Source organism: Dorea sp. AM58-8 (genome assembly GCF_003464045.1).
GTDB classification, from domain to species: Bacteria; Bacillota; Clostridia; order Lachnospirales; family Lachnospiraceae; genus Claveliimonas; species Claveliimonas ammoniilytica.
Window position 1 is genome coordinate 1 of the sequence record NZ_QSDM01000002.1, and the last position, 115,343, is coordinate 115,343.

106 protein-coding genes, 10 tRNA genes, 1 other RNA gene and 6 pseudogenes (1 of these 123 running past the window's edge) are annotated in these 115,343 nt (G+C 44.2%); 99 read left to right on the forward strand and 24 right to left on the reverse strand.

Annotated features, from left to right (window positions below; genetic code table 11):
* Positions 1-113: 113 nt before the first annotated feature.
* Positions 114-923, forward strand: coding sequence for an N-acetylmuramoyl-L-alanine amidase (locus DXA18_RS01580; protein WP_118382389.1), 810 nt, complete (start codon positions 114-116; stop codon positions 921-923).
* A gap of 119 nt (positions 924-1,042) precedes the next feature.
* Positions 1,043-2,311 (forward strand): uracil permease, encoded by a 1,269-nt coding sequence (gene uraA, locus DXA18_RS01585; RefSeq protein WP_118382390.1) that lies wholly within the window; start codon positions 1,043-1,045, stop codon positions 2,309-2,311.
* Positions 2,312-2,348: 37 nt separating this feature from the next.
* Here uraA and DXA18_RS01590 read toward each other — a convergent pair whose 3' ends face one another.
* Positions 2,349-3,626, reverse strand: coding sequence for an HlyC/CorC family transporter (locus tag DXA18_RS01590; RefSeq protein ID WP_118382391.1), 1,278 nt, complete (start codon positions 3,624-3,626; stop codon positions 2,349-2,351).
* 183 nt (positions 3,627-3,809) lie between these two features.
* On the opposite strand from DXA18_RS01590, the gene murB reads away from it, so the two are divergent.
* From murB to DXA18_RS01690, 20 genes and pseudogenes are all read left to right on the forward strand, one after another.
* The gene (murB, locus tag DXA18_RS01595; protein ID WP_118382392.1) at positions 3,810-4,721 is read left to right on the forward strand and encodes a UDP-N-acetylmuramate dehydrogenase; all 912 of its coding nucleotides are present in this window, start codon (positions 3,810-3,812) and stop codon (positions 4,719-4,721) included.
* 2 nt (positions 4,722-4,723) lie between these two features.
* Positions 4,724-5,605, forward strand: coding sequence for an RNase adapter RapZ (gene rapZ, locus DXA18_RS01600; RefSeq protein WP_118382393.1), 882 nt, complete (start codon positions 4,724-4,726; stop codon positions 5,603-5,605).
* Between the two features lie 6 nt (positions 5,606-5,611).
* The gene (gene whiA, locus DXA18_RS01605; protein ID WP_118382394.1) at positions 5,612-6,520 is read left to right on the forward strand and encodes a DNA-binding protein WhiA; all 909 of its coding nucleotides are present in this window, start codon (positions 5,612-5,614) and stop codon (positions 6,518-6,520) included.
* Positions 6,517-6,771 (forward strand): HPr family phosphocarrier protein, encoded by a 255-nt coding sequence (locus DXA18_RS01610; protein ID WP_118382395.1) that lies wholly within the window; start codon positions 6,517-6,519, stop codon positions 6,769-6,771. The genes whiA and DXA18_RS01610 overlap by 4 nt, the downstream gene beginning before the upstream one ends.
* 153 nt (positions 6,772-6,924) lie before the next feature.
* Entirely contained in the window at positions 6,925-7,845 is a 921-nt protein-coding gene (locus DXA18_RS01615; protein ID WP_118382396.1) for a diacylglycerol/lipid kinase family protein, read from the forward strand.
* 76 nt (positions 7,846-7,921) lie between these two features.
* Positions 7,922-7,993: transfer RNA gene (locus tag DXA18_RS01620), tRNA-Glu, on the forward strand.
* A gap of 331 nt (positions 7,994-8,324) precedes the next feature.
* Positions 8,325-9,293: a class II fructose-1,6-bisphosphate aldolase gene (gene fba, locus DXA18_RS01625; RefSeq protein ID WP_118382397.1), complete on the forward strand. Its 969-nt coding sequence runs from the start codon at positions 8,325-8,327 to the stop codon at positions 9,291-9,293.
* Positions 9,294-9,553: 260 nt separating this feature from the next.
* Positions 9,554-11,664, forward strand: a pseudogene (locus DXA18_RS01630) (glutamine synthetase III family protein).
* A gap of 143 nt (positions 11,665-11,807) precedes the next feature.
* Positions 11,808-12,269: a DUF1700 domain-containing protein gene (locus tag DXA18_RS01635; RefSeq protein WP_118382398.1), complete on the forward strand. Its 462-nt coding sequence runs from the start codon at positions 11,808-11,810 to the stop codon at positions 12,267-12,269.
* A gap of 252 nt (positions 12,270-12,521) precedes the next feature.
* Complete coding sequence (locus tag DXA18_RS01640; protein WP_118382399.1) at positions 12,522-12,728, forward strand: hypothetical protein; 207 nt, start codon at positions 12,522-12,524, stop codon at positions 12,726-12,728.
* Between the two features lie 177 nt (positions 12,729-12,905).
* Positions 12,906-14,057, forward strand: coding sequence for a THUMP domain-containing class I SAM-dependent RNA methyltransferase (locus DXA18_RS01645; protein WP_118382400.1), 1,152 nt, complete (start codon positions 12,906-12,908; stop codon positions 14,055-14,057).
* Positions 14,058-14,091: 34 nt separating this feature from the next.
* Complete coding sequence (gene rdgB, locus DXA18_RS01650) at positions 14,092-14,715, forward strand: RdgB/HAM1 family non-canonical purine NTP pyrophosphatase (protein WP_118382401.1); 624 nt, start codon at positions 14,092-14,094, stop codon at positions 14,713-14,715.
* Between the two features lie 29 nt (positions 14,716-14,744).
* Positions 14,745-15,224, forward strand: coding sequence for a metallophosphoesterase family protein (locus tag DXA18_RS01655; RefSeq protein WP_118382402.1), 480 nt, complete (start codon positions 14,745-14,747; stop codon positions 15,222-15,224).
* Positions 15,225-15,392: 168 nt separating this feature from the next.
* Positions 15,393-15,466, forward strand: a tRNA-Pro gene (locus DXA18_RS01660).
* A 7-nt stretch (positions 15,467-15,473) separates the two neighbouring features.
* Positions 15,474-15,544: transfer RNA gene (locus DXA18_RS01665), tRNA-Gly, on the forward strand.
* Positions 15,545-15,572: 28 nt separating this feature from the next.
* Positions 15,573-15,646: transfer RNA gene (locus DXA18_RS01670), tRNA-Arg, on the forward strand.
* Between the two features lie 89 nt (positions 15,647-15,735).
* Positions 15,736-15,809: transfer RNA gene (locus DXA18_RS01675), tRNA-His, on the forward strand.
* A 13-nt stretch (positions 15,810-15,822) separates the two neighbouring features.
* Positions 15,823-15,891 (forward strand) — tRNA-Gln (locus tag DXA18_RS01680).
* 14 nt (positions 15,892-15,905) lie between these two features.
* Positions 15,906-15,978 (forward strand) — tRNA-Lys (locus DXA18_RS01685).
* Positions 15,979-16,077: 99 nt separating this feature from the next.
* Positions 16,078-16,158: transfer RNA gene (locus DXA18_RS01690), tRNA-Leu, on the forward strand.
* A 50-nt stretch (positions 16,159-16,208) separates the two neighbouring features.
* Here the strand turns inward: DXA18_RS01690 and DXA18_RS01695 are convergent.
* Positions 16,209-17,006, reverse strand: coding sequence for a hypothetical protein (locus tag DXA18_RS01695; RefSeq protein ID WP_118382403.1), 798 nt, complete (start codon positions 17,004-17,006; stop codon positions 16,209-16,211).
* 262 nt (positions 17,007-17,268) lie between these two features.
* Between DXA18_RS01695 and DXA18_RS01700 the strand changes: the two are divergent.
* The 6 genes and pseudogenes from DXA18_RS01700 (at position 17,269) to DXA18_RS01725 (ending at position 22,741) form a co-directional block, all read left to right on the forward strand.
* Positions 17,269-18,482 (forward strand): annotated as a pseudogene (locus DXA18_RS01700) (MalY/PatB family protein).
* Positions 18,483-18,496: 14 nt separating this feature from the next.
* A complete protein-coding gene (locus DXA18_RS01705) occupies positions 18,497-18,946 on the forward strand; it encodes a hypothetical protein (protein WP_118382404.1) in 450 nt (149 codons plus the stop codon).
* Positions 18,947-18,997: 51 nt separating this feature from the next.
* A complete protein-coding gene (locus DXA18_RS01710; RefSeq protein ID WP_118382405.1) occupies positions 18,998-20,377 on the forward strand; it encodes a TrpB-like pyridoxal phosphate-dependent enzyme in 1,380 nt (459 codons plus the stop codon).
* Positions 20,378-20,401: 24 nt separating this feature from the next.
* A complete protein-coding gene (locus DXA18_RS01715) occupies positions 20,402-21,400 on the forward strand; it encodes a lipoate--protein ligase (protein WP_118382406.1) in 999 nt (332 codons plus the stop codon).
* Positions 21,376-21,558 (forward strand): hypothetical protein, encoded by a 183-nt coding sequence (locus tag DXA18_RS01720; protein ID WP_118382407.1) that lies wholly within the window; start codon positions 21,376-21,378, stop codon positions 21,556-21,558. The genes DXA18_RS01715 and DXA18_RS01720 overlap by 25 nt, the downstream gene beginning before the upstream one ends.
* A 334-nt stretch (positions 21,559-21,892) precedes the next feature.
* A pseudogene (locus tag DXA18_RS01725) lies at positions 21,893-22,741 on the forward strand (Rpn family recombination-promoting nuclease/putative transposase).
* Positions 22,742-22,985: 244 nt separating this feature from the next.
* Here DXA18_RS01725 and DXA18_RS01730 read toward each other — a convergent pair.
* The 5 genes and pseudogenes from DXA18_RS01730 to DXA18_RS01750 form a co-directional block, all read right to left on the reverse strand.
* Positions 22,986-23,762, reverse strand: a complete 777-nt coding sequence (locus tag DXA18_RS01730; RefSeq protein WP_118382408.1) for a DeoR/GlpR family DNA-binding transcription regulator — start codon at positions 23,760-23,762, stop codon at positions 22,986-22,988.
* A gap of 8 nt (positions 23,763-23,770) precedes the next feature.
* Entirely contained in the window at positions 23,771-24,610 is an 840-nt protein-coding gene (locus DXA18_RS01735) for an FGGY-family carbohydrate kinase (protein ID WP_442873203.1), read from the reverse strand.
* Positions 24,584-25,269, reverse strand: a pseudogene (locus DXA18_RS17580) (FGGY family carbohydrate kinase); the annotation flags it as partial. The gene DXA18_RS01735 and the pseudogene DXA18_RS17580, both read right to left, overlap by 27 nt.
* Before the next feature lie 232 nt (positions 25,270-25,501).
* Positions 25,502-26,137: a class II aldolase/adducin family protein gene (locus DXA18_RS01745; protein ID WP_118382411.1), complete on the reverse strand. Its 636-nt coding sequence runs from the start codon at positions 26,135-26,137 to the stop codon at positions 25,502-25,504.
* Positions 26,137-26,982, reverse strand: a complete 846-nt coding sequence (locus tag DXA18_RS01750) for an L-ribulose-5-phosphate 3-epimerase (protein WP_158567073.1) — start codon at positions 26,980-26,982, stop codon at positions 26,137-26,139. Before DXA18_RS01750 ends, DXA18_RS01745 begins: the two co-directional genes overlap by 1 nt.
* A 348-nt stretch (positions 26,983-27,330) precedes the next feature.
* Here DXA18_RS01750 and DXA18_RS01755 point away from each other — a divergent pair, with 348 nt between their 5' ends.
* The 3 genes from DXA18_RS01755 to DXA18_RS01765 all read left to right on the forward strand — a co-directional run bounded on the left by DXA18_RS01755 (position 27,331) and on the right by DXA18_RS01765 (position 32,037).
* Positions 27,331-29,418 (forward strand): substrate-binding domain-containing protein, encoded by a 2,088-nt coding sequence (locus DXA18_RS01755; protein ID WP_118382413.1) that lies wholly within the window; start codon positions 27,331-27,333, stop codon positions 29,416-29,418.
* A 76-nt stretch (positions 29,419-29,494) separates the two neighbouring features.
* On the forward strand, positions 29,495-31,027 hold the full coding sequence (locus tag DXA18_RS01760) for a sugar ABC transporter ATP-binding protein (RefSeq protein WP_118382414.1): 1,533 nt from the start codon (positions 29,495-29,497) through the stop codon (positions 31,025-31,027).
* Positions 31,027-32,037: an ABC transporter permease gene (locus tag DXA18_RS01765; protein WP_118382415.1), complete on the forward strand. Its 1,011-nt coding sequence runs from the start codon at positions 31,027-31,029 to the stop codon at positions 32,035-32,037. The genes DXA18_RS01760 and DXA18_RS01765 overlap by 1 nt, the downstream gene beginning before the upstream one ends.
* A gap of 114 nt (positions 32,038-32,151) precedes the next feature.
* Here DXA18_RS01765 and DXA18_RS01770 read toward each other — a convergent pair whose 3' ends face one another.
* The gene (locus tag DXA18_RS01770; protein WP_118382416.1) at positions 32,152-33,138 is read right to left on the reverse strand and encodes a sugar-binding transcriptional regulator; all 987 of its coding nucleotides are present in this window, start codon (positions 33,136-33,138) and stop codon (positions 32,152-32,154) included.
* Positions 33,139-33,359: 221 nt separating this feature from the next.
* Here DXA18_RS01770 and DXA18_RS01775 point away from each other — a divergent pair, with 221 nt between their 5' ends.
* The 5 genes from DXA18_RS01775 to DXA18_RS01800 all read left to right on the forward strand — a co-directional run bounded on the left by DXA18_RS01775 (position 33,360) and on the right by DXA18_RS01800 (position 40,165).
* Positions 33,360-34,355 (forward strand): thiamine pyrophosphate-dependent dehydrogenase E1 component subunit alpha, encoded by a 996-nt coding sequence (locus tag DXA18_RS01775; RefSeq protein ID WP_118382417.1) that lies wholly within the window; start codon positions 33,360-33,362, stop codon positions 34,353-34,355.
* A gap of 18 nt (positions 34,356-34,373) precedes the next feature.
* On the forward strand, positions 34,374-35,357 hold the full coding sequence (locus DXA18_RS01780; protein WP_330424354.1) for an alpha-ketoacid dehydrogenase subunit beta: 984 nt from the start codon (positions 34,374-34,376) through the stop codon (positions 35,355-35,357).
* 23 nt (positions 35,358-35,380) lie between these two features.
* Positions 35,381-36,727, forward strand: coding sequence for a dihydrolipoamide acetyltransferase family protein (locus tag DXA18_RS01785; RefSeq protein WP_118382418.1), 1,347 nt, complete (start codon positions 35,381-35,383; stop codon positions 36,725-36,727).
* Positions 36,728-36,741: 14 nt separating this feature from the next.
* Positions 36,742-38,463, forward strand: a complete 1,722-nt coding sequence (gene lpdA / locus DXA18_RS01790; protein ID WP_118382419.1) for a dihydrolipoyl dehydrogenase — start codon at positions 36,742-36,744, stop codon at positions 38,461-38,463.
* 658 nt (positions 38,464-39,121) lie between these two features.
* The gene (locus tag DXA18_RS01800) at positions 39,122-40,165 is read left to right on the forward strand and encodes an ATP-dependent 6-phosphofructokinase (RefSeq protein ID WP_118382421.1); all 1,044 of its coding nucleotides are present in this window, start codon (positions 39,122-39,124) and stop codon (positions 40,163-40,165) included.
* A gap of 119 nt (positions 40,166-40,284) precedes the next feature.
* Here the strand turns inward: DXA18_RS01800 and DXA18_RS01805 are convergent, their stop codons facing one another.
* Positions 40,285-41,214: a permease gene (locus DXA18_RS01805; RefSeq protein WP_243006995.1), complete on the reverse strand. Its 930-nt coding sequence runs from the start codon at positions 41,212-41,214 to the stop codon at positions 40,285-40,287.
* A gap of 310 nt (positions 41,215-41,524) precedes the next feature.
* Between DXA18_RS01805 and DXA18_RS01810 the strand changes: the two genes are divergently transcribed.
* From DXA18_RS01810 to DXA18_RS15585, 4 genes are all read left to right on the forward strand, one after another.
* Complete coding sequence (locus DXA18_RS01810; RefSeq protein WP_118382422.1) at positions 41,525-42,409, forward strand: LysR family transcriptional regulator; 885 nt, start codon at positions 41,525-41,527, stop codon at positions 42,407-42,409.
* A 1-nt stretch (position 42,410) separates the two neighbouring features.
* Positions 42,411-42,899: an N-acetyltransferase gene (locus DXA18_RS01815; RefSeq protein WP_118382423.1), complete on the forward strand. Its 489-nt coding sequence runs from the start codon at positions 42,411-42,413 to the stop codon at positions 42,897-42,899.
* 144 nt (positions 42,900-43,043) lie between these two features.
* Positions 43,044-43,385 carry a DUF3592 domain-containing protein gene (locus DXA18_RS01820; protein ID WP_158567074.1) on the forward strand — a complete coding sequence of 114 codons (342 nt, stop codon included), beginning with the start codon at positions 43,044-43,046 and terminating at the stop codon, positions 43,383-43,385.
* Positions 43,386-43,396: 11 nt separating this feature from the next.
* Complete coding sequence (locus tag DXA18_RS15585; RefSeq protein WP_158567075.1) at positions 43,397-43,540, forward strand: hypothetical protein; 144 nt, start codon at positions 43,397-43,399, stop codon at positions 43,538-43,540.
* Positions 43,541-43,601: 61 nt separating this feature from the next.
* Here DXA18_RS15585 and DXA18_RS01825 read toward each other — a convergent pair whose 3' ends face one another.
* Entirely contained in the window at positions 43,602-43,826 is a 225-nt protein-coding gene (locus DXA18_RS01825) for a helix-turn-helix domain-containing protein (protein ID WP_118382425.1), read from the reverse strand.
* A gap of 140 nt (positions 43,827-43,966) precedes the next feature.
* Here DXA18_RS01825 and DXA18_RS16300 point away from each other — a divergent pair, with 140 nt between their 5' ends.
* Positions 43,967-44,935, forward strand: coding sequence for a zinc ribbon domain-containing protein (locus tag DXA18_RS16300; RefSeq protein ID WP_118382426.1), 969 nt, complete (start codon positions 43,967-43,969; stop codon positions 44,933-44,935).
* 523 nt (positions 44,936-45,458) lie between these two features.
* Here the strand turns inward: DXA18_RS16300 and DXA18_RS01835 are convergent.
* A tRNA-Leu gene (locus DXA18_RS01835) sits at positions 45,459-45,541 on the reverse strand.
* 194 nt (positions 45,542-45,735) lie between these two features.
* Between DXA18_RS01835 and DXA18_RS01840 the strand changes: the two genes are divergently transcribed.
* The 10 genes from DXA18_RS01840 to DXA18_RS15965 all read left to right on the forward strand — a co-directional run bounded on the left by DXA18_RS01840 (position 45,736) and on the right by DXA18_RS15965 (position 56,532).
* Positions 45,736-46,461 (forward strand): NAD-dependent protein deacylase, encoded by a 726-nt coding sequence (locus DXA18_RS01840; protein WP_118382427.1) that lies wholly within the window; start codon positions 45,736-45,738, stop codon positions 46,459-46,461.
* Positions 46,462-46,481: 20 nt separating this feature from the next.
* Entirely contained in the window at positions 46,482-47,510 is a 1,029-nt protein-coding gene (locus DXA18_RS01845; protein ID WP_118382428.1) for a type II CAAX endopeptidase family protein, read from the forward strand.
* Between the two features lie 102 nt (positions 47,511-47,612).
* The gene (gene trkA, locus DXA18_RS01850; RefSeq protein ID WP_118382429.1) at positions 47,613-48,971 is read left to right on the forward strand and encodes a Trk system potassium transporter TrkA; all 1,359 of its coding nucleotides are present in this window, start codon (positions 47,613-47,615) and stop codon (positions 48,969-48,971) included.
* Positions 48,972-48,987: 16 nt separating this feature from the next.
* Entirely contained in the window at positions 48,988-50,442 is a 1,455-nt protein-coding gene (locus DXA18_RS01855) for a TrkH family potassium uptake protein (protein WP_118382430.1), read from the forward strand.
* A 97-nt stretch (positions 50,443-50,539) separates the two neighbouring features.
* The gene (glmM, locus tag DXA18_RS01860) at positions 50,540-51,886 is read left to right on the forward strand and encodes a phosphoglucosamine mutase (protein WP_118382431.1); all 1,347 of its coding nucleotides are present in this window, start codon (positions 50,540-50,542) and stop codon (positions 51,884-51,886) included.
* 49 nt (positions 51,887-51,935) lie between these two features.
* Positions 51,936-53,249, forward strand: a complete 1,314-nt coding sequence (gene eno / locus DXA18_RS01865) for a phosphopyruvate hydratase (RefSeq protein ID WP_118382432.1) — start codon at positions 51,936-51,938, stop codon at positions 53,247-53,249.
* Between the two features lie 29 nt (positions 53,250-53,278).
* A complete protein-coding gene (gene secG / locus DXA18_RS01870; protein WP_118382433.1) occupies positions 53,279-53,521 on the forward strand; it encodes a preprotein translocase subunit SecG in 243 nt (80 codons plus the stop codon).
* Between the two features lie 73 nt (positions 53,522-53,594).
* Positions 53,595-55,751: a ribonuclease R gene (gene rnr / locus DXA18_RS01875; protein WP_118382434.1), complete on the forward strand. Its 2,157-nt coding sequence runs from the start codon at positions 53,595-53,597 to the stop codon at positions 55,749-55,751.
* The gene (gene smpB, locus DXA18_RS01880; RefSeq protein WP_118382435.1) at positions 55,738-56,205 is read left to right on the forward strand and encodes an SsrA-binding protein SmpB; all 468 of its coding nucleotides are present in this window, start codon (positions 55,738-55,740) and stop codon (positions 56,203-56,205) included. The genes rnr and smpB overlap by 14 nt, the downstream gene beginning before the upstream one ends.
* Before the next feature lie 234 nt (positions 56,206-56,439).
* Positions 56,440-56,532: a putative holin-like toxin gene (locus tag DXA18_RS15965; protein ID WP_227189010.1), complete on the forward strand. Its 93-nt coding sequence runs from the start codon at positions 56,440-56,442 to the stop codon at positions 56,530-56,532.
* Between the two features lie 306 nt (positions 56,533-56,838).
* On the opposite strand, the gene ssrA is transcribed toward DXA18_RS15965, so the two are convergent.
* The 5 genes from ssrA to thiS form a co-directional block, all read right to left on the reverse strand.
* Positions 56,839-57,186: a transfer-messenger RNA gene (gene ssrA, locus DXA18_RS01885) on the reverse strand.
* Between the two features lie 73 nt (positions 57,187-57,259).
* Positions 57,260-57,862, reverse strand: a complete 603-nt coding sequence (locus tag DXA18_RS01890; protein ID WP_118382436.1) for a thiamine phosphate synthase — start codon at positions 57,860-57,862, stop codon at positions 57,260-57,262.
* Entirely contained in the window at positions 57,849-59,075 is a 1,227-nt protein-coding gene (thiH, locus tag DXA18_RS01895) for a 2-iminoacetate synthase ThiH (protein ID WP_118382437.1), read from the reverse strand. Before thiH ends, DXA18_RS01890 begins: the two co-directional genes overlap by 14 nt.
* Before the next feature lie 18 nt (positions 59,076-59,093).
* Entirely contained in the window at positions 59,094-59,870 is a 777-nt protein-coding gene (locus DXA18_RS01900; protein WP_118382438.1) for a thiazole synthase, read from the reverse strand.
* Positions 59,871-59,928: 58 nt separating this feature from the next.
* Complete coding sequence (thiS, locus tag DXA18_RS01905) at positions 59,929-60,126, reverse strand: sulfur carrier protein ThiS (RefSeq protein WP_118382439.1); 198 nt, start codon at positions 60,124-60,126, stop codon at positions 59,929-59,931.
* Between the two features lie 335 nt (positions 60,127-60,461).
* Between thiS and DXA18_RS01910 the strand changes: the two genes are divergently transcribed.
* From DXA18_RS01910 to DXA18_RS01935, 7 genes are all read left to right on the forward strand, one after another.
* The gene (locus tag DXA18_RS01910; RefSeq protein WP_118382440.1) at positions 60,462-60,920 is read left to right on the forward strand and encodes a ferritin-like domain-containing protein; all 459 of its coding nucleotides are present in this window, start codon (positions 60,462-60,464) and stop codon (positions 60,918-60,920) included.
* A gap of 145 nt (positions 60,921-61,065) precedes the next feature.
* Positions 61,066-61,620 (forward strand): transporter substrate-binding domain-containing protein, encoded by a 555-nt coding sequence (locus DXA18_RS16495; protein WP_330424355.1) that lies wholly within the window; start codon positions 61,066-61,068, stop codon positions 61,618-61,620.
* Between the two features lie 83 nt (positions 61,621-61,703).
* Entirely contained in the window at positions 61,704-61,907 is a 204-nt protein-coding gene (locus tag DXA18_RS17585; protein ID WP_442873202.1) for a hypothetical protein, read from the forward strand.
* Positions 61,908-61,972: 65 nt separating this feature from the next.
* Positions 61,973-62,638, forward strand: coding sequence for an amino acid ABC transporter permease (locus tag DXA18_RS01920; RefSeq protein ID WP_118382441.1), 666 nt, complete (start codon positions 61,973-61,975; stop codon positions 62,636-62,638).
* 46 nt (positions 62,639-62,684) lie between these two features.
* Positions 62,685-63,419, forward strand: coding sequence for an amino acid ABC transporter ATP-binding protein (locus DXA18_RS01925; protein ID WP_118382442.1), 735 nt, complete (start codon positions 62,685-62,687; stop codon positions 63,417-63,419).
* Positions 63,420-63,437: 18 nt separating this feature from the next.
* Positions 63,438-64,256 (forward strand): DUF169 domain-containing protein, encoded by an 819-nt coding sequence (locus DXA18_RS01930; RefSeq protein ID WP_118382443.1) that lies wholly within the window; start codon positions 63,438-63,440, stop codon positions 64,254-64,256.
* 41 nt (positions 64,257-64,297) lie between these two features.
* Complete coding sequence (locus DXA18_RS01935) at positions 64,298-64,966, forward strand: DUF169 domain-containing protein (protein ID WP_118382444.1); 669 nt, start codon at positions 64,298-64,300, stop codon at positions 64,964-64,966.
* 81 nt (positions 64,967-65,047) lie between these two features.
* Here DXA18_RS01935 and DXA18_RS01940 read toward each other — a convergent pair whose 3' ends face one another.
* Complete coding sequence (locus DXA18_RS01940) at positions 65,048-65,956, reverse strand: LysR family transcriptional regulator (protein WP_118382445.1); 909 nt, start codon at positions 65,954-65,956, stop codon at positions 65,048-65,050.
* A gap of 149 nt (positions 65,957-66,105) precedes the next feature.
* Here DXA18_RS01940 and DXA18_RS01945 point away from each other — a divergent pair, with 149 nt between their 5' ends.
* From DXA18_RS01945 to DXA18_RS01970, 6 genes are all read left to right on the forward strand, one after another.
* Positions 66,106-66,591: a DUF2798 domain-containing protein gene (locus DXA18_RS01945; RefSeq protein WP_118382446.1), complete on the forward strand. Its 486-nt coding sequence runs from the start codon at positions 66,106-66,108 to the stop codon at positions 66,589-66,591.
* A 155-nt stretch (positions 66,592-66,746) separates the two neighbouring features.
* A complete protein-coding gene (locus DXA18_RS01950; RefSeq protein WP_118382447.1) occupies positions 66,747-67,172 on the forward strand; it encodes an Hsp20/alpha crystallin family protein in 426 nt (141 codons plus the stop codon).
* Between the two features lie 145 nt (positions 67,173-67,317).
* Positions 67,318-68,676 (forward strand): sodium-dependent transporter, encoded by a 1,359-nt coding sequence (locus DXA18_RS01955; RefSeq protein ID WP_118382448.1) that lies wholly within the window; start codon positions 67,318-67,320, stop codon positions 68,674-68,676.
* Positions 68,677-68,699: 23 nt separating this feature from the next.
* Positions 68,700-69,908, forward strand: coding sequence for a threonine/serine ThrE exporter family protein (locus DXA18_RS01960; RefSeq protein WP_118382449.1), 1,209 nt, complete (start codon positions 68,700-68,702; stop codon positions 69,906-69,908).
* Between the two features lie 43 nt (positions 69,909-69,951).
* On the forward strand, positions 69,952-70,977 hold the full coding sequence (locus tag DXA18_RS01965) for a threonine aldolase family protein (RefSeq protein WP_118382450.1): 1,026 nt from the start codon (positions 69,952-69,954) through the stop codon (positions 70,975-70,977).
* A gap of 23 nt (positions 70,978-71,000) precedes the next feature.
* Positions 71,001-71,534: a DUF3877 family protein gene (locus tag DXA18_RS01970; RefSeq protein ID WP_118382451.1), complete on the forward strand. Its 534-nt coding sequence runs from the start codon at positions 71,001-71,003 to the stop codon at positions 71,532-71,534.
* Positions 71,535-71,612: 78 nt separating this feature from the next.
* Here DXA18_RS01970 and DXA18_RS01975 read toward each other — a convergent pair whose 3' ends face one another.
* Positions 71,613-71,939: a hypothetical protein gene (locus DXA18_RS01975; RefSeq protein WP_118382452.1), complete on the reverse strand. Its 327-nt coding sequence runs from the start codon at positions 71,937-71,939 to the stop codon at positions 71,613-71,615.
* A gap of 199 nt (positions 71,940-72,138) precedes the next feature.
* On the opposite strand from DXA18_RS01975, the gene DXA18_RS01980 reads away from it, so the two are divergent.
* From DXA18_RS01980 to DXA18_RS02070, 19 genes and pseudogenes are all read left to right on the forward strand, one after another.
* Positions 72,139-72,813: a response regulator transcription factor gene (locus DXA18_RS01980; protein WP_118382453.1), complete on the forward strand. Its 675-nt coding sequence runs from the start codon at positions 72,139-72,141 to the stop codon at positions 72,811-72,813.
* Entirely contained in the window at positions 72,814-74,286 is a 1,473-nt protein-coding gene (locus DXA18_RS01985; RefSeq protein ID WP_118382454.1) for a sensor histidine kinase, read from the forward strand.
* 120 nt (positions 74,287-74,406) lie between these two features.
* On the forward strand, positions 74,407-75,012 hold the full coding sequence (hisH, locus tag DXA18_RS01990) for an imidazole glycerol phosphate synthase subunit HisH (RefSeq protein ID WP_118382455.1): 606 nt from the start codon (positions 74,407-74,409) through the stop codon (positions 75,010-75,012).
* Positions 75,013-75,027: 15 nt separating this feature from the next.
* Entirely contained in the window at positions 75,028-75,789 is a 762-nt protein-coding gene (hisF, locus tag DXA18_RS01995; protein WP_118382456.1) for an imidazole glycerol phosphate synthase subunit HisF, read from the forward strand.
* A 22-nt stretch (positions 75,790-75,811) separates the two neighbouring features.
* A complete protein-coding gene (locus DXA18_RS02000) occupies positions 75,812-76,480 on the forward strand; it encodes a uracil-DNA glycosylase (RefSeq protein WP_118382457.1) in 669 nt (222 codons plus the stop codon).
* 43 nt (positions 76,481-76,523) lie between these two features.
* Positions 76,524-77,948: a dihydrolipoyl dehydrogenase gene (gene lpdA, locus DXA18_RS02005; protein ID WP_118382458.1), complete on the forward strand. Its 1,425-nt coding sequence runs from the start codon at positions 76,524-76,526 to the stop codon at positions 77,946-77,948.
* A gap of 36 nt (positions 77,949-77,984) precedes the next feature.
* A complete protein-coding gene (locus tag DXA18_RS02010; protein WP_118382459.1) occupies positions 77,985-78,674 on the forward strand; it encodes a hypothetical protein in 690 nt (229 codons plus the stop codon).
* 408 nt (positions 78,675-79,082) lie between these two features.
* Positions 79,083-80,219 (forward strand): exonuclease SbcCD subunit D, encoded by a 1,137-nt coding sequence (locus DXA18_RS02015; protein ID WP_118382460.1) that lies wholly within the window; start codon positions 79,083-79,085, stop codon positions 80,217-80,219.
* Positions 80,216-82,954, forward strand: a complete 2,739-nt coding sequence (locus DXA18_RS02020) for an AAA family ATPase (protein ID WP_118382461.1) — start codon at positions 80,216-80,218, stop codon at positions 82,952-82,954. Before DXA18_RS02015 ends, DXA18_RS02020 begins: the two co-directional genes overlap by 4 nt.
* Position 82,955: 1 nt before the next feature.
* Positions 82,956-84,493: pseudogene (locus tag DXA18_RS17255) on the forward strand (Y-family DNA polymerase).
* Between the two features lie 55 nt (positions 84,494-84,548).
* On the forward strand, positions 84,549-84,752 hold the full coding sequence (locus DXA18_RS02030) for a hypothetical protein (RefSeq protein WP_118382462.1): 204 nt from the start codon (positions 84,549-84,551) through the stop codon (positions 84,750-84,752).
* Positions 84,753-84,782: 30 nt separating this feature from the next.
* A pseudogene (locus DXA18_RS02035) lies at positions 84,783-86,092 on the forward strand (Na+/H+ antiporter NhaC family protein).
* 130 nt (positions 86,093-86,222) lie between these two features.
* Positions 86,223-87,857, forward strand: coding sequence for a class I adenylate-forming enzyme family protein (locus DXA18_RS02040; protein ID WP_118382464.1), 1,635 nt, complete (start codon positions 86,223-86,225; stop codon positions 87,855-87,857).
* Between the two features lie 143 nt (positions 87,858-88,000).
* Complete coding sequence (locus DXA18_RS02045) at positions 88,001-88,774, forward strand: transporter substrate-binding domain-containing protein (protein WP_118382465.1); 774 nt, start codon at positions 88,001-88,003, stop codon at positions 88,772-88,774.
* A 97-nt stretch (positions 88,775-88,871) separates the two neighbouring features.
* The gene (locus DXA18_RS02050; protein WP_118382466.1) at positions 88,872-89,528 is read left to right on the forward strand and encodes an amino acid ABC transporter permease; all 657 of its coding nucleotides are present in this window, start codon (positions 88,872-88,874) and stop codon (positions 89,526-89,528) included.
* Between the two features lie 14 nt (positions 89,529-89,542).
* A complete protein-coding gene (locus DXA18_RS02055; protein WP_118382467.1) occupies positions 89,543-90,328 on the forward strand; it encodes an amino acid ABC transporter ATP-binding protein in 786 nt (261 codons plus the stop codon).
* A 117-nt stretch (positions 90,329-90,445) separates the two neighbouring features.
* A complete protein-coding gene (locus tag DXA18_RS02060; RefSeq protein ID WP_243006996.1) occupies positions 90,446-91,414 on the forward strand; it encodes an acyltransferase family protein in 969 nt (322 codons plus the stop codon).
* A 39-nt stretch (positions 91,415-91,453) separates the two neighbouring features.
* Positions 91,454-92,767: a M18 family aminopeptidase gene (locus DXA18_RS02065; protein ID WP_118382469.1), complete on the forward strand. Its 1,314-nt coding sequence runs from the start codon at positions 91,454-91,456 to the stop codon at positions 92,765-92,767.
* Positions 92,768-92,881: 114 nt separating this feature from the next.
* Positions 92,882-93,001: a helix-turn-helix domain-containing protein gene (locus DXA18_RS02070; protein ID WP_118382470.1), complete on the forward strand. Its 120-nt coding sequence runs from the start codon at positions 92,882-92,884 to the stop codon at positions 92,999-93,001.
* 193 nt (positions 93,002-93,194) lie between these two features.
* Here DXA18_RS02070 and DXA18_RS02075 read toward each other — a convergent pair whose 3' ends face one another.
* Together DXA18_RS02075 and DXA18_RS02080 are read right to left on the reverse strand one after the other, a co-directional pair.
* Complete coding sequence (locus DXA18_RS02075) at positions 93,195-93,461, reverse strand: tetratricopeptide repeat protein (protein WP_118382651.1); 267 nt, start codon at positions 93,459-93,461, stop codon at positions 93,195-93,197.
* A 50-nt stretch (positions 93,462-93,511) separates the two neighbouring features.
* Entirely contained in the window at positions 93,512-94,372 is an 861-nt protein-coding gene (locus DXA18_RS02080; RefSeq protein WP_118382471.1) for a class I SAM-dependent methyltransferase, read from the reverse strand.
* Between the two features lie 374 nt (positions 94,373-94,746).
* Between DXA18_RS02080 and yedF the strand changes: the two genes are divergently transcribed.
* From yedF to DXA18_RS02115, 7 genes are read left to right on the forward strand one after another with little or no spacing between them, the layout of a single operon-like run.
* Positions 94,747-95,346 carry a sulfurtransferase-like selenium metabolism protein YedF gene (yedF, locus tag DXA18_RS02085; RefSeq protein WP_118382472.1) on the forward strand — a complete coding sequence of 200 codons (600 nt, stop codon included), beginning with the start codon at positions 94,747-94,749 and terminating at the stop codon, positions 95,344-95,346.
* A 51-nt stretch (positions 95,347-95,397) separates the two neighbouring features.
* Positions 95,398-96,420: a selenide, water dikinase SelD gene (selD, locus tag DXA18_RS02090; RefSeq protein WP_243007009.1), complete on the forward strand. Its 1,023-nt coding sequence runs from the start codon at positions 95,398-95,400 to the stop codon at positions 96,418-96,420.
* A gap of 13 nt (positions 96,421-96,433) precedes the next feature.
* The gene (gene selA / locus DXA18_RS02095; RefSeq protein ID WP_118382474.1) at positions 96,434-97,840 is read left to right on the forward strand and encodes an L-seryl-tRNA(Sec) selenium transferase; all 1,407 of its coding nucleotides are present in this window, start codon (positions 96,434-96,436) and stop codon (positions 97,838-97,840) included.
* Positions 97,841-97,855: 15 nt separating this feature from the next.
* On the forward strand, positions 97,856-99,769 hold the full coding sequence (selB, locus tag DXA18_RS02100; protein ID WP_118382475.1) for a selenocysteine-specific translation elongation factor: 1,914 nt from the start codon (positions 97,856-97,858) through the stop codon (positions 99,767-99,769).
* Positions 99,769-100,686, forward strand: a complete 918-nt coding sequence (locus DXA18_RS02105; protein ID WP_118382476.1) for a selenium metabolism-associated LysR family transcriptional regulator — start codon at positions 99,769-99,771, stop codon at positions 100,684-100,686. Before selB ends, DXA18_RS02105 begins: the two co-directional genes overlap by 1 nt.
* 23 nt (positions 100,687-100,709) lie before the next feature.
* The gene (locus tag DXA18_RS02110) at positions 100,710-101,852 is read left to right on the forward strand and encodes an aminotransferase class V-fold PLP-dependent enzyme (RefSeq protein WP_118382652.1); all 1,143 of its coding nucleotides are present in this window, start codon (positions 100,710-100,712) and stop codon (positions 101,850-101,852) included.
* A gap of 11 nt (positions 101,853-101,863) precedes the next feature.
* A complete protein-coding gene (locus tag DXA18_RS02115; protein ID WP_118382477.1) occupies positions 101,864-102,100 on the forward strand; it encodes a DUF3343 domain-containing protein in 237 nt (78 codons plus the stop codon).
* Between the two features lie 36 nt (positions 102,101-102,136).
* Here the strand turns inward: DXA18_RS02115 and DXA18_RS02120 are convergent, their stop codons facing one another.
* Both DXA18_RS02120 and DXA18_RS02125 read right to left on the reverse strand, forming a co-directional pair.
* Positions 102,137-102,724: a TetR/AcrR family transcriptional regulator gene (locus tag DXA18_RS02120; RefSeq protein ID WP_118382478.1), complete on the reverse strand. Its 588-nt coding sequence runs from the start codon at positions 102,722-102,724 to the stop codon at positions 102,137-102,139.
* Between the two features lie 134 nt (positions 102,725-102,858).
* A complete protein-coding gene (locus DXA18_RS02125; RefSeq protein WP_118382479.1) occupies positions 102,859-103,893 on the reverse strand; it encodes a proline racemase family protein in 1,035 nt (344 codons plus the stop codon).
* A gap of 323 nt (positions 103,894-104,216) precedes the next feature.
* Between DXA18_RS02125 and DXA18_RS02135 the strand changes: the two genes are divergently transcribed.
* The 8 genes from DXA18_RS02135 to DXA18_RS02170 all read left to right on the forward strand — a co-directional run bounded on the left by DXA18_RS02135 (position 104,217) and on the right by DXA18_RS02170 (position 111,162).
* Positions 104,217-104,314: transfer RNA gene (locus DXA18_RS02135), tRNA-Sec, on the forward strand.
* Between the two features lie 185 nt (positions 104,315-104,499).
* The gene (locus DXA18_RS02140) at positions 104,500-105,912 is read left to right on the forward strand and encodes a proline reductase-associated electron transfer protein PrdC (RefSeq protein WP_118382481.1); all 1,413 of its coding nucleotides are present in this window, start codon (positions 104,500-104,502) and stop codon (positions 105,910-105,912) included.
* A gap of 115 nt (positions 105,913-106,027) precedes the next feature.
* Positions 106,028-107,917 carry a D-proline reductase (dithiol) proprotein PrdA gene (gene prdA, locus DXA18_RS02145; RefSeq protein WP_118382482.1) on the forward strand — a complete coding sequence of 630 codons (1,890 nt, stop codon included), beginning with the start codon at positions 106,028-106,030 and terminating at the stop codon, positions 107,915-107,917.
* Between the two features lie 14 nt (positions 107,918-107,931).
* On the forward strand, positions 107,932-108,228 hold the full coding sequence (locus tag DXA18_RS02150) for a CBO2463/CBO2479 domain-containing protein (RefSeq protein WP_118382483.1): 297 nt from the start codon (positions 107,932-107,934) through the stop codon (positions 108,226-108,228).
* A 2-nt stretch (positions 108,229-108,230) separates the two neighbouring features.
* Positions 108,231-108,956, forward strand: a complete 726-nt coding sequence (gene prdB / locus DXA18_RS02155) for a D-proline reductase (dithiol) protein PrdB (RefSeq protein WP_118382484.1) — start codon at positions 108,231-108,233, stop codon at positions 108,954-108,956.
* 185 nt (positions 108,957-109,141) lie between these two features.
* Positions 109,142-109,909 (forward strand): proline reductase cluster protein PrdD, encoded by a 768-nt coding sequence (gene prdD / locus DXA18_RS02160; RefSeq protein ID WP_118382485.1) that lies wholly within the window; start codon positions 109,142-109,144, stop codon positions 109,907-109,909.
* Positions 109,910-109,923: 14 nt separating this feature from the next.
* Complete coding sequence (locus DXA18_RS02165) at positions 109,924-110,412, forward strand: glycine/sarcosine/betaine reductase component B subunit (RefSeq protein ID WP_118382486.1); 489 nt, start codon at positions 109,924-109,926, stop codon at positions 110,410-110,412.
* Positions 110,413-110,502: 90 nt separating this feature from the next.
* Positions 110,503-111,162, forward strand: coding sequence for a YcxB family protein (locus tag DXA18_RS02170; protein WP_118382487.1), 660 nt, complete (start codon positions 110,503-110,505; stop codon positions 111,160-111,162).
* Positions 111,163-111,247: 85 nt separating this feature from the next.
* Here the strand turns inward: DXA18_RS02170 and DXA18_RS02175 are convergent, their stop codons facing one another.
* Positions 111,248-112,180, reverse strand: a complete 933-nt coding sequence (locus DXA18_RS02175) for a permease (protein WP_243006997.1) — start codon at positions 112,178-112,180, stop codon at positions 111,248-111,250.
* Between the two features lie 623 nt (positions 112,181-112,803).
* On the opposite strand from DXA18_RS02175, the gene DXA18_RS02180 reads away from it, so the two are divergent.
* The gene (locus tag DXA18_RS02180) at positions 112,804-114,294 is read left to right on the forward strand and encodes a sodium-dependent transporter (protein WP_118382488.1); all 1,491 of its coding nucleotides are present in this window, start codon (positions 112,804-112,806) and stop codon (positions 114,292-114,294) included.
* A 270-nt stretch (positions 114,295-114,564) separates the two neighbouring features.
* Here DXA18_RS02180 and DXA18_RS02185 read toward each other — a convergent pair whose 3' ends face one another.
* A protein-coding gene (locus DXA18_RS02185) for a LysR family transcriptional regulator (RefSeq protein WP_243006998.1) crosses the window boundary here: on the reverse strand, positions 114,565-115,343 show its 3' portion. Its footprint extends 160 nt past the window's final position; 779 of the gene's 939 nt are visible here — the last part of the coding sequence; the start codon falls outside the window, past its right edge; its stop codon occupies positions 114,565-114,567.

A 115,343-nucleotide genomic window follows, 5' to 3' on the forward strand; every position in this document is an offset into this window, starting at 1 on the left:
ATGAGCTGGAACATTTATTTTCAAGCGTTTACTGTGAGGACTTGGAGAAAAAGGCTATCTAATCTCAATACATTTCTAACTCCCCATATATACTGGGGAATACATATCAAAATTTGCGTAAACTACAATCAGCACACGGAGGTCGTGATCCGGGTGCAGTATACAATGGACGACAGGAAAAGGATGATACTCTCAGACTTGCATTGGCAGTGGGAGAGAATCTGCAGAATAACGGAATTGATGTGGAGTATACTCGTACAACGGATGTATACGAAACTCCTTATGAGAAAGCAATGGAAGCAAATGAAGCAGGAGTAGATCTCTTTATTTCCATTCATCGCAATTCCTTTCCGTCGGATAATACAGCGTTTGGAGTGGAATCGTTGGTGTATGATCTGTCTGGACTGAAATATGAGATTGCTGAATCGGTCAACCAGCAGCTTGAGGCAGTAGGATTCCGGAACCTTGGAGTGAAGGCACGACCGAATCTTGTGGTGCTCAAACGGACAAAGATGCCGGCAGTGTTGATTGAAGTAGGGTTTATTAATTCGGATGTGGATAATCGGTTGTTTGATGAGAATTTTAATGACATTGCATTGGCAATTTCGGATGGAATATTGGATGTCTTGAGGGATAACAGTCTTATATCTGAATCAGAAACAGATCCTGGATCAGATACAGAGCACGCTCCTGATCTGAAGCCTGAGCCGGAATATCGGGTACAGGCAGGCGCATTTCGCAACCGTATGTACGCAGAGCGTTTGCTGGGTGAACTACTGGAGCAGGATTATCCGGCGTATATTGATGATTCCGGCGCATATGCGAGAGTGCAGGTGGGACGGTATACAGATATGAATCAGGCAGTAGCGATGGAGCGGAGATTGAAACGGGACGGATATCAGACTGTTCTTTTGAAACAATAGTGGAAGAAAAGAAGACAATTTTATTTCCTGTACAGAAAATCTTCCATATGCAGAGAGTGGGTTATGTGCTACAATAGGAGAGATAAAAAATTGAGATACTTTTATGAGGAGGAAATGAGATGGGAGAACGTAAAATTATCCAGGTCGAGGATAAAGTGCCTTTTAATTTGCTTGTACCACTGAGTATCCAGCATATGTTTGCAATGTTCGGTGCATCCGTACTGGTGCCGTTCGTGTTCGGCATTAATCCGGCAATTGTACTGTTTATGAATGGTGTGGGTACATTGATCTTTATGACCGTAACAAAGGGTAAGGCTCCGGCATACCTGGGATCCAGCTTCGCATTCCTGGCACCGGCGGGTATTGTTATCAGCAAGATGGGATATTCGTATGCACTGGGAGGATTCGTAGCTGTAGGATTCTGTGGATGTGTATTATCGTTTATTATTTACAAATGTGGAACAGAATGGGTAGATGTTGTGCTTCCGCCGGCAGCGATGGGACCGGTAGTAGCATTGATCGGACTGGAGCTTTCAAGCTCTGCGGCCAGCAATGCAGGACTTCTGGATGATAAGATCGATATGAAAAATGTAATCGTGTTCATGGTAACGATTGGCGTGGCAGTATTTGGCAATGTATTATTCCGTGGATTCCTTTCTGTTATCCCGATCCTGATCGCGGTTATCGCAGGATATATTGCAGCACTGTGCTGTGGTATCCTGGATTTCTCGCAGGTAGTAGCAGCGCCATGGTTTGCGATTCCGAATTTCCAGATGGCGAAGTTTGATCTGAGCGCGATCCTGATGATACTTCCGGTACTTCTGGTTATTACGTCGGAGCATATCGGACATCAGGTTGTCACTGGTAAGATCATTGGCCGTGATCTGTTGAAAGATCCGGGACTTCACAGATCTTTGTTCGGAGATAACTTTTCTACTATGCTTTCAGGTTTGATCGGTTCTGTGCCGACCACTACTTATGGTGAGAATATCGGTGTAATGGCGGTAACAAAGGTGTATAGTGTGCGTGTGATCGCAGGTGCGGCAGTGCTGTCTATTATCTGCTCATTTGTCGGTAAGCTGTCTATGCTGATCCAGACAATTCCCGGACCGGTAATCGGTGGTATCTCGTTCCTGTTATATGGTATGATCGGAGCATCCGGTATCCGTATTCTGGTAGATTCCAAAGTGGATTATGGTCGTTCGCGTAACTTGACACTGACATCGGTTGTATTCGTAACGGGTCTGTCAGGTATTGCCGTGAACTTTGGAGATGTACAGCTCACAGGTATGGTACTTGCATGTGTGGTAGCCATGATCCTGAGCCTGATTTTCTATGTACTGGATAAATTCCATCTGACAAATGATCAAGAAGAATCACAGGAATAAGAGAAGAATATCGAGAAGTAAGAAAAGGAAGCAGGCGTTATTCGCCTGCTTCTTCGTCTTTTTTTTGCTCCGGCAGATACATGTGTACCTGTTCGATTCTGTTTTTATCTAATTTTTCGACAATCATGCGGATACCATCTTCGGTAGTGATTTCATCGCCTGCTTCCGGAAGACGATCCAGATGCTCGATGATCAGTCCACCTACGGAATCGTAATCATCGGAAGAAAGGTCAAGGTCTAAGCGGTCATTAATCTCTTCCAGATTTGTAGAGCCTTCTACCAGATATTCATATGGTCCGATCTCTTTGATAAAGTCTTCTTCGTTATCATCATATTCATCTCGGATCTCACCTACAATCTCTTCCAGCAGATCTTCTAAGGTGATCAATCCGGCAGTCTCGCCATATTCATCCAGAACGATGGCGATGTTAAATGAAGATTCTCTCATTTCCAGGAGAAGTTCGGAAATGTTCTTATATTCGTAAGTGAAATATGCTTCTCTGAGGATGTCCCGCAGATGAAAGTCTTTTTTGTTATCATATAACAGCAGATCCTTCATATTGATCGTGCCGATGACGTTATCGGTGGTGTCCTCAAAGATCGGGAGACGGGTAAATTTGTCTTCCCGGAATATATCGATCAGTTCATCGTAAGTACTGTTCACATCCGCAAATGTCACGTGTACACGTGGCACCATAACATCCTTTGCTTTGGCATCACCAAGGTCGAATACGTTATTGATCATTTCCTTTTCTTCTGATTCGATCACGCCGTCTTCGTGGCTGACATCTACGATCGTACGCAGGTCATTCTCTGTCATCACGTTTGTGTTGGCATTCGGATCAACGTGTATGATTCGAAGAATAATATTGGCCAGGCCATTGACAATGAAGATTACCGGAGTCATCAGACGGATAAAAATACTGATGACCGGGGCATAGAGAAGAGAAATCTTCTCGGAATGTATCGTGGCCATGGTCTTTGGTGTAATCTCGCCGAAGAGCAGGATCAGCAGGGTAAGGATACCGCTGGCAATTGCTACCATAGAACCACCCAGCCCATAAGCTAAGGAGGTGGTCAGTGATGCGGCAGACAGGTTTACAATGTTGTTGCCGATCAGGATGGCGCTTAAGAACTTCGCCGGATCATCTGTGATTTTTAGTAAGGTTTTTGCCCGCGCATTGCCATCATCAGCAAGGCTGCGGATTCGGATTCTGTTGACGGTGGTCATTGCGGTCTCTGCGGATGAAAAAAATGCAGAGAGAAAAAGTAATACTAGCAATATAATCACCTGTATGACGTCACTCGAGTCCAATGATATGTTCACTCCTTCTTGTGATTAAAATTTGTACAGCATTGCTGTACATAACATTGGAATTAATATACCTTATTTCCGGGAATAATGCAAGTGTAGAAGTGGCGATTTGACAGGCGTTACTTTACATTGCAATCCTTTTAGTGTATGATTTACAATGAATAAAAAAGCGGGGTAAATGCGATGAACGAGATTTTATATAAAAGATTATGTGAGGCAGTTCCGGCGGACAGAGTGCTCATAAATGAGCCAATGAAAAAGCATACGACATTTCGGATCGGAGGTCCGGCCGATTATTTTGTGATACCTGTTTCGTGGGAAGAAGCAGAGCTGGTGATCAGCATTTGTAAAGAGTTTCAGACACCTTATTATATAATAGGAAACGGAAGCAATCTTCTGGTATCCGATCAAGGCTATCGAGGTGTGATCATACAGTTATATAAAGAAATGAGTCAGGTAGAGGTAGAAGGAAATGTGATTCGTGCACAAGCGGGAGCATCTCTGGCACGTATTGCAGGAGCAGCATTGGAAGCAGGACTTACCGGATTTGAATTTGCAGCAGGAATTCCAGGTACACTTGGCGGCGCGTGCGTGATGAATGCGGGTGCTTATGGTGGTGAGATGAAGGATGTACTGGTGCGCGTGACGGTACTGGATGAGGATGATAAGATTCATGTGATTGAGAAAGATGATCTGGAACTTGGATATCGTACCAGCATCATTGCGAAGAAAGGCTATACGGTACTTGGTGCAGAAATTGAACTGCAGGAAGGTGAGAAAGAAGCTATTCGTACACTGATGAATGAACTGAAAGAGAAGCGAGTGACTAAACAGCCATTAGAATATCCAAGTGCCGGAAGCACCTTTAAGAGACCGGAAGGATATTTTGCGGGAAAACTTGTGCAGGATGCAGGATTGCGTGGATTTCGCGTGGGCGATGCCATGGTATCAGAGAAACACTGTGGATTTGTGATCAATGCAGGTGAGGCGACAGCTGCGCAGGTGGATGAACTGATGAAGCAGGTGTCAGCAAAGGTCAGGGAGCAGTTTGGTGTGACACTGGAGCCGGAAGTTAAGAGACTGGGAGAGTTTTAGGAATGAGATTTGTTATCGTTACAGGAATGTCTGGAGCGGGGAAAAGCTCCGTATTGAAAATGTTGGAAGATGTGGGTTATTTCTGCATGGATAATCTGCCGGTATCATTGGTGCCAAAGCTTACAGAACTTTTGTCCATGCCGAATTCTTCTATTGATAAAGTGGCTCTGGGGATGGATATCCGAAGTCGGTATGGAGCTGGTGATCTGGGTGAAGCACTGGATCAGCTGGATGAAAGGAACGTGGCTTATGAAGTACTTTTTCTGGATGCTAAGGATAATGTGCTGATTAAGCGCTATAAAGAGACCAGGAGAAGTCATCCGTTGTCAGGAACCGGACGCGTGGATCAGGGGATTGCCGAAGAACGACGGTTACTTGTGCCATTGCGGAATCGGGCGGATTATATTTTGGATACCAGCAGACTGTTGATACGGGATCTGAAACGTGAGATCACCAGCATTTTTGTGGAAGATAAGCAGTACAAGAATCTGTACATTACAGTGCTTTCGTTTGGATTCAAGTATGGTATTCCGAGTGATGCAGATCTGGTCTTTGATGTACGTTTTCTGCCTAACCCTTATTATATAGAAGAACTCCGACCGAAGAACGGTAATGATAAGGAAGTGCAGGACTATGTTATGCAGAATGAGAAGACTGGTCAGTTCTTAAATAAGCTAACGGATATGATCCGTTTCCTGATTCCGAATTATATAGCGGAAGGTAAGACACAGCTGGTTATTGCGATCGGATGTACCGGAGGCAAGCACAGGTCAGTTACGATAGCCAATGCGCTGTATGGCGCACTGGAACAGTCGGAAGGTGACTACGGTGTGAAGATTGAACACAGAGATATAGAGAAAGATGCCATTACAAAGGCAAGGTAGGTTGATATGTCATTTTCGAGCAAGGTGAAAGAAGAGCTGGCAGAGCAGATTCCGGCGGCAAGACATTGTATGCTGGCGGAACTTGCGGCGATTACAGCAATATGCGGTCGTACAGAAACCGATGAAACGGGAGAGAAGATCGTTCATATTCATACGGAAAATGTTGCTGTGGCGAGAAAATACTTTACATTACTGGAAAAAGCATTTAATATAGGGAGTGAAGTTTCTGCGTATACTTCTGTTCGGAGTAATCCGGAAAAAGGAAGTAATATTTACTATCTCCTTGCTCAGGGTAAGGGGTTACAGGCAGTTCTGAATGCGTCAGTGCAAGCGGTATGCTGTAAGCGAGCATATCTTCGTGGGGCATTTCTGGCAGCGGGTTCTATAAGTGATCCGAGCAAGTCTTACCATTTTGAGATTGTATGTAATACAGAAAAGATGGCAGACTATTTACAAGGGTTGATGATCGGATTTGATATGGAGGCGAAGATTGTCAGACGCAAGAAGAATTACGTAGTATACTTAAAAGATGGAGCCGGCATTGTGGATATGTTGAATGTCATGGAAGCGTATGTTGCGTTGATGGAACTTGAGAATGTCCGCATTCTCAAGGAGATGCGTAATTCAGTGAATCGTAAGGTGAATTGCGAGACAGCTAATATCAATAAGACAGTATCGGCTGCAGTGAAGCAGATGGAGGATATCGTGTTTATCCGGGACACCATAGGCTTTGAACATTTGCCGGAAGGATTACAGGATGTTGCCCTTACACGTCTTGCATATCCAGAGGCGACACTAAAGGAACTGGGGACGTTGCTTAAGACACCGGTCGGCAAGTCCGGCGTGAATCACCGCCTCAGGAAATTAAGTGATATGGCAGAAAAGATAAGGGATAATCAGGGAGGGACAACATGATTAAAAAACCGATTACTCTGAAACTGCGGGACGGTCTGGAAGCGAGACCGATCGCTTTGTTAGTGCAGGAAGCCAATCAATATTCAAGTACAGTGTACATTGAAGTTGAGAATAAAAAGATTAATGCGAAGAGCATTATGGGCATGATGAGTTTACAGCTTGGTAATGGAGAAGAACTTACGGTAGTTGCAGATGGCGATGATGAGGCAGATGCAATTCAGGGTGTAGAGAAGCTCCTGGTGACAGAATAGTACTACATAGACAAAAAGGGATGTATCGATGTGATGCACCCTTTTATTATATGCGAATGGTGGGCGGATTATGAGAGTGCGAAGCACGGAATAATCCGCAGGCATTACAATTATAGTGGATAGAATCGAACATTCAGAAGGAGGAAACTTGTAATGAAGAGAATGTTATTTGTATACAATCCACATGCAGGGAAAGGACTTTTGAAGCAGAAGTTATCTGAGATTGTGGATATTTTTGTGAAAGCAGGATATGAAGTCGTAATCTATCCGACGCAGGCATATAGGGATGCATATCGTAAGATCACAGAGATGACAGAGGATTATGATCTGGTCGTCTGCAGCGGCGGTGATGGAACGATTGATGAGGTAGTAACAGGCATGATGGAACGCGAGCATAAGATTCCGGTAGGATATATCCCAACAGGCACTACCAATGACTTTGCCAATAGCCTGAAGATTCCGAAAGATTTCCTGGCGGCAGCGGATAATGCGGTACACGGAAGTGCATTTCCATGTGATATCGGTCAGTTTAATGATGACGTATTCGTATATATTGCTGCGTTTGGACTGTTTACCGATGTGTCTTATGAGACAAAGCAGGAGATTAAGAATGTGCTGGGACATCTTGCGTATGTGTTGGAAGGCGCGAAACGTCTCTTTAATGTACCATCTTATAAGATCAGAGTAACGCATGATGATGAAGTGATCGAGGACGAATTTATCTATGGTATGGTGACCAATTCCAGATCTGTTGGTGGATTCCGTAATATGATCGGTAAAAATGTCAAGTTTGACGATGGTGTATTTGAAGTAACGTTGATCCGCCGCCCGAAGAATCCAATTGAACTGCAGGAGATCATCGCTGCACTTCTGATCGAGCAGGTAGATACTAAGCATATGTATTCTTTTAAAGCAAAGAAGATCACCTTTGAGTCGCTGGAAGAGATTCCGTGGACACTCGATGGAGAATACGGTGGAAGTCATGATATGGTAGAGATTATGAACCAGAATAAAGCTATGGAATTAATGGTTCCATCTAAATATGTCGACGAATTGTCGGAGGATGAAAAATAAATTAAAAAAAATTCACTTTCCTCTTGCATTTTGAATTAATATTTGATATATTAATTGAGCACGAGTTAAGTGACACGGCTCCGTGGTCAAGCGGTCAAGACGCTAGCCTCTCACGCTGGAATCCGGGGTTCGATTCCCCGCGGAGTCACTGATTAACCTGATGATCAAATGGTCATCAGGTTTTTTTACTTTACAGGAAATTGTTTTCCTGTAAAGTAAAAAACGTTCCGCGAGGATGCGCACTGCGGCGGATAAGGTAGATGTCGCAAGCGACCGCCGCAGGCGCGAGAATGTGCCAAGGCACATTCTTTGTTCTGCAATAAGCCGTCATGCAGAAATCGTGCTTGCACGAATTGCTCAGGCAGGAGATCACCTTTGCATACATAAAACTTTTATATTGAGTTTTTAAAAGAAGTAGGCTATAATGTACACGTATTAAACATTAGCTAAGAACATTTTAAGGAAAGAAGGTAAAAGTTATGGGATTGGTAACAACAACCGAAATGTTTAAGAAGGCTTATGATGGCGGATACGCAATCGGTGCTTTCAATGTTAACAACATGGAGATCGTTCAGGGTATTACAGAGGCAGCCGGAGAGCTGAAGAGCCCGGTTATCCTTCAGGTATCTAAAGGTGCTCGTGCATACGCTAACCACACATACCTTGTTAAATTAGTAGAGGCAGCAGTTCAGGAGAATCCGGAGATTCCGATCGCTCTTCATCTGGATCACGGTGATAGCTTTGAACTTTGCAAGAGCTGTATCGATGGTGGATTTACATCAGTTATGATCGATGCTTCTTCTAAGTCATTTGAAGAGAATATCGCTATTACAAAGCAGGTAGTTGAATATGCTCATGCTCATGGTGTAGTAGTAGAGGCTGAACTTGGAACACTTGCAGGTGTTGAGGATGAAGTAGTAGTTGAGCATGGTAAAGAAAGCTATACACGTCCGGAAGAAGTAGAAGAATTTGTAACAAGAACAGGATGTGATTCCCTTGCAATTGCTATCGGAACATCACACGGTGCATACAAGTTCAAAGCTTCTCAGTGCACAAGAAATGCTGATGGTATCCTTGTACCACCTCCGCTTCGTTTTGACGTTCTGGAAGAGTGTACAAAGCGTCTGCCAGGATTCCCGATCGTACTGCACGGTTCTTCTTCAGTACCACAGGAATTCGTTAAGATGGTTAACCAGTATGGTGGAAATATGCCAGATGCTATTGGTATTCCAGAGGACGAACTTCGTCACGCAGCTGAACTGTCTGTATGTAAGATTAATATCGATTCAGATATCCGTCTTGCTATGACAGCTAATATCCGTAAGCACTTCGTAGAGCATCCGGATCACTTTGACCCACGTCAGTATCTGAAACCAGCTCGCCAGGCTGTTAAGGATATGGTTGCTCACAAGATTACTAACGTACTTGGAAGTGCTGGTAAAGCCTAAATCATAAGAATGTTATAATTTTTTGCTTGCATTTTAAAGAGTATTGATATATACTTACAGGCATAACAAGAACGAAGGCGTTCCGACTAAGGTTGGAGCGCCTTTTTATATTATGCGATCATCGGGGCTCGCTTTTATAAAAATGCCGGTACACAGTGCCGGGCGTTCTTGGTATAAAGCTCTTGCGTAAACAGAAGGTTTGCTATATTATAAGAGGCAAGGGTTCCTGTTTGGACAAAGAAAGGAAAGGAAACAAGAATATGAGTGATGTAATAAACGTAGCAGAAATATTTGGTGAAGATGTATTTAACGATACGGTGATGCAGAGCCGGCTTCCTAAGAAAGTATATAAGGATCTGAAGAGGATGATCAAGGAAGGTCAGGAACTGGATCTGGCTACCGCTGATGTCATTGCACATGAGATGAAAGAGTGGGCGATTGAGAAGGGAGCTACTCATTACACTCACTGGTTCCAACCACTGACTGGTGTTACAGCAGAGAAACATGATTCATTTATTTCAGCACCGATGGAGAACGGAAAGGTGCTTATGAACTTCTCTGGTAAAGAATTGATCAAGGGCGAACCGGATGCGTCTTCTTTCCCATCAGGCGGTCTTCGTGCAACATTTGAGGCAAGAGGATATACAGCATGGGATTGTACATCACCTGCATTTGTAAGACATGATGCAGCAGGCGCAACACTGTGTATTCCTACAGCATTTTGCTCCTATACAGGAGAGGCGCTGGATCAGAAGACACCACTTCTTCGTTCCATGCAGGCAATCAATGAACAGTCACTGAGACTTCTTCGTCTCTTTGGCAATACAACGGCTAAGAAAGTAATTCCTTCCGTGGGACCGGAGCAGGAGTACTTCCTTGTGGACGCTGAAAAATTCATGCAGAGAAAAGACTTGATCTATACAGGACGCACATTGTTTGGAGCAATGCCTCCGAAAGGTCAGGAGCTGGATGATCATTATTTCGGAACCATTCGTCAGAGAATTGCAGGATTTATGAAGAATGTCAATGAAGAACTCTGGAAAGTTGGCGTAACATCTAAGACACAGCACAACGAAGTGGCACCTGCACAGCACGAGCTTGCGCCGATCTATGCAGAGTGTAATGTGGCAGTTGATCACAATCATCTGATAATGCAGACATTGAAGAGAGTTGCGTGCCAGCACGGTATGAAGTGTCTGCTTCATGAGAAACCGTTCGCAGGAGTGAATGGTTCCGGTAAGCATAACAACTGGTCTATCACTACAGATGATGGTAAAAACCTGTTGGACCCGGGCAAGACACCTCACGAGAACCTGCAGTTTCTGCTTGTGCTTACATGTGTCCTGAAAGCAGTAGATGAACACGCAGCACTGCTTCGTGAATCCGCAGCTGATCCGGGTAATGATCACAGACTGGGAGCTAATGAAGCACCACCGGCAATCATTTCCGTATTCCTCGGTGAACAGCTTGAGGATGTGTTGGAGCAGATCATTGAGACTGGTTCGGCAACACATAGCTTAAATGGCGGCGTTCTGGAAACGGGAGTAGATACACTTCCGGACCTGGTTAAGGATGCTACAGATCGTAACCGTACATCACCGTTTGCGTTTACCGGTAATAAATTCGAATTCCGTATGGTAGGATCGAGAGATTCTATCGCATCACCGAATATTGTGCTGAACACGATCGTTGCAGAAGCATTTTCAGAGGCATGTGACGTACTGGAGAAGGCAGATGATTTTGATAAAGCACTGAGTGAACTGATTACGAAATATGCAACTGAGCATAAGAGAATTATCTTCAATGGTGACGGATATTCTGACAGCTGGGTAGAAGAAGCTGAGAAGCGCGGACTTCCAAATATCAAGTCTATGGTTGAAGCAATCCCGGCACTGGAAGCTGAGAAGACGATCAAGGTATTTGAACAGTTCCATGTATTTACAGAGGCTGAGCTTAGATCTCGTGTAGAAATTAAGTATGAGAACTATGCGAAGGTAATCAATATCGAAGCAAAGACAATGATTGATATGGCAAGCAAGCAGATCATTCCGGCAATCATTAAGTATACCAAGACGCTGGCAGACACGGTTGTTGCTGTTAAAGCAGCAGGTGTAGATGCAAGCGTACAGGCAGAGACACTGGCAGAAGTAAACGTACTTCTTAAAGAAGCAAAAGAAGCACTTGCAGCACTGATCAAGGTGACGGATGAAGCAGCAACCAAAGAAGAGGGCGAAGAACAGGCTAAATTCTTCAAGTTCACAGTATTCCCGGCTATGGAAGCACTTCGTGCACCGGTTGATAAGTTGGAGATGATCGTGGATAAGGAAGCGTGGCCAATGCATCATACGGTGATCTGATGTTTGAAGTATAAAATTTAGAAAAACATTACAATTTCTTAAGAGCCTTGCGCTTGGAATCCATGGACAGGTATGGTATTCTAAGTGCAAGGTTTTTGTTATGATTATAAACATAGTTTTTAAAGCCGTGATAGTGGATGAGTAAAAGGAGAGTCCGATGATGACGAAAAATGAATTCATGATAAAATTGCAGGAAGCACTGGAGAACGATCTGGATGCGTCGGCGGTGCGTGATAATGTAAACTATTACAGTAATTATATTGATGACGAGATACGTAAAGGTCGCAGTGAAGAAGAGGTACTGGACGAGCTGGGAGATCCATGGGTGATTGCACAGTCTGTGATTGATATGTCCGCTCAGAAGAATGTGACAGAAGATTACAGTGGCAGCTATCGAAGTGCCGGAAGATCGTCAGAACGCCAGGAGAGTTCTTATAATGTTCATAGCTATACGATTGGAAGTTGGTGGCAGAAGCTGCTTCTGATACTTGGGATTATTGGAATTGTATTGATTGTTGCGGCGGTGATCGGAGGAATCCTCTCGTTGGTAATGCCAATTGTGATACCGGTTCTGGTAGTGATTCTGCTAGTGAATTTTATCAGAAGGCTGAAAGAATAGGAGAAAAAAAGAATAGAAAAGTAAAAGACCGATGGGGGAGCCATCGGTCTTTTGAGGGGAGTATAAATAATTAATAAGGGGTTGTAGAAAGGCTTGCTTTCTACATGATTTAGTATAATATAGCGCGTCGCAAAATGCAAGAAAAAATTAAGATTTTTTTAAAATAAGTAATATTCCGGATATGGATGTATAGTTTGCCGAAAAACGGCAACAATAAGCCTTGTAATCATTAAGGATTAGGAGGAAAAAGTCATGGCAAATAACCAGAATTCTTCAAATCAGAATGCATCAAACAGAAATGCATCTGATCGTAATGCATCAAACCGCAATGCGTCCAACAGAAACGCATCCAATAAGAATGCATCCAACAAAAATGCATCCAACAGAAATGCATCAAACAGAAATGCGTCCGATTGCAATTCGTCAGACAGAAATGGTATGAATTACAGCGACAGATAGTAAGATGTGAAAGGAACCGGTGTGTGAAACACACCGGTTCTTACGCTGTGAGCGGAAATTGGATATGGAATAAGCGGGAAAATAAGCGGCCAGCTTTCTTGACAAGTATGCTCTGCTACAAGTAATATGAATAGGTAATAACAGTAACCAGATAGTGATACATAAATGAGGAAATATATGAAGAAAATGGAATTGATCGCTCCCTGCCATTTTGGGTTGGAAGCGGTATTAAAGAGAGAAATTCTGGATCTGGGTTATGAGATCTCAGAAGTGGAAGACGGAAGAGTGACATTTTATGGTGATGCGGATGCAATCTGTCGTGCCAATATTTTCCTGCGCACAGCAGAGCGTATTCTGTTGAAGGTGGGGAGCTTTCGGGCGGTAACATTTGAAGAGTTATTTGATAAAACAAAAGAACTTCCGTGGGAAGATTATATTCCACAGAATGGCAAATTCTGGGTGGCAAAAGCGGCTTCAGTTAAGAGTAAGTTGTTCAGCACGTCGGATATTCAGTCCATTATGAAGAAAGCCATGGTGCGCAGAATGCAGGAACGTTACTGTGTAGAGTGGTTCCCGGAGAACGGTGCGTCTTATCCGGTCCGCGTATTTTTAATGAAGGATATCGTAACGGTAGGAATCGACACCACAGGTATTTCACTACATAAGCGAGGATATCGCGAGGTGTCTGGTAAAGCGCCGATTACAGAGACGCTGGCAGCAGCGCTGATCATGCTGACACCGTGGAGAAAAGACCGTATTCTGGTAGATCCGTTTTGTGGAAGCGGTACATTTCCGATTGAAGCGGCTATGATGGCGGCTAATATTGCTCCGGGTATGAATCGGTCATTTTTGTCTGAAAAATGGGATAATCTGATTGCTAAAAAGAATTGGTATGATGTGATCGATGAGGCCAATGATATGATCTGTGATGATGTAGAAGTGGACATTCAGGGATACGATGTGGATTCTTCTGTAATCAAGATTGCCAGAAGAAATGCAAGAGAGGCTGGAGTGGATCATCTGATCCATTTTCAGGAGAGGGATGTAAAGGATCTGAATCATCCGAAGAAATATGGATTTATTATTACGAACCCGCCGTACGGAGAACGTCTGGAAGATAAGAAGGATCTGCCAGATCTGTACCGTGCATTTGGCGAAAGCTTCAAGAGACTTGATTCCTGGTCTGCGTACATGATTACAAGCTACGATGATGCGGAACGGTATTTTGGGCGAAAAGCGGATAAGAACCGTAAGATCTATAATGGTATGTTGAAGACTTATTATTACCAGTTCCTGGGGCCAAAGCCACCGAAGCGGAAAGAAAAATAGATAATAATTATAGAAAGAATGGTTAAAGAAAGTTATGGGAAAGATAATATTTGCAACGGGAAATGCGCATAAAATGGTCGAAATCCGTATGATTCTTGCGGATCTTGGCATGGAGATTCTGTCACAGAAAGAGGCAGGGATCCAGGCTGATGTGGTAGAAGATGGAAGCACTTTTGAGGAAAATGCGATGATCAAGGCAACGGAGATTGCGAAGATTGCCCGTCAGATGCCAGAATATGCAGATGCTATTGTGATGGCAGACGATTCCGGATTGGAGATTGATTATCTGAATAAAGAGCCTGGTATCTATTCTGCACGTTATATGGGAAAAGATACTTCTTACGATATTAAAAATCAGGCACTTCTGGACCGATTGGACGGCGTAGAAGATGCGAAACGTACAGCACGCTTTGTGTGTGCCATTGCGGCTGCATTTCCGGATGGGAGTACAGAAGCAGTGCGTGGTACGATGGAAGGCATTATCGGACACGAGATTGCAGGAGAGAACGGATTTGGTTATGATCCAATCTTTTATTTACCGGAATATGGATGTACCAGTGCAGAACTTGCGCCGGAAAAGAAAAATGAACTTAGTCATCGTGGTGAAGGACTTCGGAAAATGCGCGCGGTCATTGAAGCACGTAATGCGGTTAAGTAGGTTAGTAATAGAAGGGACAGACTGTATATATGAAAATATTGATTGTTAGTGATACCCACAGATATCTGGGTAATCTGCAGACAGCACTGGAAGAGGAAGGACCGGTGGATATGTTGATTCATCTGGGGGACATCGAGCATCAGATGGCAGGTGTGATCCGGATGGCAGGATGTCCGGTACATATGATTGCAGGGAATAATGATTTTCTCTGTAACCTGCCGGAAGAGGAAGAATTTGAAATCGGCAGCTATCACGTATGGATCACGCATGGGCATCGATATGGCGTAAGCTTCGATACAGAAGAGATTAAGGAAGAAGCACGGATACTTGGCGCAGATATCGTAATGTTTGGCCATACGCATCGTCCGCATCTGGAGGAAGAGGAAGACCTTATCACGTTGAATCCGGGTAGTATGACCTATCCAAGACAGAGCGGCAGACAGCCGAGCTACATGGTAATGACATTAGACAAAGAGGGAAAGGCATCCTTTGAGATAAAGTATCTGTAAGAGCAGTGATGTGAATCGGGGTGAATGTGGGCAGGATGCCTGCGTTTACCTTGAAAAACTCCGAAAAAAATAAAAAATAAAAAAACTTAAAAAAGGTGTTGACATTTAGAAAAACATGCCATATAATACATATTGTGTCACGGAGATGACGCAACATAAAGAAAACATCGGGGTGTGGCTCAGCTTGGCTAGAGCGCTGGTTTGGGACCAGGAGGTCGCAGGTTCGAATCCTGTCACCCCGATACTTATGCGGGTGTAGTTCAATGGTAGAACACCAGCCTTCCAAGCTGGATACGTGGGTTCGATTCCCATCACCCGCTTTCTTAATCCGTAAAGGGTTAAGAATGTGAGTCTGTAGCTCAGCTGGATAGAGCAACGGCCTTCTAAGCCGTAGGTCGAGGGTTCGAATCCCCCCAGGCTCGTTGACACGTTCAAAACGGTCATACTTGATGAACGGGTCAGTCCCAGAACCTTGGCGTAATGAGCTGGTAGATGGACTTAATAGAATATGGTGGGTATAGTGCAGTTGGTTAACGCGTCGGATTGTGGTTCCGAAGATCGTGGGTTCGAGTCCCACTACCCACCCTTTTTTCTTTTAATGGCTATCGCCAAGCGGTAAGGCACAGGACTTTGACTCCTGCATTCGTTGGTTCGAATCCAACTAGCCCAGTTATTTAATAGGGGCGTGTAGCTCAGGTGGTAGAGCACTTGACTTTTAATCAAGTTGTCCGGGGTTCGAATCCCCGCACGCTCACTTAAAAGAAAGCGCACACTATAACAGGTGTGTGCTTATTTTTCTATTATTAGCTCTGTTGAATAAGAGTACAGAGCGTTGAATAGTTATATTGTATACGCGGATATGGCGGAATTGGCAGACGCGCCAGACTTAGGATCTGGTGTCACCGACGTGCAGGTTCAAGTCCTGTTATCCGCACTAGAAAACGCAGTATGAGAAGTGATTTTCCATACTGCGTTTTTTATGTGCTATCGTATTACAAATCTTCTTATCAGGCAACTGATCGCTCCTGCGATGCAGATCGGAAGCAGCTTCTGGCAGAGACTTCCATACACCATCAGGCCGCCCTGTAATCCTTCCAGTGCTTCCGGAGATACCGGGATCATGCTGTATAGAATATAGGACAGGAAAGAAGTAACACCAATGAAGAGGAAAGAGAATAAGCCTCGTCCGGTATCCTGGTTCTGCCCATTATGTCCTTGTTTGCCTCGTCCCATTAGTACCCAGAAGAAGGTAATGACTTCGTAAAAAATGAGGACTCCGGCGGTGCCGAGATATGCCATTAATATATAATTCTTCTCTTCCGTAATCAACAGAGGATTACCATATGTACTGCAATTTTTACCAAAAGTAGATGCCAGTAGACAGATGATCCCTGCAATCAGGATTAAGGTAGCTGCTTTTAATATCATATTCAGTATCTTGAAGATTAGTCGAGTACCGGTCTTGGCTGCTTTGGCAGCCGGTGATACGACATTTGGAAGACTGTGCTTTTTCTTGGACTTGTTAGAATCCTTTCGTTTGGACGACTTGGAATTGTTGCGTCTGTTGTCGTAGTCATCTTCATCATAATCGTCAATATCGTAGTCATCGTCGTCATCAAATTCATCATCATAGTAATAATCATCCGGCTCATTATCGTCTTCTATAAAACTGTTTTTCAGAAGATCATCCAAATCATCTTCATAGATTACTTCAAAATCATCATCAAAAAAATCCTGCGTATCGTTTTTTAGATTTTTACGTCTGTCTTTTATCTTTGCCATTATATAAATCCCCCTTATTCCAATCTATTTTAAAATGTGTATGCGCAAGACACAATAGATGTCACAGAATTTTCATGAAGACATAAGGAAATCTTCAGAAATGATGATTTTGGCAAATGTTTGTGGAAGTGCTGCGCGAATTGTCAGAAAAATATATTCTCTTGCGGTGATATGCTTGCGTAAACAGGGGAAACTGGTATAATGTTAGCATAAATGTGTAAATGTAGAGTTTTGTGAAAGACAGATCGCAGGAGGAAAGGCTTTGAAATATGATTTTACAACAGTGATCGACCGGCATGGAAAGGATTCGCTGGCATTAGATGGACTGGGAGGAGGAGACCATTTTTCGCCTGATTGGCCGAAAGAAGGATTTGATGTAATCCCGATGTGGGTAGCGGATATGAATTTTCCGACTGTACCGACGATTCAGGAAGCGATCATAGAACGGGCAAAGCATCCGATGTTTGGATATTATCGCCCGACAAAAGAATATTACCGGGCAATTATTGACTGGCAGAGAACACGCAACGGTGTGAAGGATCTGCAGGTACGGGATATCGGCTATGAAAATGGAGTGCTTGGTGGTGTGATCTCAGCGATCTCAGCATTTGCATCACCGGGAGACAGCATTCTGCTGCACAGCCCGACATATATGGGATTTACCAGATGTATTACCGAGAATGGTTTTCATATCATACATAGTCCGCTGAAGCAGGATGAAAATGGAGTAATGCGGATGGATTATGAAGATATGGATGATAAGCTTCGCAGATACCATATTCATGTGGCGGTCTTCTGCAGTCCGCACAATCCATGTGGACGCGTGTGGGAGCGAGAAGAGATTGAAAAAGCGATGGCAGTATATCGGAAGAATCAGTGTATTGTAATATCCGATGAGATTTGGTCTGATCTGACATTGAATGGTCATAAGCATACGCCGACACAATCTGTGAGCGAGGATGCAAAAAATCGAACGATCGCATTTTATGCGCCGAGCAAGACGTTCAATCTTGCAGGACTGATCGGAAGTTATCATATTATTTATAATCCATTTCTGAGGGATCTGGTACAGAACAAAGCCAGCAAGTCGCAGTATAATGAGATGAACGTATTGTCTATGCATGCTTTGATCGGAGCTTATCAGCCGGAAGGAGCAGAGTGGGTGGAGGAACTCAGGAAGGTACTCACAGAGAATACGGAGTATGCGTGTGAACATATCTGGCAGAATTATCCAGGTGTGAGAGTGAACCGACCGGAAGGAACTTATATGCTGTTTCTGGATTTGAGTGAATGGTGTGAGACGAATGGGCAGACACTGGATGAAGTGATGAAGCCGGCTGGGATGTGGGCGTGGCATGGCAGGATGGAAGACCGTTTCATGGTCCATGTGCGATCCGGATGAATCTGGCACTTCCAATGAGCAGAGTGCAGGAAGCATTTGACAGACTGGACAAGTATGTGTTTGCAGTAAAATGACAGGAGGACGATAGATGCTTCAGGGAATTGAACAGATATTTGATAATATTACAGAGATGATTACGGGATTAAAACGGACGACATATCAGGAAAAGTTTAAAACATTTCAGGCAGAATACGGATACTATTTTGAGGAAATGAGTGCTTATATGAAGGAAACAGAGAATCATGAAGCGGCGGCAGAGGCGGTTGGTATCCGTCTGATGCATGCGGCAGAGAAAAAATGTGGTAACAGACGTGGTAAGCTGGATGGAAGGACGCGATCAGAACTCAGTCTTTTTATGGTGTATTACATATTTCCTTCTATATTAAAGCAGGGAGGCGATATGGAGACACTCGCAGAGGGAGTGCTGAAAGTGAGCAGAAAGACGCTTCGTAATAAAGAGCTTCAATGTGCAGATTATGACACAATCTATTATGGATTCAGTGATAAAATTCTGGGTTTTATTACCCGGAGAAAATAATAACAGGGTTTTGAACCCAGATAACATCAATACGAATTGGAGGAAGACAAGATGGCAGAAAATAAGAAGATCCCTTACAAAATTTATCTGGAAGAGAGTGAGATGCCAACACAGTGGTACAATGTGCGTGCAGATATGAAGAATAAACCGGCACCACTGTTAAATCCAGCTACCTTGGAGCCGATGAAGCCGGAAGAACTGGAGCATGTGTTCTGTAAAGAGCTGGTACAGCAGGAGTTGGATGATACGACACCGTATTTCGATATTCCACAGGAGATTCGGGATTTCTATAAGATGTACCGTCCGTCACCATTGGTTCGTGCGTATTGTCTGGAAAAAGCACTGGATACGCCGGCGAAGATTTATTACAAATTTGAGGGAAATAACACATCAGGAAGTCATAAGTTGAATTCTGCGATCGCGCAGGCATATTATGCAAAGAAGCAAGGATTGAAAGGTGTAACTACCGAGACAGGAGCCGGACAGTGGGGAACCGCGCTTTCCATGGCTTGTTCTTATTTTGACCTGGACTGTCGTGTCTATATGGTAAAATGTTCTTACGAACAGAAGCCGTTCAGACGTGAAGTTATGCGTACATACGGTGCACAGGTTACACCGTCTCCGTCTGAGACAACTGCTGTAGGACGTAAGATTCTGGAAGCACATCCAGGCACAACAGGAAGTCTTGGCTGTGCAATATCGGAAGCTGTAGAAGATGCTACCACGCACGAAGGATACCGTTACGTGTTGGGATCTGTATTGTCGCAGGTACTTCTCCATCAGACAGTGATCGGCCTGGAGACAAAAGCAGCATTAGACAAATACGGCATCAAACCGGATATGATCATTGGCTGTGCCGGTGGTGGATCTAACCTTGGCGGACTGATCTCACCATTTGTAGGTGAGAAGCTGCGAGGTGAGGCAGATTACCGCATTATCGCAGTAGAGCCGGCAAGCTGTCCAAGTCTTACCCGTGGTAAATACGCATATGATTTCTGTGATACCGGAATGGTATGCCCGCTGGCGAAAATGTATACGCTTGGCAGCGGATTTATCCCGTCACCGAATCACGCTGGCGGACTTCGCTATCATGGCATGAGTTCTATCGTATCACAGCTTTATGATGATAAACTTCTGGAAGCTGTATCAATAGAACAGACAAGCGTATTCGAAGCGGCAGAGAGATTTGCAAGAGTCGAAGGTATCCTGCCTGCACCGGAAAGCAGTCATGCGATTAAGGTGGCAATTGATGAAGCATTGAAGTGCAAAGAGACCGGAGAAGAGAAGACTATCGTATTTGGTCTGACCGGAACAGGATACTTTGATATGGTAGCATATGGTAAATACAATGACGGTGAGATGTCGGACTATATCCCGACTGATGAAGATCTGGCAGTAGGATTTGCAGGACTTCCGAAAGTAGACAAGTAAAAGGCAGCATAGGAGAGAACAAGCATGATTAATAAACTTACTTATATAGAAAGTACAGGAGTGAATCCATATAAGAATCTGGCAATGGAAGAGTATCTGTTTTCCCATTGTGGAGAGGATGAGGCGATTCTTTACCTCTGGCAGAACCAGCATACAATTGTAATCGGACGAAACCAGAATGCATGGAAAGAGTGTCAGATCAGCCGGATCGAAGAAGATGGTGCAGTGATCGCAAGGCGGTTATCCGGGGGTGGTGCAGTATTTCACGATCTGGGTAATCTGAACTTTACATTTCTGGTAAGCAAAGAGAATTACGATCTGAAAAAACAGTTAGACGTAATCCTGAAAGCGGTACAGAAGCTTGGCGTTCATGCAGAGGCATCCGGAAGAAATGATATTCTGGTGGATGGCAAGAAGTTCTCCGGCAATGCATTTCACGAGCACAGAGGACGCCGGTATCATCACGGTACACTGATGGTAAATGTCAAATTGGATGAGCTGAACAAATATTTAAATGTATCGAAGAAAAAGCTGGAATCCAAGGGAATTGCATCGGTACGTTCCAGAGTGACCAATCTGTTAGAGTATAATCCGGAGCTGACAATTGATGCTCTTAAGAAAGCACTTCGTGAAACCTTTGAAGAAGTATACGGATACGAAAGCAAAGAAATCAAAGAGACAGATCTTGACCAGAAAGAAGTAGATACATTATATGACAAATATTCTTCATGGGAGTGGATTTACGGAAGAGAATTTGAATTCCAGTATGAAGTATCCGAACGATTCGACTGGGGACAGATAGACATGCAGTTCCAGGTAGATAGCGGCATGGTGGTAGATGTAGCTGTATATTCAGATTCCCTGAAGCCGGATGTAATAGGTCAGATTCCGGAGCAGTTAAAGGATCAGAAATATAATAACCAGCTCATGGCAGATCGTATCGGAAGACTGCACAGTGAAGATGAGCAGGAAGAAAAGATGTTCCGGGATATCGAAGGATGGATCCGGAAGGTAGAGCTGTAAAGATAAGTAGCGGCAAGAGGTCTGCTGCTTGTGAAGAATGGATGAGAAACCGCCGTATTTGTGGAAAACAAACCATAGATACGGCGGTATTTATATATAAGATGTTAGGGCAAAAATCAGGCTTGATTATTATATTACCGAAAAATGGTAATATTTAAATAAATGTTAAAAATAAAATCTTTAATTTTACATAAAAACAACTTGCGATTCTTATGTACACGTGATATTGTATGTGTACAAAGATTACGTCGTATATTTTAATCAAAGTAACTTCAAGAAATTTTCCGGCATCAAGGTCAGATGTTCCGACATTTCCAGGATGAAAACAAAAGAAAGACACAAAACTGTAGAAATAGGGATGCTATACTATTTTCAAGATGAATCATTTGTGATATGATAAATGCAAGAAAATATTCCTTTCTATAGAGGTGTCGAAGAGAGGAGTATTGTATGAATAGTATAGGATTATGTGAAAACCAGAATGATTTTATTATGCTTCCCAAGGTGGATTTTTGCTTCAAAGAAATGATGCAGAATGAAAAGGTGAGGCAGGGGCTGATATCTGCATTGTTAGATGTATCACCAGAAGAAATCGGCAAGACTACATTATTGCCTACAGTTTTAAGGAAAGAATTTAAAGAAGATAAGTACGGCATATTGGATGTTCGAGTTCAGCTTATTGATGGGACGCAGACGGATCTGGAGATGCAGGTAGAACCTTTTACATACTAGGTGAACCGGATTCTGTTTTACTGGTCGAAAATGTATATCGATCAGATCGAATCAGGAAAGGGATATGATGAACTTCAGAAATGCGTTCATGTAAGTATTCTTGCTTATGAACATTTTAAGGATGACGAGAACTGTTATCATAAAATCGGACTGCGTGATATGGCTACAGGAGAGCAGTATAGTGATCTGTTGGAGTTACATTTTCTGGAGATTACGAAAGTACCACCGGTAATGGCAGATGAAAAACCGATCGTCCAGTGGATCAGATTCCTTGGTGGAAGCAACAGGGAGGAATTAAAAGCTATGAGTGAACGGAATGAGTATATTCAATGTGCATATGAAGAATTGGAACGACTGAGCCTGGATAAACAGAAACGATTAGAATACGAGACAAGACAGAAGAATATCAGAGACTATAACAGTCAGATGAAGAGTGCGCGAATCCAAGGAGAAGAAATAGGAATGCAGAAGGGAAAACAACAGGCCGAAGAGCAAATTTTAGCTTTGGGGAAAGCGTTGCAACGGGTGGGACGTTCAGAAGAAGCTATTAAAGCAATGACGGATGAGAAGTATTTGAAAAAATTGCTAAAAGAATTTGGCGTTTTGTGATATTTGAGTTCGAAATGCTAGAGTATATCAAACATTTATTTTTGGATATGAAGAGTAACTAGTATTGTTAGATTAAATTATTGATATCTGGGAAATGAGGGAGAAAGCAAAATGTTTTAAAATTGAATAGAATACCAAAAGAAACTGCTGCTTTACAGGTTGTTTTGTAAAGCAACAGTTCTTTTGGTTGATAGATATGGATAACATCCTGATGGATTTAAGTGAAATCACTGGTTGAAGGTGATTAAACTTCTTCATCTACTACGATTAATTCGGTGTGTCCGTCATTGGCTTCCTTTATATAACGGAAGTCAGGTGTTTTGTTAGTAATCACGGTCGAGATATCCTTCATTTCAGCAATGGTGTGAAGTGAAATCTTGTCAAACTTATTATGGTCTACGAGAAGTACGGAATTTCCGCTGATCTGAATGGCAACTTTTTTGACATCGCCCTCCACCTCGCTGGAATTGGTAATACCATGTGAGATAGCAATGCCATTGCAGCTCATAAAAGCAATATTAGCGTTCAGACCTTTGAGCTGGTTGATAGACTGAATTCCGCTGTAGGACATGGTGCCACGATTCAGCATACCGCCAATCATCATAACATCAATATTGTAATGAAATGCTTCTTGCATGACATATATGCTGTTGGTGATTACGGTTAAGTATTTAAAACCGCTCAAATGACGTACCATATGTGCGACAGTAACACCGGATCCCAGGAAAACAATATCATTATTGGTCACTAATTCGCAGGCTTTTTTTGCAATTCGATCCAAATTAGGTTCGTATTTGAGCATTTCAATTGGCTGTTGTTCCTGTGCCAGCGAAGATGGATCACTTGGCAGTCTTCTGGCACCGCCACGGATGCGGAGCAAACGTCCTTCGGCATCTAAAAAGTCGATATCTCGTTTGATGGTGCTCAGCGAAACGTCACAATATTCCCGTAGTTCTTCATAAGTGCAGATTTCATGATTTTTTAAGTAGTTTTGAATTTCATTCAATCTCTTTTCTTGCATAATAGTTCCTATTCTTTTAAGCCTTCAATCTGGCTCCATACCGGATCCATTGCATCAATGATAGCGCAGTATGCAGCGTATTTCTTTTCGTAATAAGCGTGCTTTTCAATATCTGGCTCGTATATTTTTTTGATTTTTACCCATTTTTTGGCGGCATCCTGCAGAGAGTCAAACACGCCTGCATTAACTCCGGCACAGAGGGCGACACCCATTGCTCCGAGCTCTTCGGCTTGTGAAATTTCAACACGGATGCCAAGAATATCAGCAAACATCTGCATCCAGACTTCAGAACGGGTAGCTCCGCCTGCCATTCGCACTACAGATGGATTGTCGCAGTATGGAAGAAGACGACTGATGTGCATTTTGTGGCAAAATACAACGCCCTCAAACAATGCGCGCATCATATCTGCGATAGTGTGGTTATTTTGAAGACCGATAAATGCAGCTTTGGCATCGATGTTTACATTGGAATCGTAGATGAACGGAAGGAAAAATACTGAGTTTTTATACAGTGTGGAATCAACCATTTTTCCATAAGTCGTATATACATCTTTGGAACGTTCCATAAAAGTATCGATAAACCATTCCTGGGTAGAAGCGGAAGTAGAACTTCCTTCCATGTAGGAAATGTATCCCGGCAGACCGTAATAGTACTGCATAAAAATGTCTTTGTCATCGACAACATCCTTCTTCAGAATACTATTAATGCCCCAGGAACCGACAATTATACCTAGTTGGTTTTCTTCGACAATACCGGCAGAAAGAATCGATGCGCTGATGTCGAATAAGCCACCAACTACAGGAGTTCCTTCCGCAAGTCCTGTGAGTCTGGCTACTTCGGTGGTGATTGTGCCGCCGGTTTCGCAGCTTTCGATGATTGGTGGAAAGATGTGTTTGTATTCAGCAATTCCAAATGCTTCAAACAGATTGTCCGCGTACTGGCCGGTTGCCATGTCGACAACATTCCAGCTAGATGCTTCTGTGATTTCACATACAAAATTACCAGTTAATATGTAACGGATATAATCTTTGACGCTTCCGACGTGAGCTGTTTTGTTGAGGACTTCTGGTTCGTGGTCCTTAAACCAGGCAACAATCGGGCTTGTCTGTCCTGTCCAGAGTTTGTTCCGAATCTGTGGAAATACAGAATCAAATGTGCCATCAGTGAGCCATTTCTTGATGTAACCCTTAGAGCGGGCATCGCTACTGAGGATACCAGGCCATGTAGGAGCCCCATCCTTATCGACCATATAGCACCGTTGCCCTGTCCGGTTATACCGATCGATAAGATTTCTTTTCCGTCTTGAATGCCGGCTTTTGCAATCACATCTTTGATTGCTTTTAAAGACATATCCTTCACTTCGTACATGTCACGTTCGTTTTGACCGCTATGCGGATAGGAAATGTGCAATTTTTCACCATGAACGGCAATTTCGTTACCGTCCATATCGTATATTGCAGCTTTAACCATTGTTCCACCGATATCAATACCCATTAAATATGCCATATCAATTCTCCTCTCTTGTTTGATATGAAGTGATTTCTATATCATTTGCCGTAAGAATACCATAATTAACAGATAAAGTCATTTAAATGTCAAAAGTGGTTGAAAATAAACAAAAAAGAACTATTTTGATATAGAAAAACCTAAAATACAGTTAGAAATGAACTAAAATGAACCAAAATGCCGGACAAAGTTGTCCGGCATTTCATTAATAAAGAATAAGCAAATATTGAAATTACTGTCCAACATTAGCCCAAACAGCTACACACTCAGCATTCTGTTCTTCTGTGAGAAGTGCTGGCTCACAAACGCCAGCAGCAGAAAGATAAGTGATGGAAGATGTTTCAAGATATACAGCAGCATACAATGCTTCATGCAGATCCTTTCCAACTGTGATAACGCCGTGATGTTTCAGAATGACTGCAAGCTTGTCACCGATATAGTCAACGGTCAACTGTCCCATGGAAAGATTTCCCGGTGGAGAGTAAGGTGCTACGGTAACTGCACCACGAGTAGCGTTGGCAAGAGTGGTCAGGCATGCCGGCAATTCGTCTGATACAAGTCCGACTGCTGTTGCATATGGCTGATGAGTATGCAGGATTGCATTGACTTCCGGCATATTATCAAAAATGTAAAAAAGTGCCGGAGTGTCAACAGATTGTTTACGAGTTCCCTCTATAATGTTTTTATCTTTGTCAAAGACGATCATATCGTCAGGTGTCATTATTTCATAAGACATACCGGATGGTGTAATGATAATATCACCGTTCGGCATACGGAGGCTGACATTACCTCCTGCGAGTGCGATCAGATTATTGCGTTTCATTTCCAGCGCAGTTTCGATCATTTCCTGTTTTTCTTGTTCGTACATTACTGGCTGCTCCTTTCATATTTGTCTTTGATGAAGCTTAAGGCGTCTTTCGCTGCCTTATAAGGATCTTCATAATTCTGTGCCCACATTTCAAGTGTCATTGGACCGCTGAAATTAATCTCGCGAAGTGTTTTGAAAAATTTGATAAAATCAACATTACCATTGCCAAAAGGAATATCCCTTACTTTGCCGACAACGGTATCCTTCACATGGGTAGCTACAAGGTGCTTCTTTGCAAGACGATACTGGTCACATGACCAAGTATTCCCCTTGCCTGTTGAATAAAGATTGGCAATATCCGGGAATATCTGTAGCCAAGGGGAATCCACATGTTCGATGATCTGCAGACCCTTCTCCAGAGAATCCATTGTATCGATATCCACATTTTCCAACGCTAACATGACACCGCAGGATGCAGCTTCCTGTGTGAGCTTCGCCAAATTTTCAAGGAAAAGCGCATATGTTTTTTCATTGCGAGTATTGTAATACTCGTCGTATGCCATAGGCTGAATGATGCGAAGACCAATTTCAGCAGAAAAATGAATGGCATCCATGGTAAGTTTCATACCCTTTGTTGCAAGTTCAGGGTTCTCACTTCCGATCGGGCAGTTACGTGTACCACTCAGACACATGGTCATGGTCGGTATGTCGTAAGCTTCGATTGCCTTTCGAATCTCAATGATCTCAGATTTATCTGAGGTAACGCGTGCCTGAAATTCTTCGCTTTCATCTGTGCTGAGTTCGAAATAATCGAATCCAAGATCCTTCGCAATACGAAGTTTTTCAGAAAGTGCAAGATCTCTTGGCAGTGCTTTTTCATAGAGACCAAATTTATGCTGTATCATAATTTCTCCTTTGAACGAAACAATTTTGTTAATTTTTTGAATATAATACATCTGGTTCATTATTGGTCGACTTCATTATTCACGTGCAAATAAATTCTAGCATGTGAAAATAAGGCAAGTCAATTTTCAAATATATTGCAAAAGTGTAGAAAAAAATGACCTGTTTTGACACGCAATCGGTATTATTAATCCAAACGAATCCAAATGATTCGAACTCATTGACGAAGTGCACAAAAAAGAATAGAATCCAAACTAAAGTTGATCGATTTTCACAATAACGTGCGTGGTGAAAAGTACTTTTGACAACAAAAGTAACAAAAGGGAGAAGAGAAAAAAGGAGGTTATTGTATGAAAAGAAAAATAATCGCATCGTTACTGGTGTTAGCGATGGCGGGATCGTTGCTGGCTGGATGTGGCAACAAAGCTTCAGATTCGGGAAGCTCTGATGGTTCAAAATCCAGCAAATCATCAGCATCGGAGCTGAAAGGTGATTCAAGTGAGAAGTACTATATGTGCGTACCGATTTCTGGTGTAGAGTATTGGTATCCGGTATTCCAGGGAATGAAGGAAGCGGCTAACGCACTTGGCGTACAGGCTTACTATATGGGAACACCTGAGTGGGATTCTTCAGCACAGGCAGATGTATTTAATCAGATCATGGCACTTGATCCAACCGGAATCCTGCTGCACCCGACAGACGGAGATGCATTTGTTGATCCAATCAACAGTGCAATCGCAGATGATGTTCAGGTTGTAACATTTGCAGCTGATTCACCAGATTCTAACAGAACAGCTTATGTAACGTCTGATAATAACAAAGAAGGTTCTACTGCTGCAAAGGAAGTAGCAGAAGAAATCGGTGGTAAGGGATCTATCCTTGTTATGAGAAATCCAGGACAGACAAATCACGAGACACGTGACGATGCTTTCATTTCTTACATTAACGAAAATTACCCGGATATTAAGATTTATGAAGAGAATTCCGGACAGAATGCAGACGCTACTTACACAGCAGTCATGACAACATATCAGAAAGATGCTAATCTCAAAGCCGTATTTACACCGGAAGCTTCTTCAGCAGTAGGTGCAGCTCAGGCAGGTCTTGAGATCGGTAACGGCGATCAGGCTCTTGTATGTGCATGTTGTGATACTTCAGAAGAGATTCTTGACCTTCTGAAAGCAGGACAGTTCTTCTCAGCAATCGCTCCTGATCAGTATCTGCAGGGATACATGGGAATGCTGGATCTGTTCTTTGCAGCTCATAATGAAGTTCTTGAACCAATGAATGGTCGTGCAGACGCTGGTGAGAACTTATGGCAGAGCCCGTTTATGGACAATGGTCTTTCAATCGTAACAGCTGACAATGCAGATGATTTCTATCTTGATGCATATGCAGAAAAGCTTGGCTACAAAGACAGTGAAGAAATCCTTGAGCCTTTGGAAGAGCCAGAAGGCTGTGGATTTGGTGATGGATCAGGCGAAAAGTATTATATGTGTGTACCAATCTCTGGTGTAGAGTACTGGTATCCTGTAATGCAGGGTATGAAAGATGCAGCTAAGGCTCTTGATGTAAGTGCATACTACATGGGAACACCTGAGTGGGATGCTTCTGCACAGGCAGATGTATTCAGTCAGATTATGGCTCTTGATCCAACTGGTATTCTGGTTCATCCGACAACAGCAGAAGCATTTGTTGATCCAATCAACAGTGCAATCGCAGATGATGTTCAGATCGTAACATTCGCAGCTGATGCACCGGACTCAGAAAGAACAGCGTATGTAACATCTGACAATACAAAAGAAGGTAACAGAGCAGCTCAGGAAATCGGTGAAGCACTCGGAGGAGAAGGCTCCGTACTCGTTATGAGAAATCCTGGACAGACAAACCATGAGAATCGTGACAACGCTTTCATCGCTTACATGGAAGAAAATTATCCGGACATCACAATTTACGAAGAGAATTCTGGACAGGATGCAGACGCTACTTATTCAGCAGTTATGACTACATACCAGAAAGATGCTAACCTCAAAGCCGTATTTACACCAGAAGCTTCTTCAGCAGTAGGTGCAGCTCAGGCAGGTCTTGAGATCGGTGGCGGATCAGAACAGGCACTTCTGTGTGCATGCTGTGATACATCAGAAGAGGTTCTTGACCTTCTAAAGGCAGACCAGTTCTTCTTTGCAATTGCACCAGACCAGTATCTGCAGGGATATATGTCTATGCTTAACTGTTACTTTGCAGCACACAATGAAATTTTACATCCTATGAATGGTCGTGAAGCAGCTGGTGAAAACCTGTGGCAGACACCATACATGGATAACTCACTTTCAATCGTAACGAAAGACAATGCAGATTGCTTCTACCTTGATTCATATGCGAAGAACATTGGATTATCAGGTGCAGATCAGCTCATTGAGCCTTACGAAGCAAAGTAAGTGTTGATTTTGGCGGTGGCTCCGGCTCCCGGAGCCGCCGTTTTGTTACTTAACAGTATGAAGAAAGGGTGAGATTATGGCATTACTTGAACTGAAACATATATCCAAAAGTTTTGGGCAGAATCAGGTTCTGAGAGATGTTAACTTCGAACTGAGACCTGGGGAAGTACATGCACTTTTGGGAGAGAATGGTGCGGGAAAGTCTACGATGCTGAATATCATCGGTGGAGTTTTTGAGCCAAGCGGGGGAACGATTCTGATTGATGGTGAAGAGAAAAAAATCACATCTATTCTCGATGCCAAAAATCTTGGAATTGGATTTGTGCATCAGGAAATTGAACTGTGTCAGGATGTAACTGTAGCAGAAAATATCATGATGACAAGTATTAGCGACAGTCACACATTAAAAGTTAATTTTAAGAAAATGGTAAAGGAAGCAGCGGAGATCTTGAGACCGATGGCAGGTGATACGATCGATCCAAGGGCATTGGTTTCATCGCTTCCGATATCTCAGCAGCAGGTTGTTGAGATTGCCAAAGCATTGGCATATAAATGTAGGATTCTTCTTCTCGATGAGCCAACAGCGGCACTTTCAGAGAGTGAAGCAGAAGCACTTTTTGAGATTGTGGGACAACTGAAAAAGGAAGGTATGGGAATTATTTTTATCAGTCACCGTATGGAAGAAGTGTTTGAACAGAGCGACCGGGTAACAGTCTTGCGTGATGGGGAGATTATCTCTACAAGACCGTCATTGGATGCACCTTTAGATGAGCTGATCCGGGACATGGTTGGTCGTGAGATCAGCGATATTTATCCACCAAAAGCAGAACATATTGATTATAGTGATTCGAACGTAATGCTTAAAGTTGAAAATCTTACGGATGCAAAGAACCGTTTCAGAGATATTAACTTTTCATTATACAAAGGAGAAGTTCTTGGCTTTGCGGGTCTGGTAGGCGCCGGAAGAACAGAAATTTTGCAGTCGATAGTTAATTTGAGAAAACGTTCATCAGGAACGGTTGAACTTCTTGGTGAAAATATTGATAAATTAGGTACTTCAAAAATTTATAACAAAGGTCTGGTATTGCTTTCAGAAGATCGTAAAAAAAGCGGATTGTTCCTTGATTATTCAATTGCTGAGAATACCAGTTCTACATATCTGGATTTGATTACCAATGGAATTATACTCAGCAAGAAAAAAGAAATGGAACTTGCCAGGGATAAGATTGCTGAACTGAATACCAAGGCAGAAGGTCCTAAGCAGGTGGTCGGAAGACTTTCTGGTGGAAACCAGCAGAAGGTATTGCTTGGAAAACTGCTTGCAAAAGTTCCGAAGGTTATTCTTCTTGATGAGCCTACACGAGGTGTTGATATCGGAGCGAAGTCTGAAATTGGAAAGTATATCAGAAAGCTGGCAGATGAAGGTATTGGAGTTATTTTGATTTCATCAGAAATGAATGAATTGTTGGGACTTTGCGACCGTTTGATCATGATTGATATCGACGGTGATCAGGTGCCGGAAGTTACAGGAGAACGTCAATTCGATTCAGATACGGTTGTATACTACATTTCTGGAGCATACAAATACGATAATAAGGAGGCACAATAATGGCAGCTAATAATGTAAGTACAAGAAAGGGAAAGAGTTTCTTCGCAAAACTTATGGAGAGACGAGAGGCTATGCTCGCATTAATCGTCGTGGCCATGTATATTGTTTTATCATTTATTACTCCAAGTTTTATGACATGGAGTAACCAGAAGGTAGTTATCTCAAGTATGGCGGTAGATGGTATCGTTGTAATCGGTATGACAATCAGTCTGATTTCCGGAGGTATCGATCTTTCTGTAGGATCGACATTGTGTCTGTCTATGACAGTAGCAGCACTTTTGATGAGAAATGGTAATCATCCATGGCTCTGTTCACTGGCTGGTATCGCAGTGACAGCATTGATCGGTTTGATCATTGGATTACTTGTAACGAAGCTTCATCTGACACACTTCATTGTTACCTTATGTTTTATGGGAATTGCCAGAGGTCTTGTATACATTTTGACAGGTGGTTCTCCGGTATCTCTGGTACGTGTGTTTGCAGAGAACAAGGGATTTGCATTTCTTGGGCAGGGAACAATTGGTGGCGTATTCCCGATGGCTCCCGTTTGCTTCATAGTAATTGCAATCATAGCTGAATTGTATGTCCGTAATTCAGCTGGTATGAGAAAAGTATTCTATACAGGCAGTAACGAACAGTCAGCTCTTTATTCTGGTATTAAGGTTGACAAAATGAAAATTATTGCATGTGTTGCGTGTGCAGCACTTGCGGGTGTGGCAGGAATCATTTATATGATCCGTTATTCCGGAGTAGCAGTAAATGCCGGATCGGGAGAAGAAATGGTAGCGCTTTCAGCAGCTGTTATCGGTGGTGCAAGTATGAATGGTGGACGTGGTTCTGTTATCGGTTCAATCTTAGGACTTTTGTTTATCGTTATCATCCAGGATGCACTTACACTGATGATGGTTCCGTCATACTGGCAGGATTTCGTAAAATACGCGATTGTGCTGATTGCAGTAGCAATTGATGGTGTAACATATTACAGATCCTTAAAAGCATCACAGTCTTAAAACCCCTTATATTGAATATAATATAGTACGAAACGCAAAAAGAGTGTGAAAGCCGTTATTGGCTTTTACACTCTTTGCGTTTAATGCCTGTGATTAAGGATTAGGACTGTTCATTTACAAGGTGTTGTTATCCGCCAGTTCCAGCACTTTCTCGGCTGTCTGTACATCGGTGATCAGTGCATGCAGATAGTGTCCGTTCAGTGCACCCAGGATAGAGCGGACTTTTTTCTCACCGCCGCCGACGCCGATGACGCGCTTATGTTCCGGCAGATCCCGGATATCGATGGATATGATTCTGTTCTTCAATGTTGTGTTGCATAGTTCGCCGGTGATGGTAAAGAAGTTACCACAGATATCCCCGGCCGCCTCAGCGTCCACCAGTTCGTTGATCGTAGCGGTGTCAAATGGATAATCTGACAGGTGATCTGCATCCCGGACAGGCGCCTCACCGATACCTACCAGAGTAACATCCAGATTGTGTGAGGCTTTTAATATAGAAGCAATCGTTGGTTCTTCTTTGATGGCAGAACAGAGTTCTTTACTTTGACACATAAATGGTGCTGTCAGAATGGTGGCGTGTCCATTGTATTTATCGATTAGATGCTGTGCCAGAATGTTCGGCTGGAAATCCACGCTCTGGGACGAACCGCCTACCAGTGTATACACGTGGATGTCCCGGATATTCTTATTCGGCGGCAGATTCTCAATCATGCTGTTCAGTGTACGTCCCCAGGTCAGGCCTATTTTCATATTATTATGGACAAGCTGTTCAAAATAAGAAGCCGCTTCGGAACCAATCTTTCTGGTAAGTGTATCGGTATCGGCTCCGGAGCAGTCTACCAGTTTGATATCCTGCAGTCCGAAACGCTGGCGGAGCTTTTCCTCTAATTGAAGCGTCTTCATGGCACCGCGTACGTCTACGATCTCGAATTTGATCATACCTTCGGCTTTGGCCTCTTCCAGCAGACGGCTTAAGGTTACGCGGGAGATGTTGAGCAGCTTGGCAATCTCTGTCTGCGTGTAACCTTCTTCATATAAATAGTATAAAGCTTTCAGCTTCAGATAATATCTGTGCTCCTGAGAAATGGACAATGTAATCACCTTCTTCTCTTTACAATTGTAAGTTTAATATATTATAGAACGAAAATAGTGATTTGACAAGTAAAAGTTAACAATTGTAAAGAGGAAAATATATAAAATTACAAAAATAAACTAAATCGGTTGACACTGGCATGTCATAGTGCTATATTATGGACAGAAAGGCTTTGCAATAGAAAAGCAAGTATACAAATGTAAACATGGATATTTGGAAGGAGATAACTATGGAAGGATTTAATGTTAAAGACAAGAGCTTATTGGAAAACAAAGAATTTCTTCAAGAGTTGATGGAAAGAATGATGCTTGTACATACTTTTGAAGAGAGAGCATTCTGGTTGTTTGGACAGGGACTTGTACACGGAACTATGCACCTGAGCATTGGAGAGGAAGCAACAGGTGTTGGTACTTCAGCAGCACTTACAAAAGATGATTACATGCTGGCTACACACCGTGGACATGGACAGGCGCTTGGAAAAGGTGTTAATGTAAATGACATGATGGCAGAGATCCTTGGACGTGCAACAGGTACAAACCATGGTAAAGGTGGATCAATGCACATTTGCGATTTCGACAATGGTATCCTTGGAGCCAATGGTATCGTTGGTGGTAACGGACCTATCGCATGTGGTGCAGGACTCAGTATTAAGATGCAGAATATTCCGAATCGTGTATGTGCTGCATTTTTCGGAGATGGTGCTTCTAACGAAGGAGCAATTCTTGAGTCTATGAACCTGGCATCTGTGTGGGAACTGCCTGTACTGTTTATCCTGACAGATAATGGATATGGAATGTCTACAGCAAAAGCAAAAGCTACTAAGACAGTAGACTTCGGAAAGAGAGCAGATGCATTTGGATTTAAGGCATTTGAGTGTGACGGTAACAATGTTCTTGAAGTATATGAGACAGTTAAGGAAGCCCGTGAGTATGTAATGAACGAGCATGGACCGGTTCTCGTAGTTGAGAATACATACAGAACATCTGGACATTCTAAATCAGATAATAATAAATATCGTTCAAAAGAAGAGATCAAATATTGGGAAGATCACAGCCCGATCATCCGTTTCCGCGAATTCCTTGTAGAGAATAAGATCTTTACAAATGAGGAAGTTGACGCTATGCAGGCAACTGTTGATAAGAAGATCGAAGATGCAATCGAGTACGCTAAGGCTCAGCCACAGCCGGTTGTTGCAGATTTGGAAGCAGACGTATACGCAGAGTAGTTTAGGAGGAAAAGAAAGATGAGTGAAATGAGAAAGATTTCTTATAGAGACGCGGTTCGTGAAGCTATGGTTGAGGAAATGCGTCGCGATGAAAAAGTATTTTTAATGGGTGAAGATATTGGTGTTTACGATGGAGCATTTGGTGTTTCCAAAGGAATGATTGGAGAGTTTGGACCGGAGAGAGTTCGTGAGACTCCTATTTCTGAGCAGGCTTTCGTAGGAGCAGGTGTTGGTGCGGCGATTACAGGTATGCGTCCGATCGTTGAGCTGATGTTCTCTGACTTCATGACAGTATGTTATGACCAGATCATCAACCAGGCTGCAAAGATGCACTTCATGTTCGCAGGTAAGGTAAGTGTACCTATGGTTATCCGTACAGCAGCTGGTGGTGGTACTGGAGCAGCTGCTCAGCATTCACAGTCTCTGGAGCAGATGTATCTGCATGTACCTGGACTGAAGGTTGTAGTTCCATCTACACCATATGATGCAAAGGGTCTGTTAAAGCAGGCAATCCGTGACAACAACCCAGTCATCTTCCTTGAGCAGAAGAAACTGTACAATGTTAAAGGTATGGTTCCGGATGAGGATTACACAATCCCATTTGGCGTTGCTGATGTAAAGAGAGAAGGTACAGACGTAAGTATCTTTACATACGGAAGAATGGTGCAGATGAGTCTTGACGTGGCTGAGAAGTTAGCAGAAGAAGGAATCAATGTTGAGGTTGTTGACCTTCGTACTCTTTCACCACTTGATACAAATACAATTATTGAATCAGTTAAAAAGACACACAAAGCTGTAATCGTTCACGAATCTGTTCAGTTCGGTGGCTTCGGCGGTGAAGTTGCTGCACAGATCACAGACAGCGAAGCTTTCTACTATCTTGACGCTCCAATCAAACGTGTTGGTGCTTTGTACTGCCCAGTGCCATTTAACCCGACACTTGAGGCTGAAACATTCCCTACACCAGCTAAGATCGAAGCTGCAGTAAGAGACGTTTTATAGGAAGATAGTAAGGAGGAAGCATAATGGCAACAGAATTGACGATGCCAAAGAACGATATGGACATGGAAGAAGGTACTATCGTTAAATGGCTTAAAAATGTTGGCGATAAAGTAGAAAAAGGTGAGATGTTCATGGAAATCGAGACAGACAAGACTTCCATGGAGATCGAATCTCCGGCAACAGGAGTTCTCCTTGCTCAGTTCTATCAGGGCGGAGATGTAGTGCCGGTTAATACAGTTATGGGATATGTCGGAGAAGCCGGAGAAGCTGTTCCGGAGCAGGGCGCAAAGGCTGCTGCGGAGGAAGCTCCGAAGGAAGAGAAAAAGGAAGCACCTGCTGCAGAAAAAGCACCTGCAAAGGTTCTGTCTGATGCAAGTGGAATTCCTGCAACTCCATATGCTAAGAAGCTTGCAAAAGATAATGGAATCGATCTGAAAGAAGTAGTTCCGACAGGTCGTCACGGCGAGATCCGTGCAATTGATGTATTTACAGCAATTGAAGCTTCACCGGTTGCAACACCGCTTGCTAAGGCAATGGCAGCAGATCTCGGCGTAGATCTTTCAACTATTCAGGGATCCGGATACAGAGGAAAGATCCTCAGTGATGATATCAAGGCAGCATTTGCTCAGGCTCAGACAGCAGCAGAGGAGGAAAATGTTGCAGGCGCAATGAAGGAGATCGCAGAAGTACTTGAGCGTAGAAAACTTTCTTCTATGCGTAAGGCTATCATGAAGAACATGAACTCAAGTCATACTGAGATTCCTAACGTAACACAGAACATCAAGGTTGATGTTACAGAGCTGCTTGCTCTTCGTGCTAAGATCAACGAGGGTAAAGAGAAAGCTGAGAAGGTATCTGTAAATGACCTGATCATTAAAGCTGTCGGCAAAGCTACAGCTAAGTTCGAGAGATTCCGCATGACGCTGGAAGGCAACGAGTATGTTGTCCACAAGCAGGTTAATGTGGGAATGGCAGTTGGTATCACAGACGGACTGGTTGTACCGGTAATCAAAGACGTTGATAAGAAGACACTGCTTCAGGTATCTAAGGATGCAAAAGAACTTGCTAAGAAAGCAAGAGACGGTAAATTAAAATCAAGCGAAATGGGTGACGGACGTATTACCATTTCTAACATTGGTATGTACGGAACACACAGCTTTACACCAATCATTAATCAGCCAGAGGCTTCTATCGTTGGTGTATGTGGAACAGAGGATGAGCTTGCACTGGTAGACGGACAGGTAGTTGTACGTAAGAAGATGATGATCTGCGTAACATTTGACCACAGAATCCTGAACGGAACAGAAGTTTGCGAATTCGAGTCATACCTGAAAGAGCTGATTGAAAATCCGGTCACAATCTTGATTTAATCTAGGAGGATAATATGGCAACAGAATTAACTATGCCAAAGAACGATATGGACATGGAAGAAGGTACTATCGTTAAGTGGCTGAAGAATGTTGGAGATAAAGTAGAAAAAGGCGAAATGTTCATGGAAATCGAGACAGATAAGACTTCCATGGAGATTGAGTCTCCTGCAGCAGGAGTTCTTCTTGCTCAGTTTTATCAGGGTGGAGATGTAGTCCCGGTTAACACAGTTATGGGATATGTCGGAGAAGCCGGAGAAAAGGTACCGGAGCAGGCAGCAAAAGGAGATGCACCGGCAGCTGAGGAACCAAAAACTGAGGCAGCAGCATCTGTAGCAGAGAAGAAAGAAAATGAATATGATGTAGCTGTAATCGGTGGAGGACCTGCCGGATACGTAGCAGCAATCCGTGCTGCACAGCTTGGCGGAAAGGTTATCATCTTCGAGAAAGATACCGTAGGTGGAACATGTCTGAACAGAGGATGCATCCCGACTAAGACATATCTGAAGACTGCTGAGTACATTCATCATATCGAAGCAGCTGCATCAAGAGGCATTGTAGTTAATGCTGAGCACAGCGTAGACATGCCAAAGGTTGTAGCATATAAGGACAAAGTTGTAAAACAGCTGACAGGCGGTGTTGGAAGCCTGTTAAAGGGAAATGGCGTGAAGCTGGTATCCGGAGAAGCTTCTCTGGAAGATGCAACAACAGTTGCATGTGACGGCAAGACATACAAAGCTGACAAGATCATCCTTTGCGGTGGATCTAAAGCAATCCGTATCCCGATTCCGGGTGTGGATCACAAAGATGTTATGACCAGTGATGAGATTCTGGCTATGACAGAAGTTCCGGAAAGACTTGGTATCATCGGCGGTGGTGTAATCGGATGTGAAATGGCATCTGCATTCAGCGCATTCGGAAGCAAGGTTACCATCGTAGAGGCTATGGACCGCGTAGTATCTATGCTTGACAAAGACATTTCTGCAGAAGTTGACAAGACTCTGAAGAAAGGCGGCGCAAGCGTTAACTGCGGACGTAAAGTATTAGAGATCAAAGACAATGGCGGACATCCGGTAATCGTAACAGATAACGGAGAATTTGAAGTAGATAAAGTCCTTCTGTCAATCGGACGTGCAGCAGACCTTGGATGCCTTGGTAAGCTTGCTGATCAGATTAAGACAGAGAGAGGCAAGATCGTAGTAGATGATACGATGAAGACATCTGTTGATAATATCTACGCTTGTGGTGATATCAACGGACGTATCATGCTTGCTCACTCAGCATTCAAGATGGGTGAAGTAGCAGCTGAAAATGCAGTAAAGGGAACCGCAGTAAAATGTGACCTGAGCTATGTACCAAGCTGCCTGTACCTGTCACCGGAAGCTGCTTCTGTAGGTCTTACAGAAGAAAAAGCAAAAGAGGCTCATCCAGAAGGAGTTCGTATTGGCAAGTTTAATATGGCTGCTAACGGAAGAAGTGTTGCATCTGGAGAGACAACAGGATTTATCAAGGTAATCGCTGACAACAAATATGGTCAGATTCTTGGTGTACATATGGTAGGCGGCGTCGCATCTGAGATGATCGCAGAGGCAGTCGCACTGATGCAGATGGAGATTACAGTGAATGAAGTAGCTGAATCTATCATTCACGCTCACCCAAGCTACTCAGAGGCATTTGCAGAGGCATGCGCAGACTGCCTTGGGATGTGCATCCACCAGCCTCCGAAAAAAAAGAAATAAGACAATTTCTAATTCCTTCTTAAAATGTTTATAGTGAGAAAAGCGCTTCAGTATGGGGAAGCGCTTTTTTCGTGTTTATATTAGGTTCTTAGCTTTGAATTCAAAGATTAGTGTTTAATGGAACTGTTACGAGTGCTCCATTTCGGTTGGATGTACACTTGCGTATTTATTGGAATTGGTAAAATGCAAAATGATACAAAAGATTGAAGAAAAATGAAAAGAATGATATGATTAATAAGAACAATCGTGTTGCAGGGTGGCTGACCTCCATTTTATATAGAATGGGGGTGGTGCTGATGAGACATTTTGATTTTAAAGACCTGATGGCCTTCGGAATGTTTATTCTTGCATTACTGACATTCATTTTTTCGAATTTGAAGTAGTGCATTAAAGCTAACAAAACCGCCCTTGTACTTTGGCGAGTAAGGGCGGTTTTTACTTAACATACTGGTCAACCCCTTGTGGGCGGTTGTTCTTTTATTAGATTATAATATAGATATATTTAAATAGCAATAGATTATGAAATATCTCAAAGAACAGATTGAATTATTAACATTATTTTGACAATATTTTCATAGACATTTTAAATTCAGATTGTTACAATGTGAGTATGCATTGAAGAAGGAACGATATGCAAATATCGAAATGAGGTGTTAGGATGGAAGAGCAAAAGAAATGTGCGGTTAAGCGGATCGGAGTATTGACTTCCGGTGGCGACGCACCAGGTATGAATGCGGCTGTACGTGCCGTAGTGCGTACAGCACTCTACATGGGAATTGAAGTAGTAGGTATCCGTCGCGGATGGCATGGATTGATCAGTGGAGACATGTACCGTATGACAGCGGTGGATGTGTCGCATATTATCAACGAGGGTGGTACAATGCTGTATACAGCCCGCAGTGATGAATTCCGTACTAAGGAAGGACGTAAGAAAGCATACGATAACTGTAAGCTGTTCGGACTGGATGGAATTGTGGCAATCGGTGGTGATGGTACATTTGCCGGAGCTTTGGCACTTTCTACGGAATATCCGATCTCTGTAGTTGGCATACCGGGTACAATTGATAATGATATCGGATGTAGCCACTATAGTATAGGATATGACACAGCAGCGAATACGGCAGTAGAAGCAATCGATAAGATCCGTGATACGATGCAGTCTCATGAGAGATGCTCGGTTATCGAGGTCATGGGACACAGAGCAGGTAATCTGGCACTGTATGTTGGTATTGCGACAGGTGCAACAGCCGTTCTGATTCCGGAAGAACCTTGGGATTTTGAGGAAGACGTTGCGGAGAAGATCCGTAATGCAAGACTTGCAGGGCGTACCCATTTTATGGTAATCGTAGCAGAGGGAGCTAAGCGTAAAGCAGACGGAACGCTGGATAATGAAGTGGTTGGTAATGGTACTGCCGGGCATCAAGTCGCAGATCTGATCCGTGCAGAGTTGGGACTGGATCCTAGAGTGACCGTACTCGGACATATTCAGCGAGGCGGTTCACCGACAGCACGAGATCGTGTGACAGCTACCCGTATGGGATATGTGGCTGTAAAGGCTCTGGCAGAAGGTAAGACGAATCGTGTAGTCGTGCGTTATTTTGGTGAGATCAAGGATGTAGATATGGTAGAGGCTCTGAAGCAGGAGAACCGGCTGGACGAAGAGGAAAAGCAAGTTCTGAGAGCAATGACATTCTCATTCTAGAGCGAATACAGTCAGCTTAAAGTATAAAGAAAAGTATAAAAAATGGGAGGTGTCGGATATGTAATCCAGTTACCTCCCATTTATTATATGAATCCTTTTGCGATTTTTATATTAACTGATTAGTCTGTCATTGCTCCGGATTTCTGTAACTCTTTCTGTGCCAGCTCTGATTCGGAAGGCATAGACATTTTCCGCGCATCGCGGAAGAATGTTGCGGAAGTGATGATCATAACTACACATACGATGTAAGTCAATGTGGACAGTGACAGGAAGCATGCAACCTTATATGCAATGACTACACCGATACATCCGAAAATGGACAGCATAATCGTTGCGGTACGGTCGTATTTTCCTTCTTTGATGAATTTAAAGCAGGATGCGTTCATCAGGAATGCACAGGAACCCATCATGATTGGGAATGCAACTCCGATGTTCATACCAAGTGCGCCAACAAGTGCCATGCATGGAGCATACAGACCAACACCGATCATCATCAATGCGCCAAGGAAGAAGTTAATGACCACTCCTACGACTAATTTAATACCGCTAAGTCCGGTTGCAGTGCCGACAGCACCGAATGGACCGACGCCGGCGTTCTTGCATACAAGTGCAACAGCCAGGATTACCAGACCGACAGACAGAGCATAACGAACGGTTTTCAGATCCCATTTGCAGACGATGCCGGAACCAACGAGTGCGCCGATAGCAGCTGCGGCCAGCATGAGATAAAGAGTCAACGGATCAATGTCTACGAAAGTCATAAAGAGGATGCCCTCTAATGCAACGGGAATCGTGTTGCCAACATTTAATGTACCCGGAATAATCTCATCATTTGTTGATTTGGTGAATTTGAAACATGCAGACTGTGTTGCAAAACATCCGATACCCCAGGTATCCAGCATGTTGGTGAATAAACCGATCAGGGCAAGTGTAATACCCTTTTTGAAATGGATCTCGTCTTTGTGCTTGATCAGATCGACAATCAGAAACAAAGCAGAGCAGATTGTAAATGCGATCAAAACAATTCTTAGTAAAATTACTGCATTCATTTTAACCCTCCAGATAAATATACCAAAATATTGTGATAAACAGTTACCTGGCAGATGTCCACCCCGATAACCTTGGAAATCCGCCAGCATTTTTAATTTTATAACTTTGTCTTTTGTTAAACAATTTAAGAAAATTAAATGGGTCATTTAATATATCTAAAGAGTGGAGGAATTGAAGAAAAATGGTTATGATATAAAAAATATTGAATGGGTCGTTTAACATTTCTAATGTATGCGCGGTGGATGCGTCTTGCGTACTGGCTGCTGCAATTATATAATAAAAAAGAGTGTTACAAACAGGGAGCAAAAAATGACAAAGTACGAAATGATTCTAAGCGTGTATCATACACACAGCATATCAGTCACAGCAGAAAAATATAATTATACGCAGTCAGCGATCAGTCAGGCAATTAAGAGCTTTGAGAAAGAACTTGGTTTTCCGCTGTTTAAAAGAACGAAAAATGGCATGCTGCCAATCTCAAATACAGAAGAAATTATCCGGGAATTGCGAACAATCTGCGATGCAGAGAACCGTATTGCGGATATCGCATCGAATCTGACCAGTCTGAAAAATGGTTATATACATATCGGAACGATCAAGAGTATTGCATATAACTGGTTACCTTCCATGGTAAAGAATTTTTCAAAAAAATATCCAAATATTCATTTTAAAATATCAATGGGAAGTTCTTCGCAGCTTCATGATAAGCTGGATCAGAATGAGGTGGATTGTATCTTTGTGTCCAATTATCTGCTTCCGGATAATCTGGAATTTTATCCGATGGATACGGATGAACTGATGCTCCTGACGGCGAGAAATCATCCACTGGCGGACAAACTGAAGGTGAATCTGACTGATATTAAGGACGAGAATTATATTTATTCAGAAGATGGTTTTGACTTTGAAGCGGGTGGGATCTTTGAGCAGAATAACATTCATCCGACTGTGCTTTACCAGTTAGATGATGACGTGGCTGTCCAGAAAATGGTATCCGATGGGATGGGAATCAGTGTATTACCGAAATTATTGCTGTCCACTCCGCCATTCGACATCTGCATCCGCCCATTTACGGAGCATTACAAACGGACATTGGGCGTGGCATATCTGAAAGACAGCGAATTGGATCCGGCGACAGAAGCGTTCTTGGAATATGTAAAAGAATGGAAATCAAATAAAGGAGAACAGCGAAGATAGGATGAATATCAGAAAGACCAGAAAAGAAGATGTCCCAGTAATTATGGATTTGTATGAAAATGCAAAAGCATTTATGCGCAGCAAAGGCAATCTGACACAGTGGAATGACGGATACCCATCGGTAGAAATTATCACAGAAGATATCGACAACGGTAATTCTTATGTGTTTGTGAAAAATGATGAGATCGTAGGAACATTCGCGTTCATCATCGGTGAAGATCCGACTTATCAGGTGATCGAAGATGGCGAATGGCACAGCAGTAAGATCTACGGAACCATCCACAGAATTGCATCATCCGGTAAAGCGAAAGGCCTGGCAAAGACCTGCTTTGATTACTGCAGTGAAAAGATTGATTATCTCAGAATTGATACGCATGAAGATAACCAGCCGATGCAGGATGCAGTGCTCAGATATGGATTCCAGAAATGTGGAATTATATATGTCAGAGACGGAAGTAAGAGAGTAGCATTTGATTATATAAAAGGATAGAGAATATGGGTATTCTTTCGTAACAGTAGCAATTCCATTGATTCTCGGTCTTTTATTTCTCTGGTTTGGAAAAAACTGTGGAACAGAGCAAGTAAAAGAAATGAGGAATATCGACAGCGGTATACAGGTCATACCACACTTCGTGTGATAAGAGTGGTAAAGCACGAGCGGGAGGAGCATGATTCCAATGAACAGGGACCGGAAAGCGTGATCTATGTTACGTTCTATACGCCGGTGTATGAGTATACGGTCAATGGTCAGAGATACGAATATGAGACGCGAGTGGGAAGTTCTACAGATCAGTATCCCATCGGAATGGAATGTCCGGGATATTATAATCCGAGTAATCCGGCGGATGTGACAGAGAGCCTGACAGATATAGCAGGCGGCGGAAGCCGTTTTTGGAGTCTGTTATGCTTTGTGATTGGGGCGTTGGCTATCGTGTACGCGTTAGTGCGAGTGTGGACGGTTATGCCATTATTGTGAGAGGTGAGTATGTGATTTGGGATATGAAGGATTGTGATGACACGAAAGCGGAAATAGAATTGTTGAAATGTTTGGCAAAAGGAGAACAGTCGGCGAGAGAAGAGGGATGGATTTCTGTTGACGATGTAGAAGCAATATTGAGAGTAAACGAATGAAATGAGTCTCACAGGAGAAAATCTTGTGGGACTTTTGCTATCTTAAGCAATGGTCATTAAATCAATTTTTAGGAAATGGAGAAGGGATGTTACTTATACCGCAAATGTAATTCATATCAACATTATAGAAATGTGCAAGCTTGATTAGAGAATCTACCGGAATGCGTGTTTTGCCAAGTTCGTAATCAGCATAGGTACGCTGACCAATATTTAGTAAGCTAGCAATATCTGTTTGTGTATAATCATGGTCTTCTCTTAGGGCGCGTACACGTTCTCTGTAATGCATAACAAATCCTCCATAGGTATTTTATCCAAGAGTTTATAACTCTATTGACTTTTAGAGTTATAAACTCTAAAATGAATTACATAAGGAACTATTGGATAAACAAAAAGGAAAGAGAGGAAAACAATATGGAGGAAAACAATATGGAGGTAAAAAAATGTCCTAATTGTGGAGCAGAGATTCCAGAGGATAGAGAGTATTGTGAACAGTGTGAGGAACAGTTGAAACAGACGGTTGGAACAAGTAAGAGGGAGGAGATGAACCAAAATTCAGATCTTGCAGAGACCGTGGTAAGTCAAGATGAAGCGATTGATGAAGTAGCAGTTCAGGCTGAAATGGAACAAGAGGTTACAGATAATAAAGAAACACTTCTAAACCAAGGAAAGAAAAAAATAAATCGTGCAATAGTAATATCTGCGATAGGTTGGATTGTGTTAATAATTATTGGAGTGACCATGAAGGGACAACAGGATTCAAGATATAAGGTCTTAAAAGAGCGTTATGAGTCTATAAACACACAATTGTCAGATGAAAGAGAGCGCGCAAGTGATTTACAAACGAAGGTCAATGACTTACAAGCGAAGTTAGACGAATTAGAGAATGGTGCAAGTACTCAATTAGTTGAGATTAAAAATGCTTATGAAAACGGAGAGTGGCAGAACGTAATTGATCTGGCAGGTAAGCTGCATGAAAAATATAACGGTTCGGAAGAAGATAAAGAAGCTCAAGAAATGGCGAAAAATAGTCAGAGTAAACTTGATGAAGCGGCAGCTGCTAAGGCGGCAGAAGAAGCACAAGGATATGAAACGGGAATTACATATGATCAGCTGGCAAGAACACCAGATGATTTTAAAGGTAAAAAAGTTAAGTTTACTGGAAAAGTTGTGCAGGTTATAGAAGGTAGTGGAAGTATCCAAATACGTTTGGCAGTTAATGATAATTACGATACGATTCTTTTTGGACAGTATGATTCGTCTATTGTTGGATCAAGAGTTTTGGAAGATGATCATATTACCATTTACGGTACGTCAGCTGGTACGATAAGTTATCAGTCCACAATGGGAGGAACGATCACAATTCCAGGTGTTTCGATAGAAAAAATAGATCAATAAAATCCAAGAGCAGGAGATAGGATCTCTTGCTCTTGGTATATATGATGATGCTTGGAGTGCAGTGCAAAAATATAATATTTTAGATGTTGAAAATATCATTTGAATTTTAATGATTTTGAGAGATATAAACTTTAAAACAAATTGTGTAGAGGAATTAAATGAGAGGAGGTAAGAAAGAACTGCATCAGCAACAATATATGCAAAGAACAAAGCGCACAGCAGTTCGGTGGAGGAATGTGAATATTGGTATGATCATAAAAGTATTTCTAATTTAGAAAATGATTATGAAGCACCATTAGTGTCGAAAATAGGTAATGTATCATATATAACAAGTAAATATATGTTGGGATCAGATTATGTTAGACCAAGATTATACTATTCTGTTGAAGCGTTAAAATGAGACTATTAGAAGCATATATTGAGAAAAGCGGTTGACCCTTTTCGGGACGACCGCTTTGTCTTTAAGGACGACTGTCTAATTGAGCAAAAGAAAAGTCCTTGATAATCAAGGACTTCGTTCTAGTGCGGAGAAAGGGACTTGAACCCTCACAGTGTTGCCACCACTAGAACCTGAATCTAGCGCGTCTGCCATTCCGCCATCTCCGCTTGCTGACAAAAGCTATATTACCACAGGCAATATGAATTGTAAAGAGTTTTTTGAAAAAAATAAAAAATTTCTTGTACAGGTAGTTTTTCAAGGTAAACAGGTCACCCTGTTGCATTTACTATGAAAAGCCAGGTCTTATATTGAAAAAGGACAGTATTGGGAATACAATAGATAAAACAGGAGGTGCAGATATATGTACGCAGAGGAAGTTGCAAAATTACAGAAAATTATAGATGACAGCAGCAGGATTGTGTTTTTCGGAGGCGCGGGTGTATCTACGGAGAGTAATATTCCGGATTTCCGGAGTGCGGACGGACTTTATCAGCAGAAGTATAAGTATTCGCCGGAGCAGATCGTAAGTCATAGCTTCTTTATGCAGAATCCGGAGGGGTTCTATGAATTTTATAAGAATAAGATGATGTTTCTGGATGCAGAGCCGAACCCGGCGCATAGAAAACTTGCGGAGATGGAGCAGAAGGGAAAGCTTACGGCGGTGATCACGCAGAACATTGATGGGCTTCATCAGCTTGCCGGAAGTAAGAATGTGTTGGAACTTCATGGAAGCATCCATCGCAATTACTGTATGAAATGTGGCAAATTCTACGATGCGAAGTATGTGAAGTATGCAGATGGCGTGCCAAGATGTGAGTGTGGCGGCATGATTAAGCCGGATGTTGTATTATATGAAGAAGGGCTGGACAGTAATGTGATCGATCGGAGTATTCGTGCGATCAGTGAAGCGGATACATTGATCATTGGAGGCACATCTTTGGTGGTATATCCGGCAGCAGGGTTTATTGATTATTTCCATGGCAAGCATCTGGTAGTGATCAATAAGAGTGCGACGGCGAGAGAAGTGGGTGCGGAACTGACCATTTCTGTACCGATCGGGGAGATATTGAGTCAGATTACGTTATAATATGGTTGTGGTAAGTTCGTGTGGATTTAGACCTTGGAACTCTGACAGCACACGTAAGAAAAGACTGGAAAGAGCAGGTAGACAGATTTATGAATGAGATGAGACAGACAGCGTGGAGCAGAGAACATCGGAAGAAGCCGTATGTGACCGCTGTGATATTGACGGTATTGATTGTAGCTGAGATATTTATCCTGAGCGGCATACTTGGATATTTATTTGGAACGGCGGGAGTGGTACTTCATGAGATTGTGCTGGCATTGATCGGTATATTAATGATTCTGATCATGCGGGGCAGAATGAAGACGGCATTTCCATTTCGGAAGCTGAAATGGTCTGGTATATTTGGCTCTTTGATCCTGTGGGGCGGTATCTTGCTGCTGACCAGCGTGGTGACACTTACGATGGCGTATTTTTTTCCGGACCAGATGCTGAATGCGAGTAATGGTGTAGATGAATTGATGTCTGCGACACCGATGTGGATCGACCTGCTGGTGGTTGCAGTGACGCCGGCAATCTGCGAGGAGATTGCATTTCGCGGAGCATTACTGACCTGTTTTCGTGGGGCGCGGAGCAAATGGACTGGGATTATTATCGTAGGATTATTCTTTGGTGCGTGCCATGGCAGCGTGTGGCGTATGGTGCCAACGGCGATACTTGGACTTGTTATGGGATATGTTCTGTTTGAGACGGAGAACATCTTCTATTGTATGCTGATACATTTTACCAATAATGCATTTTCAGTAATACTGACAAATGCGCTCGTGTGGCTGGAGAGGCTGCAGGGAACAGGCGCACAGGCAGTTGATGTGGCAACAGACAGACTGCCGTTAGCATCTGTTGGCATTTATATGATTTTTGCAACGATAGCACCACTGCTCTTATATATAGGTAACTATCTGATTCACAGGGGGCAGCCGGGATATACGAAGGTATTCCCACGGGAGAAAAGAGGAGCGCTGTGGGGAATGCTTGGTGCCTGCGCAGTTCTTTTTGGATGTGGAGTCTTTCTGATATCCGCCGCTGTTGTGCTTCAGGTAATACTGGGGTAAAAAAAGGATTGCCTTTCTGGAACGAATTGCTATAATGGAGTATAGATTTAATATAGGATAGTAGCTTATGAGCCAGGCATGAGAGTGCCGATGGAGGATAAAATGAAGATATTGATTGCTGGTGATGGTAAAGTTGGAGCATCACTGACTCGGGAACTGACAGCAGCCGGGTATGATATTACACTGATTGATTCGAAGCAGAATGTGTTGGATAGTAGTATTGAGCGATTTGATGTGATGGCGATTCGGGGTAATTGCGCATCTATGGAGATATTGGAAGAAGCAGGCGTTAAGGATGCAGATCTTCTGATCGCGGTGACAAGTGCGGATGAAGTTAATTTGTTGTGCTGTCTTACAGCGCATGGTATGAATCCTGATATTCATACGATTGCACGTATCAGGAATCCGGAATACAGCAAGCAGATTTATCGGATGCGTGGGATATTTGCGCTGTCATTGTCAGTGAATCCGGAGAAGCAGGCTGCGATTGAGATTGAGCATCTGCTGAAATACCCGGGATTCCTGAAGAGAGATTCTTTCGCAAAGGGAAGACTTGAGATTGTAGAACTGAGAATTGGTTCGGACAGTAAGCTGAAGGATCTGGCATTGAATGATTTGGATTCCGTAGCAAAATGCAAAGTACTGGTATGCGTTGTATTGAGAAAAGGCAAGGTAATTGCACCGGATGGTAATTTCGTATTGCAGGAAGGCGACCGTATCTTTGTTACGGCACCGACCGATAATCTGACGATATTATTGAAGAATCTGGGCATTATTACGCATAAGGTACGTCGCGTTATGATCTGTGGCGGTGGTAAAGTCAGCTATTATCTTGCTGAGAGACTGAAGAAGAGTGGTATGATCGTGCAGATCATTGAACAGGATTATGAGAAATGTCTGGATTTGGCGAAGCGTTTGCCGGGAGCCAGCATTATCCATGGAGATGCCAGCAATCAGGCACTGCTGGAGAGCGAAGGCATCCAGGATTGCGATGCGCTGATTACGATGACTGGCATGGATGAGCAGAATATCATCATTTCTTTATATGGTAATAACTGTGGCGTGCCGCAGGTGATCACGAAGGTAGGACATCTGGATCACACCAAGATTATCGAGAATCTTCCTATAGGAAGTATTGTGAGTCCGAAGGAGCTGTGTACCAATGCAATCGTACGTTATGTGCGTGCAATGCATAATCAGGAAGGTGCTGCGATTACGGTGTACGGTATCGCGGATGGTCAGGCAGAAGCACTGGAATTTCTTGTGGAGAAGGACACCAGATACTGTGGAGTGCCATTGAAGAACATGGAGACGAAAAAGAATATCCTGATCGCAGGTATTTCTCATAAGGCGAGGACAGAGGTGCCGGATGGAGAGTCCAGCTTTGAGGTGGGCGATACGGTAGTTGTTGTATCCGGTCGTGACGAAGTACTATATCAGTTGGATGATATATTTGAATAGGTGAGGAGACGTCATTATGAACTATAAGATGGTTGGGCGTTTTCTGGCCCAGATATTGACTGTGGAAGGTTTGTTTATGATTCCAGCGGTGATCATCGGCTATGTATGCGGAGAAGATAATGCCATGCAGGCACTGCTTTGGAGTATTCTGATCATCGCAGTGGTGGTTGCGTTTTTAAGGCTTACCTGCAGGCATGCGGCAAGTGGATTCTACGCAAAAGAAGGTTTGGCGTGCGTAGGACTTGGATGGATCGGTATGTCATTATTTGGTGGACTTCCATTCTTTATCGCTCGCGAGATTCCGAACTATGTGGATGCATTATTTGAGATTGTATCCGGATTTACTACAACCGGATCATCCATTTTACCGGTAGTAGAAGACATGTCCCAATGTCTGTTGTACTGGAGAAGCTTCAGCCACTGGCTGGGCGGTATGGGTGTGCTGGTGTTCCTGCTTGCGATTGTGCCGGCAGGAGGCAAGGGCAGGGGCTATACGATGCACATTCTTCGTGCGGAAAGCCCGGGACCGGTCGTTGGTAAACTGGTTCCTAAGATGAAGGATACAGCGAAGATCCTGTATCTGATCTATATTTTGCTGACGGTCATTAATATTATTTTCCTGTTGGCTGGTCATATGCCGGCATTTGATGCATTTTGTACTGCGTTCGGTACAGCCGGAACCGGTGGTTTTGGTATTAAGAACGACAGCATAGCAGGTTATAGTCCGTATCTGCAGAATGTAACGACTGTATTCATGCTGTTATTTGGAGTGAATTTCTCCTGCTATTATCTGCTTTTGATCAGGCAGTTCAAGGCAGTGTTCTTTGATGAAGAATTACGGTTATATCTTGGCGCTGTGCTTGGAAGTACGGCGCTGATTGTGTGGAACCTGCGAGGATTCTACGGATCTCTGGGTGAGACTATACGACATGCGGCATTCCAGGTGTCCAGTATTATTACAACCACCGGATTTGCTACGACGGATTTTGATAAATGGCCCGGATTTTCCAAGGCGATCATATTGTCGCTGATGGTACTCGGAGCGTGTGCAGGAAGTACCGGAGGAGGTCTGAAATGCGGACGCGCGTTGATCTTGCTGAAGAGTGCACATCGTAATATCCGTAAAGTTCTGCATCCACAGAAAGTGCAGGTAGTGCGCAACAACGGTCGTATGGTGGACGAGAAGATTGTGGCAAGCATCAATGCGTACATGGCTATCTATGTGATCATTGTGATCTTAAGTTTCCTGATGATATCCATTGATGGATTTTCGGTGGAGACGAATCTTTCAGCAGTGCTTGCATGTTTTAACAATATCGGACCGGGACTGGATGCTGTAGGACCGACCTGTAACTTTAGCGCATACAGCATTTTCTCCAAATTAGTACTGATCGGAGATATGCTGGCAGGTCGACTGGAGATATTCCCGATATTGATCCTGTTATCAAGATCTGCGTGGAGCCAGAGATAAGTGCATCATAACTGGATTTTGTTTCAATATTATATGAAGTTTACCGTATAAACGGAACTGTATAGATACATTAATAAGGATAGTAAGGAGAAGAATTATGGGTAAGTATTTTGGAACAGACGGCTTCCGTGGTGAAGCCAATGAAGTGCTGACAGTGGAGCATGCCTTCAAAGTGGGACGTTATATCGGATGGTATTACGGCCAGGAACACCGCGCAAGAGTCGTGATCGGTAAGGATACCAGACGAAGCAGCTATATGTTTGAGTACTCTTTGGTTGCAGGTCTGACAGCTTCCGGAGCGGATGTATACCTTCTGCATGTTACGACTACACCGAGTGTGTCTTACGTGACAAGAACTGAGGATTTTGACTGCGGTATTATGATCTCTGCCAGCCACAATCCATTCTATGATAATGGTATTAAGCTGATCAATCACAAGGGACATAAGATGGATGCCGATGTTGAGGCGAAGATTGAAGCATACATTGACGGAGAGATACCGGAGCTTCCACTGGCGAAGAAGGATCAGATCGGACGCACCACAGATTACTCAGCAGGACGTAACCGTTATATCGGATATTTGATTTCTTTGGCAACCAGATCTTTTGAAGGTAAAAAGGTAGGACTTGACTGTGCAAACGGAAGCTCATTTATGATCGCAAAGAGTGTGTTTGATGCGCTAGGTGCTAAGACCTATGTGATCAATAACGAACCGGATGGTCTGAATATCAATACAAACTGTGGATCTACTCATATCAACGTGCTGCAGGAGTATGTACGTGAAAAGGGACTGGATGTAGGATTTGCTTACGACGGAGATGCGGATCGCTGTATCGCAGTGGATGAGAACGGCAATGTTGTAGACGGTGACCTGATTCTGTACGTATGTGGTAAATATCTCAAAGAAACAGGACGTCTGAATGGTGATGCGATTGTGACAACAGTAATGTCCAATCTCGGATTATACAAAGCCTGCGATAAAGTGGGCATGAAATATGAGAAGACCGCTGTTGGTGACAAATACGTATACGAGAACATGGTAAAGAATAATTATTCTCTGGGCGGTGAACAGTCCGGACACATTATTTTCAGCAAGCATGCGACGACTGGAGACGGTATCCTGACTTCTCTGATGATTATGGAAGTTATGCTGGAGAAGAAGATGACCCTTGGCCAGCTTACAGAGCCTGTACGCATTTACCCGCAGCTTCTGAAAAATGTGCGTGTTACAGATAAGAAGACTGCCCGTGAGAATCCGGCAGTGCAGGCAGCAGTTAATGCAGTGGCAGAGACGCTGGGCGATGACGGACGTATTCTGGTGCGTGAGAGCGGTACAGAGCCTGTGATCCGTGTCATGGTAGAAGCAACGACGGATGAACTGTGTGAGAAATACGTAGATCAGGTGATCGATGTGATTCGCGCAGAAGGTCTGGTTGTGGGATAGAACGAACGGAATCTGGAAATAATACCTCCTGTAATAGGAGGTATTTTTTATGGATAAATATGTACCGATCAGAGATGTATATGCGAGAGAAATCCTTGATTCGCGAGGGAATCCTACGATCGAGGTGGAGATACTGGCTGGAGAGAAAACCGTGGGGTGTGCAAGTGTACCGTCGGGCGCGTCCACCGGGAAATATGAAGCAATCGAACTGCGTGACGGAGAGGCACGTTACATGGGAAAAGGCGTGGAGCACGCGGCTGACCATGTGAATGCACAGATCGCGCCGGAGATCGTGGGGATGAATGTACTGGATCAGAGAGGGCTGGATGAGGTGCTGAAGAGACTTGACGGCAGCAGGAATAAAGGGAAACTTGGCGCTAATGCAATTCTCGGGGTGTCGATGGCAGCGGCGAGAACGGCAGCAAAAATATCCGAACGTCCATTGTACACGTATCTTGGCGGTGTACAGGCGAGGACATTGCCGGTTCCGATGATGAATATTATGAACGGTGGCAGGCATGCGGACAACACGATTGACATTCAGGAATTTATGATCCTGCCTGTGGGTGCGCCAGATTTCCGGGAAGGTGTAAGGATGTGTGCGGAGATCTACCAGAGCCTGAAAGCGCTGCTTGGGCAGCGCGGCTGTAACACGGCGGTAGGAGATGAAGGTGGTTTTGCACCGGATCTTCCGGATGCGAAAGAGGCACTGAGCATGTTAATGGATGCCTGCAAAATGGCAGGGTATCAGCCGGGAAAGGATATGTTGTTTGCACTGGATGTGGCAGCGTCTGAGCTCTATGATGAGAAGCTGAATGCTTATGTGTTTGACGGTGAGAGCCGGATGCATGGACAGAAGGTTCTGCGCACGACAGATCAGATGATCGCGTATTATGAGGAACTGCTTGCAGAGTTCCCGATATATTCGATCGAAGATCCGCTAGACGAAGAAGATTGGGAAGGATGGGTCAAGATGACCGCGCACCTTGGCGGAAAAGTATATCTGGTAGGAGACGATCTGTTTGTGACGAATACCGAACGTCTGAAGAAAGGGATAGAACTTGGCGCAGCCAATGCGATCCTCGTGAAGATCAATCAGATCGGAACGTTAAGTGAGGCATTTGATGCGGTGGAAATGGCACACCGGGCGGGCTGGCAGGCAATCATATCCCATCGTTCGGGAGAGACTGCGGATACGATGATCGCGGATATTGCGGTTGCATTTAACACGGGGCTTATCAAGGCCGGTGCACCGTGCAGATCAGAGCGCGTAGAGAAATATAACCGCCTCATGAGGATTGAGGAAATGTTGGGAAAGACAGCAGATTTTCCTTGCTATATGGACACTCCTGTGATAAGATAATTATGTTTAATCCGCAGGAGGTGTGAATCGTGGAAATTTTGAAGACCGTATTAATGATTTTACTTGCAATCGATTGTATTGCACTGACAATAGTTGTATTATTACAGGAAGGTAAGTCGGCAGGACTCGGAACTATCGGAGGTATGGCTGATTCTTACTGGGGACAGAACAAAGGACGTTCTATGGAAGGTACTTTAGTGAAGGTTACCAGAGTGCTCGCAGTATTATTTATCCTGCTTGCGCTGGCATTGAATCTGAAGGTATTTGCATAAGAAGATGAATTTGGATGTAAGGCACTCTTGTAATAAGGGTGCCTATTCTTATGTGCAGAAGTTAGGAGAGAAGATGGACCAGACATTTGAAAAGAGAAAAAAGATTATATATGAATTTATATGCGATGATATGTATGTGCCGATGAAGCTGAAGGAGCTTGCCATTCTGCTGCAGGTGCCGAAGGAGCAGCGCAGTGAGCTGAAAGCGGTCATGGATGCACTGGAGGCAGAGGGCAAGGTGCATGTATCTCAGAAGGGAAAGTATCTCAAGGGAGCAGGACGGACGCTGCGCGGTGTCTATCAGGCACATCCGCGAGGATTTGGCTTCGTAACGATAGAAGGGGAGACAGATGATATCTTTATCCCGGAGAAGGAGACCAATGGAGCACTTCACGGAGATATGGTAGAGATTCTGTTAACCGCTTCGCCGGAAGGAAAGCGTAAGGAAGGTAAGATCGTGAAGATCGTGGAGCGCGGTACGGCAAAGATTGTAGGTCTCTATCAGGTGGCAAAGGGCAAGCATTACGGATTTGTGATTCCGGATAATCAGAGATTTCTGCAGGATATCTTTGTGCCGGAGGAGCGCGCCAAAGGTGCGGTAGACGGTCACAAGGTGGTCGTGGAACTGACGTCTTACGGTTCAGATAATGCCAAGCCGGAAGGTAAGATCGTAGAGATTCTTGGTCACGTGAATGATCCGGGCGTGGACATCATGTCAATCGTAAAAAGCTATGATCTGCCGGTTGAATTTCCGGAGAAAGTGATGAATCAGGCAGAGCGTGTGCCGGAAGAGGTCAGTGATGCAGATATGGCGGGTCGCAAGGATCTGCGTGAGTGGGTGATGGTCACGATCGATGGCGAAGATGCGAAGGATCTGGATGATGCGGTATCGCTTACGCGGACAGAAGATGGCAAGAACTGGATTCTGGGCGTACATATCGCAGATGTGGCGAATTACGTGCAGGAGCGGAGTGCACTGGACAGAGAAGCACTCCATCGTGGAACCAGTGTCTATCTGGCAGATCGTGTGATCCCGATGCTTCCACACCGTCTGTCGAATGGTATCTGTTCGCTGAATGCAGGCGTGGACCGTCTGGCAATGAGCTGCATTATGACAGTAGATGCCAAAGGAGATGTAATCGATCATGAGATCTGTGAGTCTGTGATTCGTGTTAATGAACGTATGTCTTACACCAGCGTCAAGAAGATCCTGGAAGACCATGATGAGGAAGAGACGACGCGTTACATTGATCTGGTGCCGATGTTTGAGGAAATGGAGCAGCTTGCCGGTATCCTTAGAAACCGCAGACATCAGCGGGGTTCGATTGACTTTGATTTTCCGGAGAGTAAGATCATGCTGGACGAGGAAGGACATCCGACGGAGATCCGTTCTTACGACCGTAATGTGGCAACGAAGATTATCGAAGATTTCATGCTTCTTGCCAATGAAACGGTAGCAGAAGAGTACTACTGGCGGGAGATTCCGTTCGTATACCGGGTACATGAGACACCGGATGAAGATAAGATCAAGAAGCTTGCAATCCTGATCAATAACTTTGGCTATTCTCTGCACATTTCCGATGAGGTGCGTCCGGGGCAGATCCAGAAGCTGCTGGCGAAGATCCAGGGTACACCGCAGGAGACAATGATCAGCAGACTGGCACTGCGCTCGATGAAGCAGGCGAGATATACGCCGGAGAATGACGGACATTTCGGACTGGCAGCGCGCTATTATACACATTTTACATCCCCGATCCGCCGGTATCCGGATCTGCAGATCCACCGCATTATCAAGGATGATCTGCGTGGCAGAATGAACGAGAAAAAGATGGAGCACTATCAGACAATCCTGCCGGAAGTGACCAGACAGGCAAGTGAGACAGAACGACGGGCAGAAGAGGCAGAGCGGGAGACGATCCGCCTGAAGAAGGCTGAGTATATGGAAGCACATATTGGCGAAGTATTTGAGGGTGTGATCTCGGGCATTACCAACTGGGGCATCTATGTGGAGCTGTCTAATACGATTGAAGGACTGGTTCATGTTGCAAATATGTACGATGACCATTATGATTATTATGAGGATAGATACGAGATGGTTGGCGAGCACACAGGCAAGACGTACAAGCTCGGTGAGACGGTGTATGTGCGTGTGATCGATGCCGACTGTCTGACAAGAACCATAGATTTTGAGATGGCTGATGAAGGAGATATGGAAGATGGCGAAGAGTAATGGCAAGCTGATTGCCAATAATAAAAAGGCATATCATGATTATTTTATTCTGGATACTTACGAGACAGGCATTTCGCTGGCAGGTACAGAAGTAAAGTCCTTGCGTATGGGCAAATGCAGCATCAAGGAGTCTTTTGTAAGAATTGAAAACGGCGAGGTCTTTATCTACGGCATGCATATCAGCCCGTATGAGAAGGGCAATATTTTCAACAAAGATCCGCTGAGACCGAGAAAGCTTCTGCTGCATAAATACGAGATCAATAAGCTGCTTGGTAAGACGAAAGAAAAGGGTATTGCGATCGTGCCGTTGAAGGTATATTTCAAGGGAAGCCTGGTGAAAGTAGAGATTGGGCTTGCCAAAGGTAAGAAGCTGTACGATAAGCGTCAGGATATTGCCAGGAAGGATCAGCAGAGAGAAGCAAGCAGAGACTTCAAGATCCGTAACTTCGGATAGTTATCTGCTGAAAATGCGCTGATACAGCCAGCGACCAGGCTCATGGTCGGACACATGATGGCTACTGTTGCTTCTTTAAGGGCTGCCGGGAATAAAATGTTAGTACTGAAAATATGGTTGCCTGCCTGTTACTAATATGATAATATACAGACAGGGAAACCAAAGCCAGGCGGCTACCCTTCTTTTACGGAGGGATAAAAACACCCTCCAGACGGAAGAAAGGAGGGCGATAAGATGATTACATATTCTGATCTGATTCAGTTTTGTATATTCATAGTTGCCCTTGTTGGTCTCTGTTATGAGATATTCAAGGGAAAACGGAAATAGCCGCCAACTACCGCAAATAGTTGACGGCTGTTGTAAATAACAGCTAACTATACAATCGGGTAGCCGCTTGCGGTTTCCCTCTTTGTATGTTCAATATAGCACATCTGGCAGCAAGACGCAAGAGGATAAAGCAGTCCTGTTTAATATAATGATGCCAGGGTCAAAAGGTCTAAATCCACATGAGCTTGCTCATATCTGCATCATATCATAAAAATAACGGCACTGTATATGATTATCATACACAGTACCGTTATCATTTTGTTATACTGAACAGGGATCGCATATCGAGTTTGTCTTGTTCAGTCTTAGTGGACCTGGCGGGAATCGAACCCGCGTCCGAAAGCCCTTCCATTCCGGCATCTCCCATCACAGTCATTATACTGACATTCCCTCCGTCTCCCGCCTAATGACAGGCTGAAAACTTCAGTAGCTTCATAAAGTCTTCCATTCCCTCAAAGCTTTGGGAACGAAGTGCTCCGCCTCGTTGAAGCCGGTGACTCAGGCAGCGGATGACCCGAGGCCGACTGCTGCCAAATTAGGCAGCGTACGCTAAATTATTATCTGCGTTTAAATTTAAATAGAACTTTTAACGTAGTGTCCCACTACGGATGGCTTCCAGAACTTCTAAACCCCCGTCGAAACCAGTACAAGCCCGAATATAAAAGTGTACTGATTAGGCAGATGTTCTTTTGCGTATAGTTCATTATACGCAGTGGAAGGGAGAATGTCAAGGGGTAAACTGCATCATTCCTGACATGATACATCCACCTTTTGCTCCGCAGGAGGCGATTTCTGCAGCTTGATCCGGTGCAATTGTGTGAGTATCAGCATCCAACTGGATTCCGCCGATGGCATAGACCGGGATGGATACGCTCTTACAGACATTTCTTAAAAAGTCCAGTCCCCGAGGTGCCAGCCCCTTTTTACAGTCTGTGACATAGACGTGTCCGGCGGTTACGTAAGTCGCGCCAAGTCTCTCTGCTTCCATAGCATCTTCGACGGAGTGTACAGAAGAACCGATCTGTGTAAAATCATTTAGTTCATGTGCATATGTTCGGAGAAGTGGAAGCGGCAGGTGGATAGAAGTGCAGCCAAGTGCCCGTGCGGCATCCGGGTAGGTGTGGAGAACACATGGTACTTCATAGGAGTGACAGAGCTCCAGCACCTGTGCCGCCAGTTTTTCATATTCCTGTGCCGGCAGGTCTTTTTCCCGCAGAATGATAAACGCAGGATGTGTCTGACAGACCATTTCCAGCTGTTCCGGAAATGGCCTGTGACAGAGACTGCGGTTCGTGACTGCGACAACCTGCATTTCTTTAGACGTATACATAGTCGTTCATGACCGGCTGGAGATGATTCTGAACCAGCGCCTGATAGACTTCATCTACGCTTCTTCCGTCAGAGATCTCGAACTGGTCGTCTCCTTTTTCTTCAATCTCATCGACGTGTTCACCGATTCCGGTGCTGACTCCGGCAGAAATTTTGGTAGCCGCGATCTGCACCAGGTTATCCCTTACGCGGGCACATTCTCTGGTAGAGATAGTGATACTTGCAAATGGCATCAGCAGCCGGTATGCGCAGACAACCTGCAACAGCTGTGCCTCGTGTACATCCATCGGATTGATCCGGTCATTGTTGATGATTGGACGGAGTCTCGGACAGGAAAATGCAATCTCGGCATGTGGGTATTTGCGCTGCAGGAGCCATGCATGATAGCCTGTGGCAAATGCGTCCTTGCGGAAATCATCCAGCCCTAAGAGAGCACCGAATCCGACACCGCGCATGCCGCCCATCAGTGCGCGTTCCTGTGCATTGACACGATATGGGAAGATACGCTTGTGTCCGGCGAGGTGGAGTGTTTCGTATTTGTCGGAATTGTAAGTTTCCTGGAATACGGTTACGTAGTCGGCTCCGCATTCGTGCAGGTAAGCATATTCATCGGAATTCATAGGGTAGACTTCTAATCCGATGACTTTGAAATATTTTCTTGCAATCTTACATGCCTCGCCGATGTATTTGACGTCAGATTTGACACGGCTCTCTCCGGTCAGGATCAGGATTTCCTGTAGTCCGGATTTGGCAATGGCAGCCATTTCCATGTCGATCTGCTCTGCGTTAAGCATCGCACGGCGAATCTTGTTGTGACAGTTAAATCCGCAGTAAATGCAGTAGTTCTCGCAGTAGTTGGCAATGTACAGTGGCGTAAACATATTAACGCTGTTGCCGAAGTGCTTTCTGGTCTCGCGCTGCGCAGCCTGTGCGATCTCTTCCAGAAATGGAAGTGCAGCAGGGGAAAGGAGTGCGGCAAAGTCTTTCGGTGTTACCGGATCTGCCTGCAGTGCCCGGCGCACATCAGCAGCCGTATAGCTGTCATAGTCATAGTTTTTGGATGCTTCCACCACCTGATCCATAATGTCAGAACCTGGATCCTCCATACCTGGCAGGTAGGTCATGTGGTCAATACGGTTTTTCTTCTGATCTTCCAGAATTTCTTCGTTCAGAATACTTTCGTTCAAATGTTCTTCTGTTGCATGTTCTTTCATAATGCTCTCCCTCCTGACTTACTCGTGTAAGAATCCGGTCAGTGGTGAAGAAGCGCTTGCACCACGATCCAGAGTTCTTCCAGGACCTGCGAGATAAGCATTACGTCCGGCAATGATAGCGTCGCGGAAAGCAGAAGCCATGAGAGCAACATCTCCTGAGGTTGCAATAGCTGTGTTTGCCATGATAGCTGCTGCACCCATTTCCATTGCTTCACATGCCTGAGACGGACGGCCAAGACCTGCATCTACGATAACCGGAAGATCGATCTCGTTGATCAGGATCTGGATAAATTCCTTGGTGCAGAGACCTTTGTTAGATCCGATCGGAGCGCCGAGAGGCATGATACAGGCAGCACCTGCATTGGCCAGATCTCTTGCAGCATTCAAATCCGGATACATGTAAGGCATAACAGTAAATCCTTCCTTTGCCAGCATCTCGGTAGCTTTGATAGTTTCGTAGTTATCCGGTAGCAGATATCTGGAGTCATGGATAACTTCTACTTTTACAAAATCACCGCAGCCAAGCTCTCTGGAAAGCTTTGCAATGCGAACAGCTTCCTCTGCGGTTCTTGCACCGGAAGTATTTGGCAGCAGGGTAACATTTTCCGGAATGTAATCCAAGATGTTAGCAAGTCCGCCTTCATTTGCACGGCGGATAGCCAGGGTAACGATTTCGGTTCCGGCATTTTCAACGCATGCCTTTACCAGATCCAGCGAAAATTTGCCGGAGCCAAGGATAAAGCGGGAGGTAAATTCGTGACCGCCCAGTGACCATTTGTCAGTTGTCTGATTCATAATAAATAACCTTCTTTCGTGAATAATATTGATGTTGGTTTGCTCATCTGAAGGCAGGTTAGCCACCGCCTACGAATGTTACAATTTCCAATGTGTCGCATTCGGTGAGCATGGTATCTGCAAAATGCGCTTTGGACAGAATCTTGTGATTCAACTCTACCGCAATGCGGCCAGCCGAATACTGGTTCGTTTCCAGATATTCAGCAACCGACATTGGATGTGGAAGTTCTACATTCTTTCCGTTCACAGTGATCATAGTGCGCTCCTTTCCTGAGAGAGTTAATTCGTTGCGACGTTTCAGAGCCTGTCTCGATTACGCTGTAAATCTGCATGGCTCTGAGACGTTACAAAAAAAGAGTCCACAAAAGAATACACCCGCGGTGGTGCACCCCTTCATGAACTCCTGTTCAATCTCAAAATCAATCGTATGCCGATAAAACATATTCGGTTTTACTAACCAAAAGTATACGGAGTTTTTGGCGGGATGTCAAACATTTTGTCACCAAATCTGGAAAAATACGGTCGCCATGGAATAAGAAGAAAAAATGGAGTCATACTACCATTGTTCATAAAATACAAGGAGGAGTTACCATGATATTATCAGAAAAAGAACGCACTACGATTGAGGATTTACAGACACAGGAGAAAAGCTGTATTGAGAAATACGGAATGTACGCCGGGCAGGCAAAGGATCCTGAGTTGAAGAAGCTGTTTCAGACATTGCAGAGTAAAGAAAGAGAGCATTACGATTCACTCGGAAGAGTCTTGAAAGGCACAGTACCGTCGTGTGACTGCAACGACACGGCAGGGCGTGATTATGAACCGAAAGCGACATATACAGCCATGAGTTCACCGGAAGAAAAAACAAAGGATGCATTTCTTGCAACGGACTGTATTGGAACGGAAAAACTGGTGTCAGGAGAATATAATACTAACGTATTTGCGTTTGGAAATACAGAAGTCAGGAAGCTGCTGGCGGACATTCAGGTAGAAGAACAGAATCATGCAGAAATGCTGTATAAGTATAAAATGGTGAATGGAATGAAGTGAAAAAGCCCAGAAAATATAGCGTACAAGAGTGATATATAGATGAAATGAATAAACCCTATGATATATAGGGATTATCAATTGGACAAAACTACCGAAGGAGGATAGAATGGCATAAGATATATGCGATACAAATGAGGAGGGAATTATGAAAAAGAAAGCAATTAGCATGCTTCTTGCTGCCGCAATGGTATTTAGCCTGGCTGCATGTGGAGCAAAAAGTGACAGTGACACCAAGGAAACGAAAAAAGAGACGACTGCAGATGCAAAGGATGAATCTTCGGATAAAGAAATTACAGTTGTTGCAACCGGTTCGTTCTATCCGATTTCCTACACAGACGATGATGGCAATTTGACAGGATTTGAAGTTGAGGCTTTAAAAGAAGTATGTAAGAGAGCTGACATTGCGATTAACTGGGAGCTGTCCGATGATTATACCACTATGTTTGGTGGAGTTGACAGTGGACTGTATGACACTATTGTTGGTCAGGTATCTGTAACAGATGAAAGAAAAGAGACATATCAGTTTACAGATGTATACGCAGAGAATTCTATCAGAATGTGTGTACGTGCTGATGATCCGGCAGAGTCAATTGATGGCCTCAGGGAAGAAAGGTATGTATTGAGTTTGGAACAGTACTTCAGGACTTCTTTGACAAATATAATTCAGAACACTCAGCAGATGAACAGATTGAATGTGTAGAAACTACAGGAAGTCCATATGAAGAACTTAAAGTAGGACATTTTGACGCATTTCCAATTACAGAATTGTCATTTGATTCAGTAATGGAAAAAGGCGAATACGACTTTAAACTGATTGGAGATCCAATCATCGTAGATTATCAGGCATGGCCATTTGCAAAAGATGCTGATCCAGAGATTATCAAAGCGATTAATAAGAGCATTAAGGAAATGCAGGATGATGGAACACTTAGCAAGCTTTCAGAAAAATTCTATGGACGTGACGTGACACAGATTACTGAAGAGTAGTAAGTAAATGATAAAGGTAGTCTTTAAGGCTACCTTTATTTGTGTAATAAGTAAGGAGATCGATTATGAGATTTGATGTTGAATTTTTCTGTTCCTGTTTTCCGGCTCTTTTGTTGAAGATTCCATATACGCTGTATTTAGGACTGATTTCTTTTTTCTTTGCTTTTGTGCTGGGTATGATTCTGGAGATATGCTATACATCTAAAAATAAAGTATTGAGGTATATAGCAGGGTTATATATTTCATATTTTCGGTCAACACCGTATATCACGCAGTTGTTTATTTTCTATTTTGGACTTCCGCAGATCTTTACATTTATGAGAGGGATGCCGGCAAGCGTGACGCTGGTTATTTCGCTTGCTATGAATTCTTCTGCTTTTATTGCTGAGACAATCAGGGGTGGTTTAATGTCGGTTGATAAAGGACAGAAAGAGGCTGCGTTATCTATCGGCATGAGTCCGATTGCTATGTATATGGAGATTATTTTGCCACAGGCTTTTATTGCAGCATTTCCGTCACTTGGAAATTCATTCATTGGTATGGTCAAGAATACTGCAATTGGTTTTACAATCGGTGTGATCGAAATGCTTTCGCAAGCTAAAATTCTTGGTGGTTCTTCGCTGAGATTTATGGAAGCATATATCGCAGTAGGTATTGTGTACTGGGGAATGCTTGTGTTGATTAACCGGATTTTAAAACGAATGGAAGTACGGATCTGCAAGCATTTGTAATCATTAAGATATAAGATTCAATGCGGGTATATGAAGGAGATATAGGATGATCGAAGTAAAAGATTTGCACAAGAGTTTTGGTAAACTTCATGTGCTGAAAGGAATAAATTTTACTGCAGAACAGGGAGAAGTAGTTGTGATTATCGGTCCATCGGGGATGGGAAAGTCTACATTTTTGCGATGCCTGAACTGTATTGAATTTCCAGAACAGGGCAGTATTGAAATTGATGGAGTGATATTAAATGTTCAGAAGAAAAACGAAAAGCAGATACGTGCACTGAGGCAGAAGAGCTCTATGGTATTTCAGAATTATAATGTGTTTAAGAATAAAACAGTTTTGCAGAATGTAATGCTTCCTATGACATCTGTACAAAAGATGAAAAAAGAAGAAGCAAAAGAAAAAGCGTTAAAATATCTGGAACAGGTGGAACTGCTTGATAAAGTCGATGAGTATCCGTCCAGATTATCTGGTGGACAGCAGCAAAGAGTGGGGATTGCAAGAGCAATGGCTGTGAATCCGAAGGTAATATTGCTGGATGAACCGACCTCTTCACTGGATCCGGAGCTCGTGTCCGGCATCCAGGACATATTGCGTAATCTGGCAAATGAGCATAGACGGACGATGATTATCGTCACGCACGAGATTAAATTTGCAAGAGAGATTGCTGACAGGATTATATTTATGGATGAGGGACGTATTGTAGAGGAAGGAACACCGGAAGAGCTATTCCTGAATCCTAAGAACGAACGTACCAGAAAATTTCTGGAAAAAATTGTGTAAGTGGAGGTTCGAAGAGATATGTATGAATTGCAGGTGAGGAGGGCACATAAAGCCCTTGGACTGGCACGACAGATTGTAGGTGTCCGGTTTCTTGTGATGCAAAAAGAATATGAAGATTGCCGGGCAGTGGAAGTGGATCATACGTCAATATGCAGCATGGTGCGGGAAGCGGGAAATGGAATGCGGGTGAAAGCAAAAGCAGATAATTTCCAGTGCATGAATGCGGCATATGCGGTAGGACTTCGCGAGATTCCGGCAGATGTGAGTACCGGAAGGGAAGACTATCGGAATGGACGTTATGAGAGTCTGGCGATTTCCAGACAGATCAGCGCAAATAAGCAGTGTATTACACAAAAGATATATGGTATAGAAATTGCACCGATAGAGATGATGGGAGAGGCTGACCTGGCAATTGTGATCGGAACCGCGAAAGACATTATGCGAGTCATGCAGGGCTATGCGAAATATTACGGCGTAGCAAAAAATGTAATCGCGGTAGCGAATAATGGCATTTGCAATGAGCTGATTGCCAAGCCATTTATGAATAACGATGTGAATGTGTCGCTGTTAAGTACATGTGCAAGAAAATCAGGCAAGTATGGAAGTGGCGAAATGGGTATTTCCATGCCAGTCCATATGTTGCAAAGCGTATTGAATGGTGTACTTGAAACGGTTAATCATACAGAGAATAACCGTCCTAAAAAAGAACTTTTAGAACGACTGGAATATCCGGAAGAACTTGGATTTGAAATCATAATGAATTACGATTATGGAACACAGGCGTCTGAATATGATAAATATTGCGATGAATGTGAACGTGCGGTTAACAGAGAGTAGATGCAGACAAAGATACAAAGTCTGATAAATCGGAGAAGAATATGGAACAGGAAAGAATAAAAAGCATATCAGAAAAATTAGAGCTTAAACGGGAGATCGTGGGAATCCGATTCCTGGTATATGAACAGGATTACGATGCATGCTCAGCAGAACAAGCCGGAATAAAAACACGTTTATGTGGATTTGTTAATAGGGCTACTCACGGAAAAAGAACGAAAGTAGTGTCTGAGAATTTTACTTGCAGCAGCGGACCGGAATTGACAGGGATGCGGGAGGAATCAGAGCGGATGCATTCAGGACAGCTTATGAGTCATTGCGGATTATATTCTGATCTTGGAATTGCCCGTGAAGTTTGTAAGAATACAATGCCAATTCCACAGAAAATATATGGGTTGGAGATAGGACCGCTTGCTGAGATGGAAGAAGCGGATGTGGTAATCATTATTGGAATGGCAGAACAGATCATGCATGTTGTAGAGGGATATACATATCATTATGGAGTGCCTCAGCCATTTATAAGCGTGGGAAATGGTGCGATGTGCAGTGATATGACATCGAAGCCATTTATGAGAAACGATCTGAATCTGTCACTTATGTGTTGTGGAGCCAGAACATCCACCGCCAGCGATTTCGGAGAACTGGGAGTCGGGATGCCGGCGCATATGTTTCGTTATGTTGCAGACGGAGTTATGAAAGCAAGTAGTGTGTAAGAAAGATATATGAAGAAACTTGAAAAATTATCAGGGCATCGGGAAAGAAGATGCCCTGATAGTGTTTAGAGAATATGGTTTTTAATCCTGTGCATTTTCTGCGTCAGAAGAAAATGCAGCCGTATCATCATGTAGTAGCCGGATAAAGTCTTTCAAGTAAGGCTTGGTCCGGTAAGATTTATAATATAATCCAAAAGAATATATATCATTACTGCAGAGAGTGCGCTTCGTCAGGTGCTGATGTGCAGGAAGGCGGATATCTGGAAGCAGTGTCACGCCATATCCTGCATCGGCCAGAAGAAGCGCATTTTCTGTTGTTTCGCAGTAATATAACTGGGATGGTTTCTTGTTCTTTGCAAATTCCCATTGTCCGTTGTAGACGGTTGGGGAGATTACACCCGGATCGTATAGAATAATAGCATAATCGTTCAGATCATTTGCGGTAACCTGCTTCTTCTGACTCAGCGGGAGTGTGTCCCGGAACAGACAGGCAAAGCGTGGGCGGCACAATTCTTTATAATGAAGAGAATCTTTGACGCCGGGAGCATGGAATCCCACAGTAACGTCCAAAGCTTCACGTTTCAGGGCATCTGGAAAATGTGTTTCCGGAAGAATGAGAACCTTTGGGTGGAGCATAGGATAAATATCTTTCATTTGTTCCAGTGTATTAGAAAGTAGTTCCATATGTAATGGATTGGCACAGCCAATGTGAAAATCGATGATCTTAGACTCATCCTGACTGGCAAAACGCTGGATGGAACGTCTGGCAGTATTAACCATAAGCTGTGCATCTGACTGGAAGATACGTCCGTTCTCTGTGAGGCGTACCATTCTTGTGCTGCGGATAAAAAGCTGAGTGCCCAGTTCTTCTTCTAAAGTATGAATCTGTCTGGTGATGGCTGGCTGAGAGACATTTAATTGTCTGGAAGCCCTGGCGAAGTTCAGGTGCTCAGCTACAGCCAGAAAACATTCTATTTGAAATATTGTCATTGCATACCTCCTGAAAAACTCAAAATGAATTATTATTAATTCGATTCTGTTATTAATAATAGCATTTTTTGAATTCTAATACAAAGCATTCTGTTGTAAAATGTTTGATTGTATCTGAAAGACAATAAGAATGACAGGAGGAAAATGATATGCCGATGCATAAGAGAGAAAGTTTGATTTACACGATTATGATGTGTTTTACGATGGTGTTGTGGATGAGTATTTATAATGTAACATTACATATGGGAATTTTGAATGTGGAGACGATAAAGGAAGCGTGGCTTGGATTCCCGATCGCCTATGTCTTTGCGATGCTGTGTGACTGGTTTGTAGTATCTGGGCCGGCAAAAGGATTTGCATTCCGTTTTCTGGTAAACCCGGACAGCAGTACGATGAAAAAAGTGATTGCAGTATCTTGCTGTATGGTAGTTCCGATGGTAATTATCATGTCATTTTATGGCGGAGTGGAAGCCTGTGTGAGATCAGGAGAGTGGAGTGCACTGCCAATCATCTGGCTGACCAATATTCCGAAGAACTTTATTATGGCGTTGCCGTTTCAGCTGATCGTTGCGGGACCGCTTGTGAGAAAAGTATTCCGTACGGCATTTCCGGTAGGAACCGTACTTGCGGAGTAATTTATAGAATATTAGGTTTATAGAAAGTTTATAATTAAATTAGCACTCATCTCTTTACAGTGCTAACAAAGTGTGTTATATAATATATATAGCAAATAAAACAAACACACTTGAGGGACGAAGATCCCGATAGCTATAGATGAGGAGGATGCTTTATGGTATTGGCTAACAGAGGTTATAACAGTTTATTTGATAATATGTTTCGCGATCCGTTTTATGGACGCAGCCAGGAGCGCACAGAGACGCAGGTAATGCGGACTGATATTTACGAGAAAGATGGCAATTATCTGATTGAGATGGATCTTCCGGGTTACAGCAAGTCTGATATTCAGGCTGATCTGAAGGAAGGTTATCTGACGATCACTGCTCATGATAATGAGACGGATGAGGAGAAGAAAGCCAAAGGCAAATGTATCCACAAGGAGCGTTATACCGGCACCTGCAGCAGACAGTTTTATGTAGGTGAGGATCTGACGCAGGAGGATATCAAGGCAGCATTTAATGATGGAGTGCTGAAGCTGATCGTGCCAAAAGAGATCAAGAAAGTCGAAGAAGAGCCGAAGTTTATTACCATTGAGTAATGGGATTCGGAAAGTTTGTACAATGAGTGCTTTATCACAGATGGAGATCGGAGATTCCGGTCTCCATTTTTTGTGCCATTTTTTGCGGGAATGTGTTATAATGGGCGGTACGAAAAAGAGAAAGAATTGGAGGAAATGAGAATCAATGAAAAGAGAGAGCTTTAAGAGCCGTCTGGGCTTCCTGCTGGTCAGCGCAGGATGTGCGATCGGTATCGGCAATGTATGGAGATTTCCATATGTGGCAGGACAGAACGGAGGAGGTTTTTTCGTATTATTATATCTGATTTTCCTGGTAAGCATGGGACTTCCGGTATTAACTATGGAGCTTGCGGTAGGACGTGCGAGTCGTAAAAGTGCGGTTATGGGTTACAAGGCGCTTGAGAAGCCTGGAAGCAAATGGCATATTCACGGATGGTTCTGCATCCTTGGGTGTTATGTGTTGATGATGTATTATACAACGGTATGCGGTTGGATGATCAGCTACTTTTTTAAATTTTTGACAGGAGAATTTAAGCCGGGGATGAATGCAGATCAGGTAGGAGCAGCATTCGGAGGACTGCTTGCATCACCGGGACAGATGGGCGCATGGATGGCAGTATCTGTTGTGGCTGGTTTCTTTGTATGTTCTAAGGGACTGCAGGATGGTCTGGAGAAGATCAGTAAGTTTATGATGGTGGCACTGATGGTACTGATCCTGGTACTGGCAGTACACAGCCTGGTGCTTCCAGGTGCGGGAGAAGGACTGAAGTTTTATCTGGTTCCAAGTGTGGACAAGATTCAGGAAGTCGGCATCCGTAATGTGGTAACCGCTGCGATGAATCAGGCATTCTTTACATTGAGCCTTGGAATTGCAGCAATGGAAATTTTCGGAAGTTATATGTCTAAGGATCACACCCTTCCGGGAGAGGCAGCAAGCATCTGCGGACTGGATACATTTGTAGCACTGATGGCTGGTATGATCATTTTTCCGGCATGTTTTTCATATGGAGTACAGCCGGATGCAGGTCCGTCACTGATTTTTGTGACGCTTCCGAATGTATTTGTAAATATGGCGGGCGGACGCGTATGGGGAGCACTGTTCTTCCTGTTTATGGTGTTTGCAAGCTTTTCTACTGTTATTGCAGTATTTGAAAATATTATTTCATTCAGCATGGATATGTTTGGCATAGAACGTAAGAAAGCATCTGTGATCAACTGTGTGATCGTACTTGTTGCCAGTATCCCATGTGTACTTGGGTATAATGTATGGAGCAATCTCCATCTGATCGGAGGAAGAGATGTGCTGGACAGCGAGGACTTTATTGTCAGCAACCTGCTCTTGCCGATTGGTTCCCTCATCTATCTGCTGTTCTGTGTGACTAAGATGGGATGGGGATTTGATAAATATCTGGATGAATGTAATCAGGGAACTGGATTACGTTTTGGTAAGTGGCTGAAACCATACTTCCAGTTTATACTTCCGATATTGATCCTGATTATTATTGTTCAGGGATTAATTGGATAAGTAACAGAAAGGTATAAACAAGCATGGATTATGAATTGCTGTTAAATGAGATCATTAATATAGGTAAGGAGATGATCAAGAGCGGCGCGGAGACAGATCGGGTTGAAGATAGTATGTATCGTATGCTGGAGAGCTACGATATTGGGCAGTGTAGTGTGTTCGCGATTCAGAGTAATATCCAGGTGACGATCAGATCGAAAGACGGAACGTTTATTACGCAGGTGCGTAGGGTTCACAGGACAGGATTTAACTATGATCGTCTGGATTATCTGAATAATCTTTCCCGCTATATCTGCAGGAACCAGCCGTCTGTTGCAGAGATTCAGGAGAAGTATGATGAGGTGATGAGCCGCAAGAAACAGCCGGCGTATATTGAGTACCTGGCTTCCCTTATGGGAGGTGTTGGATTTGGCGTGTATTTTGGATGTGATCTGGAAGATACACTTGTAGGAATTGTGGTTACTGTTCTGGTACTGGTGTGGTTTGGACGGCGTCTGAAACGCAAAGAGCATAATCTGGTCGCTTATAATCTAATCGTGTCGTTTGTGGCTACGGCAGGGATATTTGGAGCATATCATCTGGGGTTAGGCAATCATCCTGATCGTACATGCCTGGGACTCAGCATGGTACTGATCAGTGGTCTGTGCGTTGCGAACGGACTTCGGGATCTGGTAAGCCGTGCATATCTGTCCGGATTTTTGAATATCATTCATGCTTTTGTCGGAGCTGTGGGAATTGCCTGCGGTGCGGGGCTTGCAATGATATTATTTCGGGGAGAAATGTATGAAATGTGTTTGACACCCAGTGTGCCGGCACAGCTGATATCCTGTGGCATTGCAAGTATGGGATTTGCGTGGTTATTCAAGGCAGCCGATAAGCAGGCATTTTATGTTGGGATTGGTGGCAGCATGACCTGGGGTGCATATCTGATTGCACAGTATCTGCATGGGGATACATTTATCTGCACGATAGTAGCGGCAACTGTGGTAGCAGCCTATGCATTTATCATGTCCAGATACCATCGGGCACCGGCAACCATTTTTCTGACAACATCTATCTTGCCTGTGGTGCCTGGGGCAAACCTGTTCTATATGATGTATGGGATTGAGCAGAGAGATTATGCGATGGCAAATCAGCAGGCAATCACGCTTGCAACAACCTGCCTTGCTATAGCATTGGGCTTTCTGCTGGTAGATGTTGCCAGTCAATATGTACACAAACAAAAAGAATAATAAAAGTATCAGGAAGAAGAAAAAATCGGAAAGGAGAATACAGATGTTATCATTTGAATGCGATTATAATAAAGGAGCTCATAAGAAGATTCTGGAGCGCCTGCTGGAGACAAACGAGGAGCCGGCAAAGGGATATGGCTTTGATCCATACTGCGCATCAGCGGCAGAGAAGATTCTGAAAGCATGTGAACTTGCCAGTGGGCAGGTACAGTTTCTGACCGGAGGCACACAGACCAATCAGATTGTAATTGATGCCATGCTTGCGGGTTATGAAGCAGTAGTGGCAGCAGATACGGGGCATGTGAATTTCCATGAAGCGGGAGCAATCGAGTATACAGGACATAAGGTGCTGACAATTCCACATGTGAACGGCAAGCTCGACGCGGGAGATTTGGAACAGTATCTGAAGGATTATTATGCAGATGATAATCATGAACATATGGCACGTCCGGGTATGGTGTACATTTCACATCCGTCAGAATATGGAACACTGTATTCAAAAGCAGAGCTGGAAGCCCTGTCTTCTGTATGCAAAACGTATGAGCTTCCACTCTTCATGGACGGAGCGAGACTCGGATACGGTCTGATGAGTAAGGATACGGATGTAACGCTTCCGGATATTGCAAAGCTGTGTGATGTGTTTTATATTGGTGGCACAAAGGTGGGGGCATTGTGCGGTGAGGCGGTTGTATTTACCCATGGAAATATGCCGAAGCATTTCCTTACTACGGTAAAACAGCATGGTGCATTGAATGCCAAAGGACGGCTTCTTGGCGTACAGTTTGATGCGTTGTTTACGGATGATCTGTATTTTGAGATCAGCAAACATGCGATCGAGATGGCAGAAAAGCTGAAAAAAGCATTTAAGGAGAAGGGATATCAGTTCCTGATCGATTCTCCGACGAACCAGATCTTCGTAATTCTGGATAATGAGAAAAAGAAAGAACTGGAAAAAGAAGCACGATTTGGTTTCTGGGAGAAATACGATGAGACCCATACAGTTGTGCGTATTGCTACAAGCTGGGGCACTACAGAAGAAGAACTGAACGCATTAATTGAGCTTATCTAAGTGTATGGAGGAAGAAATACAGCATGGGATATTCAAAATTAGAGAAGAATCTGATTGATCTGATGAAGGAAGAACAGGCAAAGCTCGGCTATCGTAAGGAGGCTGTCAGATTGTACTATCCGCTGAGTTCGCTGAATCATTTATTTGAGGCAGAGGACAGCGTGGATGCCATGCAGGAGAGGTTGATACATTTTCCGGAGGATATGACTGCGAAGCTTGGTATGCTCACGGTTACGCATAAAGGAGACAGGTTCTGCTTCCGTATTCCGGAGGAAGGCAGTGAGTATGTACATGAACATATGGGAGCCAATGAATTTATTAAAGAACTGGTAGAAATGCTGTGGCAGCATGGCACGACAATGGAGCAGATCCGTGCGTTATTTGACCGCCATGCGGATGGCGTGATCTGTGAAAATATTGATAACGGAGAATTCGATTATCTGCTCCGTTTTCCGGAGAGTGTCGGCGACCCGTATTATTACTGCTTTAAGAATGAAGGATGTCATATTATCTATCACAGATTTCTGCCGGAAGATTACGCGGATTTCGACTTTTAATAATACAAGACTTATAAACCAGACAGGGCTATGATTAATCAAAAGTGTTTGATTAATCATAGCCCTGAAAACGTATATTTATTTTTTTCTTCTGTGGAAGAAACCATGTCTCTTCTTTTCTTTTTCTTCTTTTCCGATAGAAAGCAGTTCATCGTATGCTTTGCGCATCTCCCGCTCCTGCTTCTCGCGGACTTCCTTTGGCGGAATATTGGCATAACGGAAATGGAATTCTACATCGTCATCCTCATCCGAAACTGCCGGCTCGGTTCTTACCGGTGCGGTCTTCGCAGGTGCTGTGGTATGTTTTTCTGGAATGCGGAACTTCTTACGACAGCTGTGGCACAGCATGTAATCAGGATTCTTTTTGCTAGGGGTTAATGTATCTCCACAAATTGGACACTTCATAATAATCGTCTCCTTTATCAGATGTATGTTCAGATTGAGTAACTGAAATACTTTTCTTTTTTGATTCTACGGATATACTACCATAAAATTGTGAAAAAGCGAAGAAAAATTCACAAAAGCATCATAAAACTGTGCTACACTAAGCGTAAGATACAGGGCAGAAATCCCCATTATGATACGAAGAGGACAGGGTGGTTAGATGAGTAATATACAGATATTGGTAGTAGACGATGAGAGCAGAATGCGTAAACTGGTAAAGGATTTCCTTCAGAGAGAAGGCTATTCGGTATTGGAAGCAGGGGATGGAATGGAAGCAATGGATATTTTCTATGAGCAGAAGATCGATCTGGTGATTCTGGATGTGATGATGCCGAGGATGGATGGATGGCAGACATGCCGTGAGATCCGCAGAGACTCCACGGTTCCGATCATCATGCTGACGGCCAGATCTGAAGAGCGTGATGAGCTGCAGGGATTTGAACTTGGTGTGGACGAGTACATTTCTAAGCCATTCAGTCCGAAGATCCTGGTGGCGCGTGTAGGTGCACTTCTGAAGCGTATATACGGAACAGATGCAGAAGAGAAGATGGAAGCCGGTGGTATTGAGCTTGACAAGGCGGCACATCAGGTACAGGTGGACGGCAAGAGTATCGACCTTAGTTATAAAGAATTTGAACTGCTGACATATTTTCTGGAGAATCAGGGAATCGCACTTTCTAGGGGGAAGATCCTCAATAATGTGTGGAATTATGATTATTTCGGAGATGCGCGGACCATTGATACTCATGTAAAGAAGCTGAGAAATAAGCTGGGTGATAAAGGTAATTACATTAAGACCATTTGGGGTATGGGTTACAAATTTGAGGTGGAATAAATGAAACATTCGATTAAGAAGCAGATGATCGTAATTTTCATCTCGCTTCTGGCGTTTATGTGTGTGGCGGTTCTGGTATGTAATGTGTGGCTGCTGGGACCGTATTACATCCGCAATAAAGAAGCCAAATTTATCAGCATGTACGAAGCACTTCTGGATGCGGAACAAAATGACGAACTGGATACATCCGATGAGGAGACATACAGTGAACTGGTACACCTGGCAGAGAAGAATAATCTGTTTTTTCTGGCAGTTAATCTGAAAGATCAGAAGCTCATTACCAATGTGCAGCATACCATGGATCTGCAGCAGAATCTGGACGCGTTTATACTGAACCGGACAGAGAAAAATGACCGGACATTAAAGAAGACAGATGAATACGAACTTACAGAGACCAAAGGAAAGGAGGCGGGAACGGAGTATCTGATGATGCGTGGAACGCTCGGCTCCAATTATATTTTCCTGATTCAGAGTCCAATCGAGAGTATCCAGCAGAGTGTAGCACTGTCTAATAAGTTTCTGATTGTTGTAGAGCTGATCGTGTTGGTCGTGGGGATATGGATGGTATGGTTCTTTTCGAAACGTCTGACAGAACCGTTGCGAGAGCTCGCGGGACTTTCAGAGAAAATGGCAGAGCTTGATTTTGATGCCAAATACACCAGTGGTGGTGACAATGAGATTGGTGTGTTGGGTGAGAACTTTAATCGGATGTCAGAGAAGCTGGAACGTTCAATCTCAGATCTGAAGAGTGCCAATAATCAATTGTTGAAAGATATTGAGCAGAAGGACAGACTGGAGCAGATGCGGAATGAATTTCTGGGAAATGTGTCCCATGAGCTGAAGACACCGATCGCATTGATCCAGGGATACGCAGAAGGCTTAAAAGAGGGCGTAAATGATGATCCGGAGAGCAGAGAGTTCTACTGTGATGTCATTATGGATGAAGCCTCTAAGATGAATCATATGGTACGTAATCTGCTGGATCTGAATCAGCTGGAATTTGGTGATGAAAAGATTCAGTTTGAACGGTTTGATCTGACCGAGTTAGTGAAGGGTGTTCTGCAGAGCATGGAGCTTTTTGCAGAGCAGAAGCAGGCAAAGGTAAGATTTCGTCAGACAGAGCCATTGTACGTGTGGGGCGATGAATATAAGATCGAGCAGGTTGTGAGGAACTATGTAAGCAATGCATTTAACCATCTTGCGGGAGACATGGTGGTAGAAGTGAAGATTGAAGTGAAAGATGGCATTGCAAGGACGACAGTATTTAACACCGGTAAGCCGATTCCGGAAGAAGACATTTCACACATCTGGGAGAAATTCTATAAAGTAGACAAAGCTCATACCAGAGAGTATGGCGGTAACGGTATCGGACTGTCTATCGTCAAGGCCATCATGGAGTCACTGCATCGAAAATATGGTGTGGAGAATTATGACAATGGGGTTGCCTTTTGGTTTGAGTTAGAGGTAAAATGATGCCATGGACTGCTGCGGAGCAATCCGTGGCATTTCCTTTTGGCAAAATGATATGCAAGATATTATGATGCAGTAAATTGTTATGCTTGAGAGGTAATACAGAAGAAAGGAACCAGATATATGGTCGCAATTATTGATTACGATGCGGGAAATATTAAAAGCGTGGAGAAAGCCATGCAGCTTCTTGGACAGGAAGTGAAGATTACCAGAGACAGAGACGAGATCATGGCAGCGGATCATGTGATCCTGCCGGGCGTCGGAGCATTCGGAGACGCGATGGAGAAGTTGCATCAGTATGGACTGGTGGAGGTGATCCATGAGGTGACAAAGAAAGGCACGCCATTCCTTGGAATCTGTCTGGGACTTCAGCTTTTATTTGAGCGGAGCGATGAAGCACCGGGTGTGGAAGGTCTCGGAGTTCTGAAAGGGGATATTCTGAAACTGCCGGATAAGGAAGGCTATAAGATCCCGCACATGGGCTGGAATTCACTGGATTTTCCGCGAGAAGGAAGACTTTTTAAAGGATTAGGCGAACATCCATATGTTTATTTTGTTCATTCTTATTATCTGAAGGCAGCAGAGGAAGAGATTGTTACCGCAACTGCGGATTATACGACGACGATCCACGCTTCCGTAGAAAAAGATAATGTATTTGCCTGTCAGTTTCATCCGGAGAAGAGCAGCGATGTAGGACTTCAGATTTTGAAAAATTTTGTGGAACTGTAGAAGGAGGAAGATGACATGCATACCAAGAGAATTATTCCCTGCCTGGACGTACATAACGGACGAGTGGTAAAGGGTGTTAATTTTGTAGATTTAAGAGATGCCGGTGATCCGGTAGAGATCGGCAAGGCATATGATAAAGCAGGTGCAGATGAGCTGGTATTTCTGGATATTACAGCTTCGTCTGATGCCAGAGAGACAGTTGTAGATATGGTCCGCAAGGTAGCAGAGACTGTATTTATTCCATTTACGGTAGGCGGCGGCATCCGTACGGTGGATGATTTCCGTGCACTGCTAAGAGAAGGTGCAGATAAGATATCGATTAATTCGTCCGCGATCAATATACCGCGTCTGATATCCGATGCTGCGGACAAATTCGGCAGCCAGTGTGTGGTCGTTGCGATTGATGCCAAGCGCAGAGCGGATGGAAGCGGATGGAATATATATAAAAATGGCGGCCGTATCGATGTAGGTATCGATGCGGTTGAGTGGGCAAAGAAAGTAGAACAGCTGGGAGCGGGAGAAATTCTTCTGACCAGCATGGACTGCGATGGAACAAAGGCCGGTTATGATCTGGAGCTTACCAGAATCATAGCTGAAGAGGTATCAATTCCGGTGATCGCATCAGGAGGTGCCGGTACGCTCGAACATTTTGAAGAGGTGCTGACAGATGGCAAGGCAGATGCGGCACTGGCAGCGTCATTGTTCCACTATAAAGAACTGGAAATTCGGGAAGTAAAAGAATACTTGCGTGAGAAGGGCGTATCGGTACGTCTGTAAAAGCACAGAGGAGAGGAAACGTATGGCAGCGATTAATAATGACTGGCTGGATGCTCTGAAGGAAGAATTCAGTAAGCCATATTACCGGGAACTATTTAAAAAGGTGAATGAAGAATACAGCAGATATCAGATATTTCCGCCGGCAGATGACATTTTCAATGCATTTCATCTGACACCGTTATCGAAGGTGAAGGTGGTAATCCTGGGACAGGATCCGTATCACAATGTGGGACAGGCACATGGACTCTGCTTTTCGGTAAAGAAAGGTGTAGATATTCCGCCGTCACTGGTCAATATTTATAAAGAGCTGCATGATGATCTGGGATGTACGATTCCGAATCACGGATGTCTGACGAAATGGGCAGAACAGGGCGTACTGATGCTGAATACGGTATTGACGGTTCGTGCGCATCAGGCAAATTCACACCGCGGAATTGGCTGGGAAGAATTCACCGATGCGGCGATCATGGCACTGAATAGTCAGGACAGGCCGATCGTATTTATCCTGTGGGGCGGTCCGGCACAGCGGAAGGCTTCGATGTTACACAATCCGAAGCATCTGATCCTGAAAGCACCACACCCAAGTCCATTGTCTGCATATCGAGGATTTTTTGGAAGTAAACCGTTCAGCCAGACCAATGCATTCTTGGAAGAGCATGGTCTGGAACCGATCGACTGGCAGATTGATTAAAAGAATGCATGTGAAGTATGGACTGAGAGCCAGGAGGTAACGTATGAATAACAAATTTGACCTGCTTATCATAGGGGCAGGACCGGGCGGCTATGTGGCTGCGAAGAAGGCCGCAAAGCTTGGCATGTCGGTGGTGATCATCGAGAAAGGACCAATCGGCGGCACCTGTATTAACCGTGGATGTATTCCGATGAAGGCACTGCTTCGTGCATCGACATTGTACCGGGAGATATTAGGATGCGGCAAATACGGATTATACGCAGATGATGCAGGGTATGACCTGCAGGATATGATCGAATATAAGAACCAGGCGACGCGTGAGATGCGGGAGAATCTGGAAGAGGAGTTCAAAGAACTTGGTATCCAGTCAGTACAGGGGACTGCGACAGTTATGTCAGGAAAGCAGGTGCGTGTCACATTTGAAGATGGAAGCAGCAGCTTTTATTTTGGCAATAAGATACTGATCGCAACAGGTTCTAAGGAAAGAAGACTGGACATACCGGGAGCGGATCTGCCGGGAGTTATGACCAGTGAAGCACTGATGACATCCGGAGGTAATAAATATCATAGCCTGATTGTGCTTGGCGGTGGTGTGACCGGTCTGGAGACAGCAACCGTATTCCGTAATCTGGGAGCGAAAGTTACGATCATTGAAGTATCGGATCATCTGATTCCGCGTATCGACAGCGAATTTTCCGACGAACTGGAACGTCTGATGCGGGCACATGGCGTGGAAATATATAAAGAAAGTATGTCGGAGCGGATTACCCGCGACGAAGAAGGCGTATGCTGTGAATTTGTCTGCGCGGAGGGTACGAAGCGTGTACATGCGGAGGCATTACTGATGTCGGTGGGGCGTATTCCGAATACCGATGGATTATTTGCACCGGAGGTGCCGATCAAGATGGATCATGGCAAGATTCTGGTGGATGAATTCTTCCGCACCAGCGTGCCGGGAATCTATGCCGTCGGAGATGTGACCGGCGGTATCCAGCTGGCGCATGTGGCGTCAGCGCAGGGCACTTATGTGGTGGAGAAAATGAACGATTTGACACCGTCCGTTATCGTATCCATGGTGCCGAGCTGTCTGTTTACACCGATTTCCATTGTGCCAAGCTGTCTGTATACCGAGCCGGAGATTGCATCCGTGGGACTGACTGAGACCCAGGCAAGAGAAAAAGGCGTGCAGATCAGGGTCGGACGTTATGATATGAAAGGCAATGGACAGCAGATCATTTCCAGAGAGACCGGAGGATTCATCAAAGTAATCTTCGCGGCGAACAGTGATGTATTACTGGGAGCGCAGATCATGTGCGCCAGAGCGACAGATATGATCGGAGAGCTTGCAACGGCACTGGCAAATGGCTTGACTTCCACACAGCTCATGTATGCGATGCGTGCACATCCGACATTTAATGAAGCGATTTCCTGTGCGGTGGAGAACAGCAGAGATAATATAAAGGAATAATTATTACAAAAGGTGACGATAAAGGAGTGGATCGGAATGGACAAAGCGGCAAAACGGTTAGCGGTTATCTATGTCATATTGTTATCTCTTTGTGCACCGCTTATGGCGGTTCATTTTGAACTGTTTACATGGTTTATGGGTGTGGTGGATATGTCGTACTGGACACAGACGGTACTGTGGTTCCTGCCGATGCTTGTGTATGGCGGAATCCTGGTAATACTTGGCATCTGGAACATGGTCAAGTCATTCCAGATATACAAAAGGCAGGACATGCTTGGCTGTATCAACGGAATGCTGATCCATAAGTATGGTCTGGTCATCTTTTTCTGTGTGAACTTTATCGTACTTTTTCTGGTATATTTCATGCTCACATTTGGACTGGTCATGGGAACGAGGGGACTGGCACTTCTTGTTGCACCGGTCTGGCTTCCGTTTGTACTGGTGATGATCGGGTGGAGTGTTATTATGAGCTGGCTTGCGATCCTGCCTGGAAGTATGTACAGTATACAGGTGATCCGGGGGAGCGTCCGCGCCGGTAAGATCAGCGGAGGTGCAGCTGTGCTTCATGGGATTTTGCAGTTTCTGTTCCTGGCGGATGTGCTGGATGCGATGTATCTGGCAGCAGGCAAATGGGGACGTGGAAAGAAAAGTTCCGTGCTGGTGGCATTGGTGTATATAGCGGCAGTGTTTGGAATTGTGTGGATTGTATATAAATTGAAAAACTGAGATACAAATGATTGAAATAAAAAAGAAAATGTGATAACATAATAAATGAGTAACCGTGTTGCAGGGTGGAGACCTCTATTCTTGTAAGAATGGAGGTGGTGCAAATGAAGCATTTTGATTTTAAAGAGTTAATGTCTTTTGGAATGTTCATTTTGTCATTACTGACATTTGTATATATAATTTGTCACTAATACAGCATATAGAAAGCCACCCCGAACTTTGACCAGAAAAGGGTGGCAGTCTATGTCATACTTATAAGAGGTCAACCAACCTTGTTGGCGGTTGCTCCTTTTGTATCTTTAATATATCACGTAGTAACAAATGATGCAAGACATATTGCTTGAACTGATATATATAAATCTAATGAGATAAGGTATAATAATCGTATGTCAAAAGGAGGCACCGTCTATGAAGATCATACATTTGTCAGACCTTCACCTGGGGAAACGGGTGCATGAGTTTTCGATGCTGGATGACCAGCGCTATATATTGAAGCAGATTCTGGAACACGTGGCAGAAGAACATCCGGATGTGGTGATCTTAGCGGGCGATATCTATGACAAGCCTGTACCTCCGGCGGAAGCAGTACAGTTATTTGACCAGTTTTTATGCGGGCTTGCGGAGCAGAGCGTGGAAGTCATGATCATCAGTGGCAATCACGATTCGGCAGAGCGTATTGCATTTGGCGGGAAGCTGATGGAGCACAGCGGTGTGCATGTGTCTCCGGTCTATGACGGAGATGTAAAGCCAGTGGAATTAGAAGATGCATACGGTATTGTACAGTTCTTTTTACTGCCATTTATCAAGCCGATTCATGTAAGACGCTGTTATGCAGAGGAGGAGATAGAGAGTTATACAGATGCCATGCGTACAGCCATTTCCCATATGGAGAGAAATGCGGATGCCAGACAGGTGCTGGTAACGCATCAGTTTGTGACAGGCGCGGAACGTTCGGACTCGGAAGAAATCTCTGTGGGCGGCACCGACAATGTGGATGTAACTGTATTTGACGGGTTCGACTATGTGGCACTGGGGCATATCCACAGACCGCAGCGGATCATGAGAGACACGGTGCGGTATTGTGGGACTCCATTAAAGTATTCCTTTTCAGAAGCAGGTCATGAGAAGTCCCTTACCGTGGTGGAACTGGAAGAAAAAGGAAAGGTGTCGATTCGGCGCATTCCTTTGATACCAAAGTATGATATGCGGGAAATCCAAGGCACGTATATGGAGCTGACAGACCGGGCGTATTACCGGGATATGGACAGGGAAGACTATCTGCATATTACATTAACGGATGAGGAAGATATACCAGATGCAGTCAGAAAGCTGCAGGTGATCTATCCGAATCTGATGAAGTTAGACTACGATAATGCGAGAACGCGCGGGAATCAGGTGTTACAGGAGATTGAGGCCATCGAAAAGAAATCTCCGATGGAACTATTTGCGGAGTTTTATGAGACACAGAATAATCAGCCGATGGATGAAGAACAGTTCAGGCTGATGCAGGAGATTATGGAACAGGTGTGGGAGGATAAAGCATGAGACCAGTCTATATCCGCATGTCGGCATTTGGACCGTATGCGGGCATACAGGAACTGAATATGGAAGAACTGGGAGCAGGCGGACTTTATCTGATCACAGGAGATACGGGAGCCGGCAAGACGACGATCTTTGATGCCATTACATTTGCGTTATATGGAGAAGCCAGCGGTGACAGCAGAGAAGCGGGAATGCTCCGTTCCAAATATGCAGATCCGTCCGTGCCTACAGAGGTGGAGCTTACATTCATCTATGGGGGTAAGACATATAAAGTATGCAGGAATCCGGAGTACGAGCGTCCGACAAAACGCGGTACAGGCATGACGATGCAGAAAGCGGAGGCAGAGCTTATCTATCCGGATGGAAGAGTGGTCACGAAGCCGAAAGATGTGACGGTAGCAGTGACAGAGATCATGGGTGTCAACAGAGAACAGTTCTGTCAGATCGCGATGATCGCACAGGGGAAGTTCAGGGATCTGATCGAGAAGGGAACGACAGAGCGGCAGAAAATATTTCGTGAGATATTCCGGACGGCACCGTATCAACAGGTTCAGGATATCCTGAAGGAAAAATACCGCGCGCTGGAACGTGAATGTGAGACTCTGCGTGAGAGTGTGAAGCAGTATATCCAGGGGATTCTCTGGAATCAAGATGCATCTGAAGAGACACCGGTGGAAGAAGTGATGGAACTTCTAACAGAACAGAATAAGGCAGATCAGGAGATACAGGCAGGACTGTTTGAAGAATTACAACAGAAAGAACAGGTGTTGCAGAAGATCCGGTCCGAGTTAGAACGGGATCGGGAGCGGAAGAAGAGGCAGAAGCTGTATCTGGAATTGCAAGACAGACGGAAAGCGCAGCAGGAGCAGATTACAGAATTACAGAAGAGATATCGGGAAGAACAGGGAAAAGAGCCGGAGCGCAGACGTCTTGCAGATGAGGTCAGCAGACTGGAAAGCCTGATGCCGCAGTATCTTCGCCTGGAAGAACTGCGAAAGAATGAAAGAGAGAGTCAGGACGAATGTGCGAAGCTGGCAGTCCGGCAGAGACAGCGTGAGACGAAGCTGGCAGAGTTGAAAGACAAGATTCGGGAAGGAAAGAAAGCCGGTGAATCACTTGCGGATGCACCGGAAGAGTATCAGAAGCTTTTGTTTGAATCCGAGAAGCATCAGAAATATATGGAACGCCTGCAGAATCTATCAAAAGTGATCCTGCAATACGAGAAGCTGCAACAGGATCTGCTGGTAAAGCAGCGAGAATATCAGACGGAGCGGGACAAAGTCCGGAAAAAAGAAATGGATTACCGTGCCAAGAATCAGGCATTCTTAGATGAACAGGCGGGAATACTTGCGCAGACTTTAGTAGAAGACCAGCCATGTCCTGTGTGTGGTTCCATACATCATCCGGCACCGGCAGAGCAGAATCCGGGCGCGCCGTCCAAAGACGAATTGGAACTATTGCAGCAGGAACTGGAACAGTGTAGAGTGAGAGAAGCAGAAGCCAGCCGGAAAGCAGGTGAGTTGCTTGGAAATGTACAGAGTCGTGCAGAAAGTATAAAAAGAGAAGCTGAAGGGCTGGAACTGACAGGAACTTTGGAAGAAATGAAGCATCGGCTTGCGGATCTCCAGAAGCAGGGGCAGACAACAGAAAAACAGCTGCAGCAAGAGAAAGGGCTTGCATCAGAGAAGGTAAAGCAGAAGGATATGTGGAACCGGCTGCTTCCGGAGCAGGAAAAAGCGTTGGAGAAAGTAACAGAAGAACTGCAGCAGATCAGGGAGCGGCAGGCCGCAGTTGAAAGTAAGCAGAAGGCGGCTGGGGAGGAAATTCAGAGACTGACGGAAGTGCTTCCATATCCGGGACAGAAGGAAGCACGGGATAAGCATATAGAACTTGTGCAGAAGCAGAATGTGATGAAGCGTCAGCTGGAACAGGCAGAGAAAGCAGTTCAGACAGCAGAAGTGGAAATTGCCGGAACCGAGGGACGCTTGAAAGAACTGAGACAGCAGCTGGAAGAAGCGGTGGAAGCAGATACGGAAGCGTTGCGGCAGAAGCAGGCAGAGATAGAAACTGAAAAAGCAGCATGTGAAGAACGCGGGAAAGAACTGCATCACCGGATTCAGAATAATCAGTCCGTATTAAAGAATCTGCAGAATCGAAGCAAAGAACTGGTGGAAAAGGAAAAGCAGTATACAATGGTCCGCTCGTTGGCTGTAACTGCGCTTGGTAATATTCCAGGCAAAGAAAAGATCATGTTAGAGACCTATGTGCAGATGACGTATTTTGACCGCATTATTGCCAGAGCTAATACCAGACTGATGGTCATGACGGGTGGACAGTATGAGATGAAGCGGCGCAGAGGCAGCAGTAACCTCCGAAGCCAGAGCGGACTGGAACTGGATGTGATTGATCATTATAATGGAAGTGAGAGAAGTATCCGCACACTTTCCGGTGGTGAGTCTTTCCAGGCGTCCCTGTCGCTGGCACTTGGACTTGCCGATGAGATCCAGGCATCTGCAGGTGGTATCCGCCTGGATACGATGTTTGTGGATGAGGGATTCGGATCATTGGATTCGGAGTCGCTGGAACAGGCAGTTCAGGCATTGGCAGGACTTGCAGAGAGCAAGCGGCTGGTGGGAATCATTTCCCATGTAGATGAACTGAAGAACCGGATCGACCGTCAGATCGTGGTGAAGAAAGAGCGAAGCGGTGGAAGTACTGCCGAGATCCGAGGTGTATAGGATGGCAGGTTATATAGAAGAAAAGCGCACATATATTGCCATTGATCTGAAGTCCTTTTATGCGTCGGTGGAATGTCTGGAGCGCGGTCTGGATCCATTGCACACAAACCTCGTGGTAGCTGATAAGAGCCGTACGGAAAAGACGATCTGCCTTGCGGTGTCACCATCTATGAAGGCTTATGGGATTCCAGGAAGACCGAGACTCTTTCAGGTGATACAGCAGATGCAGAAGGTCAATGCCGGCAGACAGCGGAAAGCGCCAGACGGTACATTTGCAGGAAGCTCCGTCAATTCGATTGAACTGGAATATCGTCCGCAGATCAGGGCAGATTACGTGACAGCACCGCCCCAGATGGCCAAATATCTGGAATACAGCGGACGCATTTATGACATTTATCTGAAATACGTGGCACCGGAGGATATGCATGTGTACTCGATTGACGAGGTGTTTATGGATGTGACGCATTATCTGAACACGTATCAGATGACGGCGGAGGAACTTGCGGGAAAGATCATCCGGGATGTGCTGGAGACGACGGGAATCACGTCGACGGCGGGGATCGGCACGAATCTGTATCTCAGCAAGATTGCCATGGACATTGTGGCGAAACATATTCCGCCGGACAGGCACGGCGTGCGGATTGCGAGTCTGGATGAAAGAAAATATCGAAGACTGTTGTGGACGCATCAGCATTGACAGACTTTTGGAGAGTCGGCCATGGATATGCAAAAAAGCTTGCGGAGCAGGGCATTTACACGATGGGAGATATTGCCCGGTGTTCGATTGGTATGCCGGGTGAGTATTATAATGAAGAACTGTTGTACCGGATGTTTGGGGTAAATGCGGAACTTCTGATCGATCACGCCTGGGGATATGAGCCATGTACAATGGAGGATATCAAGTCATACAAGCCGGAGACGAACAGTATGGGTTCCGGGCAGGTGCTGCATTGTCCGTATGATGCAAAGAAAGCCAGACTAATCGTGCGGGAGATGACAGATCTTTTAGCGCTTGACCTTGCAGCCCATGGACTGGCGGCGGATCAGATGGTGCTGACCGTTGGTTATGACAGGAGCTGTCTCGAGGATTCGAAGATCCGCAGTAAATATCATGGCGAAGTGACGACAGACCGCTATGGAAGAAGCGTTCCGAAACATGCACATGGCACAACGAATCTCCCGGAGCACACGGCATCATCCAGAGAGATTATCCGGGCAGTAATGGAACTGTATGACCGGATCGTGAATCCGGATCTCCTGGTGCGCCGGGTAAATGTGACTGCGAATCATGTGATAGAAGAAAAACAAGCGCAGAAGAAAGAACGCTATGAGCAGCTGAATCTGTTTACCGATTATGGAAAAAAGGAACTGGAAGAGAAAGAGGCGGCAGAAGCGAAGGAACGTGAGAAGCATCTGCAGCAGGCACTTCTGGAGATTAAGAAGCGTTATGGGAAAAATGCAGTGCTCAAGGGCATGAATCTGGAAGAAGGTGCGACCACAATCGAGAGGAACAGTCAGATCGGCGGCCACAAGGCGTAAGAACAAAGCTGGTCATAAAGTGTATGATAAGGTATAAGCGAGAGGCAGAAAAAGTATGAAAGAGATTGATTTCAGCAAATACGAAGATATGCTGGATATGCCGCATCCGGTGTCGAAGAATCATCCACAGATGGCAAGACGCGACCGGGCGGCACAATTTGCTCCGTTTGCGGCGCTGACCGGACACCAGGAAGTGATTCGGCAGATGGAGAGAGACCATGTCAGTGAAGACATGGAACGGGAAACATTTTACGAGTAATAATTTCAGGAAGAATGAGAGGGTAAGACAATGAAGAAGAGTAATCCGAGGCATTACTGCCAATTGGTGTATTTTTAGTCCTGTATCTGGGACTTGGAATTGTGTTTGAATATGTGATGAAGATTCCGATGGGATTCTATAATATTCCTATCGTGCTGGCATTTATGGTGGCGATTCTTACGGCCTGCCTGCAGAACCGTAAAGTGTCATTTGATGACAAGCTGGGGATTATGGCACAGGGCATTGCTGATAAAAATATTATTACCATGCTGCTGATCTTTCTTGTGGCGGGAAGCTTTGTGGGCGTTGTAGGACGCAGCAGTGCGGAAAGCGTAGCGTATTTTATGCTGTCACTGATTCCGGCCAAATTTGCAGTGGCGGTACTTTTTGTGGTGGCATGTTTTGTGTCAACTGCCATGGGAACATCGGTAGGAACGATCACACTGATCGCGCCGATTGCGGCGGCGGTATCGGATGCATCCGGTTTTGACCTGGCACTTTGTGTCGGTTCTGTTATGGGAGGAGCAATGTTCGGAGATAATCTTTCTTTTATATCGGATACGACAATTGCAGCCTGCAATGGGCAGGGATGTCCAATGAAGGATAAATTCCGTGAGAATTTCTGGATCGCATTTCCGGCAGCGCTGGTAACATTGGTATTGATCCTGATCCTGTCACTTCGCACAACCCTGAATGGTGCGGTGGCACATGAATACCATCTGCTTCAGATTATTCCATATGTACTCGTTCTGGCAGGAGGAATTATCGGCATTAATGTATTTGTTGTGCTTCTGGCAGGCATCTTTTCGGGAATTATTATCATGCTTGCAACCGGACAGACAACGGTAGTGGATATGATCGGAAATATGGGCTCTGGAATCTCGGGCATGTTTGAGACTTGTATGGTAGCCATTCTGGTAGCGGCTCTCTGCGCCCTGATCCGGGAATACGGTGGTTTCGAAGCACTGCTTTCGGCAATTCGTAAGGTATTCCGGGGACGCAAAGGAGGACAGCTTGGCATGGGACTTCTGGTAGCAGCAATGGATGTTGCAACGGCCAATAATACCGTAGCCATTGTGATGGCGAATCCAATTGCGGCAGAAATGTCAGAAGAATATGGAATTACGCACAGCAAGGCGGCATCCCTGTTGGATACATTCTCTTGTATTTCCCAGGGCGTAATTCCTTACGGTGCGCAGATGCTGGTAGCGCTTTCAGCAGTGCATGAGATGGGACATGAATTATCTGCATTTGATGTGATCCCGAAGCTTTTCTATCCGGGAATGCTGTTGATCAGTTCATTGGTATTTATCTTTGCATTCCCTGAGAAAAAGAACTAATAGACTTGTATGTTTGTTGAGACAGCGGTTCGAAAGAGCAGCTGTCTTTTTGAATACTTTGATTGACTTTTATCGGTAGATATGTTAAAGTGTGCTTTAGTAAATAAAAGCGTTAAAGGGGTAAAGCGAGATGCCGATTACAAAACTGTTAGAAGAAAATGCGAAAAAGTACGGAGAAGACATTGCTCTGGTGGAGATTAACCCGCAACAGCCGGAAGACCGCCGGATCACATGGAAAGAGTATGAGCTGATTGAGCCGACTCCATTTGTACATTATCGCAGAGAGATCACATGGAGTGTGTTTGATGAGAAAGCGAACCGTTTTGCGAATCTGCTCCTGAGCAGAGGCGTGAAGCGCGGTGATAAAGTTGCAATATTGCTGATGAACTGTCTGGAGTGGCTGCCAATTTATTTTGGTATTCTGAAGGCCGGAGCTCTTGCTGTTCCATTGAATTTCCGCTATTCGGCAGATGAAATTGAATACTGTGTCAATAAATCGGACACAGATGTACTGGTATTTGGACCGGAATTTATCGGGCGTGTGGAAGAGATTGCAGATTCCGTTTCTAAAAACCGTCTGCTGTTCTTCGTGGGAGACGGATGTCCGTCATTTGCAGAGAGTTATGCCCATCAGACGGCGAACTGCTCCGGTATGGCACCGAATGTAGAGATTAGTGACCAGGATGATGCGGCAATCTATTTTTCGTCAGGAACAACAGGATTTCCGAAAGCGATTCTGCATAATCACGAGAGCCTGATGCATGCGGCTAAGGTAGAGCAGAAGCATCACGGACAGACCAAAGATGATGTGTTCCTGTGTATTCCGCCGTTATATCACACCGGTGCGAAGATGCACTGGTTCGGAAGTCTGCTGACTGGTGGCAAGGCAGTGATCCTGAAGGGAACCAAGCCGAAATATATATTAGATGCATTGTCGAATGAGCAGTGTACGATCGTGTGGCTGCTGGTACCGTGGGCGCAGGATATTCTGGATGCACTGGACCGCGGAGATCTGAAGTTATCTGATTACAAATTGGATCAGGTGCGTCTGATGCACATTGGGGCACAGCCGGTGCCGCCGAGTCTGATCAAGCGCTGGAAAGAATACTTCCCACAGCATCAGTACGATACCAACTATGGACTCAGCGAATCTATTGGACCAGGTGCTGTACATCTTGGCGTGGAGAATATTGATAAGATCGGAGCTATCGGTAAAGCCGGATACGGCTGGGAGACCCGTGTGGTGGATGAGAATGGCAAAGACGTAAAACAAGGCGAGGTCGGTGAACTTCTGTTAAGAGGTCCTGGCGTTATGACCTGTTACTATAAAGATGAGAAGGCAACTGCGGATACCTTAAAAGACGGCTGGCTGTACACCGGAGATATGGCAAAAGAAGACGAAGACGGATTCCTCTTCCTTGTAGACCGTAAAAAGGATGTCATCATCAGTGGTGGCGAGAACCTGTATCCGGTACAGATTGAAGACTTTTTGCGCGGCTGCGATGCCATTAAGGATGTGGCTGTTATCGGACTGCCGGATAAGCGTCTGGGAGAGATCGCAACAGCTGTTGTAGAAGTGAAAGAAGGATATGTATGTACCCAGGAAGATCTGGAAGAATACTGCAGGAAGCTTCCTCGTTACAAACGTCCGCACAAATATATTTTTGCAGAAGTACCGCGAAATGCGACAGGCAAGATTGAAAAGCCGAAGCTTCGGGAGATGTACTGTGGTGAGCGTCTGGTGGAGATGCAGAACAAAGGTTAAGATTCATAAAGGGCAGGATGAGACTGCTGTGAACAGAAATGTTTGCAGCAGTCTTTTCTTGTATTTAAAAAAATGCTTTACTTTAGTCTGCTACCATGCTACAATGCTACTAAATTAGCAGAACGAAAACAAAGGAGACGTTTATGAAAAAGAAGATTATTGCAAGTTTATTAAGCCTGACAATGGTATTTTCCATGACCGCCTGCGGAGGCAAGAATACAGACAGTGATGTGGATTATATTAAGGATAAGGGAACTCTGGTGGTAGGCATCACCGATTTTGAACCAATGGATTATAAAGATGATTCCGGAGAATGGGTCGGTTTCGATGCAGATATGGCAAAGATGGTTGCGGAATCTCTTGGAGTAGATGTAGAGTTTGTAGAGATTGACTGGGATAATAAGATTATGGAGCTCAAGTCTAAGAATATCGATGTCGTATGGAATGGTATGACACTGATTGACGAAGTGAAGAATTCTATGGAATGCACCAATGCATACTGTAGCAATGGACAGGTTATCGTTACGACGGACGAGTCTAAGCTGGATGATCCGTCTAAGCTGACATTTGCAGTAGAGGCAGGATCTGCCGGAGAAGCAGTAGCCGAAGAAGAAGGATACAATGCCAATTCCGTAGCATCGCAGGCAGATGCCCTGATGGAAGTCGCATCTGGTACATCGGATGCGGCAATCATTGACCTGCTGATGGCAAGTGCCATGATCGGGGAAGGCACAAGTTATCCGGATCTGATCCGCTCAGATGAACTGACTTCAGAAGAGTATGGAGTCGGATGCCGTAAGGATTCTGATCTGGCAGCATACATCAATGAACAGCTCACTAAGGCATACAAAGATGGCAAGACACAGGAAATCGCTGAGAAATACGGCATTGCAGATGCAGTACTGGAGCAGAAGTAGAATCGGCAATAATACATAACTGACAGCATGAAAGACATCGTGGATAAGGCAGAGAGTCTGAGCTCTCTGCCTTGTTATCGCGTAAGAGGGAGATACAATGTTTGGAACAGTAACACTGGAATTAACAAAAGGTCTGTGGACCACATTTCAAATCTTTATATTGACGCTGGTATTTGCATTGCCGGCAGGATTGATCCTTGGTATCGGAAGTGCCAGCAGGTGGAAACCGCTCCGCTATCTGATTCAGGTCTTTGTCTGGATCATCCGGGGAACGCCACTGATGCTTCAGCTCATCATTATCTTTTACGGACCGGGTTTGTGGCTTGGACATAATATCTGGAGTGGTAATGAAGCAGGTCGTATTACGGCAACGGTAGTCGCCTTTGTAATCAACTATGCCTGTTATTTCTCGGTTATTTTCCGGGGTGGAATCGAAGGAGTTCCGGCAGGACAGAGAGAGGCAGGACAGGTACTTGGCATGACAAAGAGCCAGATTTTCTTTAAGATCACACTGCTTCAGATGGTGAAGCGTGTTGTGCCGCCGATGTCTAACGAGATTATTACACTGGTTAAGGATACATCTCTTGCCAGAATCATTGCGGCATATGAGCTGACATTTGCAGGGTATTCATTTATGAAATCAGCGGGACTGACCTGGCCGTTGTTCTACACAGGAGTGTTCTACCTGATCTTTATCGGTATCCTGACACTGCTTTTTAACTATATTGAGAAAAAACTGGATTATTTTAAATAGGAGGTGTGCGAGAAATGGCTGTTTTAGAGGTAAATAATATAGAGAAACATTTTGGGAGCACACGAGTTCTGAAAGATGTGAGTTTTTCCCTGGAAAAGGGTAATGCGCTGGCGATTATCGGGTCATCGGGTTCCGGTAAGACAACATTGCTTCGTTGTCTGAATTTCCTGGAGACACCAAATCAGGGTACAATCTCGGTCAATGGTGAGACCGTATTTGACGCGTCACGTCCGGTGAAGATGAGTGATAGGGAGCTGCGAAGTAAGAGACTGCATTTTGGCATGGTATTTCAGGCGTTTCACTTATTCCCACAGTATACGGCGCTGGAAAATGTCACATTGGCTGAGAAGCTCCTGGCACAGGAACGTCCGGATTATAAGCAGAATAGAAAACAGATCCTTGTGGAAATAGAAGAACACGGAAAGGAACTTCTAGCGCAGATGGGATTGGCGGATCGTGCAGGACATTATCCACATCAGTTGTCTGGCGGACAGCAGCAGCGAGTTGCCATTGCGAGAGCGTTGGCGTTAAAGCCGGACATCCTGTGCTTTGATGAGCCTACATCAGCACTGGATCCGGAGCTTACCGGAGAAGTGCTTCGTGTAATCCGTGGTCTTGCTGATCAGAAGACGACCATGATCATCGTTACACATGAGATGGCATTTGCCAGAGATGTGGCAGATCAGATTATATTTATGGATGATGGATATATTGTAGAGCAGGGTGACGCTAAGCAGGTGATCGATCATCCGAAGGAAGAACGCACCAGACAGTTTTTGTCAAGATATTCGCAAGGGTAGTTATGGATGAAATGAGATAAAATGCATGAATTTTTAGTGAAATTCAATTGCTTTTTCTGAGAAAATGCGGATTGAAAGACGGATATCGGTGTACTAAAATAGTCTCTGGTGATGAAATTGAAGCAGGAACAACAGAGAGAATATTTATTTGATAACTATAAAGTGCTTTTGATCATTCTGGTTGTAATCGGTCATTTTATCGAACCGTGTTACGACCAGAATTCTTTTTTATATGAATTAAAATGGGGAATTGTGGCATTTCATATGCCCGCATTTATTTTTATATCCGGTTATTTTTCTAAGCGCATTCCATCTATAAAAAAGTTAATACAGGGACTGGTTATACCGTATTTTGTATATGAACTGGTATATTATTTCTTGTATACTTTGGTGCTGGATAAACATACGGGACTTTATTTTGACCGGCCGAAGTTCTCACTCTGGTATCTGATGGCGTTATTTGTATGGCGTTTGCTGGCGCCGGTAATCAGGAAAGTTCCATATCATATGCCGCTTCTGTTTGCGGGCGGACTTTTGATTGGTTTTGTGGGACTCGGCAATTATCTGTCCATACCAAGGATTCTTTTTTTCTTTCCGTTTTTTATGGCGGGGATGGAATTTGACAGCAGTGTGCTGGAACGCTTCCGAAAGCCGGCAGGATACTGTGGGGCGCTGGCTGTTCTTACAATGCTGATCATAGGATTGTTTGTGGATGACTATCATCATAAGCTTCCGGTGAAGATTTTTTATGGCAGATATTCTTATGCAGGACTCGGGCTGGATCCGGTGGAGGGGATGCTGATCCGTTGCGGATGTTATGTGCTGTCTTTTGTATTGATTTATCTGCTCATGTTGGTGCTTCCGGCAGAGAAAAAAGCGTATTCTTATATCGGAGAACGAACGATGGCAGTATATATCTTTCATGGACTGGTGTACAGTTGTCTGAAATACGCAACTCCTGTGCTGGCTTCGGTGAGAAGTAATACAGAAAGTATCCTGTTGATTTTGTTCTGTCTGGCATTGGTATGGATCGCATCCAGAAAACCTTTCGTATTCGTTACCGATAAAGTGTCGCATCTGTTATAATATCATTTAGATGTATTGATCGGTATTGAGAAAAGGAGAATGATTATGAATTATACAGAAGGATTATTCCGATTTATAGAAAAGAGTCCGACGCCTTTCCATGTGATTGACAACATGAAGCAGGAACTGGAAGAACAGGGTTATAAGCAGATTCTGGAGCGTGAAGAGTGGAAGCTGGAACATGGCGGCAAATACTACGTGATCCGCAATGGTTCCGCGATGGTCGCATTCCGTGTTCCTAAGGGGACATTTAGCGGCTTCCAGATTGTGGCAAGCCACAGTGATGCGCCATGCCTGAAGCTTAAAGAGAATCCGGAATTGTGGTCAGAGCAGGCGTATGTCCGTCTGAATGTGGAGAAATACGGCGGTATGATCTGTTCGACATGGTTTGACCGTCCGCTTTCCGTGGCGGGAAGACTGCTTGTGAAGAGTGAAGAAGGCGTCACAGTGAAGCTGGTTCAGATCGATAAGGATCTGCTGATGCTTCCAAGTCTTGCTATTCACATGAACCGTGATATCAATACGGGATATGATTACCATGCGCAGAAGGATATGTTGCCATTATATGGTATGGGAACAAAGGGTGAAAAGGAAAGTTTTATGGATCGGATTGCCCGTGAAGCAGATGTGAAGAAAGAAGATATTCTTGGAAGTGACCTCTATGTATATAACCGTATGCCGGGCAGTGTCTGGGGATCGGAAGATGAATTCATGTCTATCGGTAAATTAGACGATCTTGAGTGTGTATATTCATCTATGACCAGTTTCCTGAGTGCAGAGGAACAGGACCGGATTCCGGTACACTGTGTCTATGATAATGAAGAAGTGGGAAGCTCAACCAGACAGGGAGCGGCATCGACATTTCTGGCAGATACACTGGAACGGATCCAGGAAGCCTTGGGCGGCAGTGCATCTGATTATCGCAGGATGATCGCTGGAAGCATGATGCTGTCTGCGGACAATGCACATGCGGTGCATCCGAACTATACCGAGAAAGCATGCCCGTCTAACAGACCGCTTCTGAATCAGGGAGTCGTGATCAAGTTCAGTGGCAATCAGCGATATACTTCAGATGGTGTGTCTGCGGCAGTATTCCGCAGTATCTGTGAGAAGGCAGGCGTGCCGACACAGGTATTTACCAATCATTCGGATATTGCCGGAGGTTCTACGCTTGGTAACATCTCGGCTTTGCAGGTGCCGGTGCCATGCGTGGACATCGGACTTCCACAGCTGGCGATGCATTCCAGCTACGAGACGGCAGGAGTCAGAGACCTGGAATATATGATCACTGCGATGCGAAGCTTCTATGAGGCATCGGTGGAAGAGACCAGAGATGGTATGAAGATCCGATGAAGAACTAAAACAAAAAAGTCCTATGGAGTTCAAAATCTCCATAGGACTTTTCGTTGTCTTATAATTGAACTTGTTTAAGTAATGTGATATAAATAAGTTATAGGCGGTGAAAATATGAACTATAATTTTTCAGAAGATATAAAATCGATACGAGAGATATTAGGGGTTTCTCAAAAAGAATTAGCGGAAAAGCTTGGAGTAGAGCAGGTGACTGTTTCAAGAGTTATCAGATGAAAAAAAGGAATTGGAAAGACAGTATAAAATATTTAGAAGAACAAGAGACAAAAAAAATAATATGATTTATTAATGTGATAAGTGGAAGAAAAACAAATGTTAAGCCGTCAACTACTGTGAATAGTTGGCGGCTATTTCCGTTTACCCTTGAATATCTCATAACAGAGACCAACAAGGGCAACAATATGCGACGTTATCTGCCACTTCGGGCAATTTCATAGACTTCCTGATACCAGACGTGAGCCATTTCGAGGTCGCGTTTGCATCCGCGGCCAAGGGAAAGCGCATCTGCGACGGAAGTCATAGCCTCGATATGCCGTAGCTGAGCGGCTTTGCTGTACCAGAAAAATGCTTTTTCATAATCTGGTGCGTCATCGAATTTCGCAAACTGATAGGCTCTGCCTAACTGATACATTGCATCTGTGTCGCCGGCTTCGGCGAGTTTTAATAATTCTTCCATAAGGCTCCCTCCTGATAATAATAAAAATTTATAAAACTACTTTGTGATATTTATTTTGCTTCCCAGCGTCCAGATGCGCCGCAAGGAAGAATCAGTCCGCTTTCTGTAACCGGAAGTCCGATTTCCTGAGACTCTACGGTACCGTTCCATGGAGCAAGTTCTGTGCTCAGCATGTAAGTCAATACTGCCGGAGCAAGTCCTGTGGTGTACGAATTAACCAGGAAGAATAACGGATCATCGGATAATATCTTTGTGCAGAGCTTGATGAAGGAATGAATGGAATCTTCAATCTTCCAGATCTCGCCCTTAGGTCCGCGTCCGTAAGACGGCGGATCCATGATGATGGCATCGTAGTGATTGCCTCTGCGGATCTCACGCTCTACGAATTTTACACAGTCATCTACAAGCCAGCGGATCGGAGCGTCCTTAAGTCCGGAAGATACAGCATTCTCTTTTGCCCAGGTGACCATGCCTTTGGAAGCGTCCACGTGAGTAACCTTTGCTCCTGCAGCTGCTGCAGCCAGTGTAGCACCACCGGTATAAGCAAAAAGATTCAATACCTTGATCTCACGTCCGGCATTACGGATCTTCTCAGAGAACCAGTCCCAGTTGGTTGCCTGCTCCGGGAAGAGTCCGGTGTGTTTGAAATTAAACGGTTTTAGATTAAATGTCAGATCCTTGTACCGGATCGACCACTGTTCCGGAAGGTCGAAGAACTCCCATTCACCGCCGCCTTTCTTACTGCGGTGATAGTGACCGTTCATGTGCTTCCATCCACGGTTCTTCTTAGGAGTATCCCAGATGACCTGCGGATCTGGGCGGACTAACAGGTAATCACCCCAGCGTTCTAATTTTTCACCTTTGCTGCAATCTATTACTTCATAATCATTCCATTGATCTGCAATCCACATAATGTACCTCTTTCTTTATCGTTCCTATAATTCAAGAATGCCTCTGCAATCCTGCCGGAGGCTATATCAGCTGGGGGATTGACTCCCGCCACTGATACCAGCTTGTTTCTCACTATCTATAGAGGTGGGAGTCATCTCCCATCTGATATAATTGTACCATGCGCATCCTCAAATGAAAAGCGGTAACTGTCTATAAAACGATTACTTATAGAAATGGTCTATAGCGGACAGACTATATAGAAGCCATCTATTTGAATAAAATAAAGAAAAGGAATATAATCAGATGTATAGAAAATATATTTACCTTTTACAGTTATAATGATAGAATATATCTATAAATGTAAAGGGATAGTTCAAGAAAGGTGGAAATAATCATGATTACAGTTAATGCAATGGGCGATAACTGCCCGATCCCAGTAATTAAAACAAAGAAAGCTATGCAGGCTCTGACAGGACCGGAGACGATCGAAGTATTGGTGGACAATGAGATTGCAGTACAGAACGTGACAAAGATGGCTTCTTCAAGCGGTGGAAAGGTTACATCTGAGAAGCTCGGCGAGAAAGAATATAAAGTTACGATCGCTATGGAAGGCGCTGTAGAAGCAGGAGAAGAAGCTGCGTGCATTCCGGATGCAAGAGATAACATGGTAGTAGTAGTGAGCTCTGATCGTATGGGAAGCGGTAATGATGAACTTGGTAAAGTTCTGATCAAGGGCTTTATTTATGCGATTACACAGTTGGATAAGCTTCCTAAGACTATGCTGTTTTATAACGGTGGAGCAACTCTTACATGTGAAGGATCTGATTCTCTGGAAGATCTGAAATCACTGGAAGCACAGGGTGTGAACATTATGACATGTGGAACATGCCTGGATTATTACGGAATTAAGGAGAAACTTGCAGTAGGATCTGTGACTAATATGTACGTGATCGCAGAGACTATGGCAGGGGCTGATAAGATCATTCGCCCATAGTCGGCAGGGTTCCCCAAAAGGAGGATATTATAGAATGAAACAGACGTTAAGCTGACAAGTCTCAGTAAGACAGCGGGTTGAGCAGCTAAGATAGGTCCGGAGACCCTTGCTCAGGTTCTGAGTAAGCTGCCAAAATTCCAGGATGATAATCTGCTGGTTGGAATAGAGACTTCTGATGACGCCGCTATTTATAAAGTAACAGACGACATTGCCATGATTCAGACAGTAGACTTCTTTACACCGATCGTGGATGATCCATATATGTTCGGACAGATCGCAGCAGCCAATTCGCTGAGTGATGTCTGGGCGATGGGTGGCGAACCTGCTGTGGCACTCAATATTGTAGGCTTTCCGAACTGCCTAGATCCGGCGATTCTGGGAGACATTCTCGCAGGAGGTGCAGATAAGGTAAAAGAAGCGGGAGCCGTACTTGTAGGTGGTCATTCCGTGCAGGATGACGAACCAAAATATGGTCTGTGCGTGTCCGGATTTGTACATCCGGATAAGATATTTAAGAACTACGGATGCAGGCCGGGAGATGTGCTGATCCTGACGAAACAGATCGGAAGCGGAATTGTGAATACCGCGATCAAAGCGGATTTTGCATCACCATCTGCGATACAGGAAGCACAGACAGTGATGGCTTCGCTGAATAAGATCGGCAAGCAGGTGGTAGAGCGTTATGATGTATCTGCCTGCACAGACATTACCGGATTTGGGCTGTTGGGGCATTGCGTAGAGATGGCATCTGCCAGTGAAGTAACCTTTGAACTGAAGGTGCGTGATATTGAGTATTTTGCAGATGCAATCGATTATGCCAAGATGGGGCTTGTGCCTGCCGGAGCTTATAAGAACCGCAGGTATTCCATTGACAAAGTAGAGGCAGGAAGCGTAGAAGAACATTATCTGGATCTGCTTTACGATCCACAGACATCAGGTGGGCTGCTGATCAGCGTAGCACCGGAGTATCTGGAACAGATGCTGACGGATTTTGCACGCTCCGGCATTGATACTAAGGTGTCTGTGATCGGACGTGTGGCTGAGAAGAGTGACAAGTTAATCAGACTGTATTAGAGAGGCGGAAGTCATGAATAAAAATCTATTATACCGCAGTATTCCGAAGGTTGACGTTCTGTTAGAGAATCAGGCAATCCAGGAAATGATTGAAAGATACAGCCGTGATTCTGTGATGGAAGCGATTCGCGCAGAGATGGATAACCTGCGAGCGTTCATCGGCGGCTGTGATGAGGAAGATAAAGCACAGGAGCAGATTGCACTTCTGATATCTCATATCGGAGATGCTGTAGAGCAGATGCACACTCCTAATATGAAGAAAGTAATCAATGGCACGGGTACGATCCTGCACACCAATCTGGGACGTGCACCGATCAGCCGGGAACATATGAAGAAAGCATTTGACATTGTGACAGGCTATTCCAATTTGGAATACAACCTGGAAGAGGGACGACGCGGCGAGCGTTATTCACATTTTGAGAAATTACTGTGTAAGATTACAGGAGCAGAAGCAGCCATGGCTGTTAATAATAATGCATCTTCTGTGCTTCTGATCTTAAGTTCCCTTGCAAAAGGCGGTGAGGTCATCGTGTCCCGTGGCGAACTGATCGAGATTGGCGGTAAGTTTCGTATTCCGGATGTAATGACACAGAGTGGTGCGACGCTTGTGGAAGTGGGTACGACTAATAAGACGCATGTCAGTGATTATGAAGAGAATATCACAGAAGAAACAAAAGCATTGTTAAAAGTACATACCAGCAATTATAAGATCGTTGGATTTACTGAATCGGTAGGAATCGATGAACTGATGCCGATCGCGAAGGAGCATGGCATTCCGGTGATTGAAGATCTGGGAAGTGGTGTGCTGATCGATCTGTCCAAATACGGTCTGACTTATGAGCCGACTGTACAGGAGTCGGTGGCTAAAGGGGCAGATGTCGTGTGCTTCAGCGGCGATAAGCTCTTCGGTGGCCCACAGGCAGGTATCATTGTCGGTAAGAAGAAATACATCGATATGATGAAGAAGAATCAGCTTACCCGTGCACTGAGAATTGACAAATTCACAGCGGCTACACTGGAACTGGTTCTTCAGGAATATCTGTCAGAGGAACAGGCAGTTCAGCATATTCCAGTGCTGCGTATGATCACAGAGCCACTGGACGAGGTGGCGCGCCGGGCAAGAAGTCTTGCGAGAACGATTCGTTCGACAGATCTTCCGGCGAAGGTGGATGTGGTATCCTGCGAATCTCAGATCGGTGGCGGTTCACTTCCGATGGAGCGGATACCAAGTATGGCAGTAGCTATCCGCCCAAAACATGAAAGCGTAGCGGCTTTGGAAGACCAGATGCGGCATCTGACCGTGCCGATGATTCCGAGAACGGTTAATGACACGATCATGCTGGATGTGCGGACAGTAGAGACAGAAGATTTCAAATTGATCGCAGCAGAACTGCAGGAACTGCTGGGGCAGGAGAAATAGGCTGGAGATATTAGAATGAAACATGTGATAATAGGTACGGCAGGGCATATTGATCATGGCAAGACTACTTTGATCAGAGCCCTGACCGGGCGTAATACAGACCGCTGGGAGGAAGAACAGAAGCGAGGGATCACCATAGACCTTGGCTTTACCTGGTTTGACCTCCCAAGTGGTGACCGTGCCGGAATCATTGATGTTCCGGGTCATGAAAAATTTATTAATAATATGGTAGCCGGAGTGGTAGGCATGGATCTGGTTATGCTGGTAATCGCAGCTGATGAAGGTGTGATGCCGCAGACCAGAGAGCATATGGATATCCTCGGGCTGCTTGGTATTCAGAAAAGTATCATTGTACTGAACAAATGTGATCTTGTAGATGAAGAGTGGCTGGAGCTTGTAGAAGAGGAAGTGCGTGAAGAACTGGAAGGCACGTTCCTTGAGCATGCACCGGTGATGAAAGTATCAGCGGCTACCGGTCAGGGACTGGATGCTTTGGTGCAGGAGATTGACCATATGATGCAGGACGAAGTGGAAGAAAAGGATATTACAACGATTCCGAGACTTCCTGTTGACCGTGTATTTTCGTTATCCGGATTTGGAACGATTATTACCGGAACACTGCTTTCCGGTACGATCACAAAAGAAGATACGTTAGAGATTTATCCGATTGGTAAGACCAGCAAGATACGGAGTATTCAGGTGCATGGAGAGGATCAGGAATGCTGTTATGCGGGACAGCGCGTGGCTATTAATCTGTCCAATGTCAAGAAGCGTGAGTTATCCCGCGGATGTGTACTTGCACCGCCAAACAGTATGAAGAATACAGATCTGCTGGATGTGAAAGTGAATATTCTGAAGTCATCCATGCGTGTGCTGACCAATCACACCAGACTGCATCTGTTTACCGGAACCAGTGAAATCTTGTGCCGAGCGGTGCTTTTGGATAAAGAAGAAATCGGACCGGGTGAGAGTGGCTATGTACAGCTTAGGCTAGAAGAAGAGATTGCACTTCGCAGAGGAGATAAGTTCGTGCTCCGTTTCTATTCGCCGATGGAGACTATCGGCGGAGGTGTGGTGTTGGAGTCGAATCCGGTGATCCACAGACGATTCCAGGAACCGGTGATTGAAGATTTGAAGCGCAAAGAATCCGGTTCATCCATTGATGTCATCGAATTGCGGATTCGTGAACACGGAGAAGAGCTGTTGACACAGGCAGAGGTGGCAAGGCTTACCGCCATGTCCCCGGAAGAGGTGGCTGAGGATGTACAGACGTTAAAGGATTCTGGCGTGATCCTTACATTTGCTACAAGAAAGGATCTCTATCTGTGGCATGTAGGATCTGAGAAGTTAATGCGTCAGAAGATTCTTGAAGCATTGAAACAGTATGAAGAAAAATATCCATATCGCTATGGTATGAAAAAAGCAGAAGTGCAGGTAACCTATCTGAAGAAGATGAAACCGGTGGTATTTGACCACTATGTTGAATATCTGGAGCAGGAGGGTGCCTTAAAGCGCATAGAAGAATACCTGTGCACGGCAGAGTACGAAGTGAGAAAAGATGCGGTGTATGACCGTGTGTCTGCGAAGATTCTGGATACCGTGCGGAAAGCGGGCTATGATTTTGTACGTTATTCTGACATTGCCTTTGGTGAAAAAGATAAGGCTGTGGCAGATGATATATTAAATATTCTCCTGGAAGAGAAGCGGATCGTAAAAGTTTCCGATGACCTTTATACCCTGACAGAATATATGGAAAAAGCGAAGACGATGATCCAGGAAGAGTTTAAGAAACGCGAGGTTATTACGACAGCGGAAGTGAGAGATCTGTTCCAGACCAGCCGGAAGAGTGCGAAGCCAATCATTGAGTATATGGATAGCATTAAGGTGACAAAGCGTGTCGGAGCAGAAAGTGAAAGGGTAGCATACTAATGAATTTAAAGCAGCTAGAAGCATTTGTAGAGGTAGCAGAGGGCGGCAGCTTCTCCAAAGCGGCAAAGAATCTTTACCTGACACAGCCGACGATCAGTGCGCATATCTCTGCGCTTGAGAAAGAACTGGAAGTACGGTTGTTTGTCAGAAATACAAAAGAAGTCAGTCTGTCGGCAGAAGGTCAGACGCTGTATCGTTATGCCAGTCAGATGGTAGATCTGGAGAAACGGATTGAGGAAGAATTTGGAGAACGCAGGAAAATGGGACGCCAGTGTATTACCATTGCGGCATCTACGATTCCATCCCAGTATCTGCTTCCGAAGATTCTTGCCAGATTTAACGAAAAATATCCGGGAGAGCAATTTAAGATCATGGAGTCTGACAGTGCAAATGTGGTTAATCAGGTGGTCGAGCATATGGTAGATATTGGATTTACCGGCACTGTGCTCGAAAAGAAGCACTGCAAATATTTTCCATTCTATAAAGACGAACTGGTGATCATCACGCCGAACACAGAAGTGTATCGGAAACGTGCTGAGACGCCGGATGATATTTCGTGGATTCTTGACGAACCGGTCATTATGCGTGAAGAAGGTTCTGGAACCAGAAAAGAAGCGGAGAAGCAGCTGAAGGCAGCAGGCATTCGCAGTGAGCAGTTAAATGTGATCGCCAGCATCGAGAACCAGGAGACGATTAAGAAATCTGTCTGCAGCGGTATGGGCGTGTCGCTGTTGTCGAAGCTTGCGGCAGCGGACAAAATAGCGGATGGAAATGTCCTTGCATTCCATATACCGGGAGCGGATGATGGAAGAGATATCAACGTGGTTTATAATAAGAATCATCAGTTATCTTTATCCGCAGAGCATTTTTTGAAAATTGTACAGGAAGTGTATCCGTATGAGAAACATAAGAAATAATACGGATAGAAATGGGTGGTATTATGATATATATGGATAATGCGGCAACTACCATGCAGAAGCCAAAAGAGGTCGTTCAGGCAGTGGCGGCTGCAATGGAATCTATGGGGAATGCCGGGCGCGGTGCTCATGGTGCATCGCTTAGTGCGTCAAGAACAGTCTATGACACCAGAGAGCTGCTGTGCCGTTTTTTTAATGGCACCAGTCCAAGACAGATTGTATTTACAGCAAATTCTACGGAAAGCCTGAATATTGCCATCAAAGGTGTGCTGAATCCGGGAGACCATGTGGTTACGACGGTTATGGAGCATAATTCTGTCCTACGTCCATTATATGAGATGGAGAAAAAAGGTGTAGAGCTTACATTTGTAAAAACAGACGAGAGAGGCGTGATGGATCTTGCTGATCTGGAAGCAGCGATCAGACCGGATACAAAGGCAATCGTATGCACCAATGGTTCCAATCTGACTGGTAATTATGTGGATGTGGAAGCGGTGGGCGCTGTCGCAGCGAAGTATAACGTGCTGTTTATCGTAGATGCATCTCAGACGGCAGGAGTATTTCCGATTGATGTGCAGAAAATGCATATTGATATTCTGTGTTTTACAGGACATAAGAGTCTGTTGGGACCGCAGGGAACCGGCGGTATGTATGTAAGAGAAGGACTGGAAATACGCCCGCTCTTAAGCGGCGGAAGCGGAGTGCAGACCTATAGCAAAACACATCCGAAGGAAATGCCGACAGCGCTGGAAGCGGGAACTCTGAACGGTCATGGAATCGCAGGACTCCATGCGGCAGTAGAATATCTGATGGCAGAGGGCATTGATAAGATCCGCACCAGAGAGCAGGAATTGATGTGGAGATTCTACGAAGGCGTAAAGGATATTCCGAATGTAAAGGTATACGGAGATTTCTCTACGAAGAATCGTTGCCCGATTGTTACATTGAATATTGGAGCGTATGATTCCTCGGAAGTGGGAGATGCCCTGTTGATGGATTATGATATATCGATCCGTCCGGGAGCACACTGCGCACCACTCATGCATGAAGCACTCGGAACGGTCGGACAGGGAGCTGTGCGATTCAGTTTTTCTCATTACAATACAGAAGAAGAAGTGGACACAGCCATTCGTGCAATTCAGGAATTGTCTGTGGATGAAGAATAAGGAGAAGAGACATGCGCAAGAAAGAATTAAAGCTGGTTGTGACATTTCACACGACCACAGATGCGATGGCTATGGAGAAAGCCTGTAAAGAAGCAGGAGCTCCTGGCAGACTGATTCCTGTACCGCGTGAGATTTCGGCGGGCTGCGGTTTATCATGGTGTGCAGGAATAGAGGATCGTGACACGATCCGGAAGGTGATAGAAAGCATTGGTGTGCAGGAACAGGAAATGCATGAATTAATGGTATAAAAATGGTTCGAGATCAGATGGTCTCGAACCGTTTTTTTATAATCCATTTACAAATGCATCCAGTACATGTGGCAACAGGGAATCACTCTTTTCTGTCAGAGAGAATTTCCCTTTTACGAGTGACCAGTCGTACAGCAGTGCGCGCTCGAACATGGCATAGATATCCATCAGATCTTTAGCAGAGGAAGTTGGTGCAAATTCACCGGAGTCCAGTGCATTCTGTATGATCTCGCTAAGCCATACATAATAAAAGCGCTTGTGATCGGACAAAGAACGTTTGTCTTTAGTGACCAGCTGGGCTGAATACAGATAAGCAACCAGGCTGACGTCAATACTGGTTTCAATCATATAAAATAATTCATGATTTAAGAATAATAATTTGTCGTAGGACGATAAGTTGGGGTCTACTACATTATATAATTCTTCATATTTTTCATCAAACAGATAAGACAAGGTATTCAAAAGCCCTTCTTTACTCTTGAAATAATGATAAAAGGTGCCTTTCGATGTCTTGGATGCTGTGATGATGTCTTCTACTGTGGTGTCGTCATATCCGTTTTTGTAAAACAGATTCCATGCAGACTTAACGATACGGCTTTTTGTGGATTGTCGTTTCCGCGGCATATAATCATTCCCCTTCTGTTATGTATAATGTGTGGAGAGATAACCGATAGATGGAACAGGTTTATACCTTCTAAAAAAGGCGAGTTCTATTAAGAACCCGCCTTCGGTTGCTCTCCAAGCGATTATATCACAGATTAACCAATTAAGAAACCATATTTTAACTTGTCTTCCGGATCGATCAGGTATGTACCAACACCTGTCAGGTTAGCTGTACCTGTGATCATAGGAATGACTGCATCGTAATCACCGATCTTGGTTTCTTCTTTAATAACACCCTTGAAAGTGGTTCCGATGAAGCTTTCGTAGATAAATTCTTCGCCAATACCGATCTCGCCCCATTTGTGCAGAGTAGCAAGCTTAGCACTTGTACCTGTTCCGCATGGTGAACGGTCAGCCTGAGCATCTCCGAATACTACGACATTTCTCATGGTAGCATGATCCGGATTAGGAGTTGGTCCGTAGAACTCTACAAGGTCAACTTCTGTGATGTCCAGTGTCGGATGCTGAATTTCAACCTGCTCGTTGATCAGGTCGCGCATCTTCATGCCGAGAGAGATGTACTCCGGTACTGTCTTAGCATTGATAGGTCCAATGTCAAGCTTAGTGGTGTCTACAAGTGCGAAGAAACTTCCGCCGAATGAGATGGTATAAGGAATCTCTTTTCCGTCAACATTAACGGTAAGGTTATCCTTATATACAAATGCAGGTACGTTAGTAAGTGTAACACCAGTTACCTTTCCGTTCTTAACGTTTGCAGTTGTACGAATGAGTCCGGCAGGTGCCTCCAGAACTACGCTGTTCTCTCCTTCGTGAGATTCAACGAGTCCAGCCTCGATTGCTACAGTAACAGCTCCGATGGTGCAGTGTCCGCACATGTTCAGGTATCCGCCTGTATCCATGAAAATAACACCAAGATCAGCCTCTTTATCGATTGGCTCGCAGAGAAAAGCTCCGAACATATCATGATGTCCTCTAGGCTCTAACATAAGAGCTGTACGAACATGATCATAATTCTTTTCCATCCAATCTTTCTTCTCGATCATTGTGTTGCCTTCTGGTTCAGGGAATCCTCCGATGACCATACGACAGAACTCACCAACTGTGTGCGCATCTACTACCTGAAGTGCAGCCTCAAATCGGTCAAAGTTCACATTTGCTTTCAATTCCATAGCATTACCCTCCTTTAAAGTCATAATTTATAGATAAATTCTATAAATGCCATAAATGAAAAAATAACAAGTATTGATAAAATCTATGATAATGTATTTGTAAAAAAACAATTTAATACGGTAAAATGATGAAATATTAACAAATAGACCGTATTCTATAACCCGGTCTAGTCTGTCGTCTAGTACCGGGTTCAATCTTTCTATACTCATTATGGCTGAAATGCCTTGAAAAGTCAATGGTTTTTTGATATTATAAAAATGTGAAAAAGCTCTTGAAATAAGGCTTTTTATGTGTTGTCTTAAGTAGGCATGATATGTAATACGGGGGTAGATGGGCAACTGGTGTGCCTCCTGGTCTTCAAAACCAGTGTTGGGCGTTAGGAGCGTCCTGGGTGGGTTCGATTCCCACATGCCTCCGCCAAAAGAAAGCTATTGAAGTATATAGAAAAAGATAGTCTTTTGACAAACGTGATAAAAGTTTGACAGACTAAATTGCCTATAGATTTTACCTATAGATACAATCGGATAAGTTGGGCGGGATAGGTTCAAAGTATTTCGTCTTTACTTAATATAATAATCAAAGTATGAGAAAAGGAGATGTGTGTCATGGAAAAAGTACAGTTATTATTACGTCAGCACGTAGGTGCACCTTGTGCCCCATGCGTAGCTGTAGGTGATAAGGTAAAAAAAGGTACATTGATTGCCACACCAACAGGCTTGGGAGCTAATATCTTCTCAAGCGTTTACGGTGAAGTATCTGAGATCCTTGAAGACCGTATCGTCATCAAGGCAGATGCAGAACAGCCAGATGAGTTCGTGCCGATTGATGTGCCGGAAGATGCATCAAAGCTTGATATGATCAAGGCGGCTGGTATTGTAGGTATGGGTGGAGCGGGATTCCCGACAGGAATTAAGCTGAATATCGACTTATCCGCAACAGAGCAGGGTGAGTTCAGAGAGGATATCAACCCAGAACTTCCAAAAGACTTCAAACTGGAGCACAGCTACATTCTGATCAACGACTCTGAGTGTGAGCCGGGTCTTGCTCACAATATTAAGCAGACCATCGAGCAGACAGACAAAGTTATCCGTGGAGTAAAATACTGCATGGAGATTACAAAAGCAGATAAAGCAATCTTTGCTATTAAGAAGAAGAACAGAGAAGCAGTTCTTGCACTTCTGGATGCTTTGAAGGATGAGGAGAACATTTCTGTTCATCTGCTTCCGGATATCTACCCAATGGGTGAAGAACGTGCAGTAGTTCGTGAGTGTCTGGGCGTTAACCTTGATACCACACAGCTTCCGTCAGCAGCAAGATCGGTTGTAATCAACCTCGAGACAGTTGCTAAGATCGCTGAAGCAATCGAAGAGAAGAAACCATGTATTTCTAAGAATGTTACAGTTCGTGGTAATATCAAGGGTGGCAACGCAGCTCATGTATTCATGGACGTTCCGGTTGGTATCTCTGTAGGAGAGCTGATCGAGATGGCAGGCGGACTTGATAAAGATGATTCAGTTGGTGAGATCATCATGGGTGGTGCGTTCACAGGACGTGCAGCAGAACTTGATGAGCCTACAACTAAGACAACAGGTGCAATTCTTACAACATATAGAATGCCTGATCTTACAGATAAAAAAGTTGGACTTCTTGTCTGTGCATGCGGCGGCAATGAAGCTCGTATGCGTACAATCGCTGAGAAGATGCATGGAGAAGTTGTTTCTGTATGCAGATGTAAACAGGCAATCGAGAACAAGCCGGGTGCACCACTGAAGTGTCTGCGTCCAGGTAACTGCCCGGGTCAGGTTAAGAACAACATGCAGTTCAAGAAAGATGGATGTGAATACATCATCATTGGTAACTGTTCAGACTGTTCTAACACGGTTATGGCTTCTGCACCACAGATGGGACTTAAAGTATTCCATCAGACAGACCATGTGATGAGAGCAATTGGTCATGCACAGTATCGTCAGCTTACAGTATCTAAGCAGGTTGACCAGGATATCAACGTAGAAGACTAATTGGCAGTATTAGCGGTATAATTCGCATAGGGAAGCGAACTACCCCGATATTCTAATCCCGAAGCGATTATATATAATATGGAGAAATCTATAAATAAACAAGGAGGTAAATGTTATGTCAATCACAGCTGAAACAGCGAAACAGCACGCAAATGATCCTGCAGTGTTATGCTGTAGAGCAGAGGCTGGAATCACTATTGAGCCAGCCAACCTTGAAGATCCGGCGATCTTTGATGAACTGGTAGACTCAGGATTACTGAATCTTGACGGATGCCTGAAGATCGGTCAGGTTTTGGGCGCTAAGCTTACAAAAACAAGTGATTCTTTGAGCCCACTTACAGCAGATAATATGGAGGGTTACAAAGACTCTGTAGAAGAGGAAGCAGCACCGGTAGAGGAAGCAGCAGCTCCTGTAGAGGAAGCAGCAGCACCGGTAGCAGCAGCTCCAGTTGCAACAACAGCAAAAGTTGCAGGCGGAGTTCTGAAAATCCACATTGGAGAAGGAAAAGACATTGATCTTTCAATTCCGGTTGGTGCGCTTGGCGAAGGCGGTTCTGAAGTAGTAGAGGTTGCTCCGGCAGCAACAGCAACAGCGGCGGCTCCAGTTGCAGCTCCTACAGCAGAGACATTAGCAACAGAAGGAAAGGTTGTAAGAAGCCTTACAAGAAAACATTTTGCAATCACAGAAGTTAAGAGAGGACCGGAGACAACAATCGAAGGAACAACACTTTACATTCGTGAAGGCATTGAAGCGGATGTAATCGCAGATTCTGAGCTTGTTAAAGATTTTCATCTGGAAATCATCACACCAGCTCAGTACCACACATATTCAGAGACCATCATGGACGTTCAGCCAATCGCTACAAAAGAAGGAGAAGCTAAGATCGGTCAGGGCGTTACAAGAGTAATCGATGGCGCTATCATGATGCTGACTGGTACTGATGAAGGCGGAGTTCAGATCGGTGAGTTCGGTTCTTCAGAGGGATATATGGACGAAAACATTATGTGGGGACGTCCGGGATGCCCAGATAAGGGTGAGATTTTCATCAAAGGTAATATCGTAGTTCAGGCTAAGACAAACATGGAACGTCGTGGACCTATGGCTGCACATACAGCATTTGATATTATCACACAGGAAATCCGTGAAGCACTGAAGAAACTTGAAGATGATCAGGTAGTAGATACAGAAGAATTTACACAGGTTCGTCACCCAGGACAGAAGAAAGTAGTTATTTGTAAAGAGATCATGGGACAGGGCGCTATGCATGATAACTTCATCCTGCCAGTAGAGCCATGCGGAATCCTTGGAGCAAGAGCTAACGTTGACCTTGGTAACCTGCCTGTATGTATGAGCCCACTGGAAGTTCTTGATGGATGTATCCATGCTCTTACATGTATCGGACCTGCATCTAAAGAGATGACAAGACATTACTGGAGAGAGCCACTGGTACTTGAGGCACTCGCTGATCCAGAGATCGACCTTTGTGGTGTAATCTTTGTTGGATCTCCACAGATCAATGCTGAGAAGTTCTACGTATCTGAGAGACTTGGTCAGACAGTAGAGATGATGGATGTTGATGGAGCTTTCGTTACAACAGAAGGTTTCGGAAATAACCATATCGACTTCGCTAGCCACCACGAGCAGATCGGTATGAGAGGAGTTCCTGTAGTAGGACTTTCATACTGTGCAGTTCAGGGAGCACTTGTAGTTGGTAACAAGTACATGACAGCAATGGTTGATAACAACAAATCAGAAGGCGGTATCGAGAACGAGGTTCTTGGTAACAACACACTTTGCCACGAAGATGCAATCCGTGCTCTTGAGATGCTCAAGGTACAGATGGCAGGCGAGACAGTGAAGCCGGCTGAGAAGAAATGGAATCCAAATGTTAAAGCTTCTAATATAGAGGCAATTGAGGATGTGCTGGGACACAAGCTTGATCTTGTAGAGAACGAGCAGAATCTTCCACTTAGCCAGAAGCGTATTGACAAAGGATATAACTAGAAAAGGTGTTTTAAATGAATGACGAACGTTTGAAATATGGTGACAGAATCATATATATGGAAGGTATCTGCGTGGATGTTGATGATTGCAGCATCAGCGTCGATCTGAAAGGAAGACTGGGCTTTTTTAAAGCTCCGAAGAGAATGTTTATCTGCGATACTGAGCCGAAGATCGGTCAGGAATTCGGATGGCATATGAGTTTTCCGGAACAGCTTGGGCCTGAGATCCATGAAAAGTACGTCAGCAATTTAGAAAAAGAGCGTCGTAAACAAGCGGAAATGAACGCTCGGTCGAAGAAAGAGGAGGAATAAAAATGAGTTTAACGGTTGTTAAAGGATTACAATCAGAAATCTTCGTTCCAATTACTCCACCGATGGTATGGACACCAGTAGAGAAAGAATTGAAAGATATGACAGTTGCGCTTGCTACAGCAGCAGGTGTACATCAGATTGATCAGGAAAGATTCAACCTTGCAGGTGACTTCACATGGAGAAAGATCGATGATAAGTGCCCATCAGACAAATTGATGGTATCCCATGGTGGATATGATAACAGTGATGTTAACAAAGACATTAACTGTATGTTCCCAATTGACAGACTTCATGAATTGGTAGCAGAAGGATTTATCAAAGCTACAGCTCCTTACCATGCTGGATTCATGGGTGGTGGCGGAAACCAGGAGAAGTTCAAGCACGAGACTGGTCCGGCAGTAGCAGCAATGCTTAAAGAGGAAGGCGTAGATGCGGCAATCCTCACCGCTGGATGAGGTACCTGCCACCGCTCTGCAGTATTGGTGCAGAGAGCGATTGAAGAGGCTGGAATTCCTACAGTTATTATTGCAGCCCTTCCACCAGTCGTACGTCAGACTGGTACACCACGTGCGGTTGCTCCGTTGGTTCCGATGGGAGCTAATGCAGGTGGTCCACACAATGTGGAACAGCAGACAGCTATCGTTAAAGCTACTCTTCAGCAGCTGGAAGAGATCCAGACACCTGGAAAGATCGTACCACTGCCATTCGAGTATGTTGCTAAGATCTAATAGTTAGTCGTTAGATTAAAAGGGAAATGGCGTAGCCATTTCCCTTTCTTATTACCTGATTTAATTGTAAGAAAAGTAAGAACAAATATCTGAAATGATTGAAATAATTTGGGATTATGGTAAAATATAATTAGATAATTTGGAGATTAGAATCTGAAATATGAGTCAGAAGGAGGAGCTCTATTATGGCAGTTGAAGAGAAAAAACTACGCCGGCTCACGATTAAGGCGTATCATATGGATACAGTTGTGATGGGGGATCGCAACGATATTACGACAGGCGGTAAGATGACCGTGTGTAAAGACATCATTCCGGATTTACTAAAGAATGCGAAGTATATTAAAGATATTGATATTCAGGTGATCCAGCCGGGTGAACATGACCGGTGGACGAATACGATCATGGATATCATCCCGATTTCGACAAAGGTACTTGGAGTGCTTGGAGAGGGGATCACACATACAATTACAGGGGTATATGTGATGCTGACCGGAGTAGATGTGAATGGAAAGCAGTGTCATGAATTTGGCTCCTCTGAAGGTAATCTGAAGGATCGGCTGGTGCTTAACCGGGCAGGTACACCAGGGGATGATGATGTGATTATTTCCTTTGATGTAACACTTGCAGCGGGAATGGGACAGGAGAGGCCTGGTCCGACGGAAGCACATCTGTTATGTGATAAGTTTATTGATATTTTTAGAGCAAAATTGAAGAACTTTAATGGTAATCAGTGTACAGAAAAGCATGTCTACAATGATGTGGTGCGTCCGGGTGGTAAGCGTGTGTTGATCATTAAGCAGGTAGCCGGACAGGGCGCGATGTATGATACTCATTTGTTCCCGAAAGAGCCATCCAGTTCAGAGGGAACCAAGTCGATTATTGATATGGAGAATATGCCGGTGATGATCACACCAAATGAATACAGAGACGGAATCATCCGCTCTATGCAATAAGGAGGAAGAGAATTATGGGAATTGGACCATCGACCAAAGAGACTACATTACATCATTTTAGAGATCCTCTGTTGGAAGTGGTATCAGAGGATACAGACCTTGATCTTCTTGGAATCCTTCTTGTGGGAACACCGGATGGTAATGAAGAGAAGATGTTCGTAGGAACAAGAGCTGCTGTTATGGCAGAATGTATGAGAGCAGACGGAGTTATTATTTCCTGCGATGGCTGGGGCAACAGCCACGTTGACTATACGAACACTGTGGAGCAGATTGGTAAAAGAGGTATTCCGGTAACGGGAATTACATTTAACGGTACAGTTGCTCAGTTCGTAGTTGTGAATGACTATCTGGATGCGATTATCGATATTAATAAGAGCGCGGACGGAACAGAGACGGACGTTGTGGGCGAGAATAACATGACCAGATTAGACTGCCTGAAAGCAAAGGCTCTGTTGAAACTCAAGATGCAGAAGAAAGAACGCGAAGAAAAAGCAATTAAATAAAGATATACATACAAAGGGAAATGCATTTCCTGAAAGTGGAAATGTATTTCCCTTTTGCTATGGAAGACTGGAAGGGGATGTGGCTATAAGATGGAGAATATGAATAAGGAGCTTCAGGAAGATCGCAGAAAGAATCATTATGTGGTGGAAACAAAACGTGACACCAGGCTGATGCTGACATTTATAGAATTTAAGAACAGGGTGGAACATCCGGCAGCTACGGTTTATATGATTGCAATGGGCGTGATGTTGATTGGTTTGATGTATAAGCAGGCAGATAGCATTGCAATGGTTGGAAAAGTAATTGGCTATATATTTGGTGCGGTACTGATATTGATGGGGTTGTTCCGAAAGTATATATCGGTGTATTTGATGAAGAGTAATCCGCAGGTTAATGTAGATGAAGAGATAACATATCTATTTGGTAATACCGGTATAAGAGCTGATAAGCCACAAGAAGGGACGGAAGAACACCTTGCTAATTATAAAGAGGTGTATTGCGTCTGGGAAGATGAAGCAGACTTTTATCTGGGAATGAATAATGATGATCTGATTGTGTTACAAAAGGCGAATTTTACTACAGGAGAGGCATCTTTGTTCAAAGATTTTATTCTGGAGAAGAGTGGGGCTAAATATATATGGAAGCCTGCGAAGTTTGTAAATGTCTGCAAGAATGCAGTGCTTAAGGCGAAAATCAGAGCTACACAGATGCAGATGGCAACGGATCAAGATAATAAAGAAGAAAAATAAAAGAATTCATTCAATGAAAAAGGAGTTTGAATCATAAGATTCAAACTCCTTTGTATTTACTATATTTAGTTTTCTTGAATGTTGCCTATGCTGCATCGCCCTTCTTGATTGCATCATGCAGATACAGGAATGATGTGATGTATACAACAACAACGATAACCTTTGTCAGAACATTGATATCCATAGAACCTACGAATTTGTAAGCTACGTATACACCAATTGCTCCAAAGATAGCCTGTGTCCAGCAGGCAACTGGATCAAAACGCCCAGCTGAGATGAATTTCGGACCATTACCGAAAGCCATCAGGAATGCACAAGATCCCATCATAGCCGGGAATGCACAACCTGCATTCATTCCGAGTGCAAGTACCATAGCCATACAAGGTGCATACAGACCTACACCGATACTCATAAGAGCACCAAAGATGAAGTTACCAACAACAGCAACTACAAGCTTGATTCCACGAAGTCCAAGTGCCTCACCCTGTGTACCGAACGGACCAACGCCCAGGTTCTTCATAAGAACTACAGAAGCAAGGATAAACAAACCAACGAACAGAGCATAACGTACTTTCTTACGGTCGAACTTAGATACGACATCAGCCATAACAAATGATCCGAGAATAGATACAACAATCATCAGAACGAGTGTCAGAATATCCATCTCAACAAAACCGAAGAACAGGAAAGCCTCTACACATACAGGAACGGTATCACCTACGTTAAGGGTACCAGGTACTAAGATGTCGTCTACTGCCTTAGTAAATTTGAATCCAGCTGATGAAGGTGCAAAAGAACCAATTCCTAAAGTATCGAAGAAGTTAGCAAAGAAACCGATGATACATGTGGCGATTAAGTTTTTTGGCTGTAATCCGCGTTTCCACAGTTCTTCACCGTTAAGTTCAAGCTCAGGATCCTTTTCAGGATTAGCACGAAGCTCTTTAGTTTTCTTAGCCATAAGGATAACGTTGAGAAGAATACCGATTACACAGAGTGCCTTCAAAATGTACATTGCCATAAAACATCCCTCCAGATTAATATAAAATTGTAAATGTGCAAAGTGATCACGCCTATATATGTACGTGAATCTGACACCCCGATTTGTCAAATTCACTATAGAAATATGTGTCACTTTCTTTAATTTGATTGTATCAGTCTCCTTGTTAAAAGTCAATCAATATGGTGCAAATAATTAAATTTTTCTTAAGCAAAACTAGAATATGGACTAGAATTTGTACTAGACTGGATTCTAGTAGACAAAACGTTACGGGGCAGTTCTTTTTTATACATCTGGAAATTCCGTGCTCTTTCTCTTGAGATAGCTGCAGCATAAGATGTAATAATATAGACATTAGAAAAACTAATATATACAAATATTAAAAAAATGACAATAATGCATATAAAAATAAATTGACAATAAAAATAAGTATAGTACTTAAATAAGATTGAAAATAGATTGCTTAATTTGAGGAACGATATGCTCTTGGTGATAAGTGATAGTTATACCGATATTAATATATATAATTTCAATATTGACTTTAAAATAGCGCGATGATAAAATTTAAATAAAGATGAAGTGTGGGTAATTGATATTAAGTAACATGACTTGCGCATGTTATGGATGGAAATGGGGGCAATTTTATGGAACAGAAACAAGAAAAATTTAGTACCATAGGGTATATAGCTGCTGCTCTGGGTATGTGTATTGGAACTGGTAATGTGTGGCGCTTTCCTCGAATCTGTGCGGCGAATGGAGGCGGAGCTTTTATTCTGGCCTGGACAATTGCGATGCTGGTTTTTGCTGTTCCGCTTCTGTCGACGGAAATGGCGATCGGTAAAAAGGTGAGACTTGGATGTATTGGATCTTTTCGTGATTTCGGCGGAAAGAAATATACATGGATGGGATTTTTTGTAGTTGCGGTTTGTTTCTTCCTTATGAGCTATTATTGTGTGCTTCAGGGATACTGCCTTAAATATGCTGTGAAGTCCGTTGCTTCATTTGAGACGAATCTGACAACAGATACTACGGCGGCGATCTGGACCTCATTTACAGATTCGCCGGCACAGGTGATTTTCTTTCATGCGATCGGATTTGCGTTAGCCTGTTTTATTGTGTATCAGGGGATTGCAGGTGGAATTGAAAAGTTCTGTAAAGTTGCAATCCCGGCATTGTTTGCGATTCTTGTTGGGCTGTCAATCTATGCAGTGACATTAAAGGGCGCAGATCAGGGGCTTCAGTATTTGTTTACAATTAAGAAAGAGTATATCCTGAGTCCGAATACCTGGATCCAGGCGTTTATTCAGGCTGCTTGGAGTACCGGAGCGGGATGGGGCTTTATTATCACATATTCTAATTATGTAGGAGAAGATGAGGATATCCCGACCAGCTGTCTGATCATGGGGCTTGGCGATAACCTCGGAGCAATTCTGTCCGGACTTGTTGTAATTCCGGCAATCTGCGCACTTTCTGCAACACCGGAAGCGGCAACGGAAGCATTGAGCCAGGGTAATTTCGGACTTACATTCATTTACATCTATCAGTTGTTTACAACGATTCCTGGTGGAAGATTCATTTCGTTTATTTTCTTTGGACTGCTTGCGATTGCAGCGATTACTTCGCTTTTCTCAATGATCGAAGTTGGGGTGAAGTGTGTGGTAGATATGGGTGTTGGTCGTAAGAAAGCTGTTGTAGGCGTTTGCTTCGCAGGTTTCGTGGCAGGATGCTTCTCGGCATGGTCTCTGAATAATATTGATAATCAGGACTGGGTATGGGGACTCGGACTTCTCGTTAGTGGAGCCTTTATAGCAATTCTTGCAATCAAGTATGGTGTAGAGAAGCTAAGAACAGAAGAAGTCAATGCGAAGGGTGCAGAGATTCGCCTTCCGAAATGGTACTTTAATACATGTATGCGCATCATGCCTGTATTGGTAGTGATTATGGTTGGCTACTGGCTGCTTCAGACAAAGGAATGGTTCCCGGATACATGGCTGAATCCATTTATTATTCAGGATAATACAGGTACTGTACTGTTGCAGTTTGGTGTGGTGATTGTTGTTGGTATTGCGCTTAGCAAGTTCTTCAACCGCAAAACAGCAAAAGGTCGGATAACAAAAGAAGAGAACTGCAGGTAGAATTGTGAAAGAAGGTGTTCTTTATGACGATGGATGCAATTATTATGATGATAATTACAGTGGTAGGTTACATTGGTGGTTTTAGCTATTTTATGATAAGGGTCTTTAAGAAAGAAAAAAGCAAAGCGATGAGATAGATTTGCTATTACTCACCACCTGAAGAGGTGGGAGTCTTCTTGACTGAGATAAATATCCTCCCGGATTGATATTGGAATATATTGATCTGGGAGGATATTTTTATGGAAATTTTGAGATATAAAAAGCAATCGGTTAATCATCCAGAAGAAAGTCTTTGGCGTACTTTAGGAATATCTTGGTGGCTGGTGATAAGGCATCCTGGGATGTGAATGCCAGTCCAAGTTGTCTGTAAACTTTCGGTACTAACGGACGTACAGCAAAATCCCCGACCTGCCCGCGGAGCAGAAGCCCCGGAAGTATTGTCATTCCTAATTCGTGTTCTACCATTGAAATGGAACTAAATTCGTTGATGGTGACATAGCGGATATCTGGTTTGATCTTATATTGCTTCAAAATGCGATGAACGTCATTGCCCGGCGTGTAGTCGGTAACAACGAAAGGAGCGTCCTGAAACCATTCCAGAGGGATTTTCCCCTGTTTGGCGAATTCGTGTGAGGAAGGAACTACAGCGTAAAGTTCATCGTCCATGACCGGCAGGAACTGATAACGCTGATTCTTCTGGTAACTGATGAATCCGATGTCAACCCGTCGGTTTTCAATCCACTCTGCCAGATCACCCTCGGTTCCCTCTATAATCTTGAAGCGGATGTCAGGATAACTTTTTTGAAATTCGCGGATAATCTTAGGAATCCAGTGGATCGAACAGCTGAGATATGTGCCGATACGGATCGTGCCGACCTGCGCGCCTTTCAGTGAAGCGATTTCCTGGTTGATCTCTTCGTCGGCGTTCAAAAGATTCCGGATGGCAGGAATTAATGCTTTTGCTTCTTTGGTCAATGTGACGCCGTGATTATCCTTTATAAATAGAGAAAAGCCAACTTCTTTTTCAAGCGTTTTCATCATCTGGGTAA

What these genes read in the sequence shown, in the direction of transcription:
- DXA18_RS01715 (WP_118382406.1), top strand. Translation starts at nt 20,402, where the DNA reads ATGATTAATAAACTTACTTATATAGAAAGTACAGGAGTGAATCCATAT.
- DXA18_RS01890 (WP_118382436.1), bottom strand. Translation starts at nt 57,862, where the DNA reads ATGTATACGTCTAAAGAAATGCAGGTTGTCGCAGTCACGAACCGCAGT.
- DXA18_RS02125 (WP_118382479.1), bottom strand. Translation starts at nt 103,893, where the DNA reads ATGGAATTGAAAGCAAATGTGAACTTTGACCGATTTGAGGCTGCACTT.
- DXA18_RS01900 (WP_118382438.1), bottom strand. Translation starts at nt 59,870, where the DNA reads ATGAATCAGACAACTGACAAATGGTCACTGGGCGGTCACGAATTTACC.
- DXA18_RS01950 (WP_118382447.1), top strand. Translation starts at nt 66,747, where the DNA reads ATGGTATTGGCTAACAGAGGTTATAACAGTTTATTTGATAATATGTTT.
- DXA18_RS02000 (WP_118382457.1), top strand. Translation starts at nt 75,812, where the DNA reads ATGGCAGCGATTAATAATGACTGGCTGGATGCTCTGAAGGAAGAATTC.
- DXA18_RS01745 (WP_118382411.1), bottom strand. Translation starts at nt 26,137, where the DNA reads ATGTACGAACAAGAAAAACAGGAAATGATCGAAACTGCGCTGGAAATG.
- DXA18_RS01825 (WP_118382425.1), bottom strand. Translation starts at nt 43,826, where the DNA reads ATGCATTACAGAGAACGTGTACGCGCCCTAAGAGAAGACCATGATTAT.
- DXA18_RS16300 (WP_118382426.1), top strand. Translation starts at nt 43,967, where the DNA reads ATGGAGGTAAAAAAATGTCCTAATTGTGGAGCAGAGATTCCAGAGGAT.
- DXA18_RS01960 (WP_118382449.1), top strand. Translation starts at nt 68,700, where the DNA reads ATGGATTATGAATTGCTGTTAAATGAGATCATTAATATAGGTAAGGAG.
- DXA18_RS02045 (WP_118382465.1), top strand. Translation starts at nt 88,001, where the DNA reads ATGAAAAAGAAGATTATTGCAAGTTTATTAAGCCTGACAATGGTATTT.
- DXA18_RS01710 (WP_118382405.1), top strand. Translation starts at nt 18,998, where the DNA reads ATGGCAGAAAATAAGAAGATCCCTTACAAAATTTATCTGGAAGAGAGT.
- DXA18_RS01785 (WP_118382418.1), top strand. Translation starts at nt 35,381, where the DNA reads ATGGCAACAGAATTGACGATGCCAAAGAACGATATGGACATGGAAGAA.
- DXA18_RS02105 (WP_118382476.1), top strand. Translation starts at nt 99,769, where the DNA reads ATGAATTTAAAGCAGCTAGAAGCATTTGTAGAGGTAGCAGAGGGCGGC.
- DXA18_RS02055 (WP_118382467.1), top strand. Translation starts at nt 89,543, where the DNA reads ATGGCTGTTTTAGAGGTAAATAATATAGAGAAACATTTTGGGAGCACA.
- DXA18_RS01750 (WP_158567073.1), bottom strand. Translation starts at nt 26,982, where the DNA reads ATGATACAGCATAAATTTGGTCTCTATGAAAAAGCACTGCCAAGAGAT.
- rapZ (WP_118382393.1), top strand. Translation starts at nt 4,724, where the DNA reads ATGAGATTTGTTATCGTTACAGGAATGTCTGGAGCGGGGAAAAGCTCC.
- DXA18_RS02040 (WP_118382464.1), top strand. Translation starts at nt 86,223, where the DNA reads ATGCCGATTACAAAACTGTTAGAAGAAAATGCGAAAAAGTACGGAGAA.
- DXA18_RS01730 (WP_118382408.1), bottom strand. Translation starts at nt 23,762, where the DNA reads ATGCAAGAAAAGAGATTGAATGAAATTCAAAACTACTTAAAAAATCAT.
- DXA18_RS01810 (WP_118382422.1), top strand. Translation starts at nt 41,525, where the DNA reads ATGACAAAGTACGAAATGATTCTAAGCGTGTATCATACACACAGCATA.
- DXA18_RS01805 (WP_243006995.1), bottom strand. Translation starts at nt 41,214, where the DNA reads ATGAATGCAGTAATTTTACTAAGAATTGTTTTGATCGCATTTACAATC.
- DXA18_RS02150 (WP_118382483.1), top strand. Translation starts at nt 107,932, where the DNA reads ATGAATGACGAACGTTTGAAATATGGTGACAGAATCATATATATGGAA.
- DXA18_RS01935 (WP_118382444.1), top strand. Translation starts at nt 64,298, where the DNA reads ATGGAACAGGAAAGAATAAAAAGCATATCAGAAAAATTAGAGCTTAAA.
- DXA18_RS01800 (WP_118382421.1), top strand. Translation starts at nt 39,122, where the DNA reads ATGGAAGAGCAAAAGAAATGTGCGGTTAAGCGGATCGGAGTATTGACT.
- whiA (WP_118382394.1), top strand. Translation starts at nt 5,612, where the DNA reads ATGTCATTTTCGAGCAAGGTGAAAGAAGAGCTGGCAGAGCAGATTCCG.
- selB (WP_118382475.1), top strand. Translation starts at nt 97,856, where the DNA reads ATGAAACATGTGATAATAGGTACGGCAGGGCATATTGATCATGGCAAG.
- DXA18_RS01985 (WP_118382454.1), top strand. Translation starts at nt 72,814, where the DNA reads ATGAAACATTCGATTAAGAAGCAGATGATCGTAATTTTCATCTCGCTT.
- rdgB (WP_118382401.1), top strand. Translation starts at nt 14,092, where the DNA reads ATGGGAAAGATAATATTTGCAACGGGAAATGCGCATAAAATGGTCGAA.
- smpB (WP_118382435.1), top strand. Translation starts at nt 55,738, where the DNA reads ATGGCGAAGAGTAATGGCAAGCTGATTGCCAATAATAAAAAGGCATAT.
- DXA18_RS02170 (WP_118382487.1), top strand. Translation starts at nt 110,503, where the DNA reads ATGGAGAATATGAATAAGGAGCTTCAGGAAGATCGCAGAAAGAATCAT.
- DXA18_RS01945 (WP_118382446.1), top strand. Translation starts at nt 66,106, where the DNA reads ATGCCGATGCATAAGAGAGAAAGTTTGATTTACACGATTATGATGTGT.
- DXA18_RS16495 (WP_330424355.1), top strand. Translation starts at nt 61,066, where the DNA reads ATGAAAAAGAAAGCAATTAGCATGCTTCTTGCTGCCGCAATGGTATTT.
- lpdA (WP_118382458.1), top strand. Translation starts at nt 76,524, where the DNA reads ATGAATAACAAATTTGACCTGCTTATCATAGGGGCAGGACCGGGCGGC.
- DXA18_RS01695 (WP_118382403.1), bottom strand. Translation starts at nt 17,006, where the DNA reads ATGGCAAAGATAAAAGACAGACGTAAAAATCTAAAAAACGATACGCAG.
- DXA18_RS01815 (WP_118382423.1), top strand. Translation starts at nt 42,411, where the DNA reads ATGAATATCAGAAAGACCAGAAAAGAAGATGTCCCAGTAATTATGGAT.
- glmM (WP_118382431.1), top strand. Translation starts at nt 50,540, where the DNA reads ATGGGTAAGTATTTTGGAACAGACGGCTTCCGTGGTGAAGCCAATGAA.
- DXA18_RS02165 (WP_118382486.1), top strand. Translation starts at nt 109,924, where the DNA reads ATGGGAATTGGACCATCGACCAAAGAGACTACATTACATCATTTTAGA.
- hisF (WP_118382456.1), top strand. Translation starts at nt 75,028, where the DNA reads ATGCATACCAAGAGAATTATTCCCTGCCTGGACGTACATAACGGACGA.
- DXA18_RS01755 (WP_118382413.1), top strand. Translation starts at nt 27,331, where the DNA reads ATGAAAAGAAAAATAATCGCATCGTTACTGGTGTTAGCGATGGCGGGA.
- fba (WP_118382397.1), top strand. Translation starts at nt 8,325, where the DNA reads ATGGGATTGGTAACAACAACCGAAATGTTTAAGAAGGCTTATGATGGC.
- prdD (WP_118382485.1), top strand. Translation starts at nt 109,142, where the DNA reads ATGGCAGTTGAAGAGAAAAAACTACGCCGGCTCACGATTAAGGCGTAT.
- DXA18_RS01720 (WP_118382407.1), top strand. Translation starts at nt 21,376, where the DNA reads ATGGATCCGGAAGGTAGAGCTGTAAAGATAAGTAGCGGCAAGAGGTCT.
- yedF (WP_118382472.1), top strand. Translation starts at nt 94,747, where the DNA reads ATGATTACAGTTAATGCAATGGGCGATAACTGCCCGATCCCAGTAATT.
- murB (WP_118382392.1), top strand. Translation starts at nt 3,810, where the DNA reads ATGAACGAGATTTTATATAAAAGATTATGTGAGGCAGTTCCGGCGGAC.
- DXA18_RS02080 (WP_118382471.1), bottom strand. Translation starts at nt 94,372, where the DNA reads ATGTGGATTGCAGATCAATGGAATGATTATGAAGTAATAGATTGCAGC.
- eno (WP_118382432.1), top strand. Translation starts at nt 51,936, where the DNA reads ATGGATAAATATGTACCGATCAGAGATGTATATGCGAGAGAAATCCTT.
- DXA18_RS17585 (WP_442873202.1), top strand. Translation starts at nt 61,704, where the DNA reads ATGGAAAAAGGCGAATACGACTTTAAACTGATTGGAGATCCAATCATC.
- DXA18_RS01705 (WP_118382404.1), top strand. Translation starts at nt 18,497, where the DNA reads ATGCTTCAGGGAATTGAACAGATATTTGATAATATTACAGAGATGATT.
- DXA18_RS01930 (WP_118382443.1), top strand. Translation starts at nt 63,438, where the DNA reads ATGTATGAATTGCAGGTGAGGAGGGCACATAAAGCCCTTGGACTGGCA.
- thiS (WP_118382439.1), bottom strand. Translation starts at nt 60,126, where the DNA reads ATGATCACTGTGAACGGAAAGAATGTAGAACTTCCACATCCAATGTCG.
- DXA18_RS01775 (WP_118382417.1), top strand. Translation starts at nt 33,360, where the DNA reads ATGGAAGGATTTAATGTTAAAGACAAGAGCTTATTGGAAAACAAAGAA.
- DXA18_RS01980 (WP_118382453.1), top strand. Translation starts at nt 72,139, where the DNA reads ATGAGTAATATACAGATATTGGTAGTAGACGATGAGAGCAGAATGCGT.
- selA (WP_118382474.1), top strand. Translation starts at nt 96,434, where the DNA reads ATGAATAAAAATCTATTATACCGCAGTATTCCGAAGGTTGACGTTCTG.
- lpdA (WP_118382419.1), top strand. Translation starts at nt 36,742, where the DNA reads ATGGCAACAGAATTAACTATGCCAAAGAACGATATGGACATGGAAGAA.
- DXA18_RS02010 (WP_118382459.1), top strand. Translation starts at nt 77,985, where the DNA reads ATGGACAAAGCGGCAAAACGGTTAGCGGTTATCTATGTCATATTGTTA.
- DXA18_RS02075 (WP_118382651.1), bottom strand. Translation starts at nt 93,461, where the DNA reads ATGGAAGAATTATTAAAACTCGCCGAAGCCGGCGACACAGATGCAATG.
- DXA18_RS01760 (WP_118382414.1), top strand. Translation starts at nt 29,495, where the DNA reads ATGGCATTACTTGAACTGAAACATATATCCAAAAGTTTTGGGCAGAAT.
- DXA18_RS01940 (WP_118382445.1), bottom strand. Translation starts at nt 65,956, where the DNA reads ATGACAATATTTCAAATAGAATGTTTTCTGGCTGTAGCTGAGCACCTG.
- uraA (WP_118382390.1), top strand. Translation starts at nt 1,043, where the DNA reads ATGGGAGAACGTAAAATTATCCAGGTCGAGGATAAAGTGCCTTTTAAT.
- DXA18_RS02140 (WP_118382481.1), top strand. Translation starts at nt 104,500, where the DNA reads ATGGAAAAAGTACAGTTATTATTACGTCAGCACGTAGGTGCACCTTGT.
- hisH (WP_118382455.1), top strand. Translation starts at nt 74,407, where the DNA reads ATGGTCGCAATTATTGATTACGATGCGGGAAATATTAAAAGCGTGGAG.
- DXA18_RS02065 (WP_118382469.1), top strand. Translation starts at nt 91,454, where the DNA reads ATGATTATGAATTATACAGAAGGATTATTCCGATTTATAGAAAAGAGT.
- DXA18_RS01910 (WP_118382440.1), top strand. Translation starts at nt 60,462, where the DNA reads ATGATATTATCAGAAAAAGAACGCACTACGATTGAGGATTTACAGACA.
- DXA18_RS01970 (WP_118382451.1), top strand. Translation starts at nt 71,001, where the DNA reads ATGGGATATTCAAAATTAGAGAAGAATCTGATTGATCTGATGAAGGAA.
- DXA18_RS01840 (WP_118382427.1), top strand. Translation starts at nt 45,736, where the DNA reads ATGTACGCAGAGGAAGTTGCAAAATTACAGAAAATTATAGATGACAGC.
- DXA18_RS02070 (WP_118382470.1), top strand. Translation starts at nt 92,882, where the DNA reads ATGAACTATAATTTTTCAGAAGATATAAAATCGATACGAGAGATATTA.
- rnr (WP_118382434.1), top strand. Translation starts at nt 53,595, where the DNA reads ATGGACCAGACATTTGAAAAGAGAAAAAAGATTATATATGAATTTATA.
- DXA18_RS01965 (WP_118382450.1), top strand. Translation starts at nt 69,952, where the DNA reads ATGTTATCATTTGAATGCGATTATAATAAAGGAGCTCATAAGAAGATT.
- DXA18_RS02030 (WP_118382462.1), top strand. Translation starts at nt 84,549, where the DNA reads ATGAAAGAGATTGATTTCAGCAAATACGAAGATATGCTGGATATGCCG.
- trkA (WP_118382429.1), top strand. Translation starts at nt 47,613, where the DNA reads ATGAAGATATTGATTGCTGGTGATGGTAAAGTTGGAGCATCACTGACT.
- DXA18_RS01610 (WP_118382395.1), top strand. Translation starts at nt 6,517, where the DNA reads ATGATTAAAAAACCGATTACTCTGAAACTGCGGGACGGTCTGGAAGCG.
- DXA18_RS01640 (WP_118382399.1), top strand. Translation starts at nt 12,522, where the DNA reads ATGGCAAATAACCAGAATTCTTCAAATCAGAATGCATCAAACAGAAAT.
- DXA18_RS01645 (WP_118382400.1), top strand. Translation starts at nt 12,906, where the DNA reads ATGAAGAAAATGGAATTGATCGCTCCCTGCCATTTTGGGTTGGAAGCG.
- DXA18_RS01925 (WP_118382442.1), top strand. Translation starts at nt 62,685, where the DNA reads ATGATCGAAGTAAAAGATTTGCACAAGAGTTTTGGTAAACTTCATGTG.
- DXA18_RS01635 (WP_118382398.1), top strand. Translation starts at nt 11,808, where the DNA reads ATGATGACGAAAAATGAATTCATGATAAAATTGCAGGAAGCACTGGAG.
- DXA18_RS01765 (WP_118382415.1), top strand. Translation starts at nt 31,027, where the DNA reads ATGGCAGCTAATAATGTAAGTACAAGAAAGGGAAAGAGTTTCTTCGCA.
- DXA18_RS01655 (WP_118382402.1), top strand. Translation starts at nt 14,745, where the DNA reads ATGAAAATATTGATTGTTAGTGATACCCACAGATATCTGGGTAATCTG.
- DXA18_RS02115 (WP_118382477.1), top strand. Translation starts at nt 101,864, where the DNA reads ATGCGCAAGAAAGAATTAAAGCTGGTTGTGACATTTCACACGACCACA.
- DXA18_RS01920 (WP_118382441.1), top strand. Translation starts at nt 61,973, where the DNA reads ATGAGATTTGATGTTGAATTTTTCTGTTCCTGTTTTCCGGCTCTTTTG.
- DXA18_RS02120 (WP_118382478.1), bottom strand. Translation starts at nt 102,724, where the DNA reads ATGCCGCGGAAACGACAATCCACAAAAAGCCGTATCGTTAAGTCTGCA.
- DXA18_RS02175 (WP_243006997.1), bottom strand. Translation starts at nt 112,180, where the DNA reads ATGGCAATGTACATTTTGAAGGCACTCTGTGTAATCGGTATTCTTCTC.
- DXA18_RS01615 (WP_118382396.1), top strand. Translation starts at nt 6,925, where the DNA reads ATGAAGAGAATGTTATTTGTATACAATCCACATGCAGGGAAAGGACTT.
- DXA18_RS01855 (WP_118382430.1), top strand. Translation starts at nt 48,988, where the DNA reads ATGAACTATAAGATGGTTGGGCGTTTTCTGGCCCAGATATTGACTGTG.
- DXA18_RS02050 (WP_118382466.1), top strand. Translation starts at nt 88,872, where the DNA reads ATGTTTGGAACAGTAACACTGGAATTAACAAAAGGTCTGTGGACCACA.
- DXA18_RS02020 (WP_118382461.1), top strand. Translation starts at nt 80,216, where the DNA reads ATGAGACCAGTCTATATCCGCATGTCGGCATTTGGACCGTATGCGGGC.
- DXA18_RS02015 (WP_118382460.1), top strand. Translation starts at nt 79,083, where the DNA reads ATGAAGATCATACATTTGTCAGACCTTCACCTGGGGAAACGGGTGCAT.
- thiH (WP_118382437.1), bottom strand. Translation starts at nt 59,075, where the DNA reads ATGAAAGAACATGCAACAGAAGAACATTTGAACGAAAGTATTCTGAAC.
- DXA18_RS01955 (WP_118382448.1), top strand. Translation starts at nt 67,318, where the DNA reads ATGAAAAGAGAGAGCTTTAAGAGCCGTCTGGGCTTCCTGCTGGTCAGC.
- prdA (WP_118382482.1), top strand. Translation starts at nt 106,028, where the DNA reads ATGTCAATCACAGCTGAAACAGCGAAACAGCACGCAAATGATCCTGCA.
- DXA18_RS01975 (WP_118382452.1), bottom strand. Translation starts at nt 71,939, where the DNA reads ATGAAGTGTCCAATTTGTGGAGATACATTAACCCCTAGCAAAAAGAAT.
- DXA18_RS02180 (WP_118382488.1), top strand. Translation starts at nt 112,804, where the DNA reads ATGGAACAGAAACAAGAAAAATTTAGTACCATAGGGTATATAGCTGCT.
- DXA18_RS02110 (WP_118382652.1), top strand. Translation starts at nt 100,710, where the DNA reads ATGATATATATGGATAATGCGGCAACTACCATGCAGAAGCCAAAAGAG.
- DXA18_RS01780 (WP_330424354.1), top strand. Translation starts at nt 34,374, where the DNA reads ATGAGTGAAATGAGAAAGATTTCTTATAGAGACGCGGTTCGTGAAGCT.
- DXA18_RS15965 (WP_227189010.1), top strand. Translation starts at nt 56,440, where the DNA reads ATGATTACATATTCTGATCTGATTCAGTTTTGTATATTCATAGTTGCC.